Consider the following 93,232-nt stretch of genomic DNA (forward strand, 5'->3'; position numbering starts at 1 on the left):
GCCCGCTTGAATACGGGTTTGAAGAGGGTTATGATTACTTGATTAAAGATGGTCAGCCAACTTGGGATCCTGCACAATTCCCAGAAGACAAGCCCATCATGAACATTGGTAAATACACGCTGCTGTTTGACGGAGCACGTATCCCGTCGCTCGTTATGAAGACGATGAATGATTTGGACAGCGGCAAGGAGCCGACTACCGCCTTCGAGAAAAGATCATCGATGGATATGGACAAAAACATTCATGGCGGCGCCGTAAACTTTAGCCAGATTCAATACGCGATGCCGAACCTATATAACGGCTCACCTACGAAGACTTATAAGAAGCGCTGGGATTTCCTCAACAAGAGCGAGAAGGAAACCTTCAATAAGATCATCTACGGCGAAAGCCCGATCGATGCCTTCGATACGTTCGTGTCGCAGTGGAAATCATCCGGCGGGGATACGATTACAGATGAAATCAATGAATGGTACGATTCGGTAAAAACCAATTAAAAAGTGACACCGGGTTCAAGGTCGGCACCCGTTCCTCCTACAGGGGGAATCGGTGCTTTTCCTTGTCGGAGAGGCGGCATACCTAATGGAAAAATCAAATATTTTCAAAAAAATATTGGCCATTCTGGGCTTGCTGCTTATTCCGTTCGTGGCGCTTTATACTTATTCGAACCAAGTCAGCGTTCAGGTCGTGCAGGAGGAGATCCAGCAAAATAACCGAAACAAGCTCTCTTTCCTAGTCCAGCAAATCGATGACGAGTTTGATCAATTCATGACTTCTGTCAACAACCTCGGCATAGAGCCGAGAGTCAAATCTTTTATAGCGATGGACCCGCAGTCCAGCAGTTATGCTTCCTTTCAGTTGAAGCTGGAGCTGCAGGAGGAACTCGAAAGACGCGGCAAAACAGGAGGATGGTCCCATTCGTATACGCTTTATGCCCCCATGTCGGATCAGGTTGTGAGCACCCACGGCTCGATCACATTCAAAAAACTGTTTCGGGATGAAATCGTCAGCAAGCCTGTTGATCCTTTTATTTGGAAATTTGAGCTCATGGATAATACCCGCGTGCCTGACTCGTTTGTATTTCGGACGATAGAGCCTTTATCGGCTTACGATCATACGAAGGAAGCGGACCTTGTCGGGGAAATAAGGGTGGATGCCAAAAATATCGGGGATATGCTGACCTCATTCAAGTCGGACAGCTCAGGCGATCCGTTTCTATATCATCCGGATTATGCTCCGATTGTGACTCGTACGGCGAACATGGACCGAATTCATGAGCTTATCCCTTCAATCGCCGAAAGAACCCATTTGAAAGAGGAGCAAGGCACGTTTATCACGTCGCTGCAAGACGCGCGTTATATGGTCAATTTTATTGAATCGGATACAATCGGCTGGTATTTAATCGAATATGTGCCGCTTGAGAGCATCCTGTACCCGATCACATCGAGCAGGAATTGGTTCTGGTTATCGATGAGCGTGATTGCCATCGTTAGCGTGCTGGCTGCTTTTCTGCTTTATAAACATGTGCAGGTGCCTATTCGCGAGCTTTTCCTAGCCGTCAAGCGGCTGAGAAAGGGCGATTATACCGTTCGTGTAGATAGCGGGAAACGAGATGAATTTGGCTATTTATTCGACCAGTTCAACCTGATGAGTGAACAGATTGAAGATCTTATCGATCGTGTATACGAGGAGAAGCTGCGCTCCAGAGAAGCAACGTTAAAGCAGCTTCAATCTCAAATAAATCCGCATTTTTTGTACAATTGCTTGTTCTTTATGAAAAATATGACGCGGCTTGGCGAGCAAGAGGCCGTAATGGCCATGGCGGTTAAGCTGGGTGAATATTATCGTTATACCACTCATGTAGACCAACAGGACACGACGGTCGGAGATGAGATCAAGCTGATCCGCAATTATTTATCCATTCAAAACATGCGAATGAATCGAATCCAATTCCATATTGATATTCCGGAGACGATGGAGGAGCTTGCGCTTCCGCGCCTGCTGCTTCAGCCTATCGTTGAGAATGCAATCATTCACGGCATCGAACAGAAGGAGGAGGCCGGGGCGATAAGCATTAAGGGCATGGCTGGGCCAGATGAATTTGTCATAGTCATCGATGATGACGGGATCGGCATGGACGAGGAATCGCTCCAAAAGCTGAGGGAAACGATTAGCCTGACGGGTGAAGCGAGCGGAAGCTGCGGCATGCGAAACGTACATCAACGGCTTGTTCATAAGTACGGAAGCCGATCGGGGCTAGAGCTTGATCATTCTCCAGCCGGCGGCTTAAGAGTAATCGTCAGGTGGAAGGAGGGTGATGAGCGTGCATGAGATATTAATCGTTGACGACGAGAGATCGGTAGTCGAAGGAGTTGCCGCAACGCTGCCATGCGATGATCTTAACATCGGCATGGTGCATAAGGCATTTTCTGTAACGGATGCACTCGCGATTATTAGGCAGCATTCTATTGATCTTGTGATTACGGATATCCGCATGCCTGGTATATCTGGACTGGAGCTGATGGATAAAGTACAAGAGGTTTCCCCGTCTATGCAGTGTATTTTATTGACGGGCCATGCTGAATTCGAATATGCCAAGCGGGCGATCACTGGCGGGGCATCCGACTATCTGCTGAAGCCGGTAAATGACGAAGACTTGATCCAAGCTGTCGATAAGGCGCTCGGCACGGTCCGGAGAGAGTGGGAGGCGCTTGTATCCCGCGATAATACAATGAAGACGATGCGAGACAACTTACCGCTGCTGCGAAGGGATTTATTGATTGAGCTGCTGCAAGGGCACACGATTCCGGCGGAGGCTTTAGCCGATAAGCTGTCACAGCTTTTGATTCCTATTTCTCGGCATGATGAGGTTGCTTTGCTGCTCATTCGGCTGGAGGAGCCCTTCGTTCATTATAGCTATAAGGACCGCATCCTCCTTGAATACGCCGTCAGTAATGTAGCAGAGGAAGTGCTGCGCGAGAGCTGTCAAGTATGGGGATGCAAGGAAGCGCATGGGTTTTTGGCTTTTGCGGTAAAAAGAACGAATCAAGCGAAGCCGCGCGAAGGGACGAAATCCGCTGCGAGAGAGCAGCTTATGCGCCTTGGCGAGCTGATTCAGCGGCAAGTAGAAACCTATTTAAAGGGCGCAGTCTCGGTCGTAATCGGCGAAGAAGGAGACTTTCCGGAGCACTTGGCTGTCTCTTATAACAGCGCGCTGGCCGCGTTCCGTAAACATATCGGGAGAGGCAAGGGCTACCTGCTGTCGTTAGGCGAGCATCAAGAGAAAGCGGCGGTACAAACGCTTAGGCGGCTCTATGAGCCCCCGACGCTTCCGGATTTACTGGAAGCGGGACGCTGGGACGCATTTGAAGAAAAGCTTGCGCTCATTTTCGAGGAGCTCGAGACGGAATTCGGAGATTCCGCAGAGCATGCCTTCGAATCGTTCTGCGCGGTGACGGGTGCATTGTCCTTTATTGCCCACAAAAGCGGATACGGATTATTCGAATTTCTTGAGCCGGGAGAGTGGGCATCGCTGAACTTTGAATCGTTCGAGACGTTCGGGCAGCTTCGGGACGGTCTGTTCCGTCTGGCAGCGCTTATGCGTTCATCGCTTGAACGAGAGGCGGCCGACGGTCATACCAAGCTGATTTACAAGGTACAGCGGTTTATCGAAGAGCATCTGGACAGGCCGATCTCGCTGCAGATGATTGCAGAGCGCGTGCATTTGCATCCCGTTTATGTATCCCAAATGTATAAAACGGTCACGGGGGAAAGTTTGACTGATTATATGCTTCGCATTCGAATGGAGAAATCAGCTTATTTATTGAAAACGACGAATCTTAAAATCTATGAAATCGGAAATAAATTCAGCTATCAGAATGCAGCCTATTTCATTAAGCAATTTAAGAAGGTGTACGGAATGACGCCTCAGGAATACAGGGATCAGCATTCGGTCTGACCGAGGGAGGATGAATGATATGGAAAACCGGGCAACGATACGCAACGCAGAGGCATGGATAGACAATGGCGGCGAGCCGATAAGAGCGCACGGCGGCTGGATGCTGCAGCAGGACGGCTATTATTATTGGTTCGGCGAGGATCGGACAGACGGCAGGAAGGTGTCCTGTTACCGTTCAAGCGACTTATGCCATTGGGAGAGCAGAGGCGCGGTGCTTACGCTTGCATCCAAGGTTGGTTCGGTATATTACAGGACATCGCTGGAGCTTTTTCCGTCTGACAAGGAAGACAACAGCTTCGGACAAGGCTCCGTAATTGAGCGTCCTAAGGTGCTTCACAACGAGCGAACGGGCAAGTATGTTATGTGGATGCATTGGGAAAATGGCCGCAATTATAACGATGCCCGCTGCGCCGTAGCGACCTGCGATACGATTGACGGCGAATACGTCTATCACGGGAGCTTTAACCCGATTGGCCATATGTCGAGGGACTGTACGGTATTTCAAGATACCGACGGCAGCGCTTATTTTATTTCAGCTGCAAGGGATAATGCCGACCTTCTCGTTTATCGGCTATCAGATGATTATTTAAGCATCGAAGAGCATGTCAAAACATTATGGCCCGGGCAATACCGGGAAGCACCGGCCGTAATCAAGCGAAACGGGATCTATTTCCTCGTTACTTCGGCTTGTACAGGCTGGCTGCCGAATCAGGGTGCCTATGCGTATTCGGACAGCTTAACCGGCAGATGGTCGCAGTTAATGCCATTCGGTGATGCTACCACCTACGATACGCAGCCAGCTTTCATTGTGCCGCTGCAATCGCGTGGCGAAATGACTTATTTATATGTGGGAGATCGATGGGATCCTTCCAATTATCATCATTCTACCTATGTATTTCTGCCTTTAAGCTTTCCTTCGGATAATGAATTGAAACTGGAATGGGCGGATCGGATAACTATTGATCTTTCTAACGGCATAATAGAACCGCAATCGGAGCCGAGCGGTTTGCACCGGATTAAAAGCTGCGGAGCGGAGCGGTATCTGGCTTTGGTTATAGAAAAAGACGGGGCTGCTGAAGTGACCGGCAATGTTCTGTCATACGCTTCGGAAGAGCAGAAATGGATCGTGGAGCCTGCGGGGGAAAAGGGATATGTTCGAATCAGAGGCAAGGCAGGCGGACGCTGCCTTACGGTAAATTTATGTTCAGACGGTGAACAGCTGCGTGATGAGCAAGCGGTACTTGCGCGAAGCGATGTCCCCTGCTGCAGCGAATGGTCGCTGGAAGATGCTTCGGATGGCGAGAGCGGTGTTTTGATTCGGAACCGAACGACAGGAAAGGTGCTGAGTGCCGGTTTTGGCGAAGGACAGGATCGTAAACATGCGCAAGTTCATGTAACCGAGGCGTCCAAGCATGACCCGCGCAAAGGACGCGATCCGCAGCGATTCGAGATATTAAACGTTTATTAAGCAGTGGACTGAAATAAAATGCCGCCGCAGGAGAGCCGATCAAGGCCTTATCTGCGGCGGTATTTGTATGTATGGACGAACCAAAATTCGATTTTTCGTGACATCTATGCCTCAAATCAAATTGATTGGGCAGTACAAATCGGATATGGTTAATGGAGAAGAAAGCGCCCATGATTTAAGCTTTGGCGCCTTTATTAGGAGGTTATGTGCTTGAAGGAAAAAAACGTTGGGCCGCTGGTTGCGATTTTGTCGTTGGTCCTGGTAACAATTATCACGGTTCTGTTCTTTCTGCCTGCTTACGATGGCGAAATTGGATTCGATGTTACGATATTGCCGCTGCTTAATGCGATATTCAATTGCTTCACTTTTATCGCGCTCGTTGTTGCGTTGGCAGCGATAATGAAAAAGAACGTTCGTCTTCACCGTACGTTTATCGGGGCTGCATTTACGTCGACAACCCTTTTTCTCGTATCCTACGTTACGTATCATTACTTGACCGAATCAACGAAATACGGCGGAGAGGGCGCGCTGCGCTCCATCTACTTTTTCATTCTACTCACGCACATCTTGCTCGCGATTGTGGTCGTGCCTCTAGCTTTGCTGTCCGCTGTCCGCGGTTTGCAAATGAAGGTGGACAAGCATCGCAAAATTGCCAGATGGACGATGCCGATTTGGCTTTATGTCAGCCTTACGGGCGTAGTCGTCTACCTCATGATTTCTCCGTATTACTAAGAAACTCAAAAAAAAGCGGGGCAAAAGATCGTTCTAAGTCGATCTTTTGTCCCGCTTGTCCGTTCAGCAGCTAGTGCAAATTGTCGGATTTTCCGCTAAGCTTGCGCCCAATCCATTGCTCATAGGCTTGACCAACGCTGCTCATGTCAAGTGCGCCAAGGCCCATGGATTCTCCAACTTGAAATAGGCTCTTAGACGCTTCAAGAAGCGGTGTAGGCACGCTTAGGCTGTCCGATAAAACGGATGACAGCCTAAGATCCTTCAGCATCAGCTCAAGCGAAAATTGTACTTCGTAGTTTCCTTCAAGCAGCTTGGGACCTTTCATTTCGGCTGCCTTGCTGGCTGCGCCGCCGGATTGAACAAGCTCGATGAACGCGCTGCCGTCAATCCCGCCACTGGCTGCGATAGCCATACCCTCGGCAAGGGCTACAACGTTGATGCCGACGATCGTATTATGAGCGAGCTTGGCAATCGAGCCGCTGCCGTTCGCTCCCATTGGAATGACCTTGCGGCCCATAGCGAGCAATATATCTTCGACTTCGCTGATTTTGTCCGTATTTCCGCCAACCATAAAGACAAGCGTACCGCTCTCGGCCGCCGGCTTGCTGCCGGTTACAGGCGCGTCGAGGAAAGCGGCTCCGAGTGCTTCTGCTTCCGCAGCAAGCTCTTTGGCAAGCGTGGGAGATATCGTGCTGCTGTCGATAAGGGTAATGCCGCTGCGGGCGCCGGTAAAGATACCCTCTTCGCCCCAATATACTTCGCGTATAGCCGCATCGTTGCTAATCATCGTAATGACAACATCCGACGTTCCTGCAACGGCTGACGGCGAGCCGAGTTCCTTGGCGCCAAGCGCCGTCAAGATCGCTGCTTTGCCCGGCGTTCGATTATAGACAGCTACCTCGAAGCCCTTGCGCAATAAATTCGAAGCCATCCCGATACCCATTACGCCCAATCCGATAAATCCGACCTTTTTCATATAGATTTCCTCCGCCCATTGACGTTTTTTATTTATTATACAGATTCTTCATCAATTTTTCATGGTTACTTGCTTGTTTTTATAAGGCAAATCCGATATTGTAGATGCTAAGTTGAAAAGCATTATCAAGGATTTATTTTAAGCGTTCCCTATAAGAAGCATTTTTGCTTCGCAAGCGTTAGGCTGATGCTTACGAGGTTTTGTTTCACAAAATTTTAGGAGGTTTAAATTTACATGAGCAAAACAGTACAGTTTGACTACAGCAAAGCGCTGACTTTCATTGGTCAGCATGAAATCGATTATATGGCGGAATCTGTTCGCCTTGCGCATGAGCAATTACATAACGGGACAGGAACGGGCTCGGATTACCTGGGCTGGATCGACCTTCCGACTAACTACGATAAAGAAGAGTTCGCTCGCATCCAAAAGGCTGCAGAAAAGATCAAATCGGATTCGGAGGTACTGATCGTAATCGGTATCGGCGGTTCTTATCTTGGCGCTCGCGCAGCTATCGAAGCGTTGTCGCATTCTTTCTATAATATTTTACCTAAAGAGCAGCGCAAAACGCCGCAGGTATTGTTCGCAGGAAACAATATCAGCTCCACTTACGTTACTCATCTATTGCAACTCGTTGAAGGCCGCGACTGGTCGATCAATGTAATTTCCAAATCAGGCACAACGACAGAGCCGGCAATCGCATTCCGCGTATTCCGCGCAGCGCTTGAGAAGCAATACGGCAAAGAAGAAGCACGCAAACGCATCTATGCAACAACCGATAGCGAGAAGGGCGCGCTTAAAAAGCTTTCCTCCGAGGAAGGCTATGAGTCGTTTATCATTCCAGACGATGTTGGAGGCCGTTACTCCGTTCTTACGGCTGTAGGCTTGCTGCCAATCGCTGCTGCCGGGATCAATATCGAATCCATCATGCAGGGCGCGGCTGACGCATCCAAAGAATACAGCAACCCTAACCTTGCTGAGAATGAGGCTTACCAATACGCCGCAGCCCGCAACGCGCTGTACCGCAAAGGCAAAGCAACCGAAATTCTCGTTAACTACGAGCCGTCGCTGCACTTCGTATCGGAGTGGTGGAAACAGCTCTTCGGCGAAAGCGAAGGTAAGGATTTTAAAGGTATTTTCCCGGCAGCGGTAGATTTCTCGACAGATTTGCACTCGATGGGCCAGTTTATCCAAGAGGGTAACCGGAACATTTTTGAGACTGTCATTCAAGTAAGAGAAGTGACAGAGCACATCTCCATCGAGCATGACGATGCGGATCTTGACGGTCTGAACTTCCTGACAGGCAAAACGATGGACTTCGTTAACAAGAAAGCATTCGAAGGAACGCTTCTTGCGCATACGGACGGACAAGTTCCGAACTTTATCGTAAACATTGCCGACATGACACCTTATACATTTGGTTACCTTGTTTATTTCTTCGAAAAAGCATGCGGAATCAGCGGCTACCTGCTTGGCGTTAATCCGTTCGACCAACCGGGCGTTGAAGCTTATAAGAAGAATATGTTCGCATTGCTCGGAAAGCCGGGCTTTGAGAAAGAAAAAGCCGAGCTGGAAGCAAGGCTGTAACAGGCCGGCTTGATCGGTATACGGGAGCCATAGCCTATGCTGGAGAAATACAGAACGGTCAGGCAGCAGGCTAGCGCTGAGATCGTGATCAAGAAATCCCGTTTCATCGGATACGCGAAGCCAGTGGAATCGGAAGAGGAAGCTGTCGCGTTTATAAACGAGATCAAGCAGCTGCATAAACAGGCGACGCATAACTGTTCTGCTTACATGGTGGGCGAGCGCGATCAGTTTCAGAAGGCGTCCGATGACGGGGAGCCGAGCGGAACGGCGGGCAAGCCGATTCTAGAGGTCATTAAGCATAAAGGGCTGAAAAATATCGCTGTCGTCGTGACGCGGTATTTCGGAGGCATTATGCTTGGAGCAGGCGGGCTCGTCCGTGCATACACGGACGGCGCGGTTGCCGGAATCGAGGCAGCTGATGAAATCGTAAACGTGCTTCATCGCGAAGTGTTCGTGGATGTGGATTATACATGGTACGGCAAGCTGGAGAACGAGCTGCACGGCAAGGGGACGCGCGTAGGCGGAACGGATTTTACGGACCGTGTCATCGTGCGCTGCCTGCCCGAAGCGCCTGACGCAGAAGCGTTTATCGCTTGGATAACCGATTTGACGCAAGGGCAGGCGGTCGTTACAGAAGGCGAGAATGCCTATTATATTGAGGGTGAATAAGAAGACGAGGAGTATCAGCGGAAGCTGGTCTCCTCTCTTTTTGTACATAGGGCCGCTTTTATCTGAAGGGTTCATAAGAAAAGGCTATAAAGGCGATTAGTTTTTCTAAATTTATTATTGACTTAATCCCAGTTTGGATGCTACATTATTAATACCTAGTAACTTAATAGGAATTATGTTTTTACTTGTTTTGCTACACCTGCGGCACGAGCCGATGGTCTGGAGGTAAAGTCACAGTGAATGCTTTGTTTCGCGGAAAAGGGTGGAGCTTCGGTTTTCGAAGCACCATAATGCTTTATTTTGTCATCCTAATCGTATTACCCATCGTCGGCATTTACACGCAATCATTTTCGCTTGGATGGACCCCTTTCTGGGAAAGCGTCTCTGATCCATTAGCTTGGAAAGCCGTGCTGCTTACGGTGAAGCTGGCCGTTATCGCAACGATTCTGAACGTATTTCTCGGCACGATGATCGGCTGGGTACTTATCCGATACCGTTTTCCGGGAAGGCGCCTGCTCAATAGTTTAGTCGATTTGCCGTTTGCTTTGCCTACAGCGGTCGGCGGACTGATGATTTTGCTGCTGCTCGGCCCGAATAGCTTCGTTGGAGGCTTGGCGGAGAAGATCGGCATCGAGATTGTGTTTCATGAGCCTGCGATTATCGTAGCGATGCTGTTTGTTACGTTTCCGTTCGTTATTCGGGCGATTCAGCCGCTGCTGGAGGAAATGGACAAATCGGAGGAAGAAGCGGCTTATACCTTAGGCGCTACACGTGCGAAAACATTTTTCAGCGTTATATTCCCAACGATGCTGCCAGGCATTTTAAGCGGTGCTATGCTTGCCTTCTCCCGCGGACTAGCGGAATTTGGCGCAGTCGTGCTCGTAGCCGGCAATATTCCGGGTAAGACGCTTATCGCATCGGTTTATATTTTTGGAGAAATTGAAAGCAGTAATCCGCAAGGAGCGGCCGCCGTATCGGTGCTGCTGCTGACGCTATCCTTCCTCATCCTCTGGACGGTTAACCTCATTCAAGGCAGGAGGAGCGACCAATGATGAGAAGATTGTGGATTACATTAACGTATATCGTTTTTGGTTTGTTGCTTATCGCCCCGTTGATCAAAATTTTTACCGGCTCATGGGCTGACGGCTGGAGCGGATTTATAGAGGGGATTACAAGGCCCCAGTCGCTGCACGCGCTTATGATGACTGGCATCATCGTCGTAGTCGTTACGGGCTTGAACACGGTGTTTGGCATTATGCTGGCGATGTATCTTGTCCGTGCCGAGTGGATCGGACGGCGGATGAAGCGTCTGCTCAACAGCATGGTAGATTTGCCGTTCGCGGTATCACCGGTTATAGGCGGTCTGATGATCGTTCTTATTTTGGGACCGAATACAATTATTGGCACCCTGTTTGAGGATGCGGGCTTCAAGATTGTATATGCGCTGCCAGGCATGATTCTAGCCACCTTGTTCGTGACGTTCCCGCTTATGGTGCGCGAGGTGATGCCGGTGCTTCAGGAGATCGGAGCGCAGCAGGAGGAAGCGGCATCCACCCTTGGTGCCTACTCTTGGTATACGTTTTGGAAGGTGACATGGCCCTCGATTCGTTGGGGAGTTATCTATGGCGTTGTTCTGACGGTAGCGCGTTCACTTGGCGAATTTGGCGCAGTGCTCGTCGTTTCCGGAAATATTATGAATAAAACACAAACGGCCACAACACTCGTTTATCAGGACGTAGAAAATTTTAACGTTGTTGCCGCCAATGGCGTAGCTCTTGTTCTAGCGGCATTTTCCGTCGGACTGCTGCTCCTAATGGAATGGGCGAAAAAACGAAAGGAAGTGCATTAAGCCATGCATATTGAAGTACGGAACCTAAACAAAAACTTTGGCGATTTTCATGCAGTGAAGGATGTTAGCTTTGAAATCGAAAAAGGGCATCTGATCGGCTTGCTCGGACCGAGCGGCGGCGGTAAAACGTCCATACTTCGTATGCTGGCGGGGCTTGAGTCCCCTTCCTCGGGCGATATTATTTTCCATGGCAAGCGCGTAAACGATCTGCCTCCGCAGGAGCGCGGGATCGGCTTTGTCTTTCAAAACTATGCGCTGTTCAAGCATATGACCGTGTATGACAATATAGCTTTCGGTTTAAAAGTGAAGAAGCAATCCAAGGAGCAAATTCGCGAGCGTGTCATGTATCTGGTTGAGCTTACGGGCCTGAAGGGCTTCGAGCATCGGTATGCCCATCAGCTATCCGGCGGACAGCGCCAACGCGTTGCTTTCGCAAGGGCGCTTGCGCCAGAGCCGCAGCTCCTCCTCCTCGATGAGCCGTTCGCGGCTATCGACGCCAAGATCCGGACGGAGCTTCGCACTTGGCTGAAGGAAATGATCGAGCGTGTCGGCATCACTTCCATTTTCGTTACGCATGACCAAGAGGAAGCGATTGAAGTAGCCGATGAGATTATGATCATCAGCAAGGGCAAGCTTGAACAGAAAGGCAGCCCATGGGATATTTATAAAAATCCCGAGACGCCGTTCGTCGCCAGCTTTATCGGCGAATCCACGATCGTGGACAATATTTCGCAGCTCAAAGGCTTTGAAGACGCGGCAAACCGTCCGGGAACCAAAGCGCTTATTCGTCCGGAATATATTGAGATTGGCAAGCCGGGAGAAATCAAGCTGGCCTCCGCTACGCTCCCCGGTAAAGTGAAGCATTTGCATTTCCGCGGCAGCGAGTGGATGGTTGAACTGCTCGTTGGCGATACAAAGCTGATTACGTACCGCTCGCTTGAGAAGGAAGTGCTGCATCCAGGGGATCAGGTCAGCGTGCTTGTGCACCGTGCTTATTTGTTCAATGACAACGAAAGCTGGATTGAGGAAAATAAATTGAAGGTTGATCCAATGCCTATTCATATCTAACCAATAAGCTACGTAGAAAGAGTTGTATGCGAACATGAAAATCAATCGAGCAACAAGTCAGCGCATGTTCATCCTGCTGCTAGCTGCAGTCCTGCTGCTTGCGGCAGCGGGCTGCGGCAAAGAAGAGCAGACGAACGGCAATGCGGCTGGGTCTACCGTACAGGACGGCGATGTAACACTTGTAATCGGTGCATATTCGGTGGTGAAGGACGCTTTCGCTGACGTTCTCCCTGCATTCCAAGATTATTGGCTGCAGGAGACGGGACAGAAGGTAACCTTTCAGGAATCGTATGAGGCTTCAGGGACACAGGCGCGTGCGATTGCCGGAGGATTTGAAGCGGATGTCGCTATTCTTGCGATGGAAGGCGATCTGGATAAAATCGCGGATGCCGGCTTCATTATGCATGATTGGAAGGCTCAGAGTAACGGCGGGAACATTACGAACTCCATCGTTGTATTAGGTACCCGTGCCGGGAATCCGCTCGGTATTAAGGATTGGGAGGACTTGACTCGGAAGGGCGTTAAGGTGCTTTATCCCAATCCGAAGACCTCAGGCGGGGCGCAGTGGGACATAAATGCCATTTATGGCGCGGGCCTGAAGCAATCGGAAGAGAAAAGCGGCACGAAGGATGAGGCTTACGCAAAAAGCTTCCTGAAAGCTGTTCACGCTAATGTGGAATCGCTCGACAAAAGCGGACGCGCATCAATGGCCGCCTTTGAATACGGGGTTGGCGATGTTATCGTCACTTATGAGAATGAGCTGCTCGCACGCATTAAGAAGGGTGTCGATTACGACATCGTCGTGCCGAAGAGCACGATTTTGATCGAGAACCCGGCAGCCATCGTGGATAAGAATGCAGATAAGCATGGCTCCCGTAAGGTAGCCGAAGCTTTTATCGCGTTCCTGCATAGCGACGAGGCACAGCGTTTGTTCGTTGAGCACGGCTTCCGTGCAGTGGATGAGAAGGTTGCCGTGGATACGAAAGAGCGTTATACGGTGCCGGATGAGCTATTCGATATCTCCTATTTAGGCGGTTGGCCCGAGGTCAGAAAAAACCTTTATTCGAAAAAAGGCATCTGGTACCAAGTGCTAGCCGATTTGTAATTCATGAGAGCAAACCAAAAGAGCGCTTCAGGCATTCGTCTGAAGCGCTTTTTTTTGGTTTGATTGCGGAATAAAGGATAAGGAAATGTTGGTGATCAAACAAACGCTCATGCTAAAATGTAATAGCTCCTATTAATTTTATCGAAGGGGAATGAAAAGGCGATGAAATACATAAACAAGCCTAAGCTGGAAGCTGCGTTCCAAGGTTTCCTAGCGCAAGAGGTCTATCTTCATAGTGAAGCGACCTCCTTCGTTTTTGTTCGAAATTTCAAAGTGCGGCTCGAAGAGGCTTTTATCGCAGGTGATGGGCCGTATCGGCTTGCTTTGCGCTTTGATGAAATAGGCTGGCTGCGCTCGGAAGGTCTCACTCATTATGAAATAAGGACGGACGGTAAGCTGCTGCTTGCCGGCTTTGACGAGTTTGGCAGGATGAATGTCGCTCTTCACCTAGGAAAGGAGCCGTTTCTGGAATGACAATAAATGCTAATAATCGAAAGCACAGGCTACTGGCCGTGTTTGCTCATCCTGACGATGAGTCTTTTATATGCGGTGGAACGTTGGCTAAGTATGCGAGCATGGGGGCTCAGATTACACTTGTAAGTGCCACTCGGGGAGAAATGGGGCGCCGGATGGGAAATCCGCCTTATGTAAATAGAGAGTCCATGCCGGAGATTCGGGAAAAGGAGCTGCGGGAAGCTTGCGAAGCGCTGGGCATCCAGCGTCTGGAATTTTTCGATATCCGTGATAAAATGGTCGAGTTTTATGATTCGAACCGATTAATCGAAAGAATAGGCGCGTTGATGGATGAGATCCGTCCTGATGTTGTACTCACCTTTCATGAAACGTTAGGCGGACACCCCGATCACTGTGCCATTGGGAAAGCAGCCACCGCGGCATTTCACCGAACCCGGCAGCAGGGCTCCCTCTATTTCATCAGCTTTGGAAATGCAATGGAAACCCCCGAGCCATTCGGTTACACGAAGCAGGACATTGTGAAAATCGATGTTCGGGAGCATTTGAAGGCCAAGCTCGCAGCATTCCGTGCGCATCGGTGCCAAACCGAAATTGACGAGTGGGTATGGCAGCCGGATCGGGAGGCGCTTGCAAGGCTTGGTCGGTATGAGTATTTTATCGCTGGGAAGCAAGCCTCCAAGCCTCTTGTCGCCGATGATTTATTTCAACCTTACTCTGCGGAGTGAGTTATTGTCCTTTTTCGTTTAGGGCACTTGATGCGAGTGTTTGCAGCACCATATTGTCCATCGGCGGGTTGTGGAGACCCGCTCGAACATCGCGATAATAGCGTTCTAAGGGCAGGTTTCTGGATAAGCTGGCGCCGCCCACGATTCGCATGGCCATGTCGACCACTTTAATCGCGTTATTCGTAGCGACATACTTTGCTAGTCCCAGCTCAGACCGCAATGACGGTCGGCTTTCCTTGTCGCGATCCCAGCGGTCAGCGGCTTCATAAACGAGCGAGCGGGCCGTCCGGAGCTCGATTTCCATCTGTCCAATTGCCTGTTGAACCGTTGCTAGTTCGGCGATTGGGCCTGGAAGATGATTCGGACGATAGGCTTGCGCGAAGGAGATCGCATAATCACGCGCGGCGATTGCAATGCCTAGGTAGCAAGCAGGGATATGAAGAAGCCAGCCTCCGCCATCATCTGTGCCTTTTCCGGTGAGCTGGTGTTCATCGGGAGCGTAGACCTCGCGCATAACGACATCATGGCTTCCTGTTCCGCGCATGCCGATCGTATCCCATGTTTCGATAATACTGACCCGGTCGTTCTTATAGATCAGAAAATCAGCTGTCGCTTCTTCCTCAGGCATATAAGCGGTTACGACAAACCGGTCAAGTATAGGCGACAGGGTGCTGAACGTTTTGCGGCCTGTAATGAGCCAGCCGTTTTCTGATCGGACCGCGGTTGTTTCGGGCCTGCCGCCGCGGCTGGGGCTTCCTGATGCGGCTTCGCTTGCAAAAGTATTGATCATAGCCCCATTGGATACGACTGCACGGCAGAGCTCGTTAAACAGTGTATCCGGCCATTTCCGAGTCGTTCGCAGGTGGAGCATTTGTCCGAGATGCCAGCCGACTGCCAGAGCAGTCGAACCGTCTCCGTATGCTAAGCGCTCCTGCAGCGATACGAGTTCGTGAAGCGATGCCTCGTCGCCTCCAAATATTTTCGGTACCGTAAGCTTTAAGTAGCCGGCATCCTGTAAGTCGGCAAAATTGTCATGCGGGAATGAGCCTTCCCGGTCATGGCTATTCGCTCTTTCGGCAAAACGGATGGCTAATGCATCTATTTTCTCGGCATATTCCCTCTCCGCTGCACTGCGGATATATTGATCGATTAATCGTCCCATTTAAGATGCACTCCTATCATCAATACGTCAGTTCCTTTCTCGCATTTTACCATAACCGGAGGCCATTCTGACCATTGCATAATGAAAAGCGAAATAAAGGGGAACCATCATGAGAAGATTAGCCGCATATTATTTTTTGTTTTATTTAGCGTTATCGGTCTATATGCCGTATATGAGCCTATATTTCAGAGATAAAGGATTCAGCAATACTATAGTCGGGCTTATTTTATCCTTGTGGGCATTGGTAAGCGTCATTGCTCAACCTATCATGGGCATGCTGAATGACCGTTCAAGCAATCCCCGTATAATACTGCTAGTATCGGCGATTGCAGCACCTGTCATCGGGACCTTGTTTTATTACTTTGACAATCTGTACGCGATTATTACGCTTTCCGTTTTCTTCTCATGGTTCCAGTCCTCTATGGGGCCGCTCAGCGATTCCATTGCCGTAGAGATAGGGAAGAGGGATGGATTCTCCTTCGGAAGCATAAGGCTTTGGGGGGCGCTTAGCTATGCAATCGGTGCCTTTATAACGGGTTTTTTATATGAAAAATACGGCTATGACTACATATTCTTTTATTATTTGGCCATCAATTTGGTCTTAACGTTCATTCTATTTATGCTCCCAAAAACAGAACCTGCGCAAAAGAAAACAACGATTTTCGAGCAGATGAGCGAGGTTGTAGGCAATAGGCCGTTTATCCTTTTTGTCGGAGTCAGCATGCTGACATTTATGTCGGTTGCGATCAACTTTTCGTTCTTGCCTATCTATTTTAAAGAGCTTGGATTTGACAAAAGCCTGCTTGGCAGCGCGTTTGCAGTGGCGGCTATTATTGAAGTGCCAATGTTTTGGATATCGGCTAAGCTAAGCCGTAGAATCGGGCGGTTCCGTGTGCTTTTTATAGCCGCCGCCATTTACTCCGTTAAATATTTGTTTTTATTTACTTTCGCTGATGTTTATTTGACGCTAGCCATGCAGCTGTTGGATGGGATCGCTTTTGCTTTTGCCGCGGGTACGGCAGTCGAGGTGGTCGAGAGCTATTCCAGTGACCGTACGAAAGCGACGATGCAAACGATTTTCGCAGCGGTTACCTGGGGGCTGGGCGGCATTGTTGGCAATGCCGCAGGCGGCTTAATTGTCGATCATTGGGGTGTACAGGCGTTATATTTGATCCTGGGTATTTTGTGCGCGGCAGCTTCGGGCATGTATATCTTTTTACAAAAACGATCGCCGAGCCGCCTCCCTATGTCCGGCTAGTAATCCGCTGCCCGCGTGAAAATGAGGCAGCCGTGAAGTCGTCTAACCGACTCTGTGGCTGCCTCATTTTTTGATATATGACCGCGATACGACTGTTTTTGCCGTAGAGGACTGCGACAGCCGTTTACACTAGTCACTTTTAGAACATAGGGAATACATAACGTACCAAGAAGTACAAGGCTCCGAAAAAGATGAGGACATAGGCAGCATATTTGATGAAGGTAGATGCGACCAAGCTGGTATCAGACTTCTTCTCCACATGACGTTCTTCAATATCGAGATTACGTTGCGTTGCCATTTGAACCACTCCCTTAAGTGATTTTGTTATTCTCCATTACCCTCTTGAGAGCGTGCTGAAACAAGGGGTATACATGCGATGCTGCTGCATACCAATCCGTTCACTCATTTGCAGCCTTCAATAAACGTTGTTTCACCTATCGATAATTTTCGATCATTTCTCGGGAAATAGTCGAATGTAATACGCATTCCGCAGAAACGGGGTTTGTTTGTTTGCGGCAGGTGATATCCTCTATTGTTATTTTCCAAATGCCGGTTCTAAATGGAGGGGTTCTGAATATAGTAGATAACGAAGCCCTATTGCTGCAGGTCTGCCAAATCACTTTGCAAAACAATAGAATAGGGCAGCAGGAGGAGAAACGTTGAATGAAGGTTGGAATCAGTTGCAGAAAAGCGCGGAGAGAAGCTATAGCAGCAGGGATGTATTATATGAGATTGAGCAAACGATAACAGAGCTTGAAATTTATTTGAAAACAAACCCAGAGGATGAAATCGCAATAGTGCAGTACCAACAATTTGTGGATAAACGAAAGGGCTTTATGCTTTTATGGGCAGAGGCTTATGCACAGCTTTCTCTTTCGGAAATGCAGGCGTAATCAAATAGAGCAAGAATGCCATAAAGATGGACATGCATGATTAAAGCCTTGATTCAATTTTAAGCAGTGCTGAATGATGATGTTTAAGCAAATAGGAATGAGTCTAAAAGATGCTAGGGAACAGGAAGCTGTTCTCTGGCATTTTTTGTGCAAATCTTCTGGAAATAAGTCCAACGTACTAAAAAACTTATTAGTCTGCGAATGGTTTAAAAAAGAGATAAGCATCAGCTTGGGGGAAACATAATGAGAATCAATCCGGCTTTACAAAAGAAAAGAAAAATATTAAAGACGATACTTGTTCTTTTTACCGCCTTATTGGTCATCGTATTGCTTGGCGGATGGACAACCTTTCGGATTCTGATAAACGCACAGGATATTGCCAGGCTTGATGTGCCGCTGCCTGCAGCAACGATCCTGTACGATCAAAGCGGAGCAGAAGCTACCCGTATTTCATTTAATAAAATCGAGGAAATCGGATATGCCGACATTCCCAAACATATGGTGGATGCTGTCATAGCGGTAGAGGATAAACGGTATTTTGAACATGACGGCATGGATATGCGGGCGATTGGCCGAGCATTTGTTACGAATTTCACCTCAGGAGGAACGGTCCAAGGCGGCAGTACGATTACCCAGCAGCTGGCTAAAAATGTTTTTTTGTCGCAGGAACGGACCTGGTCGAGGAAATGGAACGAAGTGCTGCTTGCCAAAAAAATCGAGGAAAATTACAACAAGCAGGAAATTATGGGGATGTATCTGAATCAAATTTATTTTGGCGAAGGAGCTTGGGGGATTAATCGCGCAGCGAATACGTATTTTGGAAAAGAACCCAAGCAGCTCACTTTAGCGGAAGCCGCATTGCTGGCCGGCGTGATTAAGGCGCCTTCGGCACTTACTCCCTATAAGCATAATGATAAAGCGCTTGAGAGAAGGAATGTTGTTCTTCAGCTGATGAAGGATCAAGCTTTAATCAGCGATGAGACATACAGCAAGGCTGTTAATGAGCCCATTCGTTTATTAAGCTCCAAGCCTAACAGGATAGATGATATTAGTTATCCTTATTATGTGGATCAGATCATCCGCGAGGCGATGACAGCGTACGGACTATCGGAGAATGAAGTTCTTCAGGGCGGGCTGAGAATATATACGGAATTGGATACAAAAATGCAGCAAGCGGCAGAGCAGGTTTACGCGAAGGAATCACTATTTCCGGATAGTTCCGCCGATCAGCTTATTCAAAGCAGCGCTGTCATGATTGATCCGCGAAATGGCGGCATTCGTGCGCTTGTGGGAGGAAGAGGAGAGCAGCCCTTTCGCGGATTTAACCGGGCCGTACAGCTAAAGCGCCAGCCGGGCTCAACGATCAAGCCGATAGCCGTTTACACGCCTGCACTAGAAATGGGCTATAAGCCGAATGACGAGCTGGTGGATGAACCGATTAATATGAACGGCTATGAGCCTCAGAATGCAGACGGCTCCTTTCACGGACGAGTATCTCTATACGAATCGCTTATTAACTCTTATAATATTCCGGCTGTGAAGCTATTAAACGAGATGGGCATTCAAAAAGGTATCGATGCAGCGGAACGATTCGGCATTCCATTGACGGATGAGGACCGGACGCTTGGTCTTGCCCTGGGCGGTCTGCATGAAGGAGTAGCACCGATTCATATGGCTGAAGCTTTCGGCGTGTTCGCCAATGACGGCGTACGCATGCATGCGCATGCCATTACACGCATAGAATCCGCGGATGGCTCCGTGCTAGCAGAATTCGAGCAAAGCACAAGCAGCGAGAAGGTAACGGAGCCTGCAATTGCGCGCACGATGACAGCCATGCTGGAGGGTGTTATCAAGGAAGGCACGGGTGAAGCAGCTGAGCTGGAGGACCGCCCGCTTGCCGGCAAGTCCGGAACAACGCAAATGACAGGGACGACAGGCTACAGCGCAAAGGATAACTGGTTTGTGGGCTATACGCCTCAGCTTGTAGGCGCGGTATGGCTTGGATATGACCAAACGGATAGCAGCCACTATCTTTCAACGAGCTCCAAGGCGGCTGCGGCAGTATTTCAAGCGTTATTCACAGGAGCTTTAAAGGATGAGCCGATCCTGTCGTTTCCGAAGGCACCCGAGCTCTTTGTAAAAAAGAAGAAAGATGATTCTAATAACGATAATAACTCGGATGAAGAAAATGAATGGAAATCAGATAAAGAACGCGATCGCGAGCGAGAAAAAGAGGAAAAGAAAAATAAAAAAGAACGAGAAAAGGAAAGGGACAAGGAAAGGGATGAAGAAAAAGGCAATGGACGTAATAAGAATCGTGACAAGAACCGCGATGACGATAATGATAATGACTAAAACCCATTCGCAATAGAACAAATGCAGTTCCTGAGACAGGGTAGGGAAGGTTTCCGCATGCTCCAAGCATGTGGAAACCTTCCCTTATTTTCCTTTTGCGACAATGAAGCCTATAAAGACAATGGTTAAGCCAATCCATGTTCGCCATGTAGGGGCTTCCCGCATAAAGATAAACCCCATGAGCAGGGAGATAAACATCTCAAGACCCTTTGACGCCAGCAGCACATAACCTAGATTTCCAAGTACTTTGTACCCCAGCTTAATGCCGTATCCGATGCATAAATTAGCTATTAAAAATAGCGGCAATGCAAGCAGCTGATACTTAACGGTAGTCCAAAAATGAGGGTCAATGTGTTTGCTTTGATAAGAGTAAATAAGGTTAACGATAAGCAGACCCGTTAGCAGCAGCGAAGAGCTATAGATATAATTCAAAACGACCTCCTGTTATTTTTTGTTCTCTATAAATAATGTTTCCATCAACCAACATTTTTATGAATCGTTGATCAGTTCTGGGATGTGGTGTTTTTTTTGGAATTCGTATATGCTAGATTGAGAGATAAAGGAGCTGATCATATGATCCTGGAGGTAGCTGTTTTACATGTTAAAGAAGGCATGTCAGATGAGTTCGAACGAGATTTCAAGCGTGCGTCAACCATTATTTCCAGCATGAAGGGCTATCGAAGCCATGAGTTTCAAAAGTGCTTAGAAGAAAAACGAAAATATATATTGCTCGTAAGATGGGAAACGCTGGAGGATCATACGGAGGGCTTTCGCGGTTCAGCGGAATATTTGGAGTGGAAAAGACTGCTGCATCACTACTACGATCCATTCCCGACCGTAGAGCATTTTACGAATGTGGATATAAGCTAGAATGGCTTTAAAGAAGCTTCACTGAAAATAGATATAGAGGGTGAGCAGCATTCGAGATTTTATACCGTTGCATCTTTGCTTCGACGGCGCAGGCCGAGAAGTAGAAGTATTAGATGTCGTACAACTGGACGAAGACTTATATCGCATTGAGGAAAATCCTGTATTTACCGAAAACGTAGCTTTCGGGGATGTTATTCGGGTAAAAACGCTCGAGGATGTTTCCATCTACATAGAAACCATTGAAAAGTCTACGTTTAGCCGGCATAATTGGCTGCTGAGCAAAGAGGTTATTTATTCCTTGGAGCTAAAAATGTTAAAAAATAAAATTCGTGATTGGCAGGGGAAGTCACAACAGGTCTTTGGGGGTATCTTTATCGTGAATTTGCCTGCCCATACAGAAATTGATATCAATGACGAGGTTCAAAAGGTGATAAGAATGGTTCAAAAGTAAATCGTCGGTCAGATGCAAAGGAGGAAATGGACATGGAGCTTGGATTAACAGGGAAAATTGCGATTATTACGGGCGGAAGCAAGGGGATTGGCCTGGCAACGGCATTGCTGCTCGCTTCTGAAGGTGCGGAGATCGCCATCGTCGCGCGGGAAGAGAAGTCGCTTCAAAGCGCGGCGGAGCAAATCAAGGAACAGACAGGCAAAGCAGCGTTGACAATCAGCGCGGATGTTTCGAAGACGGATGAGGCGGCTCGGGCGGTTGCAGAAACTGTCGCAAGGTTTGGCGGCGTTCATATCCTCGTTAATAATGCAGGAACATCGGCAGCCCGCCCGTTCGAGCAGGTAGAAAATGAAGCGTGGGCAGCGGATTTGGACTTAAAGCTGCTCGGAGCCGTTCAATTTTCCCGCGCCGTTCTGCCCTATATGCGTGAAGCGGGCGGCGGTGCAATCATCAACGTTACCGCAGTAGGCGGGAAAACGCCAGGCGCCTCATCGCTGCCAACCTCGGTCAGCCGCGCGGCAGGGTTGGCGCTTACGAAGGCGATGAGCAAGGACTTGGCTGCGGACCGCATACGCGTGAATGCGGTATGCATCGGTCTCATTCGCAGCGCTCAAATCGAGCGGATGTGGCAAGCGAAAGCACCTGAGCTAAGCTGGGATGAGTTCGCAGCCGATCCGCGTCACGGCATACCGCTGGGACGAATAGGGAATGCGCGGGAAGCGGCCAATGTGATCGGCTTCCTCGTTTCAGAAGCGGCATCCTTTGTGACTGGTACCTCGGTCAATATCGACGGAGGCATATCGGCGGTGCTCTAGACGATTCCGATAAATAGAAGAGAAGCTCCGGCAGCTTGCCTTTCTCAAGGCGGCCGTTAAGAGCTTCTCTGTCGGTTTATGGCTTATTTCTTTTGCTGAATACGTTGGTTAAAGCGATCGACGCGTCCGCCTTTATCAGTATTGCGTTGTTTGCCGGTATAGAAAGGATGCGAAGCGGAGCTTGTGTCAACGCGGATAACGGGATAGCTGTTGCTGTCCTTTATTAGTAATCTTTACGAAATAACTGCAGCTGTATCATAATCGATAATTGTTATCAATGTCAAGGAGACGGCTTGAGCAGTTATTAAAATATGGTATTTGCTAATTTCGCCAAAGTATACTACCATTAAATTATAATCATTCTAAAAGTAAGCCTTTACATAGATGGGTTTGCAGATATGTATAGGCTTTATAATAAGAGGAGGTATCTCTGCATGTTAAATATCACGGCAGAAATGGACCGAATAAATCGGCATTTGATGGCGAACGGATATAAACTGACGACTCAACGTGAAATTATATTGCGAGTGCTGCTCGAGAACGAAATGGATCATTTGAGCGCAGAAGGCGTCTTCATGCTCGTTAAGCAAAAATATTCAGAGATTGGTCTTGCGACCGTATATCGTACACTCGAGCTGCTGGCAGAGCTTCATGTCGTAGAAAAAATGAATTTTGGAGACGGCGTAGCTCGTTATGATCTTCGCGAAGAAGGACATGAGCATATGCATCATCACCTGATTTGCGATGAATGCGGCTCGCTCACTGAAATCAAAGAGGATTGGTTAAGCGAGATCGAGCAGCGAATTGAACGGGAATTTGGTTTTAAGGTGATTGATCACCGGCTTGATTTTACCGGAACCTATAAGTCATGCGCCAAGGGCAATTGCAAGCGGGGCCGTAAAGCTGTTTCTTAATTAGGAAACTATAGAGGGAGCCTTTCCGCGGTAAAAGGGAGAGGCTCTATTTTTCACTAAGCTTCCGTATTCACATCGTAATGAGTGTAATGCGCTATAATCGTAATTATTACGTTTAATTATGAGGATATAGCAAAGAGTTGCTTACCCAAGATGGTCATACAAAAGCTTCCTGAAAAATAAAGGAGTGGAGCCGATGCCAAGCCGATCCTTAAATGAAGAAGCAGAGCAGATACTTAGCCGGCAGACGGACGCGCAATGGGAGCGCAGGGAGCTGGAGCTGAACGCTTGGGTGACACGAAGCAAACAGAAAAGGAAGGATAAGCTTACTAGGGTGCTGGAAGTCTTTGAGGTCGATGCGGAATTGTTTCCTGCGCTTTCCTTGCTCAGGCAGCTCCGAATCCCGACGGAGTTTTCCTGCGCAGGGGTTAGCCTGCTGGATGATCCCTTCGAACATTCTTTGTACGCCTATATAACCATTCATGCTTCTGATAGGACGGAGGCGTTCGTTCGTTTTGCTTCAGCTTTCATGAAGCAACGTCTTCTAGTTACTTATGAACCGGCTTTCAGCCGCTATGATCTTTCCTCGTTTTTTATCGGGCATAACCGCTCCTTTTGTCTCCTGATGCAGCGGTGTGCCGAGGCATATGAGAGGATAACGCTGCTGAATTTTGACGAAAGCGCCGCTGTCGAATAAACAACAATTTGTCGGAATCCTAGGGCCTTATGTTGCAGTTAGCAATTGCTAAGGATGCGAATTCCTTAATATTGGCATGAAAGAAGAAACTGTCCGTGGTCATCGACCTGCCGGGCAGCTTTTTTTACGAGCGGCGGAAGATGTGTATTTTCAACAGCAGCAAGGAAATTTGGTACACGTTGTCCCTAAAATCCGCGTAGTCAGCTGCATTTTGTATAATTCCCATTATTATTCAATAATTTATTAAAAATTTGAGATAACCTAATGTATAATAGAAGAGTGCTCTTACAGATTTTTATTTTACACAGGACTGAGGGGATATAATGGAGCATGTTCACGGGTCGTATGATAGTTTGTTAGTTATTTTCTCATACATAATAGCGGTAATGGCTTCGTATACGGCACTTGATTTAGCGGGCAGGGTAAGCACCTCCAAAGGAAGCACGCGGCTTAGGTGGCTGATGTTAGGCGCTGCTTCAATGGGAATGGGGATATGGTCCATGCATTTTATCGGCATGCTCGCATTAAAGCTCCCCATTTCGATTGAATATGATCTAGTCATCGTGCTTTTGTCGGTTTTTGCCGCTATCGGCGCAGCATTTATTGCGCTGTTCGTTGTAGGGCGAAGCGAGCTGACAGGGTCTCAATTGCTTATAGGCGGTCTTATGCTCGCAACCGGGATATCGGTGATGCACTACGTCGGGATGGCTGCGATGCTGGTACCTATTACATATGATCCAATCACTTTTATTTTCTCTATTCTCATCGCGTTTGGCGCATCAATTGCGGCTTTATGGCTGTCTTTTTATTTCCGCAAAGGGGACAAACAAGGGGAATGGTGGAAGAAGCTTGCAAGCGGCGCAATTATGGGGGCTGCTATCGTAGGGATGCATTTTACGGGAATGATGGCCGCTAATTTTCACAACAGCAGTAAGTCTGCGCTTTTTTACGGCATTATTTTGGATCAAAAATGGTTGGCGTATTTTATTACAGGAGGCACTTTTTTTACATTGGGCCTGTCATTATTAGGCATCTATATTTCGAAGCGGCTTGCAATCAAGGATTCAGAACTCGAGCAAAACGAGAAATGGTATAAGTCGCTGTACGAAAATAACCAAGATGGCATTGTATCCGTTGATTTACAGCGCCGGGTTATAAGCCATAATTCTATTGCCCTGCAAATTACAGGCTACAGCAGCAAAGAGGTCGTAAATCAACCGATTTCTTCTTTGAATGAAATTATTGTTCCAGAAGACCAGGAACGCGTAAAGCAGATGTTTCATAGATCATTTGAGGGCGAGACGCTAAATCATGAAACCTCAATCGTCCGTGCAGACGGGAAGAGACTCGAACTAAGCGTTACGAATGTACCTGTCGTGATAGATGGCAAAGTGGTCGGAAGCTATATTATTTTTAAAGATATTACCGAAGAGAAGCAGGCGAAGAATCGAATCAATCATCTAGCTTTTCATGATGAGCTGACGAGCTTGCCTAACCGCCGTATGTTTAATCAAACCATTGCGGAAGCCATAGAGGAGAACAGCAGCGCTAAGCTGCCATTTGCCGTCATGGTGCTGGATATAGACCGATTTAAAATGATCAACGACTCGCTTGGCCATACGGTTGGCGATCAGTTTCTGCAAGAGGTAAGTATGCGAATACAGCAGGCGCTAAAGGGACATGACGCCATGCTTGCGCGAATGGGCGGCGATGAATTCACGCTGCTTTGCCGAAATTATGAATCGCTGGAGACCATCGAGCTGTTGGCCAAGGAGATCATAAAAACGATACAAGCACCGTACCGTCTAATGGACAACGACTTCTACGTTTCCGCTAGCATCGGCATCTCTTTGTTTCCTAGTCACGGGCATGATGCTATTAAGCTGCTGAAAAATGCAGACACGGCTATGTATGAGGTGAAGAAAAAAGGCAAAAACGACTATCAATTTTACTCGAACGAGCTCGATCAAAAGCTGCTTGAGAAAATTGAATTAGAGGGCGATCTTAGGAAAGCCATCGGACGCGGAGAATTGCTGCTTCATTATCAGCCGCAAATCCGAACCGAGGATCATGCGATGATCGGAATTGAGGCACTCGTGCGTTGGGAGCATCCGTCCAAGGGATTGTTAAGTCCCGGCCTCTTTATCCCGATTGCGGAGGAGACAGGACTTATTTATGAAATGGGGACTTGGGTGCTGCGCGAAGCCTGCCGGCAAATGCGGAAGTGGCATGATGAAGGCGGACCGCAAATTCCGATCTCCGTCAACTTGTCTTCTCAGCAGTTCCATCAGCCCCAATTGGCAGAGTATATCATGGCAATTTTAGAGGAGACAGGCCTTGAACCGGAATTTTTGGAGCTGGAAATTACAGAAAGCATGATGATGGACGCCTCGATTTCAAGCGGTATTTTGAATCAATTAAACGAAAACGGGATTCGAATCAGCTTAGATGATTTCGGCACTGGCTATAGCTCGCTTAGTTATTTGAAAATGTTTCCTATTCAAAAGGTTAAGATCGACCGGTCCTTTATTCGCGATATTACGGAGAACAACAATGATAGGGCGATCGTATCAACGATTATCGCTATGGCGCAGCATTTGAACATGGAGGTCATTGCGGAAGGCATCGAAACGAAGGATCAGCTTGATATTTTAACGGACAACGCATGCAGAAAGATTCAGGGCTATTATTTCAGCAAGCCGTTATCGGCAAGCGCAGTAGAGCAGCGTTTTTTCATACCTGGAAGACTAGAAAAATAAAAGAAGAGGCTGTCCAGAGCAAATTGCCTGGACAGCCTCTTCTTTATATCCGAATGGAAGCATTGAAAAAAAGAGGAAATTGAAAAATTGCTGTTGAAATATACATTTTATGTTAATGTACTTAGTGTAAGCATTCGGTTAATATTACCAATTAGTTAGAGGAGGTAATAATGAGAAAGAGGATAGCAACGGTTTTGATTTTTTCGCTGGTTGTGATGCTTCTGCAGCAATGGGGCAGTACCTCAGCCGTAAGCGCAGCTGCGCCGGAGCCTTTTATTTATCCGACAAAGGATAAGTTTTACGACGGGGTTGAAGTTTTAAACGGTGAGTCAGGAAAAAACTATATGGGGTATGACAAAGCCTATGGAACAGGGGAGCATAAAACTTATTTGCAGTTTCCGCTTGCAGAAATAAATGCGAGTAAAACGCTGCAATCGGTCAAGCTTGTCATTCCTATTCTTAACGGCTATGTCTCACGCTCACAATCGACAGTGGATCCTTACATTAGTGTGTATAAATCTATTACAGATGATTGGATCGAAGCTGTCAAGGAAACAAGCGAATTACCGATTTACCATCCTGTAAATGACTTTATTGAAAAAAAATCCTTTGATTTTTTGACCTCAAGCAGCGGACTTTTATTAGAGTACGATGTTACCCCCTTTATTTCAACCCAACTAGAATCTTCGGATCAGCAGGCCTCATTTATTTTATCAGGACCAACAGCAAGCGATACGAACCCCGGCGCAACAGGTATTGTGCAAAATATGATTATGTTTAATCAACAAGAAGCAGACGGAACAACGGGTTTGCCGTATTTGGTATATGAGTATGCACCTAATCAACCTCCAACGGGTACAATAGCGATCCAAAACGGCGATTTGTATGCGAACAATACAAGCGTAACCCTTAACCTTACCTACACGGACCCGGAAGGTGACGAAGTTGAGGTACAGTTTTCGAATAACAACGTCGATTGGAGTACGAAAGAGTCTATTACCAGCACAAAAGCGTGGAATTTAGCTTCAGGCGACGGACTGAAAACCGTATACATGAAGCTGACCGATGAGGCTGGGAATACGGCCGTCTTGAGCGATTCGATTTCATTAGATACCGTTGCCCCGATCATTGGCGGAGTTTCTAATCTGCAGAAATCGAAAGAGACGGTTACGATTACGATTGCGGAATCTAATTTATTATCTTCCCTTTTGAACGGCTCATCTATCACCAGCGGACATCAAGTGACCGCAGAGGGAAGCTACTCGCTTGCTGTTACGGATAAAGCAGGTAACATAACGGCATTGAGCTTCAGTATCGACAAAACGCTGCCAACTGTGAGCGGAGTAACGAACGGGACGTCTTACAATACGGATCGTCAGCCGTCCTACGCAGATAACAATGCCGGGGTAACGGCAAAGCTGAACGGCAGCAGCTTTGCGAGCGGCGACAGCATTACGGCGGAAGGCGATTATTCGCTCGTCGTAACGGATGCTTACGGCAACAGCGTGACCGTTACGTTTACGATCGACAAAACGTCTCCGAACGGCAGCGTAGTCATCGCTGGCGGTGCAGCCAAAACGAACAGCGCATCCGTGTCGCTCGCTGTAACGGGAACGGATGCGCAAGCTTTAACCATGCAGTTCTCCAATGATCATACGACTTGGAGTACTGCGGAACCCTTCTCAAGCAGCAAGGCTTGGTCGATTGCCGGAGGAGACGGAATCAAGACCGTGTATTTGAAGCTGACAGACGAAGCAGGGAACGCTGCTGAATTTAATGACACCGTCACATTGGATACAACCGCTCCCGTCATTACGGGAATTGCGAACGGGGACGTTGTAAACCGTGATGTTACCCTTTCATTTGACGAAGGAACGGCACAGTTAAACGGAGAAGCCTTTGCCAGCGGTACGACGATCAGTGCGGCTGGAGCCTATGTGCTTGTCGTGACGGATGAGCTTGGTCATGCTGCGACGGTTTCCTTTGAAATCGATAAAACAGCACCGACTGGCAGTTTATCTATTGAAAACGGCAAAAGCTATGTTAAGGATAAAGCCGTAGCTTTAAAGATTGCCTTTGAAGACATTCACGCTGTTCAAATGCGTTTTTCCAATAACGGATCAGATTGGGATGACGGAGATTGGGCAGCAGCTGATGTAACAAAAAGCTGGTCTCTGACGGATGGGGGCGGCGAGAAAACGGTCTATCTGCAGCTCAGGGATGCGGCTGGAAATACAAATGAATACATTGACACCATTATTGTGGATTCCGTATTGCCGCTTATTACGGGAGTAAGCGACGGAGATAAGTTAAACCATGATGCGGTGATTACCTTTAATAAAGGCACAGCGCAGCTGAATGGCAATGACTTCAGCAGCGGAAGCAGCGTAAGCGCGGAAGGGAACCATACGCTTGTTGTAACAGATGAAGCGGGCAATATGGCATCCGTCAGCTTCAGTATCGACAAAACGCGGCCGACGGTGAGCGGAGCAGCGGATGGAGCGTTTTACAATACGGATCGCCAGCCAACCTTTGCCGATAACAATACCGGGGTTGCAGCGAAACTGAACGGCAGCAGTTATGCGAGCGGCACCAGCATTACGGCGGAGGGCGATTATTCGCTCGTCGTAACGGATGCATACGGCAACAGCGTGAATGTTTTGTTTACGATTGACAAAACGGCGCCGAGCGGAAGCATTGTCATTAATGATGGCGATTTGGAAACCACCGGCTCATTTGTCAAGCTCTCGTTAGAAGGTACGGATGCCAGTGCGGTCATGAAGCAATTATCCAACCATGGAACGGCTTGGACGGCGGTTCCCCTGGCAGATTGGGAGCTTTCAAACGGCTTTGGGGAAAAGACGGTTTATTTGGAGCTAACGGATGCGGCTGGTAATAAGAAGGTGGTTTCGGATACGATTCTCTATCGATCCATCCCGGTTATGAATAATAGCAGCGTGAATGGGTTAGAGGACACGGAGCTTCATTTTGGGATCAATGACTTCTTATATACCAATGCGGACAGTAAAACGCTTGATGAAATTACGATTGTGTCGCTCCCGGCAAACGGCAAGCTGATGCTTAACGGAGCTGAAGCCGCCGCAAACGTAAAGGTTGCTTTAGCGGACCTAGCTCATCTAAGCTTTGTACCGGACCAAGATTGGTCTGGACTTGCAAGCTTTGAATGGAAGGGGGCGGCTTTTTCCGTTCCGGCCGTAGATTCAGTCCAAATGCTGATTCATGTTGCTCCAGTAAATGACGCGCCTAGCGTTCAAAATGCTTCATTCTCCACTACGAGCAGCGCTAAAGTTGAAGGTCAGCTTACTGCGGGAGATGTGGATAATGATTCGATTACTTTCGCGGTCGTTGTACAGCCTGCTAAAGGGAAGCTTACTTTAGATGCTGCTAACGGTAAATTCAGCTACGAGCCCGAGGCAGGCTACTATGAGGATGTAACCTTTACGTATAAAGCGAATGACGGTCAAGCCGATTCAAACACGGCTTCGGTTACGATAGTGAATCATCAGCCTGCAAGCAGCGGAAACGGGTTGCCATCTGCACCACTGGTTGAAATAGAAGGCATTAGCAACCAGCCCGGCGTTAAAGCAGAGGTTGTACTGAAGGATGGGAAACCCGTTCTCGTTGTTTCGCTGAACGGCGAGAAGTTGACCGAGATCATCAAAAATCTAAAGGATAATGAATTAACGATTGATGTCGGCGATGCGCACCACAATGTGGAATTGGCAATGGATTTGGCGTTGATAAAGCAGCTTAATTCGAGCGGCAGCACGATAAAGCTGGTTCAAGGCGGCACCGGATACGGGTTGTCAGCATCGGCTATCCGGGATGTATTGAAAGATTGGAAAAACGCGACTGCGCAGTTGAAAATAGAAATTAAACAAGCGGATGCGGCAACTTCCGCTAAGCTGGAGCAGCTCGCGAAGGATAAAGGTTATTCCTTGCTGGTAACGCCTATAAGCTATCAGCTCTACTTCCAAATTGGGGAAACCAGAATTAATTTATCATCGATTAAAGGCTATATCACGATTTCTTACGGACAGGATGAGCTGAAAGGAAAACAACCGAAAACGGCTGTACTTCTGCTGCCTAACGGGAAGCTGGTGCATGTTCCGACCAAGATCAGCAATCTCGAAGGCCAGTTCGAAATTAAAGTACACAGTTTTGCCAATGGCATCTTTACCTTAATTGATTACAAGAAAACATTTGAGGATGTCGAAGGCTGGTCTAAGGTATACGTCGAGGAATTGGCGTCACGTCTTGTAGTCCAGGGAACAGGCGACGAGACGTTTGAGCCGGACCGCGGCGTTACCCGCGCCGAGTTCTCGGCTATTATTACCGGCGCACTTGGTTTATACATGGAAAACGGAACGGAGAAATTCTCAGATGTAAGCGAAGACAGCTGGTATGCAGCCTCCTTGGCAGCAGCTTCTGAGTATGGGCTGATTAACGGATATGCGGACGGTACATTCCGGCCTAATGAAGAAATATCTCGTGAGGAAGCCATGGTTATTTTGGCCCGGTCATTTGACCTCATGGAGCTGAAGCCGACCTTCTCGCAAGAGGAGCTGAATGCGAGCCTTGCATCCTTCGAGGATAATGATGAGCTGAACAGCTGGTCGCGAGCCTCCATTCAGCTGACGGTTCTTCTCGGAATTGTGAACGGAAGCAACAATCAGCTTCATCCATCGGAACCGATGACGAGAGAGCAGCTGGCAGCCGTAATCGTAAAGCTGTTGAAGACCGGCCAATTCATCTAAGGAGATCGTTATGAACCTTAAATTAGAGGAAGCCGTGGCAGATGAGCGTATGTTTTTCGAGCTTTACGCCGAGACGCGCAGGGAGGAAATGGCAGGCTGGGGCTGGGAAAAAGATGAGCAGCAATCATTTCTAGCCATGCAGTTCCGGTTTCAGCAGCAATCCTACCGGATGGTGTACCCTGATAGTCAAATCCGCCTTATTACTATGGATGGTCAGCCTATTGGTAAGCTTCATACCGCCATGACCGGAGATGAGAAGGTGCTGGTTGATATTATTCTAGCCCCTGCGAGTCGAAATAAAGGGATAGGAACAAGGCTAATAGCGATGCTTCAGGAGGAGGCCCGGATAGCGGGCCTCTCCTTACGGTTAACTGTAAGGCTCGATAATCCGGCTAAACAATTGTATGCAAGGATGGGTTTTGCACTCTTCCAAAGGGACGAGCTGCATGAACAAATGATATGGAGAAGCACTGACCACGAGGTTATCGGTACTTCATAATGCCGATTGCTTATAGAAATTACTTATTTCATTTAAGAAAGGGGTTAGCGCAATGGAACCATATGTTGGAGAAATTCGAATGTTTGCCGGTAATTTTGCTCCAGAGGGGTGGGCTCTTTGTAACGGGAGTATCATTCCGATTGCAGAAAACGAGGTCTTGTTTATGCTGCTAGGCACAACATACGGAGGCGACGGGCAAACGAACTTCGGTCTGCCGAATTTAGCGAGCCGTATCCCGATCGGTCAAGGGACTAACCCGCAAAATGGAACGACATACACGCTCGGTGAACAAGGAGGTACAGAGAACGTTACCCTTACTGTGAACGAGCTTCCTGCTCATACGCACCCTGTTTATGCTTCGGATGCGCCGGGAACGTTAAATTCACCGAACGGTGCCGTATGGGCGACGCAAACCTCGAAAAATATTTATTCAAACGCAGCAGTCGAAGGGCAGATGAATCCGCAGTCGATTACGCCTGCTGGCGGCAATCAGCCGCATGTTAACATGATGCCTTACTTGCCAATTAATTTTATCATTGCGCTTGCCGGCGTGTTTCCGCCACAAAGCTAAGGAGGGGTTCAAATGTCAGAATCATTTATCGGCGATATTCGATTATTCGGTTTTGGTTATGCTCCAAGAAATTGGGCGTTTTGTCAGGGGCAGCTGTTGGCTATCAATTCGAATCAGGCTTTATTTTCAATCTTGGGAACGACCTATGGGGGAAATGGTTCAACAACCTTTGCTTTACCTGACTTACGGGGCAAAGCACCGGTTCATGCCGGCAACGGTATCAACTTAGGTCAAACTGGGGGAGAAGCGGCTCATACATTATCCGTTAACGAGCTGCCCGCTCACACTCATTTTGCCCAAGCCGTTGAACAGGCGGCGACTGAGTATTCGCCAATTGCTCATACTTGGGCGATTCCGGGTGTTAACAGCGGCTCTTATTCCCAAACACCGAATACGACAATGAGCCCGAATGCTCTTTCAACAGCTGGCGGAAGTCAGGCGCATGCTAATATGCAGCCTTATTTATCATTAAATTATTGTATTTGTATCAGTGGCATTTTCCCGTCTCGCAATTAGAAAATGTAAGGAGGAGTATTAATGGCTGACGCATATATAGGTGAAATTCGTATTTTTGCAGGCAACTTCGCTCCTAAGGGCTGGGCGTTGTGTGAAGGGCAATTGCTGCCGTTAGCTCAAAATACCGCGTTATTTTCATTATTAGGCACAATGTACGGGGGGGACGGGAAAACGAACTTTGCTCTTCCTGATCTAAGAGGGGCGGCGCCGATGCAGCAGGGGCAAGGTCCTGGCTTGACGGAACGTTATCAAGGAGAGTCTGGCGGCAGCTCAACCGTTAATTTGTCAAAGAATGAAATTCCGGCACATCTGCATGCTCCTGCTGCTGTAGCTGTCAGCAACGTAAGCTCGCCGGCAAATGCGGTATGGGCAGGCCTCGCGCAGGGGCGCGGTGTACCGCCTGTTTACGGCACTTCAGCGGCGCAGGCGATGAACCAACAGGCTATTGGCGCAACCGGACAAAGCATGCCGCATAATAATATGCAGCCTTATTTAGGCGTGAATTTCATCATCGCTCTTAATGGCATTTTTCCTCCTAGGTCATAGTATCATTTCGAAAGGCAGCGGCGCATGATTTGCATACGCATGCCTTGCCGCGCTGCTGTTCGGGAATCTTCTGCAACAGCTCTTCCGGAAATTTTTCATGGAAGCACCAGCATACTTCTTGATTTTCTTCAAAAGCTTTGATTCCGCATTCATTGGACCCGCCGCATAACGGACAATTCATTAGCTCGCGCTCCTCATCTTAATGAAACAGCCCTTTCGCTTAAGCGAAAGGGCTGTTTCGCATATTATACCGGGAATTATTCAGACGCTGCTTGCAGCACGAACTTCTCAATGACGTGGCGAACGCCTTCCTCATTATTAGACAGCGTGACATAGTTAGCGATATCCTTAAGGGATTGAATAGCGTTCCCCATAGCTACGCCAAGGCCGGCAGCGAGAATCATTTCATTGTCATTCCAAGCATCGCCGAGGGCAATGGTTTGATCCATGGTACAGCCCAGATGCTCGGCCATAAATTTAAGGGCATGGCCTTTCGTACCTTCCTTATGCATAAACTCCAGATAATGCGCCTTCGACTTTGTAATATGGACGCGATCGCCAATAAGAAGCTTAAGCTGCTCAGCGACTTCATCGAGCCGGGCGGGATCGTCGATAATCAGCATTTTGTTCATGGGAAAATCCAGCAATTTGTTGAAGTCAGGCTCAATTTTGTAAGGGATGTTCGAGAGCTTGGAATATGCTTTTATTTTATCGTTATCTTCTGTGCCGTAAAGCTCGTCATCGACATAAAGCTGCAGATGTAGGCCGTTTTCCTTGGCAAATTTATGAATCTCCTTGGCCGCGTCGATAGGGACGTTTCTCTCGTACAGTACTTGTCCGTCAAGCAGAGTTTTGACGAGGGCCCCTTGATAAGTAATAATAGGAACATTGAGTTCAATTTGCTTAGCGATCTTTTGAGCGGAAGCAAACATGCGGCCGGTTGCCAGCGTTACCGTCACACCTTGTGCGATAGCGGCCTCCAGGGCATGCTTCGTGCCTTCCGTTACGATTAGTTCATCCGTTAATAACGTGTCGTCAACATCAATTGCGATAAGTTTATACATACTAGCGGTGAAGCTCCTCTCCAGCTCTTTATAGTTAAGATTAGGTTGATTGTAGCTAAAATGTCCCACACATACAAGACTACGTGTATGCTTTCGAAGTAAGTTTTGCTTCACAAAACCAAGCGTATGCTTTCGAAGTAAGTTTTGCTTCACAAAACCAAGCGTATGCTTTCGAAGTAAGTTTTACTTCGTAAAACTTTTGAGGAGATGAACAGATGAACTATTTTACATCAGCGGCTGCGAAACAACGGTTTCTTTCATTCTGCGTGCTTGGGGCGGTAGCATTTACGGCCATTGGCTTTGCAATCGGGCTTCTTTGGATGGGAAACCGCTATCCGATGCTGAAAGAACCAGCCTTTCAGCAATTTACGGTTACGTACGACAAAATTATAAATGATTATTTAAACGGAGCAGAGCCGAAAAAGCTGATCAACGGAGCGGCGGTAGGCATGGTCAGCTCGCTTGAGGATCCTTATTCCCGCTATTTGGTCGAGGAGAAAGGCGATGCCTATACACAGTCCTATGAAGGAGAAATATACGGAATCGGTGCGGAGCTCCGGGAAGAAGAGGGCGAGTTTATTATTACCGGACTCACGAAAGGGGCTCCTGCCGAACGCGGAGGCTTGCTGCCGGGAGACATCATTATTTCTGTGGATAATCAAAAGCTGAGCGGTAAAACGTTCGAAGAGCTGCTCGGTATTATTAGAGGCAAGGAAGGTACATCCGTGTCGCTTCAGGTGCAAAGACCGAATCAGGAAGAACTCATTGCCCTGACATTGAAGCGGGAAGCGATACCTGTTCATACCGTGACATCGGAGCTTCTGGAGGGCGGCATTGGTCATGTGACGATCAGCCGGTTTGCCGAGAAAACCGCGGATGAATTTGAATCCGCGATTAAGGAGCTGCAGGAGAAGCAGCCGCTTAAGGGGCTGCTTCTCGATATGCGCTCTAACCCGGGAGGGTTGCTGCAGCCTACCATCAAGATCGCAGACACGCTTATTCCGAAGGACAAAGTCATTTTGAATGTCGTATACAAAAACGAACGTCAAACCATTTCCTACAAATCGAAGCAGGAGAAGAAATGGACCATTCCGATTGCCGTGCTTGTAAACGGGCAGTCCGCCAGCGCGAGCGAAGTGCTAACCGCAGCTTTGAAGGAGTCTGCGGGAGCCGTGGTTATCGGGGAGAAGACGTATGGCAAGGGTGTCGTTCAAGCCTTTAATCAATTTAAAGATGGCTCCGTCCTAAGCCTGACCGAAGCGCAGTGGAAGACGCCAGGCGGAACTTGGATCAATAAAACAGGCGTATCGCCGGATTTTGACGTAGCGCTTCCCGCCTACACGGAGCTAAGACCGCTTGCGATTGGTACGGACATGAAGGTTGGGAGCTACGGCGAGGACGTGAAGACGCTGCAGCTGATGCTCAAGGAACTTGGCTATACGCCGGCAGGACAGGAAGGGATGTTCGACGAGCAGACCTCGGAGGCGTTGCGGAAATTCCAAACAGCCGAGAAGCTTGAGGCTACAGGCAGCTTTAATGACAAAACAGGCTATCAGCTGCTTAAGCGGCTTCGGGAGAAGCTTGCCAAAGAGGACAGCCAGCTCATAAAAGGACTTGAGGTACTTAAAAATCGTAGTTGACAACGGGGATGATAATCATTATCATCAAATAGAAAGCAAATCCTTCGTTGCGCTGCGGGGTGAATCGGATGAAGAAGATTAAGTATTGCAAAAGGAATTTAAAGAACGGATCGGAACCGATTTATAAGGCTATGAAAAATCGCTATCCGGACATCAAGCAGAAGAAAAGCGATTGCCTTGGTGATTGCAAGACCTGTAAGCTAGAGTGCTTCGTCGTCATTAAGTCGAAGACGGTTAGCGCGCCGTCAGCAGAAAAACTCTATAAGCGGTTAAAGAAAATGATTGGATAATCATCATATATGGATACATTTACAAGAACGGCATTTGCCGTTCTTTATTTTTATGTTAGAATAAGTACAATCTAGGAAGGTTGAGGTGCATGAGCATGAATGATGGACTAGCAGAAGCATTAAATGAGCAGATGAACTTTGAATTTTATTCAGCGCATGTGTATCTTGCGATGGCAGCGTATTGTTCCGGAGAAAGTCTTGATGGTTTCGCTAACTTCTTCATTGTACAAGCAGAAGAAGAACGGTTTCATGCAATGAAGATATACAAATTTCTGAACGACCGCGGCCGTCGCGCTACGCTTTCTGCTCTTGGAGAGCCGAATAACGAATATGCGTCTATCCTTGACACGTTTGAGCAAGGCTACGGGCACGAGCAGCAAAATACGAAACGTTTCTACAATTTGTCTGATCTTGCAATCAATGATCGCGAGCATGCAACGATCAACTTCCTCAAATGGTTTATCGACGAGCAGGTCGAAGAGGAAGCACTCTTCGATAACATTATTCATAAGTTGAAGCGCATCGATAAGGACAGCAACGCGTTCTATATGCTGGACGCAGAGTTTGCAGGACGCTCCTTCACGCCTCCAGCACTGTAGAACAGACCAGTACGACCATACTTAATAATAAAGAAGCCGTTTGCTCAGTAGATCTTCTGCTAGAGAAACGGCTTCTTTTTTATTATGCTTGAACCTTCTGGTGCAGTTTTTCTATTTAGGCGTTAATTGTTCGCGTTCGTTTGCTCTTCTGGAAGGAGGTTATTGCTGCTATGAAAGCCACAAACAGGGCAATGCTGGCTACCCAAGGATTATACAGAACGGTCCCGTTTAATGTGATGGCGATGCCTCCCGCGCCAGCGCCTGCCGCTAGACCGATCTGAGTTACGGAGGTGTTCAGGCTGATGATAAGGTTAGCTGACTGAGGCACCTTCTCGATAAAGTAAGTCTGTGTAGCCGGACCCATAATAAACATGGACATGACCCATAGCGATATAAGGGCAATGGCAAGCGGGAACGAGTGGATCGCGAGGGGCAGCAGGAAGAGTGCGGCAACATGTATAACCATGCTGATGATCATCATCCGAACGCTTCCCCATTTGTCGACGGCCGAGCCTCCAATACGTGAGCCAACGGCACCGGCAATTCCGAATGCGAGCATTATAATGCCAATGGAGGAAGTGCTCTGGTGCAGGATCATATCCAAGAAGGACGTTAAATACGTAAACATAACCGAGTTCCCGAACTCCCTAAACAATACGAGCAGCAAGGCGAAAAGAATGACCGGATGAGAAAGTACGCTGAATTGTTTGGCAAAAGGGACCGGAGCGTCACCTTCGATATCAGGCAGCATGAGCGCCATAGCGATCAAGATGGCAAAGCTGCCCGCGGCGAGGAACAAGAAAATCATCTGCCAAGAGAATAGATCGGTAAGCGCTATGCCGATAGGTACGCCAAGAATCATGGCACTGCTAAAACCAAGAATAATTGTGCCGATCGCGCTGCCGATTTTCTCGGGGGGAACGAGCTTGGCAGCGGTGCTAAAGGCAGCGACAAGCAAGACGCCGGAGCTTGCGCCAAGGACGATCCGAGATGTTAGCAGCATAGTAAAGCTGGTACTTAGGAAGGAGATGGCGTTACCGATAATGAAGAAAAGCATGGCTAGGAGCAGAAGCTTCTTGCGCCCCATTCGCGCCGTCAATGAGATGACGATCGGAGTCCCGATGGCGAATGCGAGCGAATAGACAGTGATAAGCTGTCCAGCCACAGCCACCGAAACAAGCAGTTGATCAGCTAAAATATTCAGAATGCCAGCCACGACCAGCTCGGAAGTTGCGGTGAAGAAAACGGCTGCCGTTAAAATATAAATGACCAATCGATTCATAGATAACAAATCCTCTCTCTTGTGTATTCTAGCGTCGGAGCGAAATGACTAGCCTTTATCAGCGGGCTTGCCGCGTCTGGCGAAGCTCTTGATTGAATTATAGTTAAGCTGCTTTATTTATGTAAGAACGCAAAGCATTTGGATATCATCCAGTTATTTTGACTAACTAACTTAAAGTAAGTGCAAGAAGCGGTTAGCATGACAAAAAACCGCTAAGGGAAAAAATCCCTTAGCGGCAACAAAGATGACGTGCAATCCGATTATGATGTTTTGCCGACAGCATCGCTGCTTTGTTTCGGATTGCCCCACTTTTGCACCCATTTGTCCATTTCCTTCAAGGCTGATTGAAAATCGCTGCCTTTCTCAGTCAGTGAGTACTCTACGGTTACAGGGACAGTCGGAAACACTTTGCGGAGCACGAGACCGTTTTTCTCCAAATGGCGAAGTGTGTCGGTGAGCGATTGGGTTTTGACGATCGAAACGTTCCGCTGCAGCTGGTTGAAGCGCTGAGGCCCGTTAAGCAGCTCTTCTAGAACGAGGAAAGCCCATTTGGCTCCTAAAATTTGCAGCACTTCGCAGATGCTGGAGCTGGCTGTTTCCTTGCAGTCATTGTTTTGGCTTGCTTGCTCGGCCATGGGATACTCCTCCTAATCAAAAGAAAGCTAGACTAGCATCGTAAATCGAACTTACTGTCATTTTATGCTTTCATTATGAACAAACGCTCTTTATCATGTCAAATAAAGATTGGATGGCAAATCGTTAAGCGGCTTATTCCTTTAAACCGTTTTCTACATGGAACTTCATATGCCAGTATAGTAAGCTGATATTATATGAAATGGGAGGGATCATCTGTTGCAAACGATGTTTCGTTACAATTGGCTGGTTAGAGAAGAATGGTACCGTTGGTGCGAGGATGTACCTGCGGAGGAACTGCTGCGCAGCCGTACTGGCGGCGTTGGAGGGATTTTGCATACTCTCTTCCATATCATTGACGTAGAGTGGAGCTGGATCCGTGTCCTGCAAGGTAAATCCGATTTTCAAGAAAACTTTGCGAATTATCAAACCTTGGAGAAGGTACGTGCGTTGGATCAAGCTTTCAGAGGGGATGTTGAGAATTTCGTTCTCTCCTGGGATGCGAGCATGGAGGCTCGTCCTTTCTATGACACCAAGCCAGACGGCAGCGAGGCTATTGATGCATGGGGCGAGATAATGCGTCATGTCATCGCTCATCACATTCATCACGCCGGTCAATTGTCCGTTTGGGCAAGAGAGATTGGCAAGAAGCCGGTATCTGCAAACGTAATCGGAAAAGGGCTAATCGATATATCTGTTAAATGATAGCTGGGTCACAATGTGCAGTAATGGGGGATAATATGCAAAATATATTCGAGGTTGCTCATACTTTAGTTAACCATGTTCGGGCAAATTTTCCGGAAGACATAGCTCTCATTGCATATTACGGTTCGTATGCGCAAGGAACAGCTGCAAAACGTTCAGATCTGGATTTCTTTTTCATTCCAGCCACATCCGATGGTTACAGGGCAAGCCTCCAATTTGTTTTAGAAGACATAAGCTTCGATTTCTGGCCTATCAGCTGGGAAAGAGCAGAGCGAATGGCGGCGTTCGAAGAGCCTCAGACGACGATTATCGCAAATTGCGAAATTTTGTACGTACGCTCAGATGAAGACTGTGCTCGTTTTCTTAAGCTGCGCGAAACAACTTTACAAATGTCCCGGTAAAGACTGAAGCTCGCTGAGAAAGCGGAAGCAGGATTGCGGGAGGTTTATGTTCATTTATATAAAATGAGCCGGACAGAAGCGGCTGGAGACTTATCCATTTGTCGTACCGAAGCCTATAATATTTTGACAAAGGTGTTCCAGAGTCTCGCCTTATTAAATGGTACCTATTTCACCAAAGGCTGGGGAAAGAATAAGGATCAAATTATGCAGCTGACCCTAAAGCCGGCTGAACTTGAAGAGCGCTTGCATAAAATAATGATCTCCCGAGTAACGAATGAAATCAGAGAATTATGTGAAAAGCTCACGCAGGACACACTGGATATCGTGTTAGAAATGAAAGAAGCCTATGCCGAGGCGTCATATCCCGATAGAATGCATGGTTTTTATGAGGAGATCAAAGGAATTTTGGATAAGGTGCGGACCGCATGTGAAACCGAGAACTACGATTTGGCTTTTTTCGGAGCGCTTGCTGCGCAGGACGAGATCGCACGGGCCTTATTTTACGCTGAAAAGGGTTTTTCGGTAAATCTGGGCTTGGAAGGCCAGGCTTTGTATGACCGGTTAGGTTTCCTCGATTTAATCCCGCTGCTTGATCCCTTAGATTTCACGTCGCTTCTGGAAGCGGTCGAACGGCTCGATACGCTTCTGCAAAATCATCTAAAGGAACGAGGCGTGCTCATTCATCGCTTTGAAGGCATCACCTCATTGGCGCAGTTTTTAGAAACGAGATAAATGGGATTTTAGCAAATAAGAAAAGAAGAGGCAGTCAAACACAAGCTTTCCTGTGATTGGCTGCCGCTTTTATTGGGGCTATTCGGATTCATTATGAATGAGTGCCAGGAACGAGTCGATCAGCTCAGGATCAAAATGGTGACCGCACTGTTCTCTGATATATTCAAGGGCACGCTGCTCGGACCACTTTTCTTTGTAAGGACGGATGCTTGTTAACGCATCAAAAACATCAACGACACTTACGATACGGGCCTCTATCGGAATGTCCTCGCCGGCCAGTCGATGCGGATAACCGGTGCCGTCCCATTTTTCATGATGGAGATTGCATCTCCTTATATCTTTTTCTTCGGCAAGACCTTCGTTCCTTGCTCCATAGGCGATTGACACAAAGGACATGCCCGAGCCTCGGTTTGTGAATCCTCGTAAGTAATAATACGCTGCCATACCTGACAGGAATTGCTGGTACACCGCCAAGACAGAACCGATTCGGAATCGCCGTCCTCCTCTTCTCCATTCCTAAAGGCTGATCGGATAAATCGCGATAATTCTGCGGGTTTGCCCCGGTAAAGCGCGGGAGAGCTGATATACAGCTCCTCTTTCGCCCTAGTAACCGCAACATATGCGAGGCGTCTTTCTTCTTCCAGCGCTTCGGCAAGCGCGTCATCGCCAGTCTGGATGGAGCTGCGGTCACTATGTTTATCGGCGGCAAGCGCGGAGCTGTGCGGGAGTATCCCTTCCGAGACGCCAATCACGAATACGACAGGAAATTCGAGTCCCTTGGATTTGTGTATCGACATCAGTGATATCGCGCTGCGGTTATGCTCATGCTTCTGGAGCTGCTGCACGGCAGCATGTTTGTCCGTAATATCATCGATATAGGCTAAAAAAGCCTCGATTGTGTCGTAAGTGCCCGCGGCTGCTTCGAACTCGTCCAGCACTTCCTTTAGCCCTTCTTTATGCTCCGTCATTTCATGACGCTTGCTTGTTTCGAGAAATTGGTCATAAAAGGCTTGGCGCAGCTGCATAATAGCTGCAGCAGGCTTGCTGTCCGTTAATGATTTAATCAGCTTAATGCGTTCTTTGATTTTGTCCTTTTGAAACTCCTTCAGCTGCGGGAATTCAAGCAAATGGATAAGCGGCCATTTTTTTGCCCGCTGCTTATCTTGGTTCCAAATGAAGGCCATTGCTTGCTCGCGATTGACGTAAAGGGAAGGCAACAAGATTTCCAAGGCATCGAAATTTCGCCGATCCTGCGCCAGCCGCAAATGGGCAAGCAGCGGTTTGACGGCCCATTGGTCATAAAAGAGCTGACCGTCGCCGAAGTCGATGAACGGAAGCTCTTTGGTCAGCAGCAGCTCGATAAGCGCCCTGCTGCTGCTCGCTGTACGGAACAAGACCGCGAAGTCTCCATAGGAACGCTTGCCATGGTTAACCTGCTCTGTGATCGTATCCGCGATGAGCTTTGCCTCGTCCTGCGTTGTTTTGAGGCGGGCGTATGCTGGGTTTACACCTTTAGGCTTCACGGCCAGCAAGGTTTTCTCCTTGCGAAGCTTATTGTATTGAATGATGGCATTGCCAAGACCGACGATTGTGCTAGTCGAGCGGTAGTTAATATCGAGAATGTAGGTGGCGGCGCCTGGATATTGATGCTCGAAATTTAAGATATAATCATTTTTTGCACCGTTAAACGAATAAATCGTCTGATCGTCATCGCCTACAACCATCAGGTTGCGATGCTTGTCGGCCAGCATTTGCACGAGTACGTATTGCACCTGATTGGTATCTTGAAACTCATCGATCATGATGTATTGGAACCGTGTTTGAAGCGTTGAAAGCAGGGTCGGGTCTTCCCTAAGCAGCTTATAAGCCTCTAAAAGAAGATCATCGTAATCGAGCTTATCCATGTCTTTCTTCCACTGCTCGTAACGCGTAAACAGCAGCTTGAGCTCACGTTCCTCCGTCGTCGAAGAAGGAAGGTCACTCACATTGATCATTTGCAGTTTAATAGCCGAAAGCTGCGCGAGCAGCGTTTCGGGCTCGTATTCGTTTTGCAGCAGGAGCTCCCGCATGAGCCTTTTGAAAAAGATATGCTTCTGGCCGGTTTCTGCCAGAATACCCTGGCGATAGCCTCGTCCCCTCAGAAGCTGGAGGCAGAAGGAGTGGAAGGTCCGTGCCTCGACGCCGCTTGCCGCTTGCGGATTAACGACTGGCAGTGATCTGATTCGGCTGCGCATTTCATCCGCTGCTTTTTTGGAGAAGGTCATCAGTAAAATATGCTGAGGCCGCACATCTTGCACAGCAAGCAAATACGCGGTCCGGCATACGAGTACCGAGGTCTTGCCCGAGCCGGCTCCCGCTAGGGTTAGAGCGGGCCCATTATGATGACGAACGGCAGCAATTTGCGGCCGGTTAAGGGAGATGCCGTATTGCTCCAGCGCGCGAAAAAAACCGGAGTCCCGCTCATCGGAACCGACAAGCTGACGGCTCGTCTCTGCCTCCGCTTTTGTCGCTAAGGGAACCTCACTGTTTTTAACGCCGATGGGGAATGTATAATAGTTATTGCTCACTACTTCATCACCTTTAGAAAATAATATTCATTTATTATAACAGAACATAAAAAGAATGAGGGATGCCATCATGATAGAATCAGCCAGAAAAGAAGATGTACAAGAAGTTTTGCCATTGCTCCTTGCAGCGATCGGCCACATTGCGTACACATTAGCGGGAACAGATGATTCATTAGAAGCAACGCGAGTCCTTTCAGACTTTTATATACGCGAGGACAATAGGATCAGCTATAAGCATGTGCTCGTTGATCGACGGGAAGACGGGATTGCCGGCATGCTGCTCAGCTATGCAGGGGATGGAGCGGCGGCGCTCGATCTGCCTTTTATTAACCGGGCTGGAAGGAAATCAGGCGCACGCGCCGATGAGACCATTGCCGTAGAAGCGAAGGAAGGGGATTATTATCTGGATTCCATTGCAGTTAATGAACGGTATCAGGGGCAAGGAATCGCCAAAGCGCTGATCAGCGCTTTTGAACAAAAGGGTCTGGAGCAAGGATACAGCAGGCTGTCGCTCATTGTGGAACCGGATAATGCAAGAGCTTATGCGCTGTATAAAAAATTGAATTACATCGAGGACGGCTCGATTCAAGTGAGCGGAAGCCGTTATATTCGAATGATCAAGCAGAAGTAATAGATTCAAAAGTTAATTATGGAATAATAAGGATTCATACGGTAAGATGAGAGAGTTATAGCTGCTATTTATACTAGACTTTCATCGAATCCGGGAGCGTGTTTTCCATGGCCATTGCAAGCTTCAAATCGAAACTAGCGTACAGTTCAGGTAATTTATCAGTAAACCTAATCGCGCAGGCCTTCGCATCATACATCGTTTTTTATTATGTAGACGTGCTGGGCGTAAAGCCCACTCTGATCAGTGCGGCAATGGTTATTCATGGCATCGTGAATGCTGTGTTAAACCCTTTGTTTGGGTATATTTCCGATCGCACAAGAAGTCGCTTTGGCAGACGTGTTCCCTATATGCTGTTTGGCATGGTGCCGCTGGCGGCATTGTTTACGGCGATATGGTTTCCTGTGGGGACGGGGACAGTATTGTTTTGGTATTTTTTAACGATCGTGCTGCTTTTTGATATTTTGTTTGTTATGGTCGTTTTGAATTATTCGGCTTTGTTTCCGGAGATGTTTACGACGATGAAGGAGCGGGCGTCCGTATCCTCATGGCGGCAAATGTTCGGGATCTTGGGGATGATTATTGGCGTGGCGCTGCCGCCGCTCGTTTACGGTAAGCTGGGCTGGGGGCCGATGGGAGCTATTTTTGCAGGCATCGCGCTACTATTCTTGATTATTATGGTGTCAGCCAGCAAAGAGAAGGTCGTAGTTCAGCGAGAACAAATCGGGTTTCTCCAGTCTTTGAAATTTACGTTTTCAAATAAAGCGTTCGTTTTATACGTTATCGGCAGCTTTTTCGTCCAATTCACCTTTGCTATGCTGCCAGCGGCAATCCCTTTCTTTACCAAATACGTGCTTGGTGCCGGAGATGAAAGCAATACGATTTTGTTAGGCGCTATCTTTATTGCAGCAATACCCTGCGTCTACTTATGGGGCAGATTGGTTCAGAAATGGGGAGCGCGCCGAACGGTCATTGCTGCGGTCAGCTTATATGCGCTTGCTATGATTCCATTTGTATTCGTGTCAATCGTTGCGGCGGCGGCCGCGGCGGCTGCGGCGATCGGCATCGGGCTAGCCGGACTGCTCGTTCTGTTGGATGTGCTCTTGTCGGAGATTATTGATGAGGATGAGACGCGGACGAAGGTTCGCAGGGAAGGCATGTACTTTGGCATGAACGGGTTTATCGTCAAATGGGGCGTTTCGCTGCAAGCAGTCGTACTTGGCGTTATTTTAGAGAGCACCGGCTATGTGAAGGATGCCGTACAAGCGGAGACTGCTGTCTGGGGCATCCGTTCGATGCTGAGCATCATCCCGTTTATTGCTTTGCTCATCGCACTGGTTTTCTTTTTTCTTTATCCGATCAGTCAGTCAAACACTACAACAAGAAACGGTGACCTTAAGCAATGATTCGTTTTTATGACTGGATAGAACAAAATAAACTGATCTGTCTGCTGTTTGTAATCGGTACTGCAGCAAGAGTTCTATATGCGGGTTCCATTCCAGGAGGCCTAAATCAGGACGAGGCATCGATCGGTTATGATGCCTATTCCATCCTTCATTATGAAATCGACCGGAACGGCATAACGCTTCCGATTCATTTGATTGCCTGGGGGAGCGGACAAAATGCATTATATGCCTACTTATCCATGCCGTTCATTTACTTATTCGGTTTAACCCCCTTATCCGTTCGTATGGTCAGTATTTTGTTTGGGCTCGTCGGTATGGTGATCTTCTATTTAATCGCGAAGCAGATGTTCAAGAGGGAGTCTGCGGCAGCCGCAGCGGCTTTCTTGATCGTCATTTGCCCATGGCATATTATGATGTCCAGGTGGGCGCTTGAGTCGAACCTTTTTCCTACGCTTGTGCTGCTTGCCGTCTTTTTTTTATTTAAAGCTGTCCGTCAGCCGAGGTGGCTGATTGGTTTTACGATTACGCTTGCCGCCTCGTTGTACGCATACGGTACGGCCTATTTTTTTGTGCCGGTATTTGGGCTTGGCGTTTTGTCGCTGCTCATTGTCACAAAGACATTTAGGCTGCGCGTACTGCTATGGAATAGTGCCGTCCTAATCCTTTTAGCGGCGCCTATTGGCTTGTTTCTTCTTATTAACCGATTCCATATGTCGACGCTGCAATTCCTTTTCTCCATCCCGAAGCTCACTGTGCCCCGTGTAGAGCAGGTATCTACAGCATTCGAAGGCAATGCTTTATCGATGATTGCGCATCATTTCAAACCGTTTTTGAAAATGTATCTTACGCAAACCGACGGTCTGCTTTGGAACGCGATGCCAAAATTCGGTTATATGTATCCGCTGGCATTACCGCTTATCGGGATCGGAATTCTATATGGGATTTATCAAATCATAAAACATTTCCGCGTGGAGACGGCGATTATCGCCATATGGTTCGGAACGGCCCTTCTAATGACGCTAATTACGGATGTGAATATCAATCGCATTAACATTATTTTTTATCCAACCGTATTTTTGACTGCGGCAGGCTTAATGTGGCTGCATAAACAGATCAAATATTCATTCGTTATTGTAGTCGCTGCATTTTCCATCTTTTTCGTTTTTTTCTGCGCGCAATATTTCACTTCGTATTCCAAACAAATAAGTCCGCTTTTTTTTGAATCCTTTGGTGAGGCCGTGCAATATGCTTCGGATGAGACGGAAGGCCGGATTTATGTAACGGATGATGTGATGATGCCTTATATTTTTGTATTGTTCTATGAGAAAATCGATCCGCGGCAATTTCTCGATACGGTCGATTATATAAATCCGGGAGCAGCCTTCCAATTTGTCCGTTCCTTCGGCAGGTATTATTTTGAGCAGCCTCAGCTTAGACCGAATGAGGATGCGGTTTATATTTTTTCGAACAACGCTGCGATACCACCTGAAGATTCTGGTTATAAAATCAAAAAATTTAAGCATTACACGGTTGTGAGCGGTAAAGGGATGCCGACAGCTTCTGCGGTGCATGAATCCTTCCGAAATGGCGGCTTTGAGGAGGACCAGCAGTATTGGTCGTTTACCGCCGGTGCAGGAGTAGGTACGAATCGACCCTTTGGCGGGACAAAACTGATGTACATTGACCCAGGGAGTGGGAATCGCGTTTCGCAGACCTTTGTTAACCCTGAAGCAGGCGAATATATACTTTCTGTCAAAGCCAGCGCAAACGCGGAAGGCGGGATGATCGGGGTTTCCATTAATGGCGTGAGCGTACGGGAGCAGCCAATCCAAATCCATGAGGAATATGAAGAAATCCAGCTGTCTGCTGTGTCAGTAGCTGAGCAGGATACGGTTTCAGTGTATTTTACCGGAGGCACAGGTTGGTTGAATATCGACGATGTGGAATGGACGATTCGGCAGGAATAAGGAATGAAAATGGCTTGAAGCCATTTTCACTCTTCGACCGGTTCGCCGTTAATATAATAGCTGTCCTCACGGTAAGCGTGGAACACGATCTCGATTTCGGGAATGTCCAGCTGCCCCACGTAACGGGTGACGGCTTGCGCGAAGCGGTTTCTGACGGCTTGTCCTCGCTCGAACCAGCCAACCTCAATGAACGCAAAAGCCGGATCACCCGGCTGGCTGCCAAAAACGCTCGTCGTATGCAGACAAGCCATCGTGAAATTATCGGTGCCGCACTCGCAAATCGCGGCAAGCTCTTCGGCAAGCGGCGCGGTGACGGCTTGCAGCCTGTCAGCTGCGACGCCGCGGAATAATAAATGTGGCATATCCGCTACCTCCTGTTTTCTAGAATAAATATCCATAGTAGTATAACAAAAAAAAGCATCGACCGCTTTAGCTCAGCGGCCGATGCTTTTTATTTTTCCTCTTATTCCGTTACTTGGAACGGCTTTAGGAACAGCTTCGGGATGTCGGTTTCAAATCGGACCAGCTTCCCTGTGATGGGATGCGTAAAAGCAAGCACTCGCGCATGCAAGCCAAGCCGGCCGATCGTTCTGGAGCGTGCGCCGTACTTTTTGTCACCAACGATTGGATGGCCGATATCCTCCATATGCACACGAATTTGGTTTTTGCGGCCCGTTTCGAGCTGTACCTCCAGAAGGGAGAAGTTTTTGTTTGCGCGAAGCACCTTGTAGTGAGTAACGGCATGCAGGCCGTCATTCGCGTAGGAGCTTGAATACATTTTGAGCGTCTTGCTTTCCTTCAGCCACGAAGAAATCGTTCCTTTTTCCTTCTTGACGGCACCCTCTACGAGCGCGACATAAATACGCTCCTGGACGGTGTCCTGCCAAGTGTTTTGCAGCTGCTGCTGGACGGCCTCGCTCTTCGCAAACATCATGACACCGGAGGTATCGCGATCTAACCGGTGCACGACGAAGATTCTGTTTTTCGAATTTTCAAGCCGTACATGAGCCGTTAGCTGACGGTAGGCGGTAATTTCATTTTCGGGTGCGGCGTCTGAAGAAATGGAAAGCAGCCCGGCTTCTTTCTTAATGACAATGATGTGCTCATCCTCAAATAGGATGGCGAGTCCTTCCAGCGGCAGCTTTTCTTGCGGCCGTTCTTTGCCTACCGTAACGGTCTGGCCCGGCTGAAGCAAATAATTGTATGCCGTTGTTGATTTACCGCCCACGGATACTTGTCCATGCGCCAGTATCGATTTGACGACGTTTCGTCCGGCGCCGGATATATTTTTTATTAGAAAAGGAAGCAGCTCTATCGGTTCAGTAACCGGATAGGACTTGCTCTTGTCTGCTTGTTTTTGAGGAGCTCCCCGCTTTTTTCCTCTGTGCATGCTAAAAAACCTCCTAGATTCAATGCTCCTACTATACCATGATTGAAGGCTGCAGTTCTAATCTTCTATTTATCGACCTTGTGCTCTCTATCAATGCCCGTTTGATAGACAAATCATGAAGTAGAATGGTAGGATTGTTGATAGATATACCATATGGTGAAAATGGAAAAGGTTGGAGGAATAATCGCGTGAAAACAAAACTTATTCAGTCCTTGCTTAGTCCCTTGCTCATAGCAGGCTTATTGCTTGCTCCATTGCCAGGGCTCAGCAACAGTTCCGTAGCGGCAGCTAGCGTTACGAACAAAGCGGTTGCCTCCTCAGTTAAGCAATTACAGGTTATCGTAGACGGCAAGAAGCTTTCCCTTTCGGCTGCCGCTTATGCAGAGAAGGGCGTTACTTTCGTACCTATGCGCGACATTTTTACGGCACTTGGCGCTTCGGTTACTTGGGAGGGCAAGACAGGAACGATTATTGGACGTAAAGGCTATTTATCGATTTCTCTTCAAGTAGGCAACAAAACAGCAGTCATTAACGGCAGTACGGTGAAGCTCGATGCTCCGGCAATCGTCCGCAAGGGCGTAACGTTTGTACCCGCGCGCTTTATAGCTGAATCTCTTAATGCAACGGTGAAATGGGATAAAGCTGCAAACGCAGTTCGGATTACATCCCAAGAAGCTGCTGAAAATGCAGATTACGAGGAATGGCTTGAGCAGCAGAAAAATTTGCCAACCTTTACGAGCAAAGAGATTGTAGATAAATTCGATGAAAGCGTCGTGTTGATCATGACGAATCGCGCGCAAGGCAGCGGCGTGGTCATTGGAGAAAATCTGATTCTAACGAATCATCATGTGATCGCGGATGCAGCATCAGCCACGGCGCTGACGATCAATGGCGAAGAGCTGAAAATAACCGGTGTCGTCAACTACGACGAGGATGCGGATCTTGCTATCGTTAAAACAGCCGAGCCCATCGATATAGCTCCTGTAACTTTAGGCTACGGATTAAATTCTTACAAAGGCGGCAAGGTCGTTGCCATTGGCAGCCCGCTTGGCCTGCAAAATACGGTTTCCGACGGCTTGATCAGCAATATTACATACCAAGACGGTATAAGATACATTCAGACAAGCGCTCCAATCGATCATGGAAGCTCAGGCGGTGCATTGTTCAACGAATACGGTGATCTTATCGGCATTACGACGTTGGGGTACTCAGGTACAAACGCCGACCTAAACTTCGCCGTTTCCATCATTCACGCGGCTAGCCTGAACAGCGAAGTGACAGACAAACTGGTTGCAAACGCGGCATTTTTACCGTCCAGTCTGCCGGCTACATTAGTGGGCGCACCTCTGACAGATATCGAGAAGCTACTCAAGGATCAATATGGTTTGCTTTCAACGACGGAAGGCGAGGCTGCCTTCACGAAATGGGAGGCAAAACGTGATTCCTCCGGCTGGCTGGTGCTTACCGCGGAAATAGATCCTTTGTTCTATATGTACTATGGGGCAGCAACATCGCAGGAGCTTCGCCTTTGGGCGATTAACATGGGATATGAGTTCCATTCCATGCTGCCTGACGACAAGATCCAAGTCGTCATTTCCTACCAGCGCGATTACGGATTTGAACCGCGTGGCTTTGCCGCAGGAGAGGTTTCCGCCCTTAGCGGCGACAAATGGCGGGTTCGTTTCCCTGTAATCGATATGCAGCTGAAAAATGAGCTTTTTATTAAAGTGAGAGTGTAAGTGATGCGAGGCATCCTAACCGCAAGACGCGGAAAGGGGTGCCTCTTCTTTTTTTCTTCTTTTTTCGGTACAATAGAAGGCATCTTGCTAAATGCGCAATGAGATGTTGGCGTTACGCAGAATACGCAAATGCTTAAGTTAGAGAGGTTATGCTATGAAAGTGGTACTGTCCACCTTAAATGCTAAGTTTATACACACATCGCTTGCGCTGCGCTGCTTAAAGGCGTTCAGCGGCGATAGATTCGATATCGATATTGCAGAGTACACTATTAAAGATCCGGTCATGAACATCGTATCGGATATTTTTTCGCGAAAGCCTGATGTCGTTGGGTTCTCCTGTTATATTTGGAACATCGAAGAAACGATTACGGTCATTAATATGCTGCGAAAAATCATGCCGGAAATTAAGATCATTCTCGGCGGTCCTGAGGTCAGCTATGATATGGACTATTGGATGGAGCGCGTGCAAGAGGTTGACTTTATCGTAGTCGGGGAAGGCGAAGAAACCTTCCACCATTTGCTTACAGAGATTGAAGGCGACGGCAAATACCATATGGTATTCGGTGTTACCTACCGGAAGCAGCGCGAGGATCGTGTGGAAGTGCTAATTAATCCGCCGCGTCCGAAATTGAACTTGAATGAGCTGCCTTCCCCGCATCGCTTTGAGGAGGATATTCCTCATTTGGGGAGCCGCGTCGTTTATTTCGAGACAAGCCGCGGCTGTCCGTTCAGCTGCCAATTTTGTTTATCCAGTATCGAAGTTGGCGTTCGTTATTATGATATGGAGCGGACGAAGGCGGATATTTTGTATTTAATCGAAAAAGGCGCGAAGCTCATTAAGTTCGTCGACCGCACCTTTAATATCAAACGGGATTATGCACTCGAAATTTTTGAGTTTTTGATCAAAAACCATCAAGGCTGCGTTTTCCAATTTGAAATTACGGCTGACATCATGCGCCCTGAGGTGCTCGACTATTTGGCCGAGCATGCGCCTCCAGGCATCTTCCGCTTCGAGATCGGCGTGCAATCGACCAATGATCCAACAAATGAAGCGGTTCAGCGCCGGCAAAATTGGATGAAGCTTGTTCGTACCGTCATGAAGGTGAAAAATTCGCAAAAGATCGATCAGCATCTCGATTTGATTGCCGGACTGCCGCTTGAAAATTACGATACGTTCCGCGGAACGTTTAATGACGTATTCGAGCTTCGTCCCGAGGAGCTTCAGCTGGGCTTTCTCAAAATGCTGCGCGGTACCGGATTGCGCCGCGAAGCGGATAAATGGGGCTACATTTATATGGATAGATCGCCGTATGAGATGCTTGGAAATGATCTCATGCCATTCGGCGATATCGTTCGCATCAAACGGGTAGAGGATGTACTCGAGAAATACTGGAATGCGCACCGGATGGACCATACGCTTCTTTATTTGGTCGATCGTGTTTTCCCATCGCCTTTCGACTTCTTCCAAGCGTTCGGCGATTTCTGGGAGCGCAGCGGCTGGCAAAAGATCGGTCATCAGCTTGAGGATCTGTACTCGCGGCTTTGGGCGTTCCTTGAATCGCTGCCACTGTCCGGGAAGAAGGCTGTCGGATCATTGCCGTCACCGCAAGAGGATTCAGAGAAAGTTTCTTTTACCTTTGACGAAGTGCTCGCGATCGCCGGATCTCGGCTTGATTCCGATGTTGTGCTTGGGCTCATGAAATATGATTATTTCCTTAATCACAATTATAAGCCGCGTAAAACCTGGTGGGAGTTTACGATGGACAAGTCCGTATGGAGCGGCTGGATGCGCCGCTTAGCGGAACGCCCAGAGGATGTATCCCCTGAGTTCGCCGCTTTAGGTTTCGGCGAGAAAGAGCTTCATAAGCATGCCGTTATCGAGAAGCTGCCATTTGATCTCGCCGAATTCCTAGCATCGGGAGAGGTCAACCGGGAGCGCCATACGCTGCTCGTCGTACTTTATGCCCTCGAGGCGGGCAGCAGCAAGCCGAAGCCGCGTCCGTTCACGTTAAGCGTGGAGGCTGAGCAGAAAGCGCTGCAAAGCTAGTCTATAATTTTAATTTGGCAAAATAAAAAAAGAACCGCCGGCCCCGTTTTGAAAGGGGTGGCGGTTCTTTTCTATATATAAGAATTTATAAGTTTTCACTTATAAACGTGCTTATATATCTCCGCGAAACGAGCTATTGCCGCCAAAGGACGGCTGCAGCCGTTTACGCTTGAAATATATAAGAAAGTATAAATTTTAATCTTATACAATGCTTATATTTCATCACGAAACGAGCTTCTGCCGCTATAGACGGCGTCAGCCGTTTACGCTTGAAATATAAGAAAGTATAAATTTTAACCTTATACAATGCTTATATTTCATCGCGAAACGAGCTTCTGCCGCTATAGACGGCGTCAGCCGTTTACGCTTGTGGGAAGAGATTTAGACGGAAGCAGGTACGATGCTGCGGAGAACCGTCATGCTGCCTGTAAGCTCGTAATCACCGAGGTTAGCAGGAAGGAGGAAGCATTCGCCGGCTTTGACGGATTGCTCGCCGTCTGCCCATTTCAATTGGCCTTCACCTTCCGCGATAACCAGGATTACGAAGCTTTCGAGTGAAGTCGACAGCTTCCAAGGGGCCGACACAATCCCTTTCTCTACGATAAAGTAAGGGGAGGTAGCGATTGTCAGCCACTCTCCAGCCGCGGCATTATCCGTTTTCATGCGCTGTGCGCCAGCGCCTTCATAGGCGATAACATTAAGGGAATCTTCGATATGCAGCTCGCGCAATTGCCCGTCAAGGCCAGGGCGATCATAATCATGCAAACGGTAAGTCGTATCCGAGTTTTGCTGAATCTCGGCAACTACGACGCCGGAGCAGAGTGCGTGAACAGTTCCTGCAGGGATGTAGAACGCATCGCCGGCTTCAACGGATACTTCTTGCAGCGTATCCATAATGCGGCCTTCCGCGATTGCGGCTTCCATGGCTGCGCGGTCAACGCCGTCTTTTAGGCCATAGATGATTTTTGCGCCGGGCTTCGCATCGAGAATATACCACATTTCTGTCTTGCCGAGCTCGCCGGCAGGCAGACCTTCATATACATCCGTTGGATGTACTTGAATGGATAGGTCATCATTGCAGTCCAGCAGCTTGATAAGCAGCGGGAAACGCCCGTTTTTCTCGGAGAAGCCTTGAGTGCCGAACCAAACCGGTCCATAGGTCTCCCGAATTTGATCTAGGCCGACGCCTGTAAGCTCGCCATTCATAACTTTGGTTGTTCCATTCGGGTGATCACCGATCATCCAGCCTTCGCCAATCGAACCATCTGGCAGCTCAAGTCCAAAGCCTTCCAGTGCGCGTCCGCCCCATATACGCTCTTTCATTTCCGGCTTAAATTGCAATGGATAAGGTTTTACTGTCATTATTCATCTCTCCCATGTCTGTATGTATGGTTTTTATTGTTATACCACACTAGATAATAGCGCCCTTTTGTTCCGGAATCTAGTAACCAATTACCTAACCGCCGCCTGGCGTTTTTCAATCGCTATTAAATAAGGGGCCGTTGCTCGCTGCAACTGCCGATAAATAACTGCCTGTGCTAGGACTTGGGGCAGCTGAGCTGCCCAGTTCTCTACGCAAGCGGCTTCCTCCGCGCCCCCGGGATGCCCAGGATACAAGACGCAAGTCACAATGCCGCCTGGTCGCAGCAAACTGATTGCTGCATCAAGCGCGGCAAGTGTCGAAGCCGTCTCGGTGATGATCGTAAGATCACTGCTTCCAGGCAAATAACCAAGATTGAACATAACGGTTGAGACTTGTCCAATGGCTGATCGGTCAACAGCCTCGGCCATCCTTGCATGGCTCTCAAGCATAAGCCTCATTTCAGGAAGCTTATTTTCTTCCGCGAGAGAGGAGAGACGCTCATGCGTGCGATCGAGCGCTTCCTGTTGGATATCGAAGGCGTATACGGTGCCTTTGGACCCAACCAGTTCAGCCAGCATTAGTGTATCGACGCCGCCTCCAGCAGTGGCGTCAATGACGATATCGCCGGGCGTGGTGCGTTCGGCAATCCACTTATGGGCCATGCTTAAAACGGATAGAAACCCCATTCGTTACCTCCTTTTGCCGCCTTTGGAGCGAGAGGCTTATTTATATGCTCCATCGTACCTAACCCTCCGGCTGCCAAAGCTTGCCCTGCCAAGTATTCCGGCGTTTCAGCTCATCGTCGAAAGCATTAAGCACTACCCATTTGTTCATGCTCCACATCGGGCCAATCAGCAAATCGCGCGGCGCATCGCCAGTAAGCCGGTGGACGATCATTTCGGGCGGAAGAAACTCCAGTGTATCGACAATTAGTTTCACATATTCATCCTGCTCCAAAAATTGCAGCAGACCGGCTTCATACTGACGGACCATCGGCGTCTTGCGCATGAGGTGAAGCAAGTGAATCTTGATGCCTTGGACATCCATCTTCGCCACGGCGCGGCCGGTATCAAGCATCATTTCATGCGTTTCCTGCGGAAGGCCGTAAATGATATGCGCGCAAACCCGTATCCCGCGCGCACGAAGTCGCTGCACCGCATCCAAATAGCACGCAGTGTCATGTGCCCGGTTAATAAGCTCTGAAGTGGATTCATGCACGGTCTGCAGACCCATTTCTACCCAAAGATAGGTGCGTTCATTCAGCTCAGCCAAATAATCGACAACGTCATCAGGCAAGCAATCGGGGCGTGTTGCAATCGATAGGCCAACAACGCCAGGCTGCTGTAAAATAATCTCATAGTACTCGCGCAGCTCTTCAACAGGCGCATACGTATTCGTATAAGCTTGGAAGTAACCGATGTATTGCGCATCCGGCCACTTCTGATGTTGGCGGTCGCGTATGTTATTGAACTGAGTAACCAGATCATCCCGCCGGCTTCCCGCGAAATCGCCTGATCCGCGCGCACTGCAAAACGTGCAGCCGCCTTTAGCGATAGAGCCGTCCCGATTCGGGCAGGTGAAGCCCGCATCCAGCATGACTTTGAATACCTTGCCGCCAAACTGCTTCCGCATCTCGTAATTCCATGTATGAAATCGTTTATCGCCCCAGAGCATTGGCTGCTGCGGAGATCTGTGTAATTCAATCATCGTTTTCCCCTTTTTCAAGACTTACACCCTCTATTTTAACGAAAAACGAGTGGAAAAGCCACGTTTGATCCAGGAAGGGTTATAGAACGTTCGGAAACCGCTTTATTTGGAAATTATTTTTGAAATGGTTCATTTTGGGCTTGCATAACCTTACATGAAGTGTTATATTAAAAGTGCGACAAAACAACAAATAAACCTGACATAGCCCAATTGAACCTGCATTCATGAAACGTCGATTAAATGGAAATACTCTTACAATAAATCGATGAGGTGATTAGAGATGAATAACATGTCCAAAATTCCACACGGCGACGACACCGTTACTGTCGAACTAACTGTTAAAGAATTGATGGCGCTTACGGGTGTCCGTTTTCACAATAACCATGGCGTAGAAATTTCCGCTCGCAAGAAGCTTAATGAAGTGCTGTTTGAAACTTATGAACGTGATCAGCAAGAAAATGCCCCGATCCCGTATCAGCTTCTGCTGTAAGAACATAGAAGAAACTGAACAAGAGGAAAGCCGCGTCGCCAATAACTGGCCGCGGCTTTTTTTTCTATAATAAGATCGTTGCTCATTCCTCTTTACATTGCTTAAATTGTTGGGCACAATAAGGACTAGTCTATTCGTTGCATCGTCTACGATAAATGGAGGAATCACTGCATATGCGTTTAAGAGGAAGAAAAGGAATTCGGGAAAGTCTCGAGGGACAGCCGGAGCTAGTCGTTCTGGATGCTGCACCCCACAAAGGAAAATGGCATGAGTTTTTCGGAAACGACCAGCCTATATATGTAGAGCTAGGTATGGGTAAAGGCCGCTTTATTAGTCAAATGAGCGCCCGCTATCCGCATATTAACTTTATTGGCGTCGATATGTACGATGAGCTTCTGCGCCGCGCAAGCGAGAAGGCCCGCATCGTTTGGGAACAAAAAGGGGAGTCGCATCCGCCGAATCTCGCACTGCTTCGTGCAAATATCGAAGGCATCGAGACGATGTTTGCGCCAGGGGAGATTGAACGCGTTCATCTTAACTTCAGCGATCCGTGGCCAAAGAGCAAGCATGCACGCCGTAGACTTACACATCCAAGGCTGGTAGCCAAGTATATCGAGCTGCTAAATGAGCGCGGAGAGATTCATTTTAAGACGGATTCCCAATCGCTATTTGAGTTTTCTTTGAACAGCTTTGCGGAAATGGAACTGATCATGCGTAATATTTCGCTCCATTTGCACAAAGAAGGCCCCCGAGAGGACCTTGTGTTTACGGAATATGAGATGAAGTTTATGGAAAAAGGACAAAACATTTATCGGGTGGAAGCCGTTATCGGCTCCGAGGCGCTGCGGAAGCATCGCGAGGCGAAGCAAGAGAAATCGATCAAGGAAGAAGAAGAAGCAAACAAAGCTGATCTGAATGATTCCGATGACGAGGACAATTAGTTAATTCCTGCTGCCGATCCGACCCATGAGTAGTTGACCGCAAGGGCAGTCACCGATCCAATCAGTGCACCCGCGGCAACATCCGATGGATAATGCAGACCCAAGTACATCCTCGACCAACCGACAGATATACCAATGATTAGTGCTATCGGTACTAGAAAAGTCAGCCATAAGCCGCTTGTCAACAATATGGGAACAAGCCAAGCGAAAATCGCTGTCGTATGACCGGAAGGAAAAGACGAATCTACGAGCGGATTATGTCCGGTATTGACACCAGGCAGCGCCTGATAAGGCCGAAGCCGCTTGAATTTTCGTTTAACGATGGCAACTGGCAAGTGGCTAATGACGACGGCTGTCAAACATTGCCATCCAGTAAGGCTCCATGGAGCAGGTGCCAGCAGTGCATATAGAAGGGCGGTTGTGAGCGTAAAGTTGGCGCCGCCCATATGTGTGACCGTGCTTAACCATTTATTAAGGAAACGATGTCTTTTTCCCCCAGAAGGTCTCCGATTTGCCCAAATCAGCATTTTTTGCTCACTCGTTTTCAGCCAGCCTATCATTCGTTCCATCGCTGTCATCCTCCTAACGGTGGCTTACTTTTTATTTTCATTTGTTAGATATTTTTAATTTTAACATGTTTCTGTAAGCGGAGCGTAAACTATTTCTTGTCCCATTATTAAAGATAAGTAAGTATTATAACATTTAAAATACATTTTGTGTGGGTTGCGGCGGCAGGAGCAATTGCTTCTATAAAAGGCTAGGAATCCGCATGGAATATAGGATATAAATATTGATTGCGATTTCCTGTTTAATTATGTGCAGTTGATGGTAAAACTGTAATGGACATATTTTCGAACGTTCTGGCAGAACCCGTCGAACTTGCGAAAGCTGTCAGAAGAAAAGGCGTGTTCACCTGTTCGTCACAAAGTCGATATACAATTAAAGAAACATTTTCCTGTCTTTCCTCGTAAATAAGGACGTTAGTGCTAAAAAGTCAGCAAATGGTTGAAAATAAGGCTGAATCGTCGTAAAAGGAGGTAATGCGTTCATTGGTACGCAATGCAAGCGTTTTTCTGCCAAGATTAAGCCTAATGAAGACTAATTCAACTTTTGACAAAGAAGTTGTTTCTGTGGAGAATCAATAAAGGTCCGGGAGTGTTTGCAGAGAAACACTCATACAAAGAGAAAATATATAATAAAAAGCTTGCAGCAGCCGTAGCTCGGATGCTGAAACAAAGCAAAAAAATGGGGTCTTAAGGGGGCAGTATCGCATGGTTCTAAGTGTTATTTTTATTGCGTTGCAAATCGTGATGGCGTCAATTGCGGTTTACCAGTTCGGTATTTCGGTATTCGGCCTGATGAAAAACAAAAGCCGGAAGCACCACGCAGCTCAAAAATCGTTTGCGGTTCTAGTGGCAGCACATAACGAAGAAAAAGTGGTCGGCGCGTTAATCGAAAATTTGAAAAAGATGGACTACCCGAAGGAACTATACGATATATTTGTGATTTGTGATAATTGCACGGACGGAACAGCAGACATAAGCCGAAGTCATGGGGTTCATGCTTGCGAAAGATCGAACCAGCTTCTACGAGGCAAAGGATATGCGATTGAATGGATGCTTAAAGAGTTATGGGCTATGCCTCGCCAATATGATGCAATTGTCATGTTTGATGCGGATAATCTCGTAAACCCTGACTTCCTGCAACTGATGAATAATGATTTGTGCGAGGGACATCAAGTTATTCAAGGATATTTGGATACGAAGAATCCAGATGATTCATGGGTTACTGCTGCATACGGCATTACTTACTGGTACTGCAACCGACTATGGCAGCTTTCCAGAACAAACTTGAAGATGAGCAACTTCCTTGGTGGCACCGGAATGTGTTTTGAGTCGGCGCTTCTCAAAGACATGGGTTGGGGAGCGACAAGCCTCGTTGAGGACTTGGAATTCTCAATGCGCTGCGTGCAGCGCGGCGTTTATCCTGTTTTGAATTACGATGCAAAGGTGTACGATGAGAAACCGGTAACGTTCAAAGCTTCCGCTAGGCAGCGACTTCGCTGGATGCAAGGGCATTTCAACGTAGCGCGCAATTACTTTTTTCCGCTTCTTTGGGCAAGTATCAAGGAACGCAACTTTGTGAAATTCGATTCGGCTATCTACACCATTTCTGTTTATAACACCTTGTTTGGATTTATCTTGACGCTTGTTATGTGGATCGATATTGCGATTCCATCGACTAACTACTTGGATTCGCTTTATAACTATTTACCATGGTGGACGGTTGGAATCGCTGCGTTTGCTGGGATTATCCAATTCCCGCTTGCGCTTATGCTAGAGGGAGTAAAATCGTGGAAAATGTATGCTCATCTTCTTACGCTGCCGTTTTTCCTTGTTTCTTGGTGGCCGATCACGTTTTACGCTTTCTTCACTCAGAACAACAAAACATGGAGCCATACCCAGCATACCCGCGTCGTTCGGATAGAAGAAGTGCAAAGCAAATAGCTATTTGAAATCGGTTCTGAAAACAATTTCTGAAGCTGTTGACATGGCTCTGTGGGCCATGGTATAGTAACACGGTAACATTTTCAACTAACTTAATGACGCACAAGCAGAAGCACCCGCTTCTCACCTTTCGGCTAAGGCTGGCTGGTTCGCGATAATCGATTAGTCATTCCATTATTTCAACTGAAATGATGCTCTGACATACATGTACGGTTATGAGATGCGGGTTCTAGTGAACCCGCATTTTTTTATTGCGTGGAGACATGAAACAAACCATTTTTGGAGGTGGCACGTTATTAGCAGAGAACATCAAATCAATGATGAGATCCGGGCCAGAGAAGTACGCCTAGTAGGCGCTGAAGGCGAGCAAATCGGTATTAAATCGATTCGTGATGCTATGCAGCTAGCTGTTGAGCTTAATTTGGACCTGGTGAACGTCGCACCGACGGCTAAGCCGCCGGTATGCCGGATCATGGACTACGGAAAGTTCCGTTACGAGCAGCAGAAGAAAGAAAAAGAAGCTCGTAAAAACCAAAAGATCGTTGATCTTAAAGAAGTTTGGTTCCGTGCTAACATTGATGAAAATGACTACCAAACGAAATATCGTAACGTTGTCAAGTTTCTCAATGAAGGCGATAAAGTGAAAGCATCCGTCAGATTCCGCGGCCGTGAGATTGCACATGCGTCTCTTGGACAAAAGATTTTGGATCGTCTTTCAAAAGAGGTTGCCGAATTATGCAGCGTTGAGCGCGCTCCTAAGCTGGAAGGCCGGAGCATGATTATGATTTTGGCACCCAAAACCAACAGCTAACAACTGATGAAGAACTTTAAGGAGGATAACTGATATGCCTAAGATGAAAACTCACAGCAGTCTGAAAGACCGCTTTAAAATTACTGGAACTGGTAAAGTAAAACGTTACAAAGCTTACCGTAACCACTTGCTTTCACACAAATCCGGTCGTCAAAAACGCGTACTTGCTGGTCAACCGCTTATGGCTGCTGGCGACGTTCGTCGTTTGAAGCAAGGCCTTTCTAACTTGTAATAATAAGCTACAACAAATAAGCTAATTCAACCTACAGGAGGTTTCCATTCATGGCAAGAGTCAAAGGCGGATTTGTCCGCACTCGTCGTCGCAAAAGAATTCTAAAGCTAGCTAAAGGTTATTTCGGTTCGAAACATCGCCTGTTTAAAACAGCGAAGGAGCAAGTTGGTAAGTCCCTTATGTACGCATACCGTGACCGTCGCAACAAAAAACGTGACATCCGCAGACTGTGGATCGTTCGTATTAACGCGGCAGCTCGCATCAACGGACTTTCGTACAACAAATTCATGCACGGCTTGAAGCTTGCGGGCGTTGAAGTTAACCGCAAAATCCTTGCTGACCTGGCAGTTAACGATATGACTTCGTTCAACTCCCTTGCAGGTATTGCAAAAGAAAAAATTAACGCGTAGGCGTTAATCACATATAAAGGCTGTCCAAGTCATCTATCCGATGAGTTTGGGCAGCCTTTTTTGTATTGGCTTGGGGTATGTCTACTTCACTTTTTAAGCTTGCATGCGCACATTTGTTGCGGGCGAGGACAAACAAACAGACGGATGCTCTTTTCCTTGAATATGTTGAAGGACAACAGGAAAGGAGGGATTTCTATGCATAACGTTTCCAAACAAGACGTACGGAAACTGATCGGCAAATCCATTTATGCAGTTCGTCCAGACGGCTCTGTCGTCACTGGCAAGCTCGTTAAGGTTCACCAAAATAAACTGATCATAGCCCCATTAGAGAATGAAAAGGGAAAAGTCGTACAAACGAAAGCTATTTTGCCTCTCGTTTTGTTTGATCTTCTTGCAATCGGTACGCTTCCGTTCTTTGGCGGCGGCTTTGGTGGTTTCGGTGGCGGTGGCTGCTGCAACAACAACTTTAAAAAACAATGCTGCTACGACGGCGGCTATGGCGGCTATGGCGGTTATGGTGACGGCTACGGCAACCAAGGATACAACGGGTATTAATGGCAGCTAGATGATCATGGCGGGGTGAGCGGTTTAAGCAGCTCATAGCAGCGTAGATCAGGGTAGTAGCGGACGGTGTGATAGCCAAGCTTGCTATAGAGATGATGTGCTTTATCATTTACCTGATCCACAAACAGTCTGGCAACCTTGCAGTTCTGCGTTCTGCCGTAAGCCTCGCTATGAGCCATTAATTTTCTGCCCCATTGTCGATTTCGATGATCGGGATGCGTGACCATCATATCTAAATAAAGGACCTCACCCATTACTTCAAAATGAATGAAGGAGACAGGTGGGCTCTTCTTTGATAAGGATGCTACATAAGTAACGCCGCGGCGGAAGCGCTTAGGGAGCTCTCTGATCGTTTGGGCATCAAGCTGGTGCACCGTATGGGATAAAGGAATAAGCTCGTTCCGTATAAGGCGGACCACCTCGGCTTGATCCAGCCTGGGGTCATAAAGTCGAATCATATCCATCATTCCATTTCTGCGGCGCCGGGCGACAAGAACGCTGCATGAGTTTGCCGTTTGGGGGCTAAAATAGTATATGTGCATTAGCCTGTGAATGCGCCAATTAGAATTTGCAGGAAGAATCATTAGGGTTCTTGACGAACGAGGATTCACGGCATATAATAAAGAAAGTCTTATCTACCACGTACCGGTGTACGCACCATGTGGTAAATACAAAATCAGCAATGATGAGGACGAAGTGCTTAGGGCCCTTTTGAACAGAGAGCGGATGGATTAGCTGCAACCATCGCCAAAATCCCTTTTCTACGAGCTCACCTCGGAGCTGTTTCCTTGAAAAGCAACAACGAATGCTGTTGCCTAATAGGGGAAATCGCAAGGCAAGCGTTAAAGTGCCAATAGTATGAACGTATGTGCACGACGTTCTTACTTGTGGAGGTTATACATCGGGAGACGTATAACAAATTTGGGTGGTACCACGGAAGATATACCTTTCGTCCCTCGTTGCTTCTTTTTGAAGCATGAGGAGCGAAAGGTTTTTTTGTTTTTTTCTGAGAGGAGGATGACTGATGGTAACGCAAGGTGCAACACTGAAGTCAAAAGAGGAATTGAAGGAAAGACTCTCGAAGCCCGAGGTCATATCTGGTTCGGAAATTTTGTTAAGAAGTCTACTGCTTGAGGGTGTAGATTGTGTATTCGGCTATCCTGGCGGAGCAGTGTTGTACATTTATGACGCGATGCACGGAAACCCCGATTTCAATCATTTACTTACCCGTCACGAGCAGGGCGCTATTCACGCAGCAGACGGCTATGCCCGCGCAAGCGGTAAAGTAGGCGTATGTATCGCAACGTCAGGTCCAGGAGCAACGAACCTCGTTACGGGTATTGCAACGGCCTTTATGGATTCTGTGCCGTTAGTCGTTATTACGGGCAATGTCATTTCCAGCTTGATCGGAAGCGATGCTTTCCAGGAAGCGGACATTACGGGCATTACAATGCCGATTACGAAACACAGCTACTTGGTACGCGACGTTGAAGATTTGCCGCGTATTATTCATGAAGCATTCCACATTGCCAACACTGGACGCAAAGGCCCAGTATTGATTGACATACCGAAAGACATCTCGGCGGCTAAGACATTGTTTAAGCCATCAACTGAAGTGAGCATCCGCGGGTACAACCCGACGGTATCGCCAAACAAGAATCAAGTCGACAAGCTCATTAAGGCCATTGAACAAGCCGAGCGTCCGATTATCTTGGCAGGCGGCGGAGTTGTATACTCTGGCGGCCACGAAGAACTGTACGAATTTGTAACGAAGACACAAATTCCAATTACAACAACCTTGCTTGGTTTGGGAGCTTTCCCAAGCGGTAATGACCTGTTCCTGGGTATGCCGGGCATGCACGGAACCTACACGGCAAACAAATCGATACAAAGTGCGGATTTGCTTATCAATATCGGCGCTCGCTTCGATGACCGTGTTACCGGTAAGCTTTCAGGCTTTGCTCCGCTTGCAAAAATCGTTCATATCGACATCGATCCTGCGGAAATCGGCAAAAACGTTCCGACTGACATTCCAATCGTGGGTGACGTGAAGACCGTTCTGGAGCTTGTTAATAAGCAAGCTAAGCGTGCGGATAAAGCGGACGATTGGCGTGCGAAGCTTAAAGCCTCTTGCGAGCAATATCCGTTTAGCTACAAGGATTCTGAGGATGAACTGAAGCCGCAATGGGTTATCGAAATGATTCACGAGACAACAAACGGCGATGCGATTGTAACGACCGACGTAGGTCAGCACCAAATGTGGGCAGCGCAGTATTACAAATTCAACAAACCTCGTTCATGGGTAACCTCGGGGGGCCTCGGCACGATGGGCTTCGGATTCCCTTCGGCAATCGGCGCTCAAATGGCGAACCCGGAACGCGTTGTCGTTTCTATCAATGGTGACGGCGGAATGCAAATGTGCGCGCAGGAGCTTGCAATTTGCGCCATTAATAATATTCCGGTTAAAGTAGTCATCATCAATAACCAGGTGCTTGGAATGGTTCGTCAGTGGCAGGAGCTGATTTATGATAACCGCTACAGCCATATCGATCTCTCTGGCAGCCCTGACTTTGTTAAGCTATCCGAAGCTTACGGAGTAAAAGGCTTCCGCGCTACGAACAAAGAAGACGCGCGTGCGGTTTGGGAAGAAGCGCTCCGTCATCCTGGTCCGGCAGTTGTTGAGTTCGTCGTTCGCAAAGAAGAGAACGTGTACCCAATGGTTGCACAAGGAAGCACCATCGACGAAATGATCATGGGGGATGCGGAATGAAAAAGCACACGATCGCAGTAATCGTTAACGATCAGCCCGGCGTTCTGCAGCGCGTTTCCGGTTTGTTCGGACGCCGCGGCTTTAATATTGAAAGTATTACGGTTGGTTCCAGCGAAGAAGCAGGCTTGTCGCGTATGGTCATCGTCACCTCAGGTGATGACCATACCCTCGAGCAGGTTACTAAGCAATTGTACAAGCTGATCGATGTTATCAAAGTCATCGATCTTAGCTCTAATCCGATGGTGGCCCGCGAGCTTGCGCTTATCAAAGTGAATGCAGAGCCTGCAGCCCGTCCGGAAATTCTCGGCGTAGTTGAAACTTTCCGCGCGGCGGTAGTTGACATTGGCACTCATTCGCTTATGGTACAGGTTGTTGGCGACACGGAGAAAATCGATGCGATGGTTGAATTGCTCAAGCCTTACGGCATTCGCGAGCTTTCACGCACAGGCGTAACCGCTTTGAACCGCGGCAACGCAAAGTAGTCACTGATCTTATTTCGACATCCCGTTTTGAGCGGGAGTTTAAGGGGAGAACCGCTGCTTATGGGTCATTCTCTGCTTAAACACCCGCTCAAAAGGGTTAAATTAAAGGAGGCAATTATTAAAATGGCAGTTACAATGTACTATGAAAAAGACGCTGATCAAGGCGTACTACAAGGTAAAACAATCGCAGTAATCGGTTACGGCAGCCAAGGACACGCTCAAGCACAAAACCTTCGCGACAGCGGCTTGAAAGTAGTTATCGGACTTCGTCCTGGTAAATCCGCTGATGTTGCTAAAAAAGACGGTTTCGAAGTACTTACAGTTGCTGAAGCAACTAAAGTAGCTGACGTTGTTCAAATCTTGCTTCCTGACGAAACACAAGCGAAAGTATACAGCGAAGAAATCGCTCCTAACTTGAAAAAAGGCGCGGCTCTTATGTTCTCTCACGGCTTCAACATCCACTACGGCCAAATCGTGCCTAACGCAGATACAGACGTATTCCTAGTTGCTCCAAAATCCCCTGGTCACATGGTTCGCCGTACGTACCAAGAGGGCTTTGGCGTTCCTGGTCTAATCGCAATCGAGCAAGATGCTACTGGCAATGCTAAAGCAATCGGTCTTGCATATGCTAAAGGTATCGGCTGTACACGTGCAGGAGTTATCGAAACTTCTTTCAAAGAAGAAACAGAAACAGATTTGTTCGGTGAGCAAGCAGTTCTTTGCGGCGGTGCTTCCGCACTCGTTAAAGCAGGCTTCGAAACGCTTGTAGAAGCTGGATATGCTCCAGAAATGGCTTACTTCGAGTGCTTGCACGAGCTTAAGCTTATCGTTGACATGATGTATGAAGGCGGAATTTCGTCGATGCGCGATTCCATCTCCAACACTGCAGAATACGGCGATTATGTAACAGGTCCCCGTATCGTTACTGAAGAAACGAAAAAAGAAATGAAACGCGTATTGGAAGATATCCAATCCGGCCGTTTTGCTCGTGATTTCATCTTGGAAAACCAATCGAACCGTGCAATGCTTACAGCTACTCGCCGTAACGAAGCAGCTCACCCTATTGAGCAAACAGGCGCACAGCTTCGCGAATTGATGCACTGGATCAAGAAGTAATATCAGATAGAATGAACGACCATATCCCGGTTCGCCGGATCGCTATACGAAGCGGATTGCGTTTCGTACAGCGGCTCCATACGCGTGCCGGGATCATTCTGTTCACGGAGGTGCAATGCACAAATGCGGAAAATTTATGTTTTCGATACAACGCTTCGTGATGGAGAGCAATCTCCAGGTGTAAACCTTAACACGAAGGAAAAGGTAGAGATTGCCCTTCAGCTTGAGAAGCTTGGAGTGGACCGTATTGAGGCTGGCTTCCCAGCGGCTTCGCCAGGTGATCTTGCTGCGGTTAACGCGGTTGCGCGCGCAGTTAAGAATGCTACGGTAATCGGTTTGTCTCGCTCGCGCGAGCAGGATATCGATGCAGTGCGTGAAGCGCTTATCGGCGCGCAGGATCCGTGCATTCACGTGTTCCTTGCTACCAGCCCTATTCACCGCAAGCATAAGCTGCGGATGGAGAAGGATCAGGTGCTAGAAACAGCAGAGCGCGCAATTCGTTACGCGAAGCAATATTTTGACAAGGTAGAGTTCTCGGCAGAGGATGCCGGTCGTACGGAGCTGGATTTCTTATGCCAGGTAACGGAGCTCGCGATCAAAGCAGGAGCAACAGTCGTGAACATTCCGGACACGGTTGGTTATTTGAATCCGGTAGAATTCGGTAACATCTTCAAAACCCTGAAGGAAAACGTACCGAATATCGAAAAGATCCAGCTGAGCGCACATTGCCATGATGATCTCGGCATGGCGACGGCTAACGCGCTTGCGGCGATTTTGAACGGTGCGGATCAAGTCGAAGGTACCATTAACGGAATCGGGGAGCGTGCAGGCAATACAGCGATTGAAGAGATCGCCATGGCGCTTGCGACACGTCCGGATTACTTTGGTGCACGAACGACATTGAATCTGAAGGAAATCGCCAAGACGAGCCGCCTTGTCAGCAAGCTGACAGGAATGGTTGTTCCAGGAAACAAAGCTATTGTTGGTGCCAATGCGTTCGCGCATGAGTCAGGTATTCATCAGGATGGCATGCTGAAGGAAAAAACGACATACGAGATCATTTCACCAGAAACGATCGGCTTAAAAGAATCTAAGCTAGTACTCGGCAAGCACTCCGGACGCCATGCGTTCCGCGAGAAGCTAATCGATCTAGGCTATGAGCTTGAAGATGAAGCGGTTAACGCTGCGTTTGCTAAATTCAAGGATTTGGCTGATCGCAAGAAAACCGTTAGCGATGAAGATATTCTCGCTATGCTGGAAGAGAAGCTGATTGATACGCCTGAAGTATTCAGCTTGGAGACAATCCAAGTAAGCTACGGCAACCAATCAACGCCAAGCGCTTCCGTTCGGATCCGCAGCGCGGAAGGCGTAGTCGTTGAAGAGATCGCGATCGGCAACGGTTCCGTCGATGCGATATATAATGCGATCGACAAGGTTACCAAGGAAGCTGTGGAGCTTGAAGACTACTCGATTAAATCGGTATCGCAAGGCAAAGATGCGCAAGGCGAGGTGCATGTTGTTCTGAAGCAGGACGAAGTTTCTGCCCAAGGCCGCGGACTTAGCACGGACATCCTTGAAGCGAGCGCGCGCGCCTATATCGACGCGCTTAACCGTTTGATCGAGAAGCGCAAGACACCGGGCCGCCGTGATAAGATGAGCTTGATCTAGAGGAATGCGTAGTGAAGCCAAATAGGACAGTCCCGCATGGTCAATTTATGACCAGCGGGACTGTCCTATTGTCTTTTCTGTCCGCCCTTGAGGTCTTCGACTCGTAAATCTCATCTTTATAGCTTCAGTCTATAGAGTAAATAGATTTTATATCTTTGTAATCAAACCGTTTTTATGGTACAAATGATAATAGAATGAGAATGAGTATGAAAACTTGCTTTTCAACAGATACTTTCGGAAATGTTGAAGGGACAAGCTTAACTGAAAAAGAGGAGTGTTACATTTATTATGTCAGACGTAAAAAAAATTGCAGTTATTGCCGGCGACGGTATCGGCCCCGAGGTTGTTGGCGAAGCGCTTAAAGTACTCAAAAAAACCGAAGAGCTTTATGGCTATAAATTTGAAACGGAGCATGGCTTGTTCGGCGGTATTGCAATCGATGAGAAAGGAACACCGTTGCCGCAAGAAACGCTTGATCTTTGTAAAGGCGCAGATGCGGTTTTGCTTGGCGCGGTAGGCGGCCCGAAATGGGATAACAACTCGAAAGAGCTTCGTCCGGAAACAGGCTTGCTCGGCATTCGCAAAGCGCTTGGCCTTTTCTCGAATATTCGTCCTGCAACCGTGTTCGATTGCTTGAAAGAAGCATCGACTTTGAAGCCAGAAGTTCTTGAAGGCACAGATCTGATTGTTGTGCGTGAATTGACAGGCGGTATTTACTTCGGAGAGAAATTCCGTCGTGAAGGCGCTGGCGGCGAAGAAGCGGTTGATACTTGCGTATACAACGTGCAAGAAATCGAACGTATTGTTCGTCAAGCTTTCGATATCGCAATGACTCGGGGCAAACGCCTAGCTTCGGTTGATAAAGCGAACGTGCTTGAAACATCGCGCCTATGGCGTGAAGTAGTAAACCGGATCGCTCCTGAATATCCAGAAGTTGAACTGGAGCATGTGCTTGTTGATAACTGTGCGATGCAGCTGCTTCGCCGTCCTTCGAGCTTCGACGTCATCGTAACCGAGAATATGTTCGGCGATATTCTTAGCGATGAAGCGGCAATGCTGACAGGTTCAATCGGCATGCTCTCGTCTGCTTCGCTAGGTGAAGGAAGCTTCGGCTTGTACGAGCCGGTACATGGCTCCGCTCCTGATATCGCAGGACAAGGGATTTCCAATCCGATCGCAACGATTCTTTCGGTAGCGCTGATGTTCCGTCTGACTTTCGGTTATCACGAAGCTGCTGCGGCAATTGAAGCTGCGGTTAAAGAGGTACTTGATGCTGGTCACCGTACGGGTGATATTGCCGTAGATAAGAGCAAAGCAATCGGAACAACGGAAATGGGCGATTTGATCGTAGCAGCTCTTAAAAAGTAGTCTCCAGATTATAATTATTATAAATAAATATTTATTATAATATTGACTTCATTCTAGACTAGTGATACTATTTACTAGGTAAGTCACACAGATGAAGTGACGTAAACAATAAAAATTCATGGATAGGTATAGGAGGTTTTCTATTATGGCAGAGCGTTTGGTAGGCCGCCAGGCCCCAGATTTTTCGATGGAAACAGCAACAGGCGACGGTAAAGATTTCGGTACAGCATCTCTTGCGGATTACAAAGGCAAATGGCTTGTATTATTCTTCTACCCACTAGATTTCACATTTGTATGCCCAACAGAAATTACAGCGTTGAGCGTTGCAGCTGCTGAATTCAAGAAACTGGACACTGAAATTCTTGGTGTCAGCGTTGATAGCAAACATAGTCACCGTGCATGGATCAACACGCCGGTTAACGATAATGGCCTTGGCCAACTAGAATTCCCGCTTGCGGCTGACATCACGAAAAGCGTTGCTCGTGACTACGGCGTGCTAATTGAAGAAGAAGGTATCGCTCTTCGCGGCCTATTCATCATTAACCCGGAAGGCGAAGTACAGTACCAAGTTGTTAACCACAACAACGTGGGCCGCAGCGTTGACGAAACGCTTCGCGTATTGCAAGCATTGCAATCCGGCGGTCTTTGCCCTATTAACTGGAAACCAGGTCAACAAACACTGGTAGCAAAATAATAAATTCCGCACAGCAATAAACAAAACCCGCGCCATTACATGGCGCGGGTTTTGTTTGTATATGGGGTCGCGAGGCAGTTATTATAATAAGAAAGCAGGAATTTCGTTCATGCAAAGCGAATAAGGTATAAAGCCACAGGACATACAAGAAAACAACGTTAGCATACTTAACCGGTCGTTGATGCTTATGATGCAGGTTTGCTCGCAACCTAAGATGATGCTTACGAAGTAGGTTTGCATTCGCAAACCTCAGATGATGCTTACGAAGTAGGTTTGCATTCGCAAACCTCAGATGATGCTTACGAAGTAGGTTTGCATTCGCAAACCTCAGATGATGCTTACGAAGTAGGTTTGCATTCGCAAACCTTAGATGATGCTTACGATGCAGGTTTGCATTCGCAAACCTTTGAGGAGGAGTCGTCAATGAGTTTTTGCTGTGGAGCTAGCATGATTGGAACAAAGGGAACACTAAAGCATTTTCGGACGCATATACACAATGTGCCAATTATGTTTTGCCCGGTCTGTCACCGTGTAGATATTCATTATTTAATTGAAAATGAATATGAGATATTAGCCGAATATGCGCATGGCGATGGTGCAGCTGAAGTTGATTTTCAGGAGTATGTGGAGCAAGAAGGCAAAGCGCTGCTTGAAAATAGCGTAAATAACGAGAACGAAGATCCAATGGATGTCGTTCACAGTCAAATTGATATGGCACTTGATTTACTTAGCTTTGCTAAGCAAATTGAGGATACGGAATGGCAGCTTGTTCTGAAGAAGCGTCTGGAGATGCTGAACAACAGAAGGAATAAGCTTCGTCAACGCCGTACTTCCGTTTAGTTTATTTAAACACGAATGGTGAGCCTCCTTTTTGGGGGCTTTTCTTTTTTTTAAAATAAATGAAGATCTTCTCATAATGTACCCCCCGAAACCGGGCAGACAGAAACGAATCATACTAATAGTGAGGTGGAGCGGTTGTTACTTGTATTGTTCAAACGCTTTCTACGGAAGTCAGTTTCCGCCGAAGCTGCGGAGGATGAGCAGAAGCTTACTCCCGAACAATGTGTTGCTCGCATTCGTCAAGGTGACGAGCTGCTGCGCGAGCAGTTCATAGCAGACTACAAACCTTATATTATGAAAGTAACAAGTCGATTTTGCAAACGGTATATAGACCCGAATCGTGATGATGAATTCAGCGTTGCGCTGCTAGCTTTTAACGAGGCAATCAATCAGTTCGCGAGTCATGCAGGGAAATCATTTATCGGATTTTCTGAAACCGTCATTCGCCGTCGGCTTATTGACTATGTCCGAAAAGAACAAAGGCACTCAAAGGTCGTACCCTACAGCATGTTTGATTCAGAAGACGAAGAGCAGCCACAATATAATTCTGTCGAGACCAGACAAGCGATGAATTCATTTGAAGTCAAACGGACGGAGGATGAGCGACGGCTTGAAATACTGGAGCTTGACCATGAGCTTGAACGGTTTGGAATCTCATTTGCCGAGCTTGTTGAGAATTCGCCTAAACACGCAGATTCGAGAAGGCTCTTGATTGGTATTGCACAAACGCTTGTAAGCGAAACTCAGCTATTAGATACATTAAGGCAAACGAATAAGCTAGCGGTAAAAGAGTTAACGGAAATGTGCGGTGTTTCCCGTAAGACAGTGGAGCGAAACCGGAAATATATTATTGCCATCGCACTCGTTATTTCAGGAACATATCCATTCATGCACGATTATCTACATATTGCTGGCGAACATTTTGATACGAATAAGGAGGCAAGCAAATGAAGCGTGGAGTTGTGATGAGCATTCATAAGCAGCATGCAGTCGTTATGACGGCAGACGGGCAATTTTTGCAGGCCCCTATTCAAGGCACGCCGCAGATTGGTGAAGAGATTATTTTCGAAGAGGAGTATAGGAAGCCCCGTACAATTAAACCGGTTTATTGGTATGGCAGCGCTGCTGCTCTTATTATGGTGTTGTTCCTGCCTCTTCTCTTTATCATGCAGCGCGATGCGCATCCAGTGGTAGCGTATGTCAGCATGGATATTAATCCAAGCGTAGAGCTTGGCGTGGACGAGAATGAAAAAGTACGCGAGCTGCGCGCTTTAAATGAGGACGGCGAGCATATCATTAAAGGTCTCCAGTTCAAAGGTGTTAACGTAGAAACGGTAGCTGCTTCTATTTTGGAGAGGGCTAAAGTCTCACATTATCTCGACACGCCGAACAAGGATATTTTTATTACTAGCGTCCTGCTTGGCGATGCGTCTGCACTAAAACTCGATTATGAGAGTATTTTGACGGAAAAAGTCGACGAGACGCTTCGAGGTATGTTGACGCAGCTGGCTTCGGATAAGGTAAGCGCGAATATTACAACGATATCGATACCGAACGAGGTTCGTGAGGAAGCGACGGCAAACGGGATCTCCTCTGGTAAGATGGCCGTGTATCTAATGGCGAAAGAAGAAGGCTATAAGCTTGAAATAGAACAGCTGAAGCAGCAATCCATAGATAAATTAACGGAGCCAATCGGCGGAGTTAAAACAATTGTAGACAATGCGGAAGATAAGAGTAAAGAAAAGCTGAAGGAACTGGTCGCCAAGGAGAAAGCGGAAAAGGCTAAGCAAAAGGATGATAATAAGAACAGCGCGGTTAAGCCAGTGACTACCCCAAAATCGAATAAGCCCGTAAAAGCAGCTAAGCCTGAAAAGCCAACAAGCAGCGCATCGGCTAAACCGGGAGAAACAAAAAAGCCTGTAAAAAATGGAGCATGGGCCAATAAGCCTACGATAAGCCCCGGGAAAATAAATAAGCCTAATCGTCCGAATGTAGATAAGCAGGATGACAAGGATGATAATGACGAAGATAATGATGACCGTTGGAATGACTCCAATAACGATGATAATAATGATCGAGGCGACGATCGTAATCAGAATCAGGATGATAACGACCGGGATAACGACCGGTTCAATGATGATGGCAACAATAATGATGATCGAAGCGGCAGAAATAATGATCGATGGGACGACAAAGATAGTGATAGAAAGAGCAATGATAAACAGCGCGAAAAGGATTAACGGAATACCAAATGAGGCAGGCTGGCAAGGACAAAATTGGCTGTTTTTTTTTAGTAAAATGCATGAAAAAAGTAAGGGAGTAGGCGAATAGACTAAAGTCCTAATCGACAAGGGGCGATACTATTTGCCTATTTGCGTAACAATTTTCGACAGTATTTCCGATTGACAGCGATTGTAAACTCGCCCTATGATTAGTAGTAACTGTAACCGTTATCTATAGAGATATTGCCGGGGAGGAGTACATGATGTTAGCCATTCGAAAGCGCTATTTCCCGGCGCTTGCCGAGTATATTAGAAGTGGTAAGGAAGTATCATTATTCCATGCCAATGAGCTTGGCAAGGAGCTTTACGGAATAAACCCGGAAGAAATAATTGCCGTACACGAGGAATGTATACAATCTTTAGCCGCTAATGTCGACTCAGAGGAAGCTGTTAGATTATACAATCGCTCATTTGTTTTTTTGATGGAGATCATGGTTGCTTGCCGTTTTCGTTTACAGCCCGAACGATCAACCGAGCAGAAATTCTCTGAAATGCGAGAGATGCTTTTCAGGTCGAATCGATCATTCGAAAAGGTGAAAAATAAATACGAAAATGTGCTGCAGCACATGGACAGTGGAATCGCCTTGTTTGACAGCGATGGAATATTATCGTTTATTAATGTGCAAATGGCCAAGCTGCTCGATATTCCGCGCAAAACATTGATTGGCTGTACGATTAAAGAAGTTTTAAGACACAAGCAGCTCACCAGCAGCACGAAGAGAACGGTTCTAAGGCTCTATAAAGAAATGTTTCTCATGCACAGTAGGTACTATGAATTCCAGCACAAAGACGGCAAACATCTTTTAGTAACGGTTACTTACGGTGATCAATTAGATGGCGATTTTTTAATTAGCGTCAAGGATGTCTCGGAATACAAGCAAATTGAACAGACGGCATTGCAAAATGACAAGCTTGCTATGCTTGGTAAAATCGCAGCTGCAATTGCACATGAAATTCGCAATCCGTTAACGAGTATCCGCGGATTTATTCAACTGCTGCGGCCTTATTTGCTGGAGGTTGGCAAGGAAGAATATGCGCGTATCATTTTGACTGAAATTGACCGGGCAAACGATATTATTTATGAATTTCTAAATTCGTCCAAGCCGTCGGCACCCATGAAACAATTGGTGTCTATCGATCATTTGATAAAGGAAGTTGTTCTGCTGACGGAAAGCGAAGCATTGATGCGGAATTGCGAGATCAAGGCGGAATGTTATTGTTCTGAGCATCTTGTGTCGATCGATGTAAAGCAGGTAAAACAAGTGATTTTAAACATTATCAAAAATTCGCTTGATGCTATTGAAGAGGTACAGAGTGAACGAAGAGGCCTTATCGATATCATTACGCGAAGTAATGGACAGTTTGCGGAAATTATTATAAAGGATAACGGCAAAGGCATGGACAAAGCGACGATGAACCGGTTATTCGATCCTTTTTTCACGACAAAGCAGGCAGGGACGGGACTTGGTTTATCGGTAAGCTACCGAATTGTTCGCAACCACAATGGAACGATTCGAGTCGATAGCCAACCAGACATAGGGACGGAATTCATCCTTACATTGCCGTTAGCCTAATACGGAGCTGCACATGACACTAAAGACTGGGTTGATATAAAGCTCTTCTTCCGAAATGGAAGGAGGGCTTTTCACTTTTTTAACAAGGGAACGAGCGATAGAATATCTCCAATTATAAACATGGAAAAGTCGATAGGTGTTAGGTATAATGAGTTTGGAAAAAGATGTTGTTTGTGTTCAAAACGAATGGATGCCAATCCATTAAGAAAGCGAGGACATATAAATGAGCGTTCAATTTACATACGGGGTTCGGGGTACGGAGCAAGCGGCGGCAGACGCAGTTATTCGATTTGTCAGCAAAAAGGAACTCATTCAAGGGGATGCAGCTGCGCAAATCATACAGCCGCAAATCGATGATGCGCTTCGAGCGCTTTATGCCAAAGGATTATTTAAAGCGGATGCAGAGCAAATCGAAATTATGCCGACTTTGGGGCTTTATCCTTCATCGCATATCGTATTTGTGGGGCTGGAGCAGGAAGGCGGAGCAACGAGCCTGCGTCTTGCTGCAGCAGCTGCCGCAAAAGCGTTAAAAAAAATGCGCGCGGAGAAGGTCCAAGTACTGCTGTCGGAAGCCTTGTTGGAAGGAAAGCAGGCTAATCTCGGCGCCGAGCGTTCAGCCCAAGCACTGACGGAAGGCTTGCTGCTTGCGCTTCATGTCCGTCAGCCTTTGAAACGCGAGCACAATGAACGATTTACGCTGAAGGAGGTTGCTTTTGTACCGCAGGCTGCAGCAATCACGGCAGAAGACGCCGCATTGTGGGAGAAAGGCATAGCTAAAGGCAAGCTCTATGTGGAAGGAGTAAACTTAGCCCGGGATTTGACTAATCTTCCTGGTAATGATCTTACACCTGAACGTCTAGCGCATCATGCGGAGGAGCTTGCCCGTGAGCTCGATTTGGAAATAGAGGTTATCGACGAATGGAGCGCGGCAGAGCAGCGGATGGGCGGCTTGCTTGGCGTTGGTCAAGGCAGCATAAACCCGCCGCGAATGATCGTTATCCATTACAAAGGCGATCCAAGCTCCGATGAGGCTTGGGGATTGATCGGCAAAGGAATAACATTCGATACGGGCGGTATTTCCTTGAAACGAGCAGACGGGATGCAGGAAATGATCTCGGATATGGGCGGCGCCGCAGCTGTGCTTGGAGCGATGCGCGTTATTGGAGAGCTAAAGCCTGCCATAAACGTCATAGCAGTTATTCCAACCGCTGAGAATATGCCGTCCGACCGGGCTCTTAAGCCGGGAGATGTGCTGCGCATGATGAGCGGTCATACGGTTGAGATTGTGAATACGGATGCGGAAGGAAGATTGGTGCTCGCCGACGGACTCACGACTGCCATTACCAGAGGAGCAACGAAGCTGGTTGATGTAGCTACGCTGACGGGGGCGGTTTCGGTTGCGCTTGGCACCCAAGCGACAGGGGCAGTTACCAATCATGATGACCTTTTTAAGCAGGTACAATTAGCGTCGGAGCGGGCAGGCGAGAGAATCTGGCAGCTTCCATCCTATCCGGAGTACAAGAAACAGATTATGAGCGATGCTGCAGATTTAAAAAACAGTGGTGGCCGATATGGCGGAACAATTACCGGCGGGCTTTTTATCGGGCATTTTGCAGAAGGCTTGCCTTGGGTCCATCTGGATATCGCAGGAACGGCATGGCTGGAATCAAGCCGCGGCTGGGAGCCTAAGGGAGCTACAGGCGTTATGGTTAGGACATTGATTGAACTGATTGTTCACCACGAGTAAGCAGAGCGGAGAGGATTATTATGTTAAAGGACATCCTGTTGCCTAGACGGAGAATGTCCGCACAGCGGAAAGGCTTGCACACGGCTGTTGTGGAAGGTATTCCTGCTACGATTATCGGAAATTTACTCGGAGGTCCGCTGCTTACGGCGTACCTCCTTTATTTGGGGGCAAAATCAGACGCAATCGGTGCAGCGCTAGCTATTCCCGCATTTGCCAACCTTTTTCAGCTCGGTATTGCTTTCTATATTCACCGTTTTGAGAATCGCCGGCTTTATGTCATGATATTCAGCCTTGTTCATCGCATCTTGTGGGTCGCAACAGGACTTATTCCTTTCTGGGTGCCTGAGAGCTATTGGGTCGCGGCCTATATCGGGATGTTTACGATTTCGTTTATTTGCGCCCAGTCTGCCGGTGTGCTCTGGACTTCGCTGGTTGCGGATATGGTGCCTGCTCAGGTTCGCGGACGGTATTTTGGCATAAGGAATACGATCCATTGGGCGGTGGCGAGCCTGTGCCTGCTCATTGGCGGCCAAATATTGAACCGCCTGCCAGAAGGCAGCGGCTTTGTGGTGTTATATGTGATTTGCGCGGCAGCCACTGTATGGAACGGCATTGAGCTTTTCCGTTACCCTAATCTTCCGCTGGAGCGCTCGATTGAATCGTCAAAGTGGAAAATGCTAAAAAAGCCGCTCGGTGACCGCACTTATTTGTTTGCTACTCTTTTTTTGGCAACCTTTATTTTGATTCAAAATATTACGGTTCCGCTCTTTTCCTATGTCATGCTGGATATCGTGAAGCTCAATTACACCTGGGTTACTGTCATAACAACGATTCAGATGATCGTGATGATGTTCAGCTATTATTACTGGGGCAATTTGAACAGCAGATTCGCGACGCGTACACTGCTTAGATGGGCGCTTCCGATTATTGCTTTTGCCTGTTTGCTGTGGTCGGGGATGGAACTGCTGCCAGCCGTACTTGTTCTAATCATTGTTCATTGCGTACTCGGGATCGGCATTGGGGGATACAACCTGCTTGCCTTTAACTTTATTATCGGGGATACGCCTAAGTCGGAGCGACCGATGTATATTGCTGTCTTTTCCGCGTTAACAGGCATTACCGGATTTATCGGTCCGCTTTTAGGGGGTTGGATTTACAAGCGTTTGGAGGATAGTCCGTATTGGGTGCAGAGCTATGGCATTTCAATGTTTACAGGCGCGTTACTGCTTGTAATGGCGCTTGTCATTGGACCTATCGTATTGAAAGAAAAGAAGTAGAGATCGGTTTGAATACGCTTCGCTAATAGGATCATTTGACCTAAATAGGGGACGGCTGATGCTCTGTGCATGAGGCTATTTATTGATTGGCTTGCAAAGTCGTTCAAGAAATAGCCTTTTTGATTGCCAACTGCCAAAGCGGGAACTCGGAATCTTTTATCAGAATACGGAAATGGACGAAAATACACAGGGAAATAGGGGTATACTGATATGCATGCGATAGAACGTAGAAAAAATGATTTGCTGTCCTATAATCCGCCGCTAACCATGGATCCAGCGGATCTGAATCTTTATTGGCAAGCGGTATTAGACAGCTACGCGGACAAGCCGCTGGCTATTGTCAAGGAATTGCTTGATACTCCGATCGCTGCGGTGAGGACGGAACGGTTAACCTTTAAGGGAAGTGACGATACGCCTATTCATGGCTTGTATATCGTGCCGCAGCAAGGCTTAAGGGGCGAGAAGCTTCCTTGCGTCGTCATCTATCAGGGGTACACGGGCGACAAGGGGCTGCCTGAGCGTTATGCTGCATGGCTGCTGCTAGGCTATGCAGTTTTTGCGGTCGATGCGAGAGGACAAGGCGGCGAAACCGGAAATCTGCTGACATCTGATGAAGGCGCGGTCAAAGGCTGGGTCACGCAGGGACTGGCAAGTATCGAACAAAGCTATTACAGAGCGATCACGGTAGATGCGGTAAGAGCTGTTGATGCTGCGGCGATTCAAACCGAGGTGGATCCTTCCCGGATCGCAGTTATCGGAGGAAGCCAAGGGGGCGGACTTGCTCTGCTGGCTGCCGCTCTCAATCCGAAGGTAAGCGCGGTTGTCTCCGATATTCCAAACATGTGCCATATGGATTATGGCATCATGCATTCGACGGGTTCCCTAACGGAAATTGCGCAGCATATTAAGCGTTATCCGGAACGCTTAAGTTCAGTGCTGGGAGCACTTGCCCATTTTGACCTTCTGAATTTGGCAGAGCGAATAAAAGCACCGGTCTTGATGTCGGTAGGCTGGAAAGATACCGTTTGCTTGCCAGAAACGGTTTATGCGGTATACAATCGTATTCGTTCTCGCAAGCAGCTGAATGATTATCCTTTTTCAGGCCATGAGGTGAGTGAATATCAAGCTCGCGCAGCAATTATATTTCTGCAGGATGCATTTAAAAGCAGCTAAATACTGCGTAGTAGCCGATGGAATAAGCACTAACCGATTCATGCTCGAATTCTTGTCCGAGAACGACAATCAATGCTTGAAATGGATGATATCGATGCCAATAAGATTATGGTTGGAGAGCGTTCAATGTACTAAAATATAAAGGAAGTGCAAAGCTGCATCCTATAATTTGCCGTGATATGAAACCTACAATATAAAATTACGGTATAACTTATTAACCATTCATATGAATAGCATGTTGAAACGCTTTAAAGCATTTGTAAGCAGGCGGGCATGTATGATGGGCTTCGCCTTAGAAAATAATAGGATGGCAATGAATAGAGAGGGTGGAATTTTCTGCAATGAGCAACCATGATGAGCGTAATTATTCGCCTTGGCAAAGCTACTATGGACCCAACCTTGGGTATGTGCAGGAGCAATACGAACGTTTCTTAACCGATCCTGAAGCCGTTGAGGCAACGGTTCGCGAGCTGTTTGAACGTTTTGGCGCACCTCCAGCAGTATCGATAGGAGCTGTTCAAAGTACAAGCAAGCCGAGCGAGCAACAGGCTGCATCAAGTGCAGCAGCACCTGGTCCGATTGATTCAAATATGTTGAAGAAGGTTGTCGCTGCGCATCAGCTTATGCTGAACATACGCAGATACGGCCATTTAGCTGCGGATATAGACCCGCTAGGTTTTAGTCCAGCGGCAGATACAAAGCTGCTCGAACCGGAAACCTTCGGTCTTACGCAAGCGGATTTGGCTTCTATTCCCGCATCGCTTATTTGGGATAATGCTCCGGCATCGATCTCGAACGGCTGGGAAGCGATTAACCGTCTAAGAGAAATATATACCCGCTCTGCGGCTTATGAATTTACACATATTCATGATGAGAATGAACGGAATTGGCTGAATAAGCAGGCGGAATCTGGGAGCTTCCCTGCGCCGCTGTCAGCAAGAGAACGTTCGGCATTGCTCGAGCGTCTTATGGAAGTTGAATATTTCGAGAACTTCCTGCACCGGACATTTGTTGGTCAAAAACGCTTCTCTATCGAAGGCGTAGACATGCTTGTGCCAGTATTGGATGAAATCGTGCGTGCCGTAGCACATGACGGAGCAAACCATATACTGATGGGCATGGCTCACCGTGGACGCCTAAACGTACTTACGCATGTACTCGGCAAACCTTATGAGAAAATTTTCTCCGAGTTCCACCATGCGCCTAACAAGGAGCTTATTCCGTCAGAAGGATCTATGGGCCTTAACTATGGCTGGACCGGCGACGTGAAATACCATTTAGGGGCAGACCGGGCGATTAAAGAAGGCGAAACAATTCGCGCGAATCTTACCCTTGCTAACAATCCGAGTCATCTGGAGTTTGTTAATCCGGTTGTCGAAGGCTTCACGCGGGCCGCACAAGAGGATCGCAGCAAGCCAGGCATGCCGAAGCAGGATTCATCCAAAGCCGTTACGATCTGCGTTCATGGCGACGCGGCTTTCATCGGTGAAGGCATTGTTGCCGAGACGCTTAACTTCAACAAGCTGCAAGGCTATCACAATGGCGGTACTTTGCATATCATCGCCAATAACAGACTTGGTTTCACGACGAACAGCATCGATTCACGTTCGACGCATTACGCAAGTGATCTGGCGAAGGGCTTCGATATTCCTATCGTACACGTAAATGCGGATGAGCCGGAAGCATGCTTGGCAGCTGTACGCCTCGCCTGCGAATACCGTCTCCGCTACAATAAAGGTTTTGTCATAGATTTGATCGGTTACCGTCGTTTCGGTCATAATGAAATGGACGATCCGGAAGTAACTCAGCCTCTTATGTACACGAAAGTTCGCAATCACCCGACAGTAAGCGTGCTATATGCCGAGCAGCTGAAAGGCGAGAAAGCGATCACGGAAGAGCAAATCGAGGAGCTGCGTGGGCGTACCAACGGTAAGCTGCAAGCAGCCTATGATGCGATGAAAGCAAAAGAAGGCCAGCCGCAACTGCGCGGCGAGCAGCAGAAATCAGTGATTCCAACGGGTGAAGAAGCTCGCACAGCGGTGCCTCTTGAAACGCTTCGCGAAATTAACTTGGAGCTGCTTAACCGTCCAGAAGGCTTCACGGAGTATACGAAGCTTCAACGTATTTTGCAGCGCAGAGCATCTGGTTTGAACGATGGAGAAAAGATTGATTGGGCGCATGCGGAGGCGCTTGCGTTCGCAACGATTCTCGCAGACGGCACGCCGATTCGACTAAGCGGACAGGATTCGGAGCGCGGTACGTTTGCGCACCGTCATATCATGCTTAACGATAATGCTAATGCAGCCAAATTCTCGCCGCTTCATATGCTTCCGCAAGCGAAAGCTTCCTTTGCGGTTCATAACAGCCCCTTGTCCGAAACGGCAGTGCTTGGTTTCGAGTATGGCTATAATGTATTCGCGCCTGAAACTTTCGTTATTTGGGAAGCGCAATATGGTGATTTCGCGAACGTCGCGCAGGTTATTTTTGATCAATTCATCTCAGCTGGCCGTGCGAAATGGTCGCAAAAATCAGGAATTACGATTTTGCTTCCGCATGGCTATGAAGGCCAGGGGCCAGAGCATTCTAGCGCAAGACTTGAGCGTTTCCTTCAGCTTTCGGCTGATAACAACTGGACGGTTGCGAATCTGACAACATCCGCTCAATATTTCCACTTGCTGCGTAAGCAAGCATCGCTATTAGGCACCGAGCAGGTTCGTCCGCTTGTTCTAATGGCACCAAAAAGCTTGATCCGTAATCCTCGCGTCGCTTCACACGGCGTTGATTTCAGCGAAGGCTCGTTCAAACCCGTGCTTCCGCAGTTTAGCCTGACGGAGCCGAAGGATCAGAAGGATAAAGTAAAACGTTTGCTGCTTTGCACAGGTAAGGTTGCTGTTGATATCGAAGAAGCGCTTGCTTCGTCAAATGCAGAGGACTTTGATTGGCTGCGCGTAGCAAGAGTGGAGCAGCTGTATCCGTTCGCTCATGCGGAAATCGAGCGCATCGTGAAGCAATTCGATAAGCTGGAAGAAATCGTTTGGGTACAAGAAGAGCCGCAAAACATGGGCTCATGGAGCTTTATGGAGCCTAGACTTCGCACATTGGCGCCTAAAAAGGCAGCTGTCCGTTACGTCGGCAGACCTGATCGCTCGAGTACGGCAAGCGGACACCAAGAGGTGCACGCTGCAGAACAAAAATGGATTATTTCTACAGCATTGAACGGCAAACCAGTTGAAAGTTTGATAAGGGGGTAGTGACTAATGGCTGAAATTATAGTACCAGAATTAGGCGAGTCCATATCTGAGGGCACGATTACCAAATGGTTCGTGAAGGAAGGCGACTCTGTTAGTCAAGGAGATGTCCTGCTAGAGCTTGAAACCGATAAAGTAAACATTGAAATTAGCGCAGACAACAGCGGTGTTGTTTCACGCATCGCCAAGCAAGACGGAGATGTTGTGCTTGTAGGCGAAGCAATCGGTTCGATCGGTGAAGGAGCTGGAGCATCCGCACCGGCTGCTCCAGCGGCAGAACAGGCAGCGGTTGCCGCTCCTGCTGCACCAGCTGCACCAGCTGCAGCGCCTGCTCCGCAGCAGGCCGCATCTGTAAGCGACAGTGCAGCAGCAATCAATGCATCGCCAGCAGCACGAAAGCGTGCTCGCGAGCAAGGCATTGATCTCTCGCAAGCGCAAGGACAAGCTCCTGCTCCTGCAGTAGCGACTCCGGTTAAATCTGCACCGCTCTCGCAAGCTGAGCCAGCAAGCGCAAGCAAAGACGGCAAGCCGACGGAACGCAAACGGATGTCTCGTCGCCGGGTTACGATTGCTAACCGCCTTGTTGAAGCACAGCGTACGGCAGCGATGCTGACGACTTTCAATGAAGTGGATATGACAGCGATTCTTGATTTGCGCAAACGCCGTAAGCAAGCTTTCTTCGAGAAAAACGATGTGAACCTTGGTTTTATGTCGTTCTTCACAAAGGCAGTAGTTGGCGCGCTCAAAGCATTCCCTCTGCTTAACGCAGAAATCGACGGCGAAGATATCATCACGAAAAAGTTCTTTGATATCGGTATCGCGGTTTCAGCTAAGGAAGGTCTTGTCGTTCCGGTCGTTCGTGACGCTGATCGTCTAAGCTTTGCTGAAATTGAGAAAAATATCGTTGAACTTGCAGGTAAAGCAAGATCAAACACACTAGCGATTTCTGATCTGCAAGGCGGAAGCTTCACGATCACAAATGGCGGCGTATTTGGTTCCCTGCTGTCGACTCCTATTCTAAACGCGCCGCAAGTTGGGATTCTCGGCATGCACAAAATTCAAATCCGTCCGGTAGCAATCGATGACGTCCGTATGGAAAATCGCCCGATGATGTATATCGCATTGTCATACGATCATCGTATCGTAGACGGTAGCGAAGCGGTCCGCTTCCTTGTTATGGTTAAAGCGCTTCTAGAAGATCCGGAAGCACTTCTTCTTGAAGGCTAAATATTAATATACGTTGAGGGGCTGTCCTTGAAGTAGTTGATTCTACTTTTAGGGCGGTCCCTTTTTTGATTGGACATACATTTTCCAAAAATAGTTCCAAAGTTCGATAGCTGAAAAAGTTGTCGAAAAATGCAAACATCCAGCTGCGGATTAAACAGCTGGATACGGCTTCAGGCGAGCTGCTGAGGAAAGAGACGAGCGTTAAACCCGTAAACGAGGTCTAGAGGTTCGAGTTTATAGGCGAATCAGTAGGTAAAGAGGGAAAGTGCCTGCTTAGTTCCGGAAGCGCTCTGACGAGAAGATCAAGGCTTTAGCAGCTTGACGAACAGCTGGTATTCGGTCATGCACGAATTGGTGGTTATGCCTTTTTACATATAAATCTTATTGCGGAGCAGGAAGACGGCAGGCGATGTTGAAAGTAACAAACAGATAAAGTTAATTGCTCCAATAAGGTGGGTTATGCAGATGGAAAGTAATGAAATTAATGAGCGATTGAGAGAAAGTGAAGAACGGTACCAGCATCTGGTCCATATGCTCCCTGACGGGCTTATTATTTTTTGTGAAGGATATATCGTATTTGCGAATCGCACGTTATTGAGCATCTTTGGTGTCAGCAGATTGGATGAAATCATCGGGCATCCCATGAACGAATTCGTTCATCCTGAATTTTTGGAATTATTTCCGGTCAATATTAATTATCTTATCCGTGATGCAAATCCGTCTAAGTTTATCAATTACAAGCTGCTTCGCTTAAATCAGGAGCCATTTGAGGTGGAGCTGAGAGCTGTTGAAGTGATGTTTGAAGGGAAGCAGGCTGTTCAGCTCATTATCCGTGACATCTCGAACCGGATTCGTATGGAAGCCTCCTTGCATGAGAAGGATTTCTTATACAAAAGCCTAATGGAGAACGTCGTAGCTGGCGTGTTCGTAGGCCAAAAAAATAATATCGTATACGCCAATCCCTATTTGGCCGATATGTTCGGTTATTCGGAAAAAGAGCTGCTAATGATCTCGCTAATTGATTTGATGTCGGAAGATGAAGTCAATCGGATCCAAAACGAAGTGATGCAGAGTATGGCTAATGGTAACATACAATTCCCGCTCAAATTTAAAGGGAAGAAAAAAGACGGCACCCCTATCTATGTGGAAGGGAACAGTTCCCTTATTATGCTGGATGGGTTACCTTCCTTACTTGGTACGGTACAAGATGTTACCTTTAAACGTGAAAAAGAGAAGCTGCTGAGGGACAGCGCGAAGCTCTATCAGAAAATGATCAAATTCGTTCCCGAACCCATTGTGATAAGCGATGAGGGGATTATCGTCTATGCGAACAAGCTTGCCCTGCAGTTGATCGGTTTAGATGAAGAAAGCCAGGTTATTAACAGGAGCTTATTTGAATTCATTCACCCAAGCCAGCATAGCGCGACCCTTGAGACGGTACATAATATCATGTCTTCGGATGATGCGACCCCCTTTCAAGAACGAATCATCGTTCGTTCTGAAGGACAATTCATGGATGTGGAAATATCAAGTATCCGGATCAATAATTATATGGGCAAGGATGTTATGCTCAGCGTAATTCGGGACTTGACCGACCGCAAGCGCTCGGAGGAGGTACTTATTCGCTCGGAGAAGCTATCTGCGATTGGTCAACTTGCTGCTGGTGTAGCGCATGAGATCCGTAATCCGTTGACAGCGCTCAAAGGTTTTACGCAGCTTTTGAGTGCCAGATATCCCGAGCAGCCGCAATATTTTGATATTATGGCAAATGAAATTGATCGCATTACGCTGATTGTTAATGAATTTATGACGCTGGCCAAGCCGCATTTCACCCAATTTAACTATGAACCGCTTGAGCCAATTTTACAAAGCGTGCTCTCGATATTGGAAACACAAGCAATTTTGTTGAATGTGGAGCTTAAGGTTTGTTTTGACCATACTAGGCCAATGATTTTTTGTAATGCGGATCAGCTGAGGCAGGTATTTCTGAACCTAATCAAAAATGCCCTTGAGGCAATGCCCCAAGGGGGAGAGGTTGTCTTAACGGTTGCCACAACGGATGACGGAAAAGTGCAAATACGGATTAAGGACGGCGGCATCGGCATACCCGAGGAATTAATCAAGAAGATAGGGGAGCCTTTTGTAACGACGAAGGAAAAAGGGACCGGCCTGGGGATTATGATCAGCACGCGTATTATCGAAGCGCATAAGGGTACGCTTCGAATCAGCAGCGTGATCAATGAGGGCACGGTCGTGGAAATTATATTGCCCGTACAGGAACAGGAAGAAAGTAAATCTTAAGCCTTGGATGATCCTAAAGCAGGTTCGCCGCCAGCACCCGTCAAGCGTTTGCGCTTGTGATGAAGGATATAATAGATGACGGAGGAAAAGGCGATAATAATGGCGCACAGCATATACATAGCGCTATACCCGTAGCTTGTAGCCAGCGCTCCTAGCGAATAAGAGCCAATTCCATAACCGAGGTCAAACAGTAAATAAAACGTTGCGGTGGCGAGTCCTCTGCGGTGAGCGGGTGCCGCGAGTACGGCAATCGTTTGGAAGCAGGGCAGCAGGGCACCGTATCCAAGGCCAATGATGGCACCGGAAGCAAGCAGCATCGCGGGCGAATCGGCTTGGCTGAGCAGCAGCATACCAATCGTAAAGACGGCAATACTAGGGTAAACAATGACATGCTCGCCAACGCGGTCTAGCAATTTCCCGACTATCGGACGCGGCAAAACGATCATTATGCCAAAGCAGACGAAGAAATAGCTCGCATATTGATCAATGGCTTGCTCATGCGTATAGACGGACATAAAGGTTACTAATCCGCTATAGGCAAACGCGACGACAAAGCCGCTGAGCGCAATCGGAACGGCCTTCCGCTCTACGAGATCGCGCCAATGCAGCCTGCCCTTGTTTTGTATACGGGGTTGTTCTTTCGCCGCGGCAGCCGCTATCTGCTCACGGGTTTGACGCCTGGTTGATGCGCCGAGCACGAATGCGATAAGCGAGCATACCGCGCATAAAACGAACATCGCCGTAAATCCGCCATGTGTCGTAATCGTCAAGCCGACGAATGGGCCGATAACCATAGCTAAGCTCATAAACAAACTAAAATAGCTGATGCCTTCACCCTTGCGATGTTCCGGGATAATTCCGATTGCCGTGGTGTTCGTTGAGGTGGTTGCAATCGCAAAGGTGCCTCCATGAAAAAAACGAACAAGCAGCAGCATAGCGTAACCAAAAACGCCTAGGTAAGCGACCGAAAACAAAAGAAAAAGAAGCAAAGATAAAATGACGATTTTACGCTCGCCATACTTGGTCATGAGTTGGCCGGCGAAGGGCCGAAGCAGTACGGAAGCAATAACAAAAACGGTCATGGACAAACCGGCCTGCGTATCCGACCCGCCAAGCCCGTTCGTGACATAAACGGATAATGCCGTAGCGAGCGTATAAAACGAGAAAAATAAGAAAAAGCTGCTTAAGCATATTTTTACGAAGTCAGCGCTCCATAATTTGTTGGTATTCAATGCTAGTTCCCCTCTCAGATGACAGTCATGCCCCCATGAGTAAGTGATATTCGTATTCTGAATGGTTAATGGGCTGATGCATTTTTGTTGATTTTGGACATAAAGTCCATAAAGGCTTTAATTTCTTCCGCCGAGATATCCGTTAACATTTGCTCGACATAATTTGCCTCAATCGGTGCAAGTTCATGAGCGCTTGTCCTGCCAGACTCCGTAATATAGAGCAGCTGCGAGCGCCGGTCATTGGGATTCGCTGCCCGCCTAACCAGAGCTTTTCGCTCGAGCTGATCGACTAAACGCGTAATGTTGGCAGGGTCTTTGTCCGTACGTTGAGCCAAATCCTTGTGCGTAATTCCATCATGCTCGTCTAAGCACATCAGCAGCGACCATTGCTCAGGCGTAATGTCATGTTCTTGGAAAAGCTGCTGCAGCCGCTGGTTTAAACGGCGTCCGGTGTTGCTAATCATATATCCGACTGATTGTTTCAATTCCATTGTGTCACCTGCTCTTGTTATTTAGTTGATATAACAATAATACGCTTATCAACTAAGTGGGTCAACTGCTCCAATCCATAAATCTGGATTGAAGCTATTCTGCGTTGTTTTGACGGAGTTGATTCTGCTTACGATATTGCTCGGGAGTGAAGTCCGTATGAAGTTTAAAGGCGCGGCTGAAATGCGAGGGATGCTTGAATCCGACCTCGTAACCTACGTCGGTTATGGGCTGCACGCCATCGATCAGCTCGATTTTGGCTTGATAAATTCTTCGCTGCATCAGGAATTGAAAAATAGTAAAACCCGTAACCTCCTTAAATGTTTTCGCCAAATAATATTTGCTTAAATGAAGCTCGGCTTGAATGCCCTCAAGCGTAATATCCTCGTTGAAATGGCATTCCAAATAGGAGATGACCGATTGGACATGCTGCTCCTTAGAGGAAGGAAAGATTGGTTTTTCCTTTAGCGGCTTCTGGCAAAGCTGATTGATCAAAATCAGCAAATCAAGCAGCTGCGCTTGAAAGCGCTGATAAGAGAAAGTGTCCTGCTGGGAATACAGCTGCCCAAGGCGATGAAGCGCTGCTTCGACCTCTGCCTTCTCGGCACCGCGCAGCTGAAGTCTTACATTATGAAGCTTCTGGAATGGCTCTAGCAAATCCGTTGCAAAAGACGGCTGGATAAATTGTTTAAAATAAAACGGATCGAAATGAAGGGTGGAGCGGTGATATTCCACGCTGGGATCGATATGCGCACGGTGAAGCGTCATTCCGTGCATAAGTAGAAGGTCGCCGGGTTCAAGTACGTATATGCGGTCATTTATGAGATAGTTCACTTTGCCGCCATGGAAGTAATAAATCTCATAGTGGAAATGGGTATGGTACTGGACCTGAGCGTTAAAGTCAGAGCTGGTACCCATCGTAAAAGGTGCGCTGATTCGGTGCTGCGTGCTCATGTGATCGACTCCCTCTCATAAGTACCCTCATTATACACCAACCACAGTCAAATAAAAGCGTAAACAGGATAATGCGAATGAAGTCGGCTTGACCCCAAAATGTTACCATAGAGGCAGACAAATCAAGTTAGCTAGCATAATCATTTTACTTTTTAATAAAGGGGCGGCATCCGGATGCAGATCGTTCGTTTGGGAATTATCGGGCTGGGTAATATGGGTAAAGGTCATATTGGTTACTTATTGAAAGGCGAAGTAAGCGGGGTCGAAATTACCGCGGTCAGCGACAGCATAGAAGCAAATCTTCAATGGGCGAAAGAAAAGCTTGGCGACCAAGTGGGCCTCTATGCCGATCCGTATGAGATGATGGATTCCGGCTTGATCGACGGCGTGCTAATTGCAACGCCCCATTTCTCTCATCCAGAGCTTGCAATCGCTTGCTTTGAGCGGGGACTGCATGTGTTGTGCGAGAAGCCGGCAGGCGTTTACACCAAGCAGGTTCGCCAAATGAATGAGGCGGGCAGCAAAGCGAATGTGAAATTCAGCATGATGTATAACCAGCGTACGAATCCGTTATATGTGAAATTGAAAGAATTGATTGACGCGGGAGAACTGGGCGAAGTAAAACGCACTAATTGGATTATTACAAACTGGTACCGCTCTCAAAGCTATTATGATTCAGGTACATGGCGGGCAACTTGGGCTGGTGAAGGCGGAGGCGTCTTGCTCAATCAAGATCCGCATCAGCTTGATTTGTGGCAGTGGACGATCAGCATGATGCCGAAGCGCGTCCGTGCATTTTGTTATTTCGGCAAGCATCGTAATATTGAGGTTGAGGATGACGTTACGGCTTTCGTGGAGTATGAAAACGGTGCCACCGGCGTATTCGTTACAACAACAGGCGAAGCGCCAGGAACGAACCGGCTTGAAATTAGCGGTGATCGCGGGAAAATCGTCATCGAAAATAATGAACTGACCTTCTGGCGTTTGCGCGTGCCTGAGCCTGAGTTCAATAAACAATTTACAGGCGGCTTTGGCCAGCCGGAATGCTGGAAATGCGAAATTCCGGTTCAAGGCAGCTATCCAGACCATAAAGGCATTACGCAAAACTTTGTGAATGCGATCTTGTTCGATGAGCCGTTGATCGCGCCGGGTGAGGAAGGCATTAAGGGACTTATGCTGTCAAATGCCATGCTGCTATCTACTTGGACCGACAACTGGGTTGACCTTCCAATCGATGAAGAGCTGTTCCACCAGCATTTGCAGGATCGGATTTTGAACTCGTCATTTCAGAAGGAGGAAGTTGGCAAATGAGTAAAGCAGACGGAATGAAATACGCGCCTAAGGGCAAGCCCAACAAAGTTGTAGAGGACGGGCAGTTCGTCATCGCTGCCGTCAGCCTGGATCATGGACATATTTACGGCATGTGTAACGGGCTTGTCGAAGCGGGAGCAACTTTGAAGTGGGTTTACGATTCCGACCCAGCCCGGGTGGAGGCATTTATTCGCCAATATCCACAGGTGCAGGCTGCTGATTCGGAAGAACAGGTACTCTCTGATCCCGAGGTGCAGCTGGTTGCCGCTGCAGCGATTACGTCAGAGCGAGGTCCGCTTGGCGTACGTGTCATGCGAAGCGGGAAGCATTATTTTACAGATAAGGCGCCGTTTACGACGCTTGAGCAGCTTGCGGATGCGCGTGAGGCTTACTCGGAAACCGGCAAGAAATATGCCGTCTACTACAGTGAGCGGCTGCATGTGGAAAGCGCTGTGTTTGCCGGTCAATTGATCGAGCAGGGTGCAATCGGACGTGTCGTGCAGGTCATGGGTCTTGGGCCGCATCGCTTGAACGCAGGCTCCCGTCCGGCTTGGTTTTTCGAGAAGGAAAAGTACGGCGGCATTATTTGCGATATCGGATCGCATCAAATCGAGCAGTTTTTGTATTTTACAGGCAATCAGAATGCTAATGTCGTGAACAGCAAGGTTGCAAACTACGCAAATAAGGATTATCCGGAGTTAGAGGATTTTGGCGATATGATGCTTGTGGGTGACAATGGGGCAACCGGCTATTTCCGTGTCGATTGGCTCACACCAAACGGCCTTGGCACCTGGGGTGACGGCCGTACCATCATTCTCGGAACGGATGGATATATCGAGCTGCGTAAATATATCGATATTGGCAGGGAAAAGGAAGGCGATCAGCTTTATTTGGTAAACGCGGACGGGGAGCAGCATATGCAGCTAGGCGGCAAGGTCGGTTTTCCGTATTTTGGCCAGCTGATACTAGATTGCTTGAACGGCACGGAAGTTGCAATGACTCAGGAGCATACCTTTAAAGCGGCGGAACTGTCGCTGCTGGCTCAGAAGCATGCGGTACGAGTGGAGTAGGAGTAAAAATCAATTTTGGCTTTGGCAAAGGAGAGCTGCCCGCAGTCGGTAACTGCGGGGGCTCTCTTTTTATAGGGCATCAGATTTAATACTTTGCGTCTTTTTTCAATTCATAGATTTGAATGAAATCTTCTTTGACAACAACAGAGATAACGGTTTGGTTATTACTGAAGAAATGAGTATGCCCCAGCCTTTTATCCTCCAGCTCGTTCCAGCCTAAGCTGCTCAGCTCTTCGAAATACGCCAGCGGCGGGTAAAGGCCTTGTTCGCCGCCTATGCCTTTGAGATGGTACGTAGATCCCTTTAGAATATTGGGATTGCTAAATGTTGATGGCTGCTGCTCAGCATGAAGGGGGACAACGAATTGTTCATTTACGGCCGATGGTTTATAGCCCGCCGCCGCATCGTAAGAAGGAACGCCGGTATTTGCGCATGCTGTCGTTATTCCGATCAATAGAATAATGCTCCAAAGTTTAAACATCTGGATAGCCCTCCAACCTTTATTTAGGAATGTATATGTTTTCACTCATAAATGTGCTGATCTATCCCCGCAAAACGACTGCTGTTGCTGCTAAAAGTCGGAGACAGCCGTTTACGCTTGTCGCATAACCAATAAGACGAAAAAATTCCCACAAAGTTACATTCGGATTTCAAAAAGTTATTGGACGTCGCCGCGCTTGGTATGTTGGCATATCGTTTCGTTAACTATAGGAGCCCTTATAATACCGTATAGCCTTAGTAAGAAGCGGCTTGCGCATTTGAAAAAGGAAATAAGATTGAGGGAGCATGAGAACTAAACGTAATTCTTACGATCTTGACGGAAGTTTTAGCTGTTGTTATACTAGTAAAGCGTAATGGTTACTATTAGTCGTCGGGAACGGCTTTTTATTTAAAGTATAATCGTAAAGATTACGTATTAATCGAACCCTAAAGAGGATCAGAATAGAACAGAGGTGCACCATGAAAGCGAATAAAATACCAGTGACCGTATTGAGCGGTTATTTGGGCGCAGGAAAGACGACCATTTTAAACCATGTATTAAACAATCGAGACGGGCTTAAAGTCGCAGTCATTATCAATGACTTAAGCGAACTGAATATTGATGCGAGCCTCATTAAGGATGGCGGAGGCTTATCTCGTACGGATGAGAAGCTTGTCGAGATGTCCAATGGCTGCATTTGCTGCACGCTTAGGGAAGATTTGTTGAAGGAGGTCGAGAAGCTGGCGAAGGAGAACCGTTTTGATTATATCTTAATCGAATCGACCGGCGTGGGCGAGCCGGTTCCTGTCGCTCAAACCTTCACCTACATCGATGAAGAGCAAGGTGTAGATTTGACGCAATTTTGCAAGCTGGATTGCATGGTAACGGTCGTTGACGCTTACAGCTTCTGGCATGATTATTCATCCGGCGAAACGCTGCTGGAGAGAAGCCAAGCGGTAGGCGAGGATGATACCCGCGAGGTTGTGGATCTGCTGATTGACCAAATTGAATTTTGCGATGTACTGATATTGAATAAATGCGATCTCGTAGGCGAAGAGGAACTAGCGGAGCTTGAAGGTGTCCTTCGTGCCTTGCAGCCGCGCGCAACATTCATTCGAACCTCCAAAGGCGAAGTAGCTCCGAAGGCGATATTGAACACTTCGTTATTCAACTTCGACGAGGCCAGCCAATCGGCTGGCTGGATGAAGGAGATGGCTGCGCCTGCTCATACGCCTGAAACGGAAGAGTATGGGATATCCTCCTTCGTTTATGAACGGGTGAAGCCCTTCCATCCGGAGCGTCTTATGGATTGGATGAAGGAATGGCCGGAGGAAATCGTTCGTGCCAAAGGCATGGTCTGGCTGGCGACTCGAAATCAATACGCGCAAAGCCTAAGCCAAGCAGGACCATCCATCCAATTCGGACCTGCTGGGCAATGGGCGGCTGCTTTGCCTGAGGCCGAGCGCGAAGCAGCGCTGCGGGAGGACCCGGAGCTTGCGGGGCTTTGGCATGATCAATATGGAGACCGCATCAATAAGGTTGTATTTATCGGCATTTCCATGGACCGTGCGAAGCTGACTGATTCGCTTGACAGCTGCCTGCTTAGCGACAGCGAGCTTTTGCTGGATTGGAGCGATATTTCAGATGAGTTCCCGAATGCATCGGAGGAGCAAATGGAGCAAACCGTTCATTGATTTTTATTTATGATTTTTGGGAGGTGAATGCTGTGAGAGTAATCGTAACGCTTGCTTGTACAGAAACGGGCGACCGCAACTATACAACGACAAAAAACAAAAGAACGACGCCAGAGCGGCTCGAGGTCAAGAAATACAGCCCGCGGCTCAAACGCGTAACGGTCCATAGAGAAACAAGGTAACATTGCTGTAATCCGATACGGCAGTACAGCAGTTCATGCGACCAAGGTTGTCAGAAGGAGAATATCCGGAAGACGGCCTTTTCGCTGTATGGTTGTAGGCTCTGTTACGGGAGCCTCCTGCAATTATGGATGTCAATCGTCTGTGAAAATGTCACTTTAACTGTTCGATGAAAATGTCACTTGCTAAAATGGAGGCCGCCCTTACCAGGAGGCCTCTGAAAAACCGTTGTGCTGTGAATACATAGCAT

At 47.7% G+C, this 93,232-nt stretch carries 86 protein-coding genes, 1 pseudogene and 1 other annotated feature (1 of these 88 running past the window's edge); of the genes and pseudogenes, 65 read left to right on the forward strand and 22 right to left on the reverse strand.

Annotated elements, in window-relative coordinates; all coding sequences use genetic code 11:
* The 5 genes from RCO25_RS16180 to RCO25_RS16200 form a co-directional block, all read left to right on the forward strand.
* On the forward strand, nt 1–494 hold the 3' portion of the coding sequence (locus RCO25_RS16180; protein WP_308997177.1) for an extracellular solute-binding protein. 1,213 nt of this gene lie to the left of the window's left edge; only the last 494 of its 1,707 coding nucleotides appear in the window; its start codon lies off the left edge, out of view; the stop codon is at nt 492–494.
* Nucleotides 495–579: 85 nt separating this feature from the next.
* Nucleotides 580–2,328: a sensor histidine kinase gene (locus tag RCO25_RS16185; RefSeq protein WP_308997178.1), complete on the forward strand. Its 1,749-nt coding sequence runs from the start codon at nt 580–582 to the stop codon at nt 2,326–2,328.
* Nucleotides 2,321–3,955, forward strand: a complete 1,635-nt coding sequence (locus RCO25_RS16190; protein WP_308997179.1) for a response regulator — start codon at nt 2,321–2,323, stop codon at nt 3,953–3,955. Before RCO25_RS16185 ends, RCO25_RS16190 begins: the two co-directional genes overlap by 8 nt.
* 19 nt (nt 3,956–3,974) lie before the next feature.
* Nucleotides 3,975–5,423: a family 43 glycosylhydrolase gene (locus RCO25_RS16195; RefSeq protein WP_308997180.1), complete on the forward strand. Its 1,449-nt coding sequence runs from the start codon at nt 3,975–3,977 to the stop codon at nt 5,421–5,423.
* Between the two features lie 204 nt (nt 5,424–5,627).
* Nucleotides 5,628–6,155, forward strand: a complete 528-nt coding sequence (locus tag RCO25_RS16200; protein ID WP_308997181.1) for a DUF420 domain-containing protein — start codon at nt 5,628–5,630, stop codon at nt 6,153–6,155.
* A 70-nt stretch (nt 6,156–6,225) separates the two neighbouring features.
* On the opposite strand, the gene RCO25_RS16205 is transcribed toward RCO25_RS16200, so the two are convergent.
* Nucleotides 6,226–7,167 carry an NAD(P)-dependent oxidoreductase gene (locus tag RCO25_RS16205; protein WP_308997257.1) on the reverse strand — a complete coding sequence of 314 codons (942 nt, stop codon included), beginning with the start codon at nt 7,165–7,167 and terminating at the stop codon, nt 6,226–6,228.
* Nucleotides 7,168–7,365: 198 nt separating this feature from the next.
* On the opposite strand from RCO25_RS16205, the gene RCO25_RS16210 reads away from it, so the two are divergent.
* From RCO25_RS16210 to RCO25_RS16245, 8 genes are all read left to right on the forward strand, one after another.
* Entirely contained in the window at nt 7,366–8,715 is a 1,350-nt protein-coding gene (locus RCO25_RS16210) for a glucose-6-phosphate isomerase (RefSeq protein ID WP_308997182.1), read from the forward strand.
* 36 nt (nt 8,716–8,751) lie between these two features.
* The gene (locus tag RCO25_RS16215; RefSeq protein WP_308997183.1) at nt 8,752–9,384 is read left to right on the forward strand and encodes a YigZ family protein; all 633 of its coding nucleotides are present in this window, start codon (nt 8,752–8,754) and stop codon (nt 9,382–9,384) included.
* Between the two features lie 290 nt (nt 9,385–9,674).
* On the forward strand, nt 9,675–10,436 hold the full coding sequence (gene cysT / locus RCO25_RS16220) for a sulfate ABC transporter permease subunit CysT (protein WP_374992121.1): 762 nt from the start codon (nt 9,675–9,677) through the stop codon (nt 10,434–10,436).
* Entirely contained in the window at nt 10,436–11,233 is a 798-nt protein-coding gene (locus RCO25_RS16225; protein ID WP_308997258.1) for a sulfate ABC transporter permease, read from the forward strand. Before cysT ends, RCO25_RS16225 begins: the two co-directional genes overlap by 1 nt.
* 3 nt (nt 11,234–11,236) lie before the next feature.
* Nucleotides 11,237–12,301 carry a sulfate/molybdate ABC transporter ATP-binding protein gene (locus tag RCO25_RS16230; protein WP_308997185.1) on the forward strand — a complete coding sequence of 355 codons (1,065 nt, stop codon included), beginning with the start codon at nt 11,237–11,239 and terminating at the stop codon, nt 12,299–12,301.
* 34 nt (nt 12,302–12,335) lie between these two features.
* A complete protein-coding gene (locus tag RCO25_RS16235; RefSeq protein ID WP_308997186.1) occupies nt 12,336–13,406 on the forward strand; it encodes a sulfate ABC transporter substrate-binding protein in 1,071 nt (356 codons plus the stop codon).
* Nucleotides 13,407–13,568: 162 nt separating this feature from the next.
* Complete coding sequence (locus RCO25_RS16240; RefSeq protein WP_308997187.1) at nt 13,569–13,880, forward strand: DUF1806 family protein; 312 nt, start codon at nt 13,569–13,571, stop codon at nt 13,878–13,880.
* Entirely contained in the window at nt 13,877–14,605 is a 729-nt protein-coding gene (locus RCO25_RS16245; protein ID WP_308997188.1) for a PIG-L family deacetylase, read from the forward strand. The genes RCO25_RS16240 and RCO25_RS16245 overlap by 4 nt, the downstream gene beginning before the upstream one ends.
* Nucleotide 14,606: 1 nt before the next feature.
* On the opposite strand, the gene RCO25_RS16250 is transcribed toward RCO25_RS16245, so the two are convergent.
* On the reverse strand, nt 14,607–15,767 hold the full coding sequence (locus RCO25_RS16250; protein WP_308997189.1) for an acyl-CoA dehydrogenase family protein: 1,161 nt from the start codon (nt 15,765–15,767) through the stop codon (nt 14,607–14,609).
* A 109-nt stretch (nt 15,768–15,876) separates the two neighbouring features.
* Between RCO25_RS16250 and RCO25_RS16255 the strand changes: the two genes are divergently transcribed.
* A complete protein-coding gene (locus RCO25_RS16255; RefSeq protein WP_308997190.1) occupies nt 15,877–17,025 on the forward strand; it encodes an MFS transporter in 1,149 nt (382 codons plus the stop codon).
* A 139-nt stretch (nt 17,026–17,164) separates the two neighbouring features.
* Here the strand turns inward: RCO25_RS16255 and RCO25_RS16260 are convergent, their stop codons facing one another.
* Nucleotides 17,165–17,323, reverse strand: a complete 159-nt coding sequence (locus RCO25_RS16260) for a hypothetical protein (protein WP_308997191.1) — start codon at nt 17,321–17,323, stop codon at nt 17,165–17,167.
* 361 nt (nt 17,324–17,684) lie between these two features.
* On the opposite strand from RCO25_RS16260, the gene RCO25_RS16265 reads away from it, so the two are divergent.
* Both RCO25_RS16265 and RCO25_RS16270 read left to right on the forward strand, forming a co-directional pair.
* Complete coding sequence (locus tag RCO25_RS16265) at nt 17,685–17,918, forward strand: spore coat protein CotJB (RefSeq protein WP_308997192.1); 234 nt, start codon at nt 17,685–17,687, stop codon at nt 17,916–17,918.
* Between the two features lie 243 nt (nt 17,919–18,161).
* Nucleotides 18,162–20,273: a transglycosylase domain-containing protein gene (locus tag RCO25_RS16270; protein WP_308997193.1), complete on the forward strand. Its 2,112-nt coding sequence runs from the start codon at nt 18,162–18,164 to the stop codon at nt 20,271–20,273.
* 84 nt (nt 20,274–20,357) lie between these two features.
* On the opposite strand, the gene RCO25_RS16275 is transcribed toward RCO25_RS16270, so the two are convergent.
* Entirely contained in the window at nt 20,358–20,705 is a 348-nt protein-coding gene (locus RCO25_RS16275; RefSeq protein ID WP_308997194.1) for a hypothetical protein, read from the reverse strand.
* Nucleotides 20,706–20,846: 141 nt separating this feature from the next.
* On the opposite strand from RCO25_RS16275, the gene RCO25_RS16280 reads away from it, so the two are divergent.
* From RCO25_RS16280 to RCO25_RS16290, 3 genes are read left to right on the forward strand one after another with little or no spacing between them, the layout of a single operon-like run.
* Entirely contained in the window at nt 20,847–21,143 is a 297-nt protein-coding gene (locus RCO25_RS16280) for an antibiotic biosynthesis monooxygenase family protein (protein ID WP_308997195.1), read from the forward strand.
* A gap of 40 nt (nt 21,144–21,183) precedes the next feature.
* Complete coding sequence (locus RCO25_RS16285; protein WP_308997196.1) at nt 21,184–21,594, forward strand: DUF4265 domain-containing protein; 411 nt, start codon at nt 21,184–21,186, stop codon at nt 21,592–21,594.
* Between the two features lie 32 nt (nt 21,595–21,626).
* Complete coding sequence (locus RCO25_RS16290; RefSeq protein WP_308997197.1) at nt 21,627–22,409, forward strand: SDR family NAD(P)-dependent oxidoreductase; 783 nt, start codon at nt 21,627–21,629, stop codon at nt 22,407–22,409.
* 83 nt (nt 22,410–22,492) lie between these two features.
* Here RCO25_RS16290 and rpmE read toward each other — a convergent pair.
* A pseudogene (rpmE, locus tag RCO25_RS16295) lies at nt 22,493–22,630 on the reverse strand (50S ribosomal protein L31); the annotation flags it as partial.
* Between the two features lie 213 nt (nt 22,631–22,843).
* Here rpmE and fur point away from each other — a divergent pair.
* From fur to RCO25_RS16335, 8 genes are all read left to right on the forward strand, one after another.
* Nucleotides 22,844–23,323 carry a ferric iron uptake transcriptional regulator gene (fur, locus tag RCO25_RS16300; RefSeq protein WP_308997198.1) on the forward strand — a complete coding sequence of 160 codons (480 nt, stop codon included), beginning with the start codon at nt 22,844–22,846 and terminating at the stop codon, nt 23,321–23,323.
* 196 nt (nt 23,324–23,519) lie between these two features.
* Nucleotides 23,520–24,020, forward strand: a complete 501-nt coding sequence (locus RCO25_RS16305; protein WP_308997199.1) for a hypothetical protein — start codon at nt 23,520–23,522, stop codon at nt 24,018–24,020.
* A gap of 323 nt (nt 24,021–24,343) precedes the next feature.
* Nucleotides 24,344–26,779 (forward strand): bifunctional diguanylate cyclase/phosphodiesterase, encoded by a 2,436-nt coding sequence (locus tag RCO25_RS16310; RefSeq protein ID WP_308997200.1) that lies wholly within the window; start codon nt 24,344–24,346, stop codon nt 26,777–26,779.
* Nucleotides 26,780–26,949: 170 nt separating this feature from the next.
* Nucleotides 26,950–31,557, forward strand: a complete 4,608-nt coding sequence (locus RCO25_RS16315; protein ID WP_308997201.1) for an S-layer homology domain-containing protein — start codon at nt 26,950–26,952, stop codon at nt 31,555–31,557.
* A gap of 10 nt (nt 31,558–31,567) precedes the next feature.
* Nucleotides 31,568–32,056, forward strand: coding sequence for a GNAT family N-acetyltransferase (locus tag RCO25_RS16320; RefSeq protein WP_308997202.1), 489 nt, complete (start codon nt 31,568–31,570; stop codon nt 32,054–32,056).
* 52 nt (nt 32,057–32,108) lie between these two features.
* On the forward strand, nt 32,109–32,627 hold the full coding sequence (locus tag RCO25_RS16325) for a phage tail protein (protein ID WP_308997203.1): 519 nt from the start codon (nt 32,109–32,111) through the stop codon (nt 32,625–32,627).
* A 12-nt stretch (nt 32,628–32,639) separates the two neighbouring features.
* Complete coding sequence (locus RCO25_RS16330) at nt 32,640–33,143, forward strand: phage tail protein (RefSeq protein ID WP_308997204.1); 504 nt, start codon at nt 32,640–32,642, stop codon at nt 33,141–33,143.
* Nucleotides 33,144–33,164: 21 nt separating this feature from the next.
* Complete coding sequence (locus tag RCO25_RS16335; protein WP_308997205.1) at nt 33,165–33,689, forward strand: phage tail protein; 525 nt, start codon at nt 33,165–33,167, stop codon at nt 33,687–33,689.
* Here the strand turns inward: RCO25_RS16335 and RCO25_RS16340 are convergent.
* Nucleotides 33,679–33,870: a cysteine-rich CWC family protein gene (locus RCO25_RS16340; RefSeq protein WP_308997206.1), complete on the reverse strand. Its 192-nt coding sequence runs from the start codon at nt 33,868–33,870 to the stop codon at nt 33,679–33,681. The two genes, RCO25_RS16335 and RCO25_RS16340, sit on opposite strands and share 11 nt — an antisense overlap.
* 76 nt (nt 33,871–33,946) lie before the next feature.
* Complete coding sequence (locus tag RCO25_RS16345) at nt 33,947–34,753, reverse strand: Cof-type HAD-IIB family hydrolase (RefSeq protein ID WP_308997207.1); 807 nt, start codon at nt 34,751–34,753, stop codon at nt 33,947–33,949.
* Nucleotides 34,754–34,968: 215 nt separating this feature from the next.
* Here RCO25_RS16345 and RCO25_RS16350 point away from each other — a divergent pair, with 215 nt between their 5' ends.
* From RCO25_RS16350 to RCO25_RS16360, 3 genes are all read left to right on the forward strand, one after another.
* On the forward strand, nt 34,969–36,393 hold the full coding sequence (locus tag RCO25_RS16350; protein WP_308997208.1) for a S41 family peptidase: 1,425 nt from the start codon (nt 34,969–34,971) through the stop codon (nt 36,391–36,393).
* A 68-nt stretch (nt 36,394–36,461) separates the two neighbouring features.
* Nucleotides 36,462–36,683 (forward strand): DUF1450 domain-containing protein, encoded by a 222-nt coding sequence (locus RCO25_RS16355; RefSeq protein ID WP_141500541.1) that lies wholly within the window; start codon nt 36,462–36,464, stop codon nt 36,681–36,683.
* Between the two features lie 95 nt (nt 36,684–36,778).
* Entirely contained in the window at nt 36,779–37,282 is a 504-nt protein-coding gene (locus tag RCO25_RS16360; protein WP_308997259.1) for a ferritin, read from the forward strand.
* A gap of 115 nt (nt 37,283–37,397) precedes the next feature.
* On the opposite strand, the gene RCO25_RS16365 is transcribed toward RCO25_RS16360, so the two are convergent.
* Nucleotides 37,398–38,564 (reverse strand): MFS transporter, encoded by a 1,167-nt coding sequence (locus RCO25_RS16365; protein ID WP_308997209.1) that lies wholly within the window; start codon nt 38,562–38,564, stop codon nt 37,398–37,400.
* Between the two features lie 260 nt (nt 38,565–38,824).
* Nucleotides 38,825–39,199, reverse strand: a complete 375-nt coding sequence (locus RCO25_RS16370) for a winged helix-turn-helix transcriptional regulator (RefSeq protein WP_308997210.1) — start codon at nt 39,197–39,199, stop codon at nt 38,825–38,827.
* A gap of 217 nt (nt 39,200–39,416) precedes the next feature.
* Here RCO25_RS16370 and RCO25_RS16375 point away from each other — a divergent pair, with 217 nt between their 5' ends.
* From RCO25_RS16375 to RCO25_RS16385, 3 genes are read left to right on the forward strand one after another with little or no spacing between them, the layout of a single operon-like run.
* Entirely contained in the window at nt 39,417–39,902 is a 486-nt protein-coding gene (locus tag RCO25_RS16375) for a DinB family protein (protein ID WP_308997211.1), read from the forward strand.
* Nucleotides 39,903–39,937: 35 nt separating this feature from the next.
* Entirely contained in the window at nt 39,938–40,303 is a 366-nt protein-coding gene (locus tag RCO25_RS16380; RefSeq protein WP_308997212.1) for a nucleotidyltransferase domain-containing protein, read from the forward strand.
* Nucleotides 40,304–40,336: 33 nt separating this feature from the next.
* Nucleotides 40,337–41,035 (forward strand): hypothetical protein, encoded by a 699-nt coding sequence (locus RCO25_RS16385; protein ID WP_308997213.1) that lies wholly within the window; start codon nt 40,337–40,339, stop codon nt 41,033–41,035.
* Nucleotides 41,036–41,113: 78 nt separating this feature from the next.
* On the opposite strand, the gene RCO25_RS16390 is transcribed toward RCO25_RS16385, so the two are convergent.
* Both RCO25_RS16390 and RCO25_RS16395 read right to left on the reverse strand, forming a co-directional pair.
* On the reverse strand, nt 41,114–41,431 hold the full coding sequence (locus RCO25_RS16390; RefSeq protein ID WP_308997214.1) for an HD-GYP domain-containing protein: 318 nt from the start codon (nt 41,429–41,431) through the stop codon (nt 41,114–41,116).
* Nucleotides 41,368–43,602, reverse strand: a complete 2,235-nt coding sequence (locus tag RCO25_RS16395) for a UvrD-helicase domain-containing protein (protein WP_308997215.1) — start codon at nt 43,600–43,602, stop codon at nt 41,368–41,370. The genes RCO25_RS16390 and RCO25_RS16395 overlap by 64 nt, the downstream gene beginning before the upstream one ends.
* A 70-nt stretch (nt 43,603–43,672) precedes the next feature.
* On the opposite strand from RCO25_RS16395, the gene RCO25_RS16400 reads away from it, so the two are divergent.
* The 3 genes from RCO25_RS16400 to RCO25_RS16410 all read left to right on the forward strand — a co-directional run bounded on the left by RCO25_RS16400 (nt 43,673) and on the right by RCO25_RS16410 (nt 47,603).
* Nucleotides 43,673–44,233: a GNAT family N-acetyltransferase gene (locus RCO25_RS16400; RefSeq protein WP_308997216.1), complete on the forward strand. Its 561-nt coding sequence runs from the start codon at nt 43,673–43,675 to the stop codon at nt 44,231–44,233.
* A 107-nt stretch (nt 44,234–44,340) separates the two neighbouring features.
* Nucleotides 44,341–45,636: an MFS transporter gene (locus RCO25_RS16405; RefSeq protein WP_308997217.1), complete on the forward strand. Its 1,296-nt coding sequence runs from the start codon at nt 44,341–44,343 to the stop codon at nt 45,634–45,636.
* A complete protein-coding gene (locus RCO25_RS16410) occupies nt 45,633–47,603 on the forward strand; it encodes a glycosyltransferase family 39 protein (protein ID WP_308997218.1) in 1,971 nt (656 codons plus the stop codon). The genes RCO25_RS16405 and RCO25_RS16410 overlap by 4 nt, the downstream gene beginning before the upstream one ends.
* A gap of 26 nt (nt 47,604–47,629) precedes the next feature.
* On the opposite strand, the gene RCO25_RS16415 is transcribed toward RCO25_RS16410, so the two are convergent.
* Both RCO25_RS16415 and RCO25_RS16420 read right to left on the reverse strand, forming a co-directional pair.
* Entirely contained in the window at nt 47,630–47,965 is a 336-nt protein-coding gene (locus RCO25_RS16415; RefSeq protein ID WP_308997219.1) for a DUF1904 family protein, read from the reverse strand.
* A 101-nt stretch (nt 47,966–48,066) separates the two neighbouring features.
* Nucleotides 48,067–48,993 carry an RluA family pseudouridine synthase gene (locus RCO25_RS16420; protein WP_308997220.1) on the reverse strand — a complete coding sequence of 309 codons (927 nt, stop codon included), beginning with the start codon at nt 48,991–48,993 and terminating at the stop codon, nt 48,067–48,069.
* A 188-nt stretch (nt 48,994–49,181) separates the two neighbouring features.
* Here RCO25_RS16420 and RCO25_RS16425 point away from each other — a divergent pair, with 188 nt between their 5' ends.
* Both RCO25_RS16425 and RCO25_RS16430 read left to right on the forward strand, forming a co-directional pair.
* The gene (locus tag RCO25_RS16425) at nt 49,182–50,732 is read left to right on the forward strand and encodes a stalk domain-containing protein (RefSeq protein ID WP_308997221.1); all 1,551 of its coding nucleotides are present in this window, start codon (nt 49,182–49,184) and stop codon (nt 50,730–50,732) included.
* A 154-nt stretch (nt 50,733–50,886) separates the two neighbouring features.
* Nucleotides 50,887–52,779 (forward strand): B12-binding domain-containing radical SAM protein, encoded by a 1,893-nt coding sequence (locus RCO25_RS16430; RefSeq protein WP_308997222.1) that lies wholly within the window; start codon nt 50,887–50,889, stop codon nt 52,777–52,779.
* 381 nt (nt 52,780–53,160) lie between these two features.
* Here the strand turns inward: RCO25_RS16430 and RCO25_RS16435 are convergent, their stop codons facing one another.
* The 3 genes from RCO25_RS16435 to mnmL form a co-directional block, all read right to left on the reverse strand.
* Nucleotides 53,161–54,141 (reverse strand): type I phosphomannose isomerase catalytic subunit, encoded by a 981-nt coding sequence (locus RCO25_RS16435; RefSeq protein ID WP_308997223.1) that lies wholly within the window; start codon nt 54,139–54,141, stop codon nt 53,161–53,163.
* A 90-nt stretch (nt 54,142–54,231) separates the two neighbouring features.
* Nucleotides 54,232–54,828: a tRNA 5-(aminomethyl)-2-thiouridylate-methyltransferase MnmM gene (gene mnmM, locus RCO25_RS16440; protein WP_308997224.1), complete on the reverse strand. Its 597-nt coding sequence runs from the start codon at nt 54,826–54,828 to the stop codon at nt 54,232–54,234.
* Between the two features lie 58 nt (nt 54,829–54,886).
* The gene (gene mnmL / locus RCO25_RS16445; RefSeq protein WP_308997225.1) at nt 54,887–55,849 is read right to left on the reverse strand and encodes a tRNA modification radical SAM protein MnmL/YtqA; all 963 of its coding nucleotides are present in this window, start codon (nt 55,847–55,849) and stop codon (nt 54,887–54,889) included.
* A 280-nt stretch (nt 55,850–56,129) separates the two neighbouring features.
* Between mnmL and RCO25_RS16450 the strand changes: the two genes are divergently transcribed.
* Both RCO25_RS16450 and trmB read left to right on the forward strand, forming a co-directional pair.
* Entirely contained in the window at nt 56,130–56,339 is a 210-nt protein-coding gene (locus RCO25_RS16450) for a hypothetical protein (RefSeq protein WP_308997226.1), read from the forward strand.
* 173 nt (nt 56,340–56,512) lie between these two features.
* Complete coding sequence (trmB, locus tag RCO25_RS16455) at nt 56,513–57,280, forward strand: tRNA (guanosine(46)-N7)-methyltransferase TrmB (RefSeq protein WP_308997227.1); 768 nt, start codon at nt 56,513–56,515, stop codon at nt 57,278–57,280.
* On the opposite strand, the gene RCO25_RS16460 is transcribed toward trmB, so the two are convergent.
* On the reverse strand, nt 57,277–57,849 hold the full coding sequence (locus RCO25_RS16460) for a phosphatase PAP2 family protein (protein ID WP_308997228.1): 573 nt from the start codon (nt 57,847–57,849) through the stop codon (nt 57,277–57,279). The two genes, trmB and RCO25_RS16460, sit on opposite strands and share 4 nt — an antisense overlap.
* Before the next feature lie 702 nt (nt 57,850–58,551).
* On the opposite strand from RCO25_RS16460, the gene RCO25_RS16465 reads away from it, so the two are divergent.
* From RCO25_RS16465 to RCO25_RS16485, 5 genes are all read left to right on the forward strand, one after another.
* Entirely contained in the window at nt 58,552–59,787 is a 1,236-nt protein-coding gene (locus RCO25_RS16465; protein ID WP_308997229.1) for a glycosyltransferase family 2 protein, read from the forward strand.
* 98 nt (nt 59,788–59,885) lie between these two features.
* Nucleotides 59,886–60,043: a sequence feature (ribosomal protein L20 leader region), on the forward strand.
* A complete protein-coding gene (gene infC / locus RCO25_RS16470; protein ID WP_374992120.1) occupies nt 59,993–60,598 on the forward strand; it encodes a translation initiation factor IF-3 in 606 nt (201 codons plus the stop codon). (Overlaps the previous feature by 51 nt.)
* Before the next feature lie 34 nt (nt 60,599–60,632).
* Nucleotides 60,633–60,830, forward strand: coding sequence for a 50S ribosomal protein L35 (gene rpmI, locus RCO25_RS16475; RefSeq protein ID WP_053374531.1), 198 nt, complete (start codon nt 60,633–60,635; stop codon nt 60,828–60,830).
* 50 nt (nt 60,831–60,880) lie between these two features.
* Nucleotides 60,881–61,240, forward strand: coding sequence for a 50S ribosomal protein L20 (gene rplT / locus RCO25_RS16480; RefSeq protein ID WP_054028358.1), 360 nt, complete (start codon nt 60,881–60,883; stop codon nt 61,238–61,240).
* A gap of 195 nt (nt 61,241–61,435) precedes the next feature.
* Nucleotides 61,436–61,795 (forward strand): hypothetical protein, encoded by a 360-nt coding sequence (locus RCO25_RS16485; protein ID WP_308997230.1) that lies wholly within the window; start codon nt 61,436–61,438, stop codon nt 61,793–61,795.
* Nucleotides 61,796–61,809: 14 nt separating this feature from the next.
* On the opposite strand, the gene RCO25_RS16490 is transcribed toward RCO25_RS16485, so the two are convergent.
* Entirely contained in the window at nt 61,810–62,262 is a 453-nt protein-coding gene (locus RCO25_RS16490) for a GNAT family N-acetyltransferase (RefSeq protein WP_308997231.1), read from the reverse strand.
* Between the two features lie 566 nt (nt 62,263–62,828).
* Here RCO25_RS16490 and ilvB point away from each other — a divergent pair.
* The 16 genes from ilvB to RCO25_RS16570 all read left to right on the forward strand — a co-directional run bounded on the left by ilvB (nt 62,829) and on the right by RCO25_RS16570 (nt 85,571).
* Nucleotides 62,829–64,574, forward strand: a complete 1,746-nt coding sequence (gene ilvB / locus RCO25_RS16495) for a biosynthetic-type acetolactate synthase large subunit (RefSeq protein ID WP_308997232.1) — start codon at nt 62,829–62,831, stop codon at nt 64,572–64,574.
* Nucleotides 64,571–65,056 (forward strand): acetolactate synthase small subunit, encoded by a 486-nt coding sequence (gene ilvN, locus RCO25_RS16500; protein WP_308997233.1) that lies wholly within the window; start codon nt 64,571–64,573, stop codon nt 65,054–65,056. Before ilvB ends, ilvN begins: the two co-directional genes overlap by 4 nt.
* A gap of 123 nt (nt 65,057–65,179) precedes the next feature.
* Nucleotides 65,180–66,172, forward strand: coding sequence for a ketol-acid reductoisomerase (gene ilvC / locus RCO25_RS16505; protein WP_183567566.1), 993 nt, complete (start codon nt 65,180–65,182; stop codon nt 66,170–66,172).
* 123 nt (nt 66,173–66,295) lie between these two features.
* Complete coding sequence (locus RCO25_RS16510) at nt 66,296–67,840, forward strand: 2-isopropylmalate synthase (protein ID WP_308997234.1); 1,545 nt, start codon at nt 66,296–66,298, stop codon at nt 67,838–67,840.
* 288 nt (nt 67,841–68,128) lie between these two features.
* Nucleotides 68,129–69,208, forward strand: a complete 1,080-nt coding sequence (leuB, locus tag RCO25_RS16515) for a 3-isopropylmalate dehydrogenase (RefSeq protein WP_308997235.1) — start codon at nt 68,129–68,131, stop codon at nt 69,206–69,208.
* A gap of 145 nt (nt 69,209–69,353) precedes the next feature.
* Nucleotides 69,354–69,902: a peroxiredoxin gene (locus tag RCO25_RS16520; RefSeq protein ID WP_308997236.1), complete on the forward strand. Its 549-nt coding sequence runs from the start codon at nt 69,354–69,356 to the stop codon at nt 69,900–69,902.
* 423 nt (nt 69,903–70,325) lie between these two features.
* A complete protein-coding gene (locus tag RCO25_RS16525) occupies nt 70,326–70,742 on the forward strand; it encodes a hypothetical protein (protein WP_308997261.1) in 417 nt (138 codons plus the stop codon).
* A 135-nt stretch (nt 70,743–70,877) separates the two neighbouring features.
* Complete coding sequence (gene sigI, locus RCO25_RS16530) at nt 70,878–71,693, forward strand: RNA polymerase sigma factor SigI (protein WP_308997237.1); 816 nt, start codon at nt 70,878–70,880, stop codon at nt 71,691–71,693.
* Nucleotides 71,690–72,982 carry an anti-sigma factor domain-containing protein gene (locus tag RCO25_RS16535; protein ID WP_308997238.1) on the forward strand — a complete coding sequence of 431 codons (1,293 nt, stop codon included), beginning with the start codon at nt 71,690–71,692 and terminating at the stop codon, nt 72,980–72,982. The genes sigI and RCO25_RS16535 overlap by 4 nt, the downstream gene beginning before the upstream one ends.
* 245 nt (nt 72,983–73,227) lie before the next feature.
* Nucleotides 73,228–74,598 carry an ATP-binding protein gene (locus RCO25_RS16540; protein WP_308997262.1) on the forward strand — a complete coding sequence of 457 codons (1,371 nt, stop codon included), beginning with the start codon at nt 73,228–73,230 and terminating at the stop codon, nt 74,596–74,598.
* 223 nt (nt 74,599–74,821) lie between these two features.
* On the forward strand, nt 74,822–76,345 hold the full coding sequence (locus RCO25_RS16545; RefSeq protein ID WP_308997239.1) for a leucyl aminopeptidase: 1,524 nt from the start codon (nt 74,822–74,824) through the stop codon (nt 76,343–76,345).
* Between the two features lie 20 nt (nt 76,346–76,365).
* Nucleotides 76,366–77,622: an MFS transporter gene (locus RCO25_RS16550; RefSeq protein WP_308997240.1), complete on the forward strand. Its 1,257-nt coding sequence runs from the start codon at nt 76,366–76,368 to the stop codon at nt 77,620–77,622.
* A 210-nt stretch (nt 77,623–77,832) separates the two neighbouring features.
* The gene (locus tag RCO25_RS16555) at nt 77,833–78,795 is read left to right on the forward strand and encodes an acetylxylan esterase (RefSeq protein ID WP_308997241.1); all 963 of its coding nucleotides are present in this window, start codon (nt 77,833–77,835) and stop codon (nt 78,793–78,795) included.
* 341 nt (nt 78,796–79,136) lie between these two features.
* The gene (locus RCO25_RS16560) at nt 79,137–82,046 is read left to right on the forward strand and encodes a 2-oxoglutarate dehydrogenase E1 component (protein ID WP_308997242.1); all 2,910 of its coding nucleotides are present in this window, start codon (nt 79,137–79,139) and stop codon (nt 82,044–82,046) included.
* A 6-nt stretch (nt 82,047–82,052) separates the two neighbouring features.
* A complete protein-coding gene (gene odhB / locus RCO25_RS16565; RefSeq protein ID WP_308997243.1) occupies nt 82,053–83,270 on the forward strand; it encodes a 2-oxoglutarate dehydrogenase complex dihydrolipoyllysine-residue succinyltransferase in 1,218 nt (405 codons plus the stop codon).
* 465 nt (nt 83,271–83,735) lie between these two features.
* Nucleotides 83,736–85,571, forward strand: coding sequence for a PAS domain S-box protein (locus RCO25_RS16570; RefSeq protein WP_308997244.1), 1,836 nt, complete (start codon nt 83,736–83,738; stop codon nt 85,569–85,571).
* Here RCO25_RS16570 and RCO25_RS16575 read toward each other — a convergent pair.
* The 3 genes from RCO25_RS16575 to RCO25_RS16585 form a co-directional block, all read right to left on the reverse strand.
* Nucleotides 85,568–86,803, reverse strand: a complete 1,236-nt coding sequence (locus RCO25_RS16575) for an MFS transporter (protein ID WP_308997245.1) — start codon at nt 86,801–86,803, stop codon at nt 85,568–85,570. The two genes, RCO25_RS16570 and RCO25_RS16575, sit on opposite strands and share 4 nt — an antisense overlap.
* A gap of 65 nt (nt 86,804–86,868) precedes the next feature.
* A complete protein-coding gene (locus tag RCO25_RS16580; RefSeq protein ID WP_308997246.1) occupies nt 86,869–87,294 on the reverse strand; it encodes a MarR family winged helix-turn-helix transcriptional regulator in 426 nt (141 codons plus the stop codon).
* Between the two features lie 94 nt (nt 87,295–87,388).
* A complete protein-coding gene (locus RCO25_RS16585) occupies nt 87,389–88,246 on the reverse strand; it encodes a helix-turn-helix transcriptional regulator (protein ID WP_308997247.1) in 858 nt (285 codons plus the stop codon).
* Between the two features lie 174 nt (nt 88,247–88,420).
* On the opposite strand from RCO25_RS16585, the gene RCO25_RS16590 reads away from it, so the two are divergent.
* On the forward strand, nt 88,421–89,557 hold the full coding sequence (locus tag RCO25_RS16590) for a Gfo/Idh/MocA family protein (protein WP_308997248.1): 1,137 nt from the start codon (nt 88,421–88,423) through the stop codon (nt 89,555–89,557).
* The gene (locus tag RCO25_RS16595; RefSeq protein ID WP_308997249.1) at nt 89,554–90,627 is read left to right on the forward strand and encodes a Gfo/Idh/MocA family protein; all 1,074 of its coding nucleotides are present in this window, start codon (nt 89,554–89,556) and stop codon (nt 90,625–90,627) included. The genes RCO25_RS16590 and RCO25_RS16595 overlap by 4 nt, the downstream gene beginning before the upstream one ends.
* Before the next feature lie 85 nt (nt 90,628–90,712).
* Here the strand turns inward: RCO25_RS16595 and RCO25_RS16600 are convergent, their stop codons facing one another.
* Nucleotides 90,713–91,108, reverse strand: a complete 396-nt coding sequence (locus RCO25_RS16600; protein WP_308997250.1) for a hypothetical protein — start codon at nt 91,106–91,108, stop codon at nt 90,713–90,715.
* Between the two features lie 479 nt (nt 91,109–91,587).
* On the opposite strand from RCO25_RS16600, the gene RCO25_RS16605 reads away from it, so the two are divergent.
* A complete protein-coding gene (locus RCO25_RS16605) occupies nt 91,588–92,802 on the forward strand; it encodes a GTP-binding protein (RefSeq protein WP_308997251.1) in 1,215 nt (404 codons plus the stop codon).
* A 32-nt stretch (nt 92,803–92,834) separates the two neighbouring features.
* Nucleotides 92,835–92,984 (forward strand): 50S ribosomal protein L33, encoded by a 150-nt coding sequence (gene rpmG, locus RCO25_RS16610; protein ID WP_053377650.1) that lies wholly within the window; start codon nt 92,835–92,837, stop codon nt 92,982–92,984.
* Nucleotides 92,985–93,232: the final 248 nt, after the last annotated feature.

Source organism: Paenibacillus sp. LHD-38 (assembly GCF_031157315.1).
Lineage (GTDB): Bacteria > Bacillota > Bacilli > Paenibacillales > Paenibacillaceae > Pristimantibacillus.

Bases quoted from the DNA above. Each gene is read 5' to 3' on its own strand.
- RCO25_RS16185 (WP_308997178.1), top strand. From the start codon at position 580: ATGGAAAAATCAAATATTTTCAAAAAAATATTGGCCATTCTGGGCTTG.
- RCO25_RS16195 (WP_308997180.1), top strand. From the start codon at position 3,975: ATGGAAAACCGGGCAACGATACGCAACGCAGAGGCATGGATAGACAAT.
- RCO25_RS16200 (WP_308997181.1), top strand. From the start codon at position 5,628: ATGTGCTTGAAGGAAAAAAACGTTGGGCCGCTGGTTGCGATTTTGTCG.
- RCO25_RS16210 (WP_308997182.1), top strand. From the start codon at position 7,366: ATGAGCAAAACAGTACAGTTTGACTACAGCAAAGCGCTGACTTTCATT.
- RCO25_RS16215 (WP_308997183.1), top strand. From the start codon at position 8,752: ATGCTGGAGAAATACAGAACGGTCAGGCAGCAGGCTAGCGCTGAGATC.
- cysT (WP_374992121.1), top strand. From the start codon at position 9,675: ATGCTTTATTTTGTCATCCTAATCGTATTACCCATCGTCGGCATTTAC.
- RCO25_RS16225 (WP_308997258.1), top strand. From the start codon at position 10,436: ATGAGAAGATTGTGGATTACATTAACGTATATCGTTTTTGGTTTGTTG.
- RCO25_RS16230 (WP_308997185.1), top strand. From the start codon at position 11,237: ATGCATATTGAAGTACGGAACCTAAACAAAAACTTTGGCGATTTTCAT.
- RCO25_RS16235 (WP_308997186.1), top strand. From the start codon at position 12,336: ATGAAAATCAATCGAGCAACAAGTCAGCGCATGTTCATCCTGCTGCTA.
- RCO25_RS16240 (WP_308997187.1), top strand. From the start codon at position 13,569: ATGAAATACATAAACAAGCCTAAGCTGGAAGCTGCGTTCCAAGGTTTC.
- RCO25_RS16245 (WP_308997188.1), top strand. From the start codon at position 13,877: ATGACAATAAATGCTAATAATCGAAAGCACAGGCTACTGGCCGTGTTT.
- RCO25_RS16250 (WP_308997189.1), bottom strand. From the start codon at position 15,767: ATGGGACGATTAATCGATCAATATATCCGCAGTGCAGCGGAGAGGGAA.
- RCO25_RS16255 (WP_308997190.1), top strand. From the start codon at position 15,877: ATGAGAAGATTAGCCGCATATTATTTTTTGTTTTATTTAGCGTTATCG.
- RCO25_RS16260 (WP_308997191.1), bottom strand. From the start codon at position 17,323: ATGGCAACGCAACGTAATCTCGATATTGAAGAACGTCATGTGGAGAAG.
- RCO25_RS16270 (WP_308997193.1), top strand. From the start codon at position 18,162: ATGAGAATCAATCCGGCTTTACAAAAGAAAAGAAAAATATTAAAGACG.
- RCO25_RS16280 (WP_308997195.1), top strand. From the start codon at position 20,847: ATGATCCTGGAGGTAGCTGTTTTACATGTTAAAGAAGGCATGTCAGAT.
- RCO25_RS16290 (WP_308997197.1), top strand. From the start codon at position 21,627: ATGGAGCTTGGATTAACAGGGAAAATTGCGATTATTACGGGCGGAAGC.
- fur (WP_308997198.1), top strand. From the start codon at position 22,844: ATGTTAAATATCACGGCAGAAATGGACCGAATAAATCGGCATTTGATG.
- RCO25_RS16305 (WP_308997199.1), top strand. From the start codon at position 23,520: ATGCCAAGCCGATCCTTAAATGAAGAAGCAGAGCAGATACTTAGCCGG.
- RCO25_RS16310 (WP_308997200.1), top strand. From the start codon at position 24,344: ATGGAGCATGTTCACGGGTCGTATGATAGTTTGTTAGTTATTTTCTCA.
- RCO25_RS16315 (WP_308997201.1), top strand. From the start codon at position 26,950: ATGAGAAAGAGGATAGCAACGGTTTTGATTTTTTCGCTGGTTGTGATG.
- RCO25_RS16320 (WP_308997202.1), top strand. From the start codon at position 31,568: ATGAACCTTAAATTAGAGGAAGCCGTGGCAGATGAGCGTATGTTTTTC.
- RCO25_RS16325 (WP_308997203.1), top strand. From the start codon at position 32,109: ATGGAACCATATGTTGGAGAAATTCGAATGTTTGCCGGTAATTTTGCT.
- RCO25_RS16330 (WP_308997204.1), top strand. From the start codon at position 32,640: ATGTCAGAATCATTTATCGGCGATATTCGATTATTCGGTTTTGGTTAT.
- RCO25_RS16335 (WP_308997205.1), top strand. From the start codon at position 33,165: ATGGCTGACGCATATATAGGTGAAATTCGTATTTTTGCAGGCAACTTC.
- RCO25_RS16340 (WP_308997206.1), bottom strand. From the start codon at position 33,870: ATGAATTGTCCGTTATGCGGCGGGTCCAATGAATGCGGAATCAAAGCT.
- RCO25_RS16345 (WP_308997207.1), bottom strand. From the start codon at position 34,753: ATGTATAAACTTATCGCAATTGATGTTGACGACACGTTATTAACGGAT.
- RCO25_RS16350 (WP_308997208.1), top strand. From the start codon at position 34,969: ATGAACTATTTTACATCAGCGGCTGCGAAACAACGGTTTCTTTCATTC.
- RCO25_RS16355 (WP_141500541.1), top strand. From the start codon at position 36,462: ATGAAGAAGATTAAGTATTGCAAAAGGAATTTAAAGAACGGATCGGAA.
- RCO25_RS16360 (WP_308997259.1), top strand. From the start codon at position 36,779: ATGAATGATGGACTAGCAGAAGCATTAAATGAGCAGATGAACTTTGAA.
- RCO25_RS16365 (WP_308997209.1), bottom strand. From the start codon at position 38,564: ATGAATCGATTGGTCATTTATATTTTAACGGCAGCCGTTTTCTTCACC.
- RCO25_RS16370 (WP_308997210.1), bottom strand. From the start codon at position 39,199: ATGGCCGAGCAAGCAAGCCAAAACAATGACTGCAAGGAAACAGCCAGC.
- RCO25_RS16380 (WP_308997212.1), top strand. From the start codon at position 39,938: ATGCAAAATATATTCGAGGTTGCTCATACTTTAGTTAACCATGTTCGG.
- RCO25_RS16390 (WP_308997214.1), bottom strand. From the start codon at position 41,431: ATGTCCTTTGTGTCAATCGCCTATGGAGCAAGGAACGAAGGTCTTGCC.
- RCO25_RS16400 (WP_308997216.1), top strand. From the start codon at position 43,673: ATGATAGAATCAGCCAGAAAAGAAGATGTACAAGAAGTTTTGCCATTG.
- RCO25_RS16405 (WP_308997217.1), top strand. From the start codon at position 44,341: ATGGCCATTGCAAGCTTCAAATCGAAACTAGCGTACAGTTCAGGTAAT.
- RCO25_RS16410 (WP_308997218.1), top strand. From the start codon at position 45,633: ATGATTCGTTTTTATGACTGGATAGAACAAAATAAACTGATCTGTCTG.
- RCO25_RS16415 (WP_308997219.1), bottom strand. From the start codon at position 47,965: ATGCCACATTTATTATTCCGCGGCGTCGCAGCTGACAGGCTGCAAGCC.
- RCO25_RS16420 (WP_308997220.1), bottom strand. From the start codon at position 48,993: ATGCACAGAGGAAAAAAGCGGGGAGCTCCTCAAAAACAAGCAGACAAG.
- RCO25_RS16430 (WP_308997222.1), top strand. From the start codon at position 50,887: ATGAAAGTGGTACTGTCCACCTTAAATGCTAAGTTTATACACACATCG.
- RCO25_RS16435 (WP_308997223.1), bottom strand. From the start codon at position 54,141: ATGACAGTAAAACCTTATCCATTGCAATTTAAGCCGGAAATGAAAGAG.
- mnmM (WP_308997224.1), bottom strand. From the start codon at position 54,828: ATGGGGTTTCTATCCGTTTTAAGCATGGCCCATAAGTGGATTGCCGAA.
- mnmL (WP_308997225.1), bottom strand. From the start codon at position 55,849: ATGATTGAATTACACAGATCTCCGCAGCAGCCAATGCTCTGGGGCGAT.
- RCO25_RS16450 (WP_308997226.1), top strand. From the start codon at position 56,130: ATGAATAACATGTCCAAAATTCCACACGGCGACGACACCGTTACTGTC.
- trmB (WP_308997227.1), top strand. From the start codon at position 56,513: ATGCGTTTAAGAGGAAGAAAAGGAATTCGGGAAAGTCTCGAGGGACAG.
- RCO25_RS16460 (WP_308997228.1), bottom strand. From the start codon at position 57,849: ATGGAACGAATGATAGGCTGGCTGAAAACGAGTGAGCAAAAAATGCTG.
- RCO25_RS16465 (WP_308997229.1), top strand. From the start codon at position 58,552: ATGGTTCTAAGTGTTATTTTTATTGCGTTGCAAATCGTGATGGCGTCA.
- infC (WP_374992120.1), top strand. From the start codon at position 59,993: ATGTACGGTTATGAGATGCGGGTTCTAGTGAACCCGCATTTTTTTATT.
- rpmI (WP_053374531.1), top strand. From the start codon at position 60,633: ATGCCTAAGATGAAAACTCACAGCAGTCTGAAAGACCGCTTTAAAATT.
- rplT (WP_054028358.1), top strand. From the start codon at position 60,881: ATGGCAAGAGTCAAAGGCGGATTTGTCCGCACTCGTCGTCGCAAAAGA.
- RCO25_RS16485 (WP_308997230.1), top strand. From the start codon at position 61,436: ATGCATAACGTTTCCAAACAAGACGTACGGAAACTGATCGGCAAATCC.
- RCO25_RS16490 (WP_308997231.1), bottom strand. From the start codon at position 62,262: ATGATTCGACTTTATGACCCCAGGCTGGATCAAGCCGAGGTGGTCCGC.
- ilvB (WP_308997232.1), top strand. From the start codon at position 62,829: ATGGTAACGCAAGGTGCAACACTGAAGTCAAAAGAGGAATTGAAGGAA.
- ilvN (WP_308997233.1), top strand. From the start codon at position 64,571: ATGAAAAAGCACACGATCGCAGTAATCGTTAACGATCAGCCCGGCGTT.
- ilvC (WP_183567566.1), top strand. From the start codon at position 65,180: ATGGCAGTTACAATGTACTATGAAAAAGACGCTGATCAAGGCGTACTA.
- RCO25_RS16510 (WP_308997234.1), top strand. From the start codon at position 66,296: ATGCGGAAAATTTATGTTTTCGATACAACGCTTCGTGATGGAGAGCAA.
- leuB (WP_308997235.1), top strand. From the start codon at position 68,129: ATGTCAGACGTAAAAAAAATTGCAGTTATTGCCGGCGACGGTATCGGC.
- RCO25_RS16520 (WP_308997236.1), top strand. From the start codon at position 69,354: ATGGCAGAGCGTTTGGTAGGCCGCCAGGCCCCAGATTTTTCGATGGAA.
- RCO25_RS16525 (WP_308997261.1), top strand. From the start codon at position 70,326: ATGAGTTTTTGCTGTGGAGCTAGCATGATTGGAACAAAGGGAACACTA.
- RCO25_RS16535 (WP_308997238.1), top strand. From the start codon at position 71,690: ATGAAGCGTGGAGTTGTGATGAGCATTCATAAGCAGCATGCAGTCGTT.
- RCO25_RS16540 (WP_308997262.1), top strand. From the start codon at position 73,228: ATGTTAGCCATTCGAAAGCGCTATTTCCCGGCGCTTGCCGAGTATATT.
- RCO25_RS16545 (WP_308997239.1), top strand. From the start codon at position 74,822: ATGAGCGTTCAATTTACATACGGGGTTCGGGGTACGGAGCAAGCGGCG.
- RCO25_RS16550 (WP_308997240.1), top strand. From the start codon at position 76,366: ATGTTAAAGGACATCCTGTTGCCTAGACGGAGAATGTCCGCACAGCGG.
- RCO25_RS16555 (WP_308997241.1), top strand. From the start codon at position 77,833: ATGCATGCGATAGAACGTAGAAAAAATGATTTGCTGTCCTATAATCCG.
- RCO25_RS16560 (WP_308997242.1), top strand. From the start codon at position 79,137: ATGAGCAACCATGATGAGCGTAATTATTCGCCTTGGCAAAGCTACTAT.
- odhB (WP_308997243.1), top strand. From the start codon at position 82,053: ATGGCTGAAATTATAGTACCAGAATTAGGCGAGTCCATATCTGAGGGC.
- RCO25_RS16570 (WP_308997244.1), top strand. From the start codon at position 83,736: ATGGAAAGTAATGAAATTAATGAGCGATTGAGAGAAAGTGAAGAACGG.
- RCO25_RS16580 (WP_308997246.1), bottom strand. From the start codon at position 87,294: ATGGAATTGAAACAATCAGTCGGATATATGATTAGCAACACCGGACGC.
- RCO25_RS16585 (WP_308997247.1), bottom strand. From the start codon at position 88,246: ATGAGCACGCAGCACCGAATCAGCGCACCTTTTACGATGGGTACCAGC.
- RCO25_RS16590 (WP_308997248.1), top strand. From the start codon at position 88,421: ATGCAGATCGTTCGTTTGGGAATTATCGGGCTGGGTAATATGGGTAAA.
- RCO25_RS16595 (WP_308997249.1), top strand. From the start codon at position 89,554: ATGAGTAAAGCAGACGGAATGAAATACGCGCCTAAGGGCAAGCCCAAC.
- RCO25_RS16600 (WP_308997250.1), bottom strand. From the start codon at position 91,108: ATGTTTAAACTTTGGAGCATTATTCTATTGATCGGAATAACGACAGCA.
- RCO25_RS16605 (WP_308997251.1), top strand. From the start codon at position 91,588: ATGAAAGCGAATAAAATACCAGTGACCGTATTGAGCGGTTATTTGGGC.